Source organism: Verrucomicrobiota bacterium (genome assembly GCA_038744685.1).
Lineage (GTDB): Bacteria > Verrucomicrobiota > Verrucomicrobiia > Opitutales > Puniceicoccaceae > Puniceicoccus.
In genome coordinates this window covers 111,915-227,257 of record JBCDMB010000002.1, presented here as the reverse complement: position 1 = coordinate 227,257, position 115,343 = coordinate 111,915, and the positions used below count along the sequence as shown (strand labels likewise).

Genomic DNA, 115,343 nt, shown 5'->3' with positions numbered 1-115,343 from the left:
GAGCAGGGAATCAAAGCTAAGTTCGGTCCTTGGTTTCAGAGTGTTCACGACAGCGTAATCGTAGTGTCCTCGGACAAGTCGGTCTTCCCTGCAGGCAAAATCATCGATGACTGGGTAGAGTTCGTTGACTTCGCTCCAACCTTTTACGAAGTCGCAGGAATCGATCCAGACGCCCATCCCGGTCTGGATGGGGTGAGCCTTCTGACTACCTTGGAGGAGGGGCCGCAGCGTGATTACGTGATTGGTGAGATGAATCAGGTGCGCGGTGACCGTGCCTACCTTCGCAGCGAAGATTTTGCGTTCGCTATGCTCGTGCGGCCTTTTTGGACAAAGCCGGGGGAGGGGTATGAGCCGGGAGAGCGTATTCGCTGGGGTCTCGATGCGCCTGCCGACAAAGTAGATATGTCCCTCTACGATCTGAGAATTGATCCACTAGAGCGTCGAAATGTTGCTGATGATCCGGCCTATCAGGAACTCGCTACTTGGTTTCGTAATAAACTGGCGAGTATCGTTCTCGGCGATGGTCGACTCGAGGTGGACTGGACCGAGAAGAACGACTACAGCTTCCATGATTTCGCGGCTGGTGCCCACGACCGGAGACTGGATATTCCCGATGGCTTGATTCCAAGCGTTCCCGAATTGGCGAGTGTCCAGCCCTAGGTCTCTATAAAGGGCACTTCGATTAACCTCCTTTGGACGTGACGAGAGCAATTTTGGTTTTGAGCAAGGCGACGGCTTCGCTTGGCGGGCTAGAAGCCCGTCTGCAAAGCCGCAACGCGGCTCAAATCCAAAAGTGTCTCGCCCCGCCTTTCGATAAGACTCAAGGCCCTGATCCTGCCGAAGGGAAGGGGTTGCGGCAGCACCGGTTCCGGGCAGCGTTAGCGGAGAGGTCCGAGGGCCTCTGGCCCGCAAACCTCTCCGCAGCCTCACCCGGATTCCGGCGGTGCCGCAATCACGAGCCAAAGGAGGTTAATCGAAGTGCCCTAAATTGAATGTTTCCATGAAGAATTTTTGTTTCTTGTTTATCAGTGCTGCCGCTATTGCGGTTTGTCCGTTGGCAGTGGCCTCCGAAAAGCCCAACGTTATTCTCATTGTGGCCGACGATATTAGTCCACGTGAGTTTCCATTTTATGAGTCTTCGAAGTGGACAGGAGATCGGCTCGCGAAAACGCCGATGATGGATCGACTTGCCGAAGCGGGCTGTTTCGTCGAGACGATGTGGGCGACCACCATCTGCAAGCCAAGTCGGGTCTCGTTGATGAACGGAACGTATGCGCACCGGAACAAGTATTGGGACAACCGCCACATCGGAACGGACTGTCATAACATCTACACTGCATATGAGAGTGCCCCGATCACTCTTGGCAATATGAGCCGCGATGCCGGCTACGCGAATATCTGGGTATCAAAAACCCACATCTGTGATGGTGGCGACTTGTTGAGTATGGGCTTCAACGAAGGTGTTTTCAATCCGGCAGAGCCTGCGCGTCAAATGGGCTGGAATCCGTTTGGCACTCCGAATAAAAATCCTTACCCGATCTTCCGGACAGCCAATCCAAAGGACTGGGACCATGAGTCATTCTTCTGGTGGCCCGAAATCCAACTGATCAACCACCCGGATTACCCGAACGAACCTTTCAAGTTTGTCCAAACCCAGATCGACGACTATGCGCCGGATCTTGAGATGGAGTACATCTTTGACTTCATCGATCGATCGATTGCTGCCGATGAACCCTTTTTTGTTTTTCATGCGCCACACCTAGGCCATTTGGCGAAAGATCACGCGGTACCCGGCACCCCGACCGTCTGGCCCCGAACGCCCGTGATCGAATGGGATGAGAGTGGTTACGGATATACCAGGAAGGATCCAAAACACATTGAACGACCCGACGGGACCTTCGAGCGGATCAACATGACTCCAGATGGACTGAGCTATCACGTTGAGTATTTGGATTACCAGATGTGGCAATATATCGAAAAGCTTCGGTCAGTCGGAGAGTTTGACAACACAGTGATCCTATTCATGGCGGACAACGCCACTCAGGACAACGCGGGTAACTGGGGGAAGGGCCGGGTCCGAAGTCAGCAGGGCCATCATGTGCCGCTTTTGATCTATGCGCCCGAACACTTGCTCAAGGTGAATGGCCGTCAAAGAATCGTTGCGGACGTCACAGACATTTTGCCGACTCTCGCGGATATCATGGGCTTCGATTTTCCGGAGGGTTACGACAAGCTGGACGGGCAAAGCATGTGGCCCTACCTGACTGGTGAGAAGCGCAATCATCGTGACTGGATCTATTCGATGCGCATCGAGACTCAGATGATTCGCAGCGACAAGGTTATGCGTGACGGCTATGGCAGTTGGTATGACGTGAACAAGCCTGCAAGTGACTACGACACCTTTACAAAACTGGATGAGTTGCCCCACGGAGAATACAAGGACGTCCTGATCGATGAAAAGGAACGTTTGGAGCCTATCTTGGCAAAGTTCGATCTGTACGATGTCGATTCAGAAGCGCCTCCTCCGCCCCTTGATTCAGATGGTGACGGAATCGCCGATAGTTTCGAGGCGAAGTTTGGTACGCTCGAGCCGAATGCCGATCCTGATGAGGATGGCGTTACTAATTTCGATGAGTACATCCACGGTGGCGATCCAATGGACCCAAAAAGTCCGTCCGCGACACAGCTTCCTCACAGGTTTGAAGTATCGGACGCTCAGGGCAGCTACATGGCACTGCAGTTCGATCGATTGGAGGAGTTGGGACCGGACTATTGGTTTGTGATTGAGGGATCGGCTGACGGCGCCGAATGGACAACGGATGGCGTCATGCAGCAGCACACGGTGCGTTCCAATGGGGATGGGACCGAACGGGTGATTGCCCGGGTAGCGGCTGATCAAAGTCGTGCGGAGTTGAAGGAGCTACGCTTGGTCGTCCATAAACCAAAACCGCGTGCACCGCGAAAGTATGAACACCTATTGAAGTGATGGATCAATCAGTTGCGTCGGTGGATTCAGAACACCTCTGTTGATTCTCCCCGTATGACCCAACGCTCCCGTGCCGGCCTGTTCGCGTTTATCGTGACGCTTGGCGGCTTCATTTTTGGTCTCGATGCAGCCGTCATTTCGGGAACCGTTCGATTCATTGCAATCGATTTTGGTCTGAACGATCTGCAGATCGGGACGGTGGTTAGCGCCCCCGGTTTTGGCGTGCTGTTTGCCCTTGTGGTGACAGGTTGGGTATGTGAACGGATTGGTCGGAAGCGGGCACTCATCTTGGTGGCAGTCTTGTATTTGGTTTCTGCGGTTTGCTCGGCTCTTGCTTCGAGCTATTGGGGTCTAGTGGCAGCTCGGTTCGTGGGCGGCTTAGCCTTCTGCTCATTGTCGCTTGCCTCCATGTACATCGGTGAAATTTCTCCACCCAAGCTTCGAGGAAGAATGGTGGCGATCAACCAGATGAACATCGTCTTTGGTCTTTCTGCCGCTTACTTTGTCAATTACGTCATCGTTCAGAGTATCGACTCTCAAGCGGAGTGGATCGTAGGGCTAAACCTCGGCGAACACGCGTGGCGTTACATGCTGGGATCTGAAATTTTTCCGGCATTTCTCTGGTTAGTGCTCTTGTTTTGGATACCGGAGAGCCCTCGTTGGCTGGTTCATCATGGACGAGTGAATGAGGCCAAAGCGACTCTGGCGAAAATTGCAGATCCGGAGGAGGTCGAGACCCAGCTGGAGGCGATTCAGGAATCGTTGGAAAGGGAAGGGAACATTTCGGTTTGGACACAGTTCAAGCGACTCCTTTCACCCGGGATGAGACGTATTCTCTGGGTTGGGTTGTTGATTGCGGTGGTCCAGGGTCTTTCGGGAATCAATGCGATCCTTTTCTATGCGCCCACTATTTTCGAACAGTTGGGGATTGGCACGAACGCGGCCTTCCAGCAGGCGATTTGGATCGGTTTGGTTTCTGTTGTCTTCACCTTTCTTGCGATTCTCCTGGTGGATCGGTTAGGGCGGCGACCGATGGTCATCGGGGGTCTCGTCTGGCTTGCGGCTAGTCTTGGGCTTTGCGCATATGGTTTCAATCAGGCCCAATACGAACTGTCCTTGGATTCGATCGAGACTCTGCCAGAGGCTTTGGATCGGAACGAGCTCAACCTCATCGCCGGGAAGACCTACGATAGCGACATCGGCTTTAAGAAGGCTGTTGTTGAGGTGTTGGGTCCACAACAGGCAAGGGATTTTTCGGGGGCCTTGCTTCAGGCGGCGGCTAGTTTGAATGGATGGCTGATTCTCGGCGGAATCCTGAGTTTTATTGCAGCCTTCCATTTTTCGATCGGACCGATCATGTGGGTATTGTTTTCCGAAATCTTCCCGACAGCCCTTCGAAGCGTGGCGATTCCGTCGTTCGCGTTTGTAGTGAGTCTCTCAAGTTGGTTCATCCAGAAATTTTTCCCTTGGCAACTCGCCAATATGGGGAGCGCCTCGGTTTTTCTTTTTTATGCGGTTGTCGCGGTCTTCGGCTTGATTTGCCTTTGGCGGATATTACCGGAGACGAAAAACCTGAGCCTTGAAGAAATCGAAAAGCGGTTTCGAAGTGCCCTTTAGAAAAACTACTTGATCACAATCGGATCCCGAGCGTCGGCCTTGGCCTTTTGCTCCTCGTATAGCTCCCGATACAGTTGAAGCCGCATTCGCTGATATTCGCCCGCTTGAAGGAAAACATTTGCGGAGTTCCCGGCATTCCAATCGTTCCAGAGCTTTGCGAGTTGCTGCCGCAGTTCCGGGTTTTGATCAATAATGTTGGCCGACTCGTAGGGATCGTTGACCATATCGAAGAGTTCGGGAGGATCGGTTGAGTAACCCTTCTTGAGCATCTTCGCAGTCGGAGTTCGGATTGCCCATCCTGCTCCGTCACGCACGCGCCAATAGATCGCTTCGTGGGGCGGATGGTCCAGGGTGCCGTCGAGGTGTGGGATTAGATTGACTCCGTCGAGAGGGTGACCCGATGTATCGCCTTCTCCGAGTGCAACCGTAGTTGCCGCGATGTCGAGCGAGGATACGGGATAGTCGAAATCCTGTCCTCCGGGAATACCCTTAGGCCAATGCGCGATGAACGGAACCCTGCTGCCGCCTTCATACATGCTTCCCTTGCCCTCCCGCAGGGGACCATTGTCGGCCCAATTTTCGTTCATGTGGTTCACCTTTGGTGCCACACCTCCGTTGTCGGATAGGAAAAAGATCAGGGTGTTTTCAAGCTTTCCTGTTTCTTCGAGAGCATCGACTACCATGCCGATCCCTTGGTCCAGAGAGTCAATCATCGCGAGATAGGTGCGGCGGGTTGCGGGCTCAATGTGACTGTATTTTTCAATCAAGTCTGCGGGAGCCTCGAGAGGGCCGTGCGGTGCGTTGTAGGCAAGGTAGAGAAGAAAAGGAGTGTCGCTTTCTCGGATAAAATCGGCTGCGTCGCGGCTCAGGGCCGTGGTCAGGTATTCGTCAAATTCTCCGATTTGATCGTTTCGACTTAGTGGAAGGAATGACCCTTCATTGAAGCTGTAGTGTGGATTTCCGTTGGGAAGGATGAGGTCTTTGACGTTGGTCACGCTTTCAGGCCAATAGTAGTGCCCTCCGGAAAGAAACCCGTAAAAATGGTCAAAGCCGCGACTGTTCGGGTGAAACGGCTTGGAAGCACCGAGATGCCACTTGCCTATGATTCCAGTGCGATAGCCAGCTGGTTTAAGGCGCTCGGCAAAGGTCTTTTCTTCGAGTGGAAGGCCTTGATGGAGATCGTAAGGGGAGTAAGTGAAATTGGTTTCGACTCCAAATCTCGCCTGATAGCGGCCGGTGATGAGTCCGGCACGCGACGGTCCGCAATAGGGGTGGGTGACGTATCCGCTATGGAAGATGACTCCGTTTGACGCCAGTTGATCGAGAACCGGTGTGGAGACTTCGGTTGACCCCATGAAGCCTACATCGACATAACCGAGATCGTCGACAACGATGACTAGAATGTTGGGTCTTTCATCTGCCGAAAGCTTGAAGACGAAAAAGAAGAGGATGAGAGATTTGAGCAGCGATCTATACATGGTTTTGGCGTGAGAAAATCTTGGTTTTCTTAAAGTCCGTTCCGGTAGTTGGTTTCCGTCCATCGGGAATCGACCGGGATGGTGGACGGTGGCGTATCGATGTCCCCCTTCGCGACTGCGACCATTTCTATGCATTTTGAGCGGAGATGATCGAGGACGTCAGCGTGGGCTGGATCGTTGACCAGATTTATGGATTCGTAAGGGTCACTGGTAATGTGAAAGAGCTCTTCGTAGACGACGGGTTCGCCGAGAATCGTTGAGGTAAGGGAGCTTCGGTAGTCCTCTGCCATGGAAGGGGGAACGGTGTAGAGGTCTTCGGGCTTCGTGTTTAAACGTTTCTCGAGATTGTCGTTCTTGAAGTAGCGGATGTAGCGGTAGTCGTCGTTGCGCACCGTTTCACAGCGAGGGTTGCCGAAAATATTTGACCAGAGGTTTTCCCCGAAGGCCACTTCCCGCCATTCGGGTCGTTCACCCCGGAGAAAGGGTGTCAGGTCTGCACCCTGCATGGTATCGGGGATTCCGATACCGGCGAGGCTCAGGATGGTTGGGGCAATGTCGATGGAGAGGACCAGCTCGTCGACCCGGTTTCCGCTTGGAGTGCGGGGGTCGTAGATCACCAACGGAACTTTAAGGGTCGTCTCGTAGCAGAGGGATTTTCCACCGAGACCGTTCTCTCCGAAAAGAAGGCCGTGGTCGGAGCTGAAGAGAATGACGGTGTTGGTATCCAAACCGGTTTCTTGAAGCGTGTCCCGGATTTGACCGATCATACGGTCGATTCCAGTGATCGTTTGGTAGGTGCGAATGAGTCGCTCGCGAACCGTATCGGGATTGTCGACCCAGGAATAGTTGCTTTGGCGAAGTTGGACGAGAAGGAGATCGGCTGGAAGCTTTGGTTCATCGATATCGCCCTTAGCGATGTAGTTGGGTGTCAGAGGGATCGTCTGCTGAAGATCACGGTAAGCGGACCGATAAAGGGGATCGTCTTGCTCCCGTTTTTCCATGCCGCTTGTGCTGACGCCATGAGGAAGGTTGAGGCAGATTGAAAGGCAGAAGGGTTGACCCTCGGGACGCGTTTGCAGGAACTCAACGGCATTTCGCATCATCGTTTCGTTGGAGTCTGGATCGAGAAAGGCGAGGGCACCTTCTCCGATGATCTCAGTTTGGGTATCGTCGGTGGCTTCGTCGAAGATAGCGTGGCGATCCTTCGGGTAAAAGCCTAGGTGATGGTGCCCGGCATACCAAAAATCAAAACTCCGATCCATGATTCCTGTGAAGTAGCCTTTCCGGCCTATCGGTAGATGGTTCTTGCCGATATACCCGGTGAAATAGCCGTGCTCGCGGAGTATCATCGGGTAGGACTTCGCCCACGCCTCAGGGGACATCGAAGTGCCGGAGTTGAAGTTGATTCCGTGTTTACGTTCGTATTGTCCGAGCAGGTAAGAGGCGCGGCTTGGGGTGCAGATGGAGGAGGTGACAAAGGCATTGTCGAAAACGGTCCCTTCAGCCGCCATGTGGTCCAAGTTTGGCGTCTGAACAATCTCGTTGCCCATGAAGCCGACGTGGTCCGCCCGCTGGTCATCCGTGAGAATGAAAATAATGTTTGGCCGCTCGTCCACAAATGAGGCCCTCGATTCAGTCGCAGGACTTGAGAGGACCGTAAGAAGGAACGAAGTGGCGAGCTCAGGGAATAGGCGCATGGGCTGCGTCAAAGGGGTGAAAACTGACGAAGAAAGGCCTGAGAGTCTTCTACCGCGATTTGAGGTGACAAACTATCTTTTGATAAGACCATGAACGGCCTGTGGGAGAGATCACATGGGTGGATTTTTCGGTTTTTAGTGGTATATTACAATATTACCCTTGCGTTTACACGTGTAATTTTAATCCTATTGACATGCCCTCCCCATACCTACCGGACTCATCGTCCGACAATAAGCGCGGCTTCACCATCATCGAGCTGCTTACCGTTATCGCCATAATCGGAATCTTAGCCGCGATCATCATACCCATAACAGGCGGTATGGTTGAGCGTTCGAATATGGCGAAATCTTCGAGTAATCTCCGTCAAATGCACTCGGGCCTCGAACTCGTAGTTGCTGAAGGAACGGAGTATTTTCCGCCGAGCTCCTACATTCCCTATGGGGGACAGGACACAAAGTATGCGAACTGGTCGTGGCAGGATCTCGTAGGCGAAAAATTAGGCTTCGTTGAACGCGTCGATAGCCCGAACGCGTATGTGTGGAGAATTGATCCAGCAAAGTCTATTTTCCAAAATCCCGGCTACGAGCTCCCTTTTGACCCGGACAATGATATCACAACTAGTTCCTATGGATACAACTACGTAACCTTCGGCCCCGATTGGTGGCACTCAAATCCCGAGAGAAACATAGACAAATCACCTCCAGCTCGGAAGGTGAATTTGAAAGATCTCAGTAGGACCGTTATCATTGCCGAAACGGACGGAAACGGCACTGCAGATCAATTGGTCTGGCCCTACTGGGCAGCCGCTGGGGTGAACGATAAGTACAACGGCGGCGGTCATTACTTGTTCGCTGACGGGCACGTCGAATGGCTAGAGAAGGAGGTCGTCATGGCCGACCTCGACAAGTATTTCCGCAACAATTAGAAGGGAGGATCTTGGTTATTTTGGTGCGGGTCCAGTAGACTCCCGTGCAAGGATCCTCGAAGGGAGCAACGTGCTTTTTGGGTTCAGTTTTCGGTCAGGCCCAGCTCCCACAATTTCGATCAGCATCTTAATCGCGGCCTTGCCAACTTCTTTTTCAGACTGAGCCACCGTAGTCAGTGGTGGATTGGCGAGGAGTCCTAACCGCTCATTTGTGAAGCCGACAACGGACACGTCTTTTGGCACACGCAATCCCTCACGCTGAATCGTTCGTAAGGCTACAGCTGCCATTTCGTCGTTTGCGCAGATGATGGCTGTAGGTCGGGTTTTGGCGGAGAGGAGCCGCTTTACTGCTTTCTCAGTCTCGACGAAATCCCAGTTTCCTCTTTCGAGAAAATTGGGACCAAGGCTGAGGTTGAGCTTCCCGAGTGCTTTGAGAAAGCCCTTCTCTCGCTGGATGCTTGTGTCGCTGGTTTGGTCTCCTCCTACGAAGGCAATTCGATTATGTCCTAGGCTAACGAGATGCTCGACAGCGAGAAGGCTTCCTCGAATGTTGTCTGGAGCCACTTTGTAAGGAGACAGCTCGTCGCGACAGTTGTTACACACGAGGGGGATTTTGTAGCGATCGAGATCGTTCTTGAGACGGGCGGTGTCTTCGAGATTGGGATTAATATTGCAGGCGAGAATTCCCGCGACCCTTGCTCCCAGAAACCGTTGTACCGCAGCCTCGTTTTCTACCGATGAATGGACCGATTCGAGCTTCAGTGAGTAGGCGGTGTTGCGGAGCCCGAGCAGGGCACCTTCAACGATGCGACCGCCCCACTCTAAATCGAGAGCACCCGTCATGCAGCCGAGGAGGAAGCTCTTTCCGGTCTTCATTGAGATGGCCATCTCGTTTCTTTGGTAGCCCATCTCGTCCGCGGCCTTGATGACCCGCTTCGCTGTGGCCTCCGAAATGCCGAGTTTTTTGTATCGATCATTCAACACTGCGGAAACAGTTACCCGTGAAAGGTTTAGTTGCTCCGCAATATCGATTAGCTTGATCATACCCGCATTACTTTACTGTGTAGTAAAGCTGTCAACCGTTTGTTTTGAGGAAATCTTTTCAACCGACTGGGCCTGCTAGCAGATTGGGCAATTTACAATTGAATGAAAACCAAGCTGCTCTCATTGTTTATGTTACACGTGAAAAACTGGTTGGCTCAAAGACCTTTAAGCCATGCTTCTAAAAGGTCCCGCAGCTGCCTCTAGCACCACCCTTTCACAGAATTTATGTCAGTCATTGAATCTAAAATTGAAACCCAGCTCTCCGATTTTGCGAAGCGTCTAGAGGGCGTAGGCAGAATTCTTGAAGATCCGGACAACAACGTTTGGGGCTGCTCACCGATCTATGATAGTGAGGGTAACGTTCATGTGTTCTACTCCCGCTGGAGGAACGAAGCTGCTCATGAAGGTTGGTTGACCTGTAGCGAAATTGCTCATGCCATCGCGCCTCACCCGGAAGGTCCGTATGAGGTTCAAGGAGCCGTCCTGACTGGGCGCGGGGGAGATTATTGGGACAGCATGACCATTCACAATCCGACGGTTCATCGGGTGGGAGAGAAATATTATCTCTTCTACATGGGCAATTCCGACGGAACGGTGGCGACGAAGCGCGTCGGCGTCGCTTTCTCGGATTCTCTGGATGGTCCCTGGCAGCGGTTGGACGAACCTCTTCTTCCTGCTGGATCGGAAGAGCCCGATCAATGGGACAGTCTGGTCACTTCCAATCCGGCATTTGTGATGGCTCCTTCTGGCGAGTGCCGCCTTTACTACAAGGGATGGAGCAAAGCTGACCGGGAACGCGACCTGAAGGACGGGACCTGGTGGCAGGCTAACCGGCAATACGGTCTCGCTGTAGCGGATAATCCACTTGGACCGTATAAGAAATACAAGGGCAACCCGATCGTGAACATGCGTCAGTATGTAGACAAGGCGCAGACCGAAGACGCCTACGTCTGGCACGAGGACGGTGTCTACAAAATGATTCTTCGGGATATGGGCTTCTACAACCATGAGTATGGTCTTTATCTTGAGTCGAGAGATGGACTGGATTGGGATCAGTATCCCAAAATCAGCTATTTGAACTCTCAGGTTTATCTGCCGGAGGCACCCAACGGGCTGGAACGCGAGGGTCGTTTCGAGCGTCCGCAACTTTTGATGCGAGACGGCAAACCAGAATATCTTTTCTGTGCGATCGTTGGAGGGGAGTTCAACACCTCTTCGGCCGTAGTCTTACGACTGAACTAAGCTATCCTTCCTTGCTATTCCGCATCCAATGCAAATTCAGACCATCGCTTCCGAGGTTGAGGAAAACCTTTCGACTTTTGCAAAGCGCCTCACTGGCTTGGGTCGTATACTCGAAGATGAGAAAAACAACGTTTGGGGTTGTTCGCCGATTCTTGATGAAGACGGCAACGTCCATGTATTCTACTCCAAGTGGGCCAACGAGGCTGCGCACAAAGGTTGGCTGGAGTGCAGCCAGATAGGGCACGCGGTGGCCCGATCACCCGAGGGCCCCTATGAAGTGCTGGAAACGGCGTTGATTGGCCGCGGAGGTGATTTTTGGGATTCGATGACGATCCATAACCCGACGATTCACAGAATTGGTGGCACTTATTATCTCTTTTACATGGGAAACTGCGACGGGATGGTGACTTCCAAGCGCGTAGGCGTAGCCGTTTCCACCTCGCTCTATGGTCCTTGGGAACGTTTTGACCGGCCTATTGTCGAGGCGGGGTCCGATCCTCGTGGCGATTGGGATAGCGCGGTTACCTCAAATCCGGCATTTGTTCGCTCGCCGGACGGGGAGTGCCGACTTTATTACAAGGGATGGTGCGTAGAGGATTGGAACAAAGATCTGGCAACTGGGATGCGGCCGGCAACAGAGGACACGGGGATACACACCAATCGGCAGTACGGTTTGGCGACAGCCAGCTCACCGACTGGGCCCTACGAGAAATTTCCCGGCAACCCGATCATTAACATGCGCAAGAGAATCCCAAACGCGCAAACTGAGGATGCTTATGTCTGGCACGAGGACGGTGTTTACAAGATGATCCTTCGAGACATGGGCTTCTTCAATCACGAGTATGGCATCTACCTTGAGTCGCTTGACGGTTTGAATTGGGAGAAAGCGCCCCAGATCGCCTACCTGAATTCTCAACATTACTTACCGGAGGCTCCAAACGGTCTTGAACGTGAAGGGCGGTTCGAACGTCCGCAGATTCTCATGAAGGAGGGGAGACCTGCTTACCTGTTTTGTGCCCTGGTCGGAGGAAAGTACAATACTTCATCTGGTGTTGTTCTTAGAATTGGCGAGAATACCTAGCCAACTATGAGACAGATCTTTTCCATGAACCCTGGGTGGAAATTCCATCTTGGGGACATCGAGCTTCACAATTTCGCTGCGATTCACGAGAGCCGCTTTCGCGCTCCAGAGTGGATGAAAGCGGGCAACCATGGAATCGCAAAGCCAGCGTATCCGGATGATCATTGGAGCGACGTTGACTTGCCTCACGATTTTGTGGTCGAGCAACCATTTAGCCCCGAGGCTAATGAGGTCCATGGTTCCTTGCCGGTGGATGTCGGGTGGTACCGAAAAGTGTTTGAGCTTGAGGCCGAAGATCTCGGCAAGCGGATCACGCTGGAGTTTGATGGTATCTATCGTGATTCGGAGATTTGGTTGAACGGACACCTGGTTGGTCGACATCTCTCGGGCTATACTAGCTTCCAGTATGATGTCACCGAGCTTTGTAACTTCGGTGGTCTGAACGCTCTCGCCATCCGCGTTGACGCCCGGAACTTCGAACTGTGGTCTTACGAGGGTGGGGGTATCTATCGCGACGTTCGTTTGCTGAAACTGGATCCAATTCATGTCGATTATTGTGGGACCTTTGTTCGGGCAACTGTTGAGCGCGTTGAAAACCCCACGGTGTCCACGATTGAGATTGAAACGACAATTTTGAACGAGCTTCGCAGTCCCGCTGAGGTCCAGATCGTTTCTACGATCAAGGACCAAGAAGGGATTGAAAGAGGACAAGCGAAAGACCTCGCAGATGTCGGTTCGTTGAGCAAATTGACTGTCTTTCAGTCGATTGATCTCAAAGCCCCACAGCTCTGGTCGCCTGAAAATCCCTACCTCTACTTGGTAGAGACTTCCGTTTTCTGTGACGGGCTTCTTGTGGACTCTTACGAAACCTCTTTTGGTGTTCGCTCAATACACTTTGATCCTGCTCGCGGGGTATTTCTGAACGGGCGTCCGATAAAGCTGAAAGGGGTGTGTAATCATCAGGATCATGCAGGAGTTGGGATCGCGATACCGGATCGGCTGCAGGCATGGCGGTTGGATCGGATGAAGGAGATGGGATGCAACGCTATGCGCACGGCACACAATCCACCGACCCCGGCCTTACTCGAACTCTGCGACCGAAAGGGGATTCTGGTGATGGATGAAATTCGGATGCCGGGCACTACGCCTGAATTGATGGGTCAGATGGAGTCGCTGATCTACCGGGATAGGAACCATCCCAGCGTGATCCTTTGGTCGCTTGGGAATGAGGAAATGCTTATTCAGGAAACGGCAGTGGGCGCTCGTATTCTTCAGCGCATGCAGGATCGGGCGCACCAACTGGATCCAACGCGTCTCTGCACTTACTCAGCAAATTGCGACTTCAACGAAATAGCGGACAATTTCGAGGCAAATGGTTTCCGTATCGATGTCTTCGGGGCGAATTATACTTCTCGGCGAAATGAGGATGGTAATCTCGATTGTGAGGGTGAACGTTACGACGAGTTTCACGCGAAGTATCCGGATTGGCCACTCATCGGAGGGGAGACTGGTGGGTCTGCATCAACCCGGGGGCTCTACGGGCAGGAATACTATAAAGGCAAACCGCATCGACCGGACACGGCCGATCTGGGGATCGACAACTATGTCGATTTAAATCCGGAGAGGGAAGGGGACGCGACCGCTTTCAGCGAAACGATGACCCCATGGGGGCGGTCGATTGAAGATACCTGGCGTGATTGTGCTGAGCGCGATTTTCTCGGCGGAACGTTCCTCTGGACTGGTTTTGACTATCGTGGCGAGACTTACCCTTTCGGCTGGCCCGCGGTGGTCACGCGCTATGGCTTGATGGACTTGTGCGGTTTTCCCAAGGATGCGTTCTTTTACCATAAAGCGTGGTGGACAGATGAGCCGATGGTCCATCTCTTTCCGCATTGGAATTGGCCTGGCGAAGAGGGAAAAATGAAAGATGTCTGGTGCTACAGTAATTGCCACTCAGTAGAGCTCTGGCTCAACGGTGAAAGCCTCGGCAGAAAAAATATGCCCATAAATGGTAAACTGGTTTGGGACGTGGTCTATGCACGTGGTAAACTGGAGGCTCGCGGATATGATGCCTCAGGGTCGGAAATCCAATCCAAATTGCTTGAAACAACGGGAGATCCTGCGGCGGTTCGGCTCATGCCGGAGTCCGAAAAGATGATCGCTGATGGGCGCGACATGGCGATCATCCGATGCGAAATTGTCGATTCAGAGGGGCGGGTTGTTCCGACTGCGGAAAATGTGGTGAAATTCGAGGTTCCGGAAGGTCTGAAGTTTGCAGGTGTTGGTAATGGGAACCCAATCAGTCACGAGCCGGAAAAGCTGCCTGAGCGGAGGGCCTATTGCGGTCTTTCTCAGCTGTTGATTCAATCAACTTATACTCCCGGCGAGTTCGTGATCTTCGCCGAGTCTAAAGGCCTGGAACCATACAGACTACAGTTGGCTTCAACTGTGCCTGACAACCGCCTTTCCGAGATTGGACAGGTTGTCGAAAGGATATCGGACACCGGAAAGCACGTGAGCTCGATCGACGGGGCCCTCTGAAGACAGGATGAGTCCTTTAAATTTCGGTAAAAACTTGTAAGTTTTGGGATTCTGAGACTTTTACGGTTTGACTTTTATGTCCGCGTAAATACACGTGTATAGAAGAGTCGAACTTCTATCTGCATTATCCTCCTTCCAATTTAGCTCTGCAAAGCCCGTAGAGCCTAACCACAGACCCAACACCCAACCATGTCTAGTCAACTGTCGCCTACCTCTTCTCCTGTCAGTTTTCGAAACCGTAACGACCGGAATGGCGGTTTTGCCCTCATCATCGCGCTCTCGTTGATGGGTTTTATTTTGTTGTTGCTTCTTTCGCTCACCACTTTTGTCCAGATCGAAACCGCCGGGTCAGTTGCAGCCAAGGAGCAGCAGGAACCCCGGCTCAACGCCGAGCTTGGGGCGATGATCGCGGTGGGTGAGCTGCAAAGGTTTGTCGGGCCTGACCAAAGAGTGACGGCTCGCGCAGACGTCGTGATTCCTCCCGACAACTCACCGTTTTCAGGAACTGGTAGATGGACGGGTGTATGGTCCAGCAAGAGCAATACTAACGACCCCGACGACCAGAATGATGGTTTGGATGAGAACAGAGTCTCGTGGCTCGTGAGTGGGGATATCTCGGAATTTACAAGCAGCCAAAACGGAAAGATCACGGGAGGGACTGCAAACGGTGACGATATGATCACGCTTGCAACGCGAGAAATCTCAGTGAGTTCAAATGATGACGAAGTGGTAGTTCCCACCGTCGAGATACCCGCGACGGGTCAAGGAAGTTCGGGTAGATATGGATTTTGGGTGAGTGATGACGGCTTGAAGGCTCGGGTCAATCTAGATCGAATCTCCAATTTTGCCTCTGATTCCGAAGCACCTTTTTATGACATCGCTCTCGCGCAGCAAGCGGATGCTTCGGTGTCTAGAACAAGTTCTGGGAGTCGGCCATTCTCTCCGAATCAGGATATTTCACTTTGGAAAGAGGACGACAGCTTGGTCTCCAAGGTGACGGTTTTCAATAGTTTGCGCTACCTTGATCAAACTAATGCCGGAGCGGGTGTGGAACGTGATTTCTTCCACGATTTTTCAACTTCATCAGCCAGTGTTATGACCAACCTCCGTCAAGGTGGCCTGAAGATGGATTTATCTACAGCCTTACTTGATCCGCAGGCAAACGGTTTGGAAGGCCCGATTTTCGAGCCCGTTGCAGGCGATAGCGGAGAGGGCAATCCTGGCGGTCCTACGTGGCAACAGCTGGCAGACTTTTACCAGCACACAGTCCGCAATAACGACGCAGACGAAATCTTTTTTAAAGCGCCAGCTGACGACGAATTCGGAATCACGCCGGTGCTGACGCGGTTTCAGTTTATTGTTCAAGTCTTTGCCACTCGTTGGAGGACACTTGAGCCCCCTCCTGCTGAACTGGAGGTTCCGAACTGGGCGTTACGCAGCATGGCAGAGGATATGGAATATGTGGTAGGCATTTTCCCGGTTATCACGTTTTGGAATCCTTACGACCGTGACTTGGTCCTGCCAGATCTGGGGATGGAAACAGATATGGCTGGCGTCGAGTTGATTAGAAGCCGTCCTTTGGATGCAAATGGGAATCCCACCGGCCCAGATTATCCGAACCCACCACAGGTGCACACCTCTGATTTTGCGATCAAGACGATTCTTGAAGACGGCGATATTTCCTTGGGGTCGGACCCGACTAGCCGCCGAAAGGTTGGATTTACGATTCAGGGAACCACAATCCCTGCCGGGCAGGCCGTGAATTATTCTCCTCCTCTCAACTCCTACCTTGATTTTTCCGATGGTCGGGATAATTGGCTGGTTCCCGGTGCAGGGGATCGTTACCTCTACGGATTTTTTTCAGCGCCTGTAAGGTTCACTACAGATCCCGGCGAAGGCGATCGTCGTGATTTCAACGAACATAACTCAGAGAATAACTCTCTATTCCCCGGTTATGGCTTCTCAAAATACGAGAATACACTTCTCAGGTTTGCATTTAAACGGCACTTGGCTCGGCATGAGGTGAACTTTTACACAGCACCTTTTGATCGGCAGCCGGATCGCGAAGATCGCTTCCTTTCAATAGCCACAAACGGGTTGTATTCACTCGTTCGGAATCTTCCGAATGATGGCCGTGTCATTCGCATTTGGGATGCCACGCGAACTCCTGCAAGCACAGGCATTGCAAATTTCTCTCAAGTGATCAGCCCGGCCGGTTCGAGTGTTGGCGCGGCGTTCGATGAGAGTTTGTCTCCGATCGAGATTATAAACATCGAGACTAATGCGCAGATAATAAATGGGATTGCGCGCTACATGGCTTTTCCAGACGTTGCTACTGGAAGCGAACAGATCCATTTGCTCAGCCAGTTTAACCCTCGGTCCAGTTTCATATCCGAGCAAATGCACGTTGGGTTACAGGGGGACGACGGCGATGCTGAGTACGTTTACCAGCTTTTAGGAAGAGAGCCATTCTCTTTCTGGAACGCGGGTGGGAACGGTAAACGCCACACCTATTTCATCGGTGGTGTTGACGACTCGATTGGCTACGTAGGTATGGGAAAAGACTTTGCCTCAGGAAATGATCAGATGGTTCTTTTTGAGTCCCCAACCCGCACACCGCTCGGCATAGGGCAATTTATGCACGCGAACCTAATGAACTATGGTAGCATTGGTTGGACCCACCCTGGTGGCGGTTGGGCTGGAAATCTCCAGCAGCCTTACACTACGCCGGCTTATGCGATCGGGAACTCTATGGCGAACGTTCATCTTCCGTTAGACAGAACTAAGGTTCTCGTTGAACCGGGTTCTCCTATGTTCCAGGGGAGCTCTCCTCCGAGCAAATTTCCGTCGGGTAGTTACTCAGGAGCGCATTACGACTACTCCTATGAGTTGAATCAAGCACTATGGGACGACTATTACCTTTCGACTTTGATTCCGGAGGGGAATAGCCCTGCTATTAATTTTCCGCGCGAGGAAGCGCTGCCCAACTCACGTCTAGTTTTGTTCAATTCGAATGCCTCAGACAGCGAACTCACGGACAGTGAAGAGCAGGCGGCAAACGTTCTCTTACGAGGAGGATTTAACGTAAACTCGACCTCTGTAGCTGCTTGGGAGGCTGTTTTGGGCGCACTACGAGACGTGGAAACGCTTGGAGCAGGATCTTCGAGCTCCGATCTTATCCATCCCTACGCAAGGATCGTCGAGCCTCTCCTTGAATCCACAGGGGAGACTCCTACGTACGCAAGTAGAGCCACAAAGGATGCCATTGTAGCTGGATTCAGGAGTTTGACCGACGACCAGATTTCGGATCTAGCAGCGAGTATCGTTCGTGAGATTCGCACTCGAAGTGCAGCAAGAGGCCATCCCTTCCTCACGATGGCGGATTTTGTAAACCGATCGACCGACGCGGCGGACATACAGAACAACAATAGAAAGAGGTTTGCCTACATGGGCCCGCTTCAGTTTGCAATTGACCAGTCCGAAGTGAACGGAGTTCCGGCAGTGGGTGAAAACTGGGAGAACCAAAGAGATAGGTCGACTGGGCTATGGGATAACGAGTATATTACAACGATCGAAAACAAGTTTGGCGCGTTTTTGCCAGAGTCCATGGAAGTGATTAGGAACCGGCCATTTATGGATGGTGCACCTGGGGCACTCACTCAAGCGGATCTGTTAAGTCGGATTGGTCACACTCTGACTGCTCGAAGCGATACTTTCACTGTCCGTTCTTACGGCTCGAGTGTTGATCCTACGACTGGAAACGAAACGAGCGACGCGGTTCTTGAAATGGTCGTTCAGCGCACCCCTCAATACATGAGTGATTCTGACGATGACCCAGATCCCGCTACAGCTTCGCTCAATCGTCAATTCGGTCGAAAGTTTGAGATCGTCTCGACTCGCTGGTTGAGATCGAACGAAATTTGAATCGCTGATGTTTTTTTCTGTGAGCCGTTCGGCATTCGTAGTCTGGCTGATTTTGACATCGGCCTCGTTCGTCGTTGGGCAGGGCTTCAACGGTGAGCCGCCTCCAATGCGGAGTGAGGCGGAAGAGGAAGAGCCGGAGCCGTACCTGATGAATATATTGTACCTCTCCAAAGAGCCAATGTCGAAGACGAACCTCGGCTTCCCGCTACATTTCAGGAATAACGAGAAAGACTTTCGGATAAACACCATACCTGGGTCCCTGACGAGAACGATCCGATATCAAGGCAATCCAAATTTTTTCTTCTTTAAACCCGAGACCTCTGCAGAAGGCGAGATTACACGGATACCGCTAGTGAATATCAATTTGGGTAAACCTGGGAGAAAGATCATCTTTCTAACTCGAGATGAAAAGCAGAGAATATCTGCCCGTGTGATGCACGTAGGAAGAGAAACGCTGCCTGAAAACACCGTCCGCGTGATGAACTTCAGTCAACAGTCAGCGGTGATTCGGGTCGATGAGGAAGATGCTAGACTGAATTCGATGGACGCGGAGGATTTTAGAATTAAGAGCGATAAACCGCGATTCAGAGTCCGTCTTGCGATGGCAGGCCATGACGGCGAATCGACCTATGTTTTTGAGAATAAGAAAATGGCGATGGCTCAAGGTGCACGGGAACTCATTCTTTTGTACCCCAACCCAAGAGAGCCACAGAAACTAACCTATTCACTTTTCCCAATCCGTGATGAACCGTTTCAAAGCAATTACTCGGACGCGGAAATCTCAGATGAAGGATACCGGGATGCTTACGTCCCCTCGCGTTACCGCAACTAGGCGCTTGTTTGGTAGTTAGATAGTGATCTTCAGCGCGTTCGCGTGCGGCGTGGGAGGTTCCACGGGTAGTGACACCTCGAGACCATCTTCAGTATTTTTAAAGTCGATCGGTCCGCGACCCAAGAGTTCGACTTTTTCAGCGGCCTCCCCCGCGAGGGAGCGAATCTTCAGCTGATGGTCTCTGGGCCACTTTAGAATGAACGCGTAGAGCGTGTTGCCATCCTTGGACTGGGTGAAGCGGAATTCACCTTCCTGTGCCTCAATGGGTTGTTCGCTGTGGCATTTGGACTCGTATTCAGTGACGCCACCCTCTCCGAAGGTCCTCCATGGGCGTGTGCGATAAATTGCTTCGCCGTTGACGTCGATAAAGTCTTTGATCTCGGAGAGTATTTGGCGGCACTCGTCGTCAAGGGTTCCCTCTGGACGAATGGGAACACTCAACATCATGTTCCCATTCTTGCTGACCACATCGATTAGAAAGTGGATGACACTTTGCGGGCTTTTGTAAGGGAAGTTGTCCTGATAAAACCAGTTACCGAGGCAGGTATCGATTTGCCAAGGCTCCTCGGTAATCCCCTGGGCAAGTCCGCGCTCAATATCAAAAACACCTGCACCAGGAATAAAGGTACCTAAGCCCGGGTGATTCTTTTGGGTAAAGACCGCCTCGAGCTGGCCATCGTTTTTTCGAATGCTCTCGTTGTAAAGGTAGGAGACGATGCTGTGGCTGTATTCATCGACCGCAAAGGAGCCATCGCTGTAGAAAAGATCCGGTTCGTATTTGTCCAGTAGGTCCTTCATCCGGTAGTACCACTCCTTGGCCCATTCTTTTGGGTAGTCGGGTGGGGTGAGCCAATTGTCGGGCCGATCGGTTGCCAGCCGTGTGTTGTACAGGTCTTCATAGCGTTCATCATTTCCGTCGTAGGGAATACCTGCCTTTGGGCCTGTCTTATCGGAACCCTTACTTGTGCCAAACCAGTGGTAATAGTTTGACGTATGTTCGGAAACGCCGAAATGGAGACCGTGCTTTCGTGCAGCATCTCTCCATAGGCCGACGATGTCCTTCCGTGGCCCGATGTTTACGGAATTCCACCGATGGTATTTCGAATCCCAACAATCAAAATTGTCAGTATGCACCGCCAGCGCCATGAAGTAGCGGGCGCCGACCTCCTTGTACAGCGAGATCAATGCATCGGGGTCGAAGTCCTCAGCCTTCCAATAGGGCAGTGTGTCCTTATAACCGACCTCACTTGGGTGACCAAAATTCTCGCAGTGGTGGTGGTAGACGTTTTGGTGGTAGCCGCCTTCTTCTTCAGCGTAGTCTTGTATGTAGAGGTTGCGTGCATACCAATCGCCTGTCCGGGTCAAGCCTTGTGGCCCCCAGTGAGCCCAGATACCAAACTTAGCGTCTCTAAACCATTCTGGACATTCAAATTGTTTTAGGGAATCAGGTGTCCCTGAAAATGGGCCTTCGCCGGCAGTTATTGACCGCTCCAGCATTTCATCTCGAATCTTTTTATACCTTGGCGCCAAATCGTCCAATTCATGGGTGGTCTCGGTGTTCATTGGTTTATACTGAGATACGAGTTTTGATGAGCAGTAGAGACGACTGTACTCTCAGTCATTTATTCTTGGCAATCGGTTAATTACACGAGAAAAGTATGGTCGCCTTTAAGGAGTTTCGGCACTGTATCCCCCCTGCAATTCTGGTCCCGAAGATCTGATATCTGCAGCTTCATCTTCTCAGTCTTTCAAAACTTAGCCTCTTTACCCTATCGATATGAATTGCTCCCGAATCTTATTCTTGCCCCGTCTTCTAGTGCCTCTGGTTTTTTGTTCCGGTCTGCAGATCGGCTACACTCAGGACCTTGTTGACCAGAGTCAGCCCCCGATTTCAAGTGAACCTCAGGCTGTCGATTCGGTGGCGGTCGATTACAATCTAACGACCCCGTATACAATAACAGCAACTGTGGATTTCCCTGTTACGAACGAAGGAGAGGTTAACTACTACGACGACAAGAGGTATGACGCACTCGGAATTAGACCGAACGCCGTGGGTTTTGATGATACAAAGTTTGCTAGGGCTTCCCATCTCTTTACTGGGCAGTCGGATGAATATCACGTAACAATCACTACCATCACTGAGGAGGATGGTGAATCCACTTACCGGCTGTTGATCAATGATCAAGTCGTTGGTACTTTTCGGAATCCGGGTGCAGGAGAGTCGGGTTATTCGGGGGATCTTAGGCCGCATACCTACACCTGGAGTGAGATTGCGATCAACGAAGGTGACACCGTTTCGGTGGAGTCCAACGCGCACTCCAATGACCTGATCCCCGAGGAGAACGGTGCCAACGGTTTTGCGTGGGCGCGGGGTCGCTGGCGCCAGCTTGAGCTTACTCCATCTCCTGGTCCGCCCACCGAATCGGCTGCACTGAATACGACCTCAGCCGGAATCTATGGCGAGACCGACGAGAGCGGAAGTCACAAAAAATGGCACCGAGTCACGGTTGCTTTTGAAGGGCCCAGCTCCAGTGAGACTGCCACTCCAAACCCGTTTACCGACTACCGGTTGAACGTGACCTTTCAACACCCTGAAAGTGGTAAAACCTACCTTGTTCCCGGATACTATGCGGCGGACGGAAATGCAGGCGAGACCGGATCTACTTCTGGGAACATTTGGCGTGTTCACTTTGCGCCGGATGAGATTGGCACTTGGAACTACTCGGCTTCCTTCCGGAGCGGGACGAATATCGCAATGAACGCCGACGCGGAGGCTGGCTTGGCAGAATCCTTTGATGGTGAAAGCGGATCTTTCGAAGTGGTTGCCTCAGACAAAACGGGTAATGACCATCGGGCACGAGGGCGACTCCAATACGATGGCACCCGCTACTTGAAATTTGCCGACACTGGCGAGGCTTTCATCAAGACCGGAGCTGACGCGCCGGAAAACTTTCTCAACTACACCGGATTTGACAATACTTACAACCACGGCGGACCTGACTACACGAAAAGTTGGTTTCCCCATATTCGCGATTGGAAAATCGGTGATCCAACTTGGAAGAACGGTCAGGGCAAAGGCATTATTGGCGCGATCAACTACCTCGCCTCCGAAGGGCAGAACGTCTTTTCCTTTCTCACCTACAACGCTGGTGGTGATAGCAAGGACGTATGGATGTATGTCGCTCATGACGATCCACTTCGTTTCGATTGTTCCAAGCTCGACCAGTGGGAAGTCGTCTTCTCTCACGGCACTGCGATGGGCATGTATCTCCACTTTAAGACTCAGGAAACGGAGAACGACGATCGCAAAGGCCCTGGAGCGGATTTCGCTCTGGACGGCGGAGATCTTGGGGACGAACGCAAGCTCTACTATCGCGAACTCATCGCAAGATTCGGCCACCACCTCGCATTGAACTGGAATCTTGGCGAAGAGACAACACAGACGACCGAGCAGCAGCAGGACATGGCGCAGTATTTTCGCGATCACGACCCTTACGGTCACAACATTGTTATACACACCTATCCACAACAGCAGGAGCAGCGGTATCGTCCACTTCTTGGCGACAACTCAGAGCTCACGGGTGCTTCGGTCCAGACGAAGTTCTCGAATGTGCACAAGCACACTCTTCAATGGATCAACGAATCTGCCGATGCAGGAAAGCAATGGGTAGTCGCCAACGATGAGCAGGGGTCGGCCTCTCATGCCAATCCACCCGATGACGGCTGGCCCGGTTTTTCGGGAGATAACACCCCGAGTCAGAAACAAATGCGCTGGATGACTGTCTGGGGAAACTTGATGGCAGGTGGCGCAGGTGTAGAACTCTATGCCGGATACGAAAACCCGCAGAGTGATCTTACCTTGGATGACTTCCGTAGCCGCGACCGAATGTGGGATTACTGCCGTCACGCGCTCAACTTCTTCAATGAGTATTTGCCTTTTGACGAAATGGAGAACGCCAACGCACTGGTCGGAAACGCTAATAACTCCAACGACAAATATTGTTTTGCCAAAGTAGGGGAGATTTACGCGATTTATTTGCCAAATGGGGGCAGCACCTCGCTTGATCTCAGTGGTTCCGAGGGGACCTTTGCTGTTCGGTGGTTCAACCCACGTGATGGTGGCCCGCTTCAGATTGGAACGGTTCCCTTAGTTACCGGCGGAGATTCTGTTTCAATTGGAAACCCACCCTCGGAAACAGGTGAAGACTGGGTGGTCCTCGTGCAAAAGAGCGAGGCAGCTTAAAACGTGAGTCTCTCGACTCCGGAAAACGGAATCGGGTTAAGTCTGGGAGAAAGCAAGATTTGGAAAAAGCCGACTTTTTCCGTCACCACATCAGTGAGCTGTTCGTAGATTTGTCATCAGATAGTAAATCGCGCCTCATACAAAGCTTGCTCGCAAAAATCGAAATCGAAATCGGTATCGCTATCGAAAGCGCTCGAGACCCGATTTCGATTCACGAGTATGTTCTATTCTAGCAGCGGAGTAATAATTGATCTGGTTTCGATGGGGGGATGAGATTGCCATCGCGTTGAAGGTTGCGGTTCTTCCTCAAGACTCGCCTTTGGTTTTGGTAGGTTCATAGTTTTCGCCGATGGCAAATCGATGGCTACTCTGGGTGCTGGCGACGCTGATGCTGGGCTTCATCAACCTGGAGTTCTATGCAGTCGGTGCGGTCGCTGCCAAGGTAGATGAGAGCTTCGGTATTGGGCCCTCGCGGACCGGCCTTCTCTTTGGAATCTTTACTCTTTTCTACGGCGCTCTCCAGATTCCCGTAGGCTTGGCTTATGCTCGCTTTAATCCAGTTCGCCTCCTCCTGGTCGCCTGTATCGTTTTTGCCGTCGGGAACCTCCTCTTCGCCTTTTCCCCTGGTTTTGGGCTAGCCATCTTGGGAAGGGTCATCTCCGGAATTGGAGGTTCGTGCTTCTTTCTTGGCTTCGTTGCAATCGCCTCGCGTAACTTTGAACCCCAACTCTATGCACGTTTACTGGGGTTCAATCAGACGTTTAAGTTCTCGGTTTTGCTGGTGGCCTTGGTTCTGATGCCGACCATCTTATTGCATTTCGGTTGGCGCATCTATTTCGCAATGATTAGCGGGGTTTTTCTGTGTCTATCCGTCCCCTTAGCCGTCATTGCGACGCGAAGAGTTGAACGACACGAAACAACCGGAGAATCCGGTGCTTGGCAGGGTCTTTTGGATTTGGTTCGAAATCCTCAAATCATCCGATATCTTGTCATTGGATTGTTTTCGAGCGGAGGGATCATTGCGTTTTCAGGTCTCTGGTATTTACCTTACGCCGAGCGTCTGGGTTATCCTCCCAAAGATGCGGATCTCTTGGTATCCGCAATGATGTTGGCGATGGGGATTGGTATGGCATTATCCGGTTGGATCTCTGACTGGCTCAAGTTGCGAAAACCGATTCTGGTGATTGGACTGGTAGTGACCCTCCTTTCGACAAGTGTCGTTTGTTTCAGCGCAAAGATTCCTCCTTGGCTTGAGATTGGAACGATCTTCATCTGTGCGGGAGCCTCCTCTGCCTTTTACGCAATGGCTTACGTAATGGTGAAGGAGTTGGTTCCGGCGAGGCTCATAACGACAGCAAACGGAATCCTGAATACAGCGATCTTTATGGGCGCGGCTCTCTTGCAATACCTACCCGGTTTGATCCTCCGATTGGAGCACGGGGGAGCCGGCAAAATCGACGACGCAACGGTAACAGGGTTTCAGTTGGCACTTCTCATCTTTCCGGTGGGTTATTTGATTAGCCTGATTGCTTCTCTCGGTTTGAAAGAAACTGGAGGCGCTCAGTGCGAGTGACTTGTGCTTCCTCAACTAAAACGGATTCGAAAATGCAGGTGGATCTGATCGAAGTCTCCCGAAGCAAAGCTTGAATTGATCACCAATGTAAACGGAGCATGGATTTGAGGGGTGGTTGCAGTGGATCAGCGAAGCCGTTTTGCCTTGCCCTGACTATGCTGAGAACAGCACCATCAGCTGGTAGCCTCCCATAAGGGGATGATCCCTAGGATTCTCGATGCCAGTTGAAATAGTAAGTAGAACACCCTTGAGCCGACTTCTTGATGAAGTGGGACCCGTTGACAAGGTGGCCATTGAAGAGCGTGTAGCGAAGTTTGCTTCTCGGAGTATCAAGAGGAAAAGCAAAGTCCAAGGGCTCAAGATGGCCGTTTCAATGGTGGATTTGACGACTTTGGAAGGCAAGGATTCGAGGGGTAAGGTGGAGTCGCTTTGCCGGAAGGCCCAGTCACCCGATCCGGAGATGGATACGCCGCAGGTAGCAGCGGTTTGTGTTTATCCTGCGATGGTGAAACATGCTCGGTCCTTTCTGGGTGAATCACCAATCAAGGTTGCGTCGGTTGCCACCGGATTTCCGTCCGGTCAATATCCACTACGGACCCGATTGGAAGAGGTGAAGCGAGCCGTGCGGGACGGTGCCGATGAGATCGACATGGTGATCCATCGCGGTGCTTTTCTTTCTGGCCAGGTCAAGCTGGTTCAGGATGAGATCGCTTCGGTGGTCGATGCCTGTGGTGATTCAACTTTGAAGGTGATCCTTGAGGTCAGTGAGCTGGAAACTTATGACAATATTCGAGCCGCTTCGTTCCTTGCTATGAGCGTCTTGCGGCCTAATGACTTTATCAAGACCAGCACGGGGAAAACCTCTGTCAATGCAACACTGGCGAACAATCAGGTAATGCTGGAGGCGATTCGAGACTTTTATCTGGAGACTGGAACTCCGATCTCGATGAAGCCTGCGGGTGGGATCAAAACGGCCAAGCAATCTCTTCACTACCTGGTAGCCGTCAAGGAAACCTTGGGAGACGAATGGTTAAACAGCACGCGATACCGCTTCGGTGCCAGTTCTCTGCTGAACGACCTTCTCATGCAGCTCCGCAAACAGGAACAGGGTGTCTACCAAGCGCCTTGGAAATTTAGTGACGCCAGCACTGGCTATTGATCGACTCTTCGAAGACACATGGCGGCTACCCGAAATACCAAAAGCTCTCCTCCTCGAGGAAAAACTCCTGAATTACTCTTCGGGGATCTTTGGGAGTTCGATCCGGCTCCGGAGTCGGCCGATCCGAAGCTGAGGGAAACCTATTCGCTTTTTATCGACGGCAAAGAAGTGGCTCCAAAGAGCCGCAAGTATTTTGAATCGATCAATCCGGGAACGGAAGAATCTCTCGCCCGGATTCCCGCGGCCGGAAAGGCGGACGTTGATGCCGCTTTCGCTGCGGCAGAATCAGGACTGAACCGATACTGGTCCAAACTCTCGGGAAAAGACCGGGGAAAGTATTTGTTCCGTATTGCACGCCTGTTGCAGGACCGCTCCCGTGAGTTTGCCGTGGCAGAAAGCATGGATGGTGGAAAGCCGATCAAGGAATCCCGCGATTTTGACGTCCCGATGGCAGCGGCCCACTTTTTCTACTATGCGGGTTGGGCAGATAAGCTGGAGTATGCTCTACCTGGTGCCTCTCATCAACCCTATGGGGTGGTGGGGCAGATTATCCCATGGAATTTTCCGTTGCTCATGTTGGCATGGAAAATTGCTCCCGCTCTCGCGACTGGAAACTGCGTGGTCATCAAGCCGGCGGAGACAACTTCCGTAACGGCTCTGAAATTCGCCGAGATTCTTCAGGAGGCAGAACTTCCACCTGGCGTTGTGAATATTGTTTCTGGTGCGGGTCCAACAGGTCAGCTGATTGTAAATCATCCGGCAGCTAAGAAGATTGCCTTCACTGGATCCACCGAGGTGGGGAAGGCGATCCTGCGAGCGACAGCAGGCTCCGGAAAGGGCCTGACGATGGAGCTTGGTGGCAAGGCCGCGAATGTTGTCTTCGAAGACGCTCCGATTGATCAGGCAGTGGAAGGTGTGATCAATGGAATCTTCTTCAATCAAGGCCATGTTTGTTGCGCCGGGAGTCGTCTCTTGGTGCAGGAGTCGATCGCGAAGACATTTGTAAAGAAGTTACAGACACGCATTGCTGCGCTTCGGGTTGGCGATCCTCTGGATAAGAACACGGATATTGGTGCAATTAATTCAAAGGAGCAGCTCAGCAAAATTGAGGAGCTAGTCCAGTCCGGAGTGGACGAAGGAGCCACATTGTTCCAAAGCAAGTGTGCGCTGCCGAGCAAGGGGTGGTATTACCGCCCATCCCTACTCGATGGAGTCACGCAAAGTCATCGGGTTGCCCGGGAGGAGATATTCGGACCTGTTCTTAGTATCCTGACTTTCCGCACGGTGAGTGAGGCGGTCGAGAAGGCCAACAATACTGCTTACGGTTTGTCAGCAGGCGTTTGGACAGACAAGGGTTCCAAGATCCTCAAGATGAGCACGGCTCTAAAGGCTGGGGTCGTTTGGGCAAATACCTATAATAAGTTCGATCCAACGTCACCATTCGGAGGATACAAAGAGAGTGGCTTTGGGCGCGAAGGCGGCAAGCAGGGCATCTGTGATTACCTCAAGATCGAATCCTAATCTTTCACCGAGCCATGGCACGAATTCCTATTACCAAGACTCCCAAGGCATACGTCGGCGGTAAGTTTATCCGCTCCGAAAGTGGTCAGGTCTATCCGCTCAAGACGAAGTCGGGCGAGTTTCTTTGCAACATCCCTCAGTGCACGCGAAAAGATACCCGAAACGCGGTAGAGTCTGCGGGCAAGGCTGGTTCCGGCTGGTCCGGGCGAACCGCTTACAACCGTGGGCAGATCCTATACCGTATGGGGGAAATGATGGAAGCGCGCGCGGAGGAGCTCGTGCAGGCGGTGGCAATCAAAGGCGACAATCCTCTTGCCGCTGCCAGAAAAGAGGTAGCTGCCACTATCGACCGTGTGATCTATTATGCAGGATGGACGGATAAGTATGAACAGGTGCTGGGGAATACAAATCCGGTCGCAGGATCTTTCTTCAACTTCTCGGTGACGGAACCGATCGGTGTCGTAGGGGTCTTCGCCCCTGATCAGCCGTGCCTGCTAGGATTGATCTCGCAGGTGCTCCCCATTATTGCCTCCGGCAATTCAATTGTTGCGCTTGCGTCGTCGACGAACCCCTATCCAGCAATTATTTTGGGCGAGATGCTGGCAACTTCCGACCTCCCTGGAGGTGTCATTAACCTGCTGACCGGTTATCGAGACGAGTTGTTGGAGACCTTTGCCAGCCACGAGCAGATTCGCGGTTTGGACCTTGTGTTGGAGACCTCTACCAGACAGAGAGCCGAGGCATTGGCAGCCGAGAGCGTGAAGCGGGTCAAGGTGCGGGACCAGTCTGAATCCCGGAAGTGGTTGAGCGAGGACGCTCAATCCGTTTACGCGATTCGAAGTTTTCTGGAATTCAAAACGACTTGGCACCCGGTTGGGAGCTGATAAAGCAGCCTCGGGATTATTGTTGCGAGATGATCGGAAGTCAGTCGGGGCATCTTACAAACTGAGGCCAGTCCGGAAGATCACTGGTGAAAGCACTCAAGCACTGCCTTTTGTAGCATACGCCGTGAGGCGGATGATCTCAGTCTTTGCATATCCACCGGGCTTTGCTAATCATCGGTCTCACGACCAATGCTACAATGGGTTTCTGAAAAATAGCCTCACCTTCGCCAAATGCAGCTTCGAGGTAGGCGCAACGGCGCACGAGTAGGTTCGCCCTCCTATGTTTCGGAAGAATGTGAATTTCTTTCAATTGCCCTTCGGATGAGTCATTGCGATTATCCGAAGCGTGAAAACGATACTCCCCCTGTTCTTGTTCTCACTACTCACTTCGATTTCGTTGGGCGCAACGAATGACACTGACTCGGAAGCCTCTGCGAAACCGATGTCGGAGGAGGAAATCCGACGCCAACTGGAGAGCATCGTCCTGCCGAGAGTTACGTTTAGGGATACTGCGCTTTCGGACGCTCTCCAGAGTTTGAGTGAGATGGCGAATCAATCTCTGCCGGAGGATCAGAAAATTGTCATTATTGTTTCTCCCGAAAGAGAAGATAGCAGGGTCAACTTTGCCGTGCGAAATTTGAGTTTTATTAGGATTCTAGACATTGCTGCGCAGCAAACTGGGTACGAGTGGAAGATTGTCCAGGGTGCAGTTTTGTTTAGTCCGATTGCCCCTGGGGGTGGGCCTCAGCAACCTGTTGGTCGGTCGCCGTCTGTAGCGGATGATCCATTCGCAGCTCCTGCACAAAGATATGTCTTTCGTTCATCTCCAGCAGATTTGGGTCGTGCCTCCTCGGTTGCCTTTAATGCTCCGCTAGCAGCACTAGGAATGCGGTCGGAGTTTGACGTAGCCATGTTCAACACCGAGAGCTACGAGCTGATTAAGCCAAACACCTTTCGTTCACCCCGGGTGGCACCGCTTTCCACCTTCTCAATCGACGTAGACTCCGCGAGTTATTCCAATCTGCGCCGGATGCTTACACAGGGCAAGAGGCCACCGGCTGATGCAATTCGAATTGAGGAGCTGATTAACTACTTTCCTTACTCCTACCGAGAGCCGGTTGTCACCGGGGAGGTGCCTGAGGAGGTCACCCCTTCAAACCTTCCCGATTTTCTTGAGCATCCCGTTGCAATTTCGGCAGAAGTGGGACCTACCCCTTGGGAGAGTGACACCCGTCTGTTGCGTATCGCACTGAAAGGCTTCGAGGTGGATTGGAAAAAGCGGCCGCCAGCCAACCTGGTCTTTCTTCTCGATGTGTCGGGTTCAATGAGCACTGCCAATAAGCTCCCCTTGGTGAAGGAATCATTAAAACTGCTGGTAGAAAGGCTTAACGGGAACGACAGGGTAGCAATCGTCGTCTACGCTGGTGCAAGTGGACTCGCTCTTCCGTCGACGACTGCCAACAATACAGAGACTATCCTTCATGCGATCAATCAATTGGAGTCCGGCGGATCGACCAATGCTGGAGCGGGAATCCAACTGGCCTATCAAACGGCTTTAGAGCACTTCATTCCCGACGGGATCAATCGGGTCATTCTCTGTACGGATGGCGATTTTAATGTTGGAACGACAGACAAGGGAAGTCTCGTGGAAGCTGCCGAGGGATTCGCTGAAGAAGGTGTCTTTCTGACGATTCTTGGTTTCGGAACCGGGAATTTTAAGGACGATATGCTGGAGGCGTTAACGAATGCTGCAGATGGCAATTATGCCTACGTTGATAGCGAACGGGAGGCACGGCGTATCTTTCTCCAAGCGGCAAGTGGAACGATGATTCCAATTGCGAAAGACGTGAAAATCCAAGTGGAGTTCAATCCAGCGGTGGTTAAGGCTTATCGACTGATTGGCTACGAGAATCGATTACTCCGGCCCGAGGATTTCAACGACGACACGAAAGACGCGGGTGAGCTTGGTGCTGGGCAGACTGTGACCGCTCTTTATGAGATTGCTCTTCCGAATTCGGGGATCGAGGTTTCTGAGGTGGACGATTTGAAGTATCAAGTTCTTCACCCAAAAGCTGAAACCCTTGAAGACAGTAGCTGGGAAGGAGTCGAACTTGCCACGGTAAAGCTTCGCTACAAATGGCCACTTGAGGAAGATAGCCTATCGCTTCAGGTGCCAGTGACGCTCCCAGTGGCAAATGAGTTTGCAGAGATGAATGTGGATTACCAGATGAGTGCGATATTGGCTATTTGGGGAATGCTTCTTCGCGAGTCTGATTTTGTCGGACCGGATGACTGGGGAATCGTAGAAGCGTTTTCGTCGGATCTTCTTCGTGACCCATCGGTGAGCCAGCAGCGAGTTGAGTGGGCAGAATTGGTAGAGAAGAGCAAGGAGGTTTACTCCCAAACGAATTAGGGAAACCCTGACTCCAAATTTTGAATCCATGTTCACGTTTCAGAACTGTTTTAAGTTTAAGTAGTCCGACCAAGTCGGATTGGGGCTTGAGTTCCAAACCGTCGCGGCGGAGAGGTTCTTGAACCCTTAGCTTCCTGAGTTTTCTGAAATCGAATGCCGAGTAGCTACGCTAGAGCCCGCACGGTGATGACAATGGATTTTGATGTCGGAGTGCCGCTTTCCTTCGCTTGTGCCGAGATTGGAACAAGTACGTTCGCTTCCGGGTAGTAGGCGGCGGCGCAGCCCTTAGGTGTATCATAGGGAATCGCAAGAAAGAGTTCTGCGGTTCGGTTCTCTCCGTTAAAATGGCTTGTGATACTCACTGGTTGCTCCGCGACTAGATTTCTCTCCCGCATGTCTTCCGGATTCATGAAGAGGACGCGGCGTTCGCTCCGTATTCCCCTATAACGATCGTTTGTTCCGTAAATCGTAGTGTTGAACTGATCGTGACTGCGGAAGGTTTGCAGAAGGAGCTGATCGGGTTTGATCTGAATCGGGTTGAGGCGATTGATCGTAAACTCTGCGTGGCCGCTGTCGGTCTGAAAAACGCGTTCTTTTACACTGTTAGGGAGATAGAATCCACCGGGCCGACGGGCGCGCTCATTAAAGTTCGTAAACCCAGGGACAACGTTTTCGATCCTCTCGCGGATCAAGTCGTAGCTGTCTTCGAAGTCTTGCCAAGGCACTTGGCTTCTCTCTGCGAGGGTTGCTTTCGCAAGTCGGCAAATGATCGCCGTCTCACTCAAAATACTGGGTGAAATGGGAGTGAGCCGTCCTTCAGAGCTCTGGACCACTCCCATGGAATTCTCAACAGTCACGAATTGGGGGCCGCTTTTCCGCTGATCGATCTCCGTTCGACCCAGACAAGGTAAAATGAGGCCGCGTTTGCCTGTGATAAGATGACTGCGATTCAGTTTTGTTGAAATTTGGACGGTTAAACTGCAACGCCGCATCGCAGCCGCGGTATAATGCGTATCTGGGCATGCAGAGAGAAAGTTTCCGCCGAGCCCGATGAAGACCCTTCCTTTTCCGGCATGCATGGCACGAATGCTCTCTACTGTGTCGAAACCGTGCGCTCTCGGTGACTTAAAATTGAACTCTCGATCGAGTGCTGAGAGGAAAGTCTCCGGCATCTTTTCCCAGATGCCCATCGTTCGATCTCCTTGGACATTGCTGTGTCCTCGAACCGGGCAAAGGCCACTCCGAGGACGGCCGATTTTACCCGTGATCAGGTGGAGGTTAACGACTTCGCGAATCGTTTCGACCGCGTTGTGATGCTGGGTAAGACCCATCGCCCAACAGGTGATTGCTTCCTTTGCATCGATGAAGACTTTCGCAGCAGTTCGGATCTGTTCTTCGCTGAGTCCCGATTGTTTGGTTATCTCCTCCCATGGCGAAGCGTTGATCTCCTCGCAAGTCGCCTCGAACCCGTTCGTGAAAGAATCGATAAACTTTCGATCCACAACAGTTCCTGGTGCGGCAGATTCCGCTTCGAGCACACATTTCAGCATGCCTTTGAGGAAGGGAAGGTCTCCGTTGATGCGAACAGGAAGATGAAGAGAGGCCAACGGTGTCGATTTACCGAGAATACCGGAAACTTTCTGGGGATTCGCAAAGGCCTTTAGTCCGGTCTCCAACAAAGGATTTACGGATACAATCTTTCCTCCATTCTTCACGGTGTGCTCCATGGAGGTGAGCATTCTGGGATGGTTGGTCCCCGGGTTTTGACCGATTACGAGAAGGCAGCTCGTGTTCTCGATATCTTTGAGGGTAACGGTTCCTTTGCCGATCCCGATCGTTTGCTTGAGCGCAGCACCACTGGACTCGTGGCACATGTTCGAACAGTCGGGTAGGTTATTCGTTCCATACTGCCGAACAAAGAGTTGGTAGAGAAAGGCTGCTTCGTTGCTGGCTCGGCCGGAGGTGTAAAAGATGCCTTCATCGGGTGAGTCGGTAGCATTGAGCTCATCGGCAACGATCTGAACGGCTTCGTTCCAACTGATCGGTCGGTAGTGGCTCGCTCCTCGCTCCAGGAGCATAGGCTCGGTCAGACGCCCCGCATCGTTGAGCCAGAAGTCGGACTGCTTCGCTAGCTCTTGGACGGAGTAGTTCGCAAAAAACTCGCGATCAACCCGTTTCTTAGTGGTCTCGGTAGCTACCGCTTTTGCGCCGTTTTCACAGAACTCAAAGCGTGATCGCTCGTCGTCGGGGTCTGGCCATGCACAGCTGGGACAATCGAACCCTCCTTTTTGATTGAGACGGTAAAGTGCTTTCGCGCCTCGGGTTGTGCCGGCTTGTCGGTGGACGTGCTTCAGTGAATTGGTGACTGCTTTTGAACCTACAGCAGTATCCTTCGGTGCACTTCGACGGAGGTTTTCCAGCTCCCTTGGGGGCTCTGGATCAGGCAAAGTGTTTTTGGAGTTCTGGGGCATCTTTACAGAGTTCGGTTCGAAGTTCTGATTCGCTCCGGGTTACTATACACGCTGTAGCAGCCTTCTCGGATAAATCCGATCATGGTCAAGTTGAAGTCATTGGCTAAGGCAACGGCAAGGCTCGACGGGGCACCAACTCCTGCGACAATGGGGATGCGGGCCACCAATGCCTTTTGGATAATTTCGTAGCTCATTCGGCCACTAACGCACACTGCTTGGCCTAATTCTCGAGCACCTCCACTTCGCAACTTGGCACCGATTGCTTTGTCCATGGCATTATGGCGGCCGATATCTTCGCGAGAAACTACGTTTTTGTAATCATCAGAGAAAATCGCAGCAGCGTGAAGTCCTCCTGTCTTATGGAACACTGTCTGCGCCTGATGCATTCTCTTGGGAAGCTGGTGGACCAGCATATAATCAATCTGGCTGAAATTGGTCAGTGCTAACTTCGGGGAGATTCCGAGACGGTTGAGAGAGTTCTTTCCACAGATGCCACAGCTGGAATGAATCGAGAGATTCCGATCAAAGACCTCGTCTGAAACCTGTAGTCCCTCCCGGAGATTTACTATTGCACGAGTGGGTGCCTCGGCATCCGCAGGTTCACTAAACTTGATCGTGTCGATATCATCGGAGGATTGTATGATTCCTTCGCAGAACAGGAACCCAGTGATCATTTCTTCATCGTTGCCGGGAGTTCGCATGGTCAGAGTAAGGACTCTTGATTTCCGATTCAGCTGGCCTGAATTGTAGAAGAGTACGATTTCGATCGGATCCTCTATCGCCAACTCATCTAGCTCCGGCGCCGACATTTCCGTGCCCTGCATACGCTGCTTGATCACCCTAACACTCGTGCGAAGTGGAGTTTCTTTCGTTACTTCAAGAGACATGCAGGTGGTGGCGTATGTAGCGGTTTGAACTGATCCCGATAGGATAGAGTGGGATGGGAAGGATTGGCGACAGAAGAAAAAGAGACAATTTCCGCAAATTGTCTACCATCCTGAGTAGTGTTAACCGGTCGGTCCCTCACTCTCACGTTCTCGAGCACAACAGTTCCACTGTTCTTGCCGTTTTGGAAACGGTAATGATTCGCCTTGGATCGAAAGCCGAAATTTGCCCAGTTGGCCTAGGTTCCACTCTTTAAAGCGACTACGACTGATTGGTAAATACGATCAGTTCGAGCTCTTTGAAGGGCCGGTTTTCTCCGGGAGCATTAGAAACCAGCTCGAGGGTCAAGTCGTGCTCACCTACTTCTAAATCAACCTCGCCGAGCGTCCATTTTCCTCCAATTTGCCGCAAGGGAGATCTGATTTCTGAATCCCCAACCGTCAGTAAAAACTCAGCATTCTCCACAGGTTCCTCGGCCTCAATTGTCACCTTGTATCTCCCCGGAGTTACGACCTCCACGGGAACCGTTTGCGAGTCGCCGGGATTCTTCCAGTTGAGGGAGCCGTGGATGTCTGCCCTCAGCCCCCCAGTCATTCTTACGCCGCCGCCAAAGGGAATTTCCGAGCCACTTAGATTGCGGCCTACTCGTTCGTAACGGTCATATTCCAGATGCCCGATATGGAAGCGCGGATGCTCGAAGCTGGTCGGATAGGCTACGGTTTGTTCGAAGGCGTCCTGAAGTTTCTTCTGCATCGACTTGGCCATTTCCGGGTGCTCCGAAAGTATGTCTTCCCTCTCTCTTGGGTCGTCTTCGAGGTTGTAGAGAAAGAACTCGTTCTTCGCAGTTTTTACGAGTTTGAAGGGACCATTTCGCCAGGCCCCAATCTGGGGCTCGTAAAGAAGGTCGTTTTTATCAACGAGGACGTTGTTTTGCCGCATGTAGCCATTTAGGGAGACTTGCCATCCAGGTCGGTAGAATTCGCGGTTGTCGGGCCAGCGCGTTTGTCGGCCTGCAAGAAAAGGGACTAGGGACCGGCCCGTAACGCCTTCAATTTCTTCCGCTTCCGGGACTCGTGCAATTTGGAGAAGAGTGGGGAAGAGGTCGGTCACGTCAGTGAACGCTTCAATCTGGGAAGGTTGAATCTTCTTGGGCCAACTGATGAAACACGGAACCCGGAGAGCATTCTGCCAAATATGTCCCTTGCTTCCCCTTAAATTTTGTGGGGACCGGAGCTGGATCTCGTCGCGGGACAATTTTCGATTGGTCGCCCGGCTCCGGTGAACCGGACCATTATCACTAATAAACACAACGATCGTATTCTCTCTCAGACCGGAACGGTCCAGATACCCCATGAGTTTACCGATGTTTGCGTCCAAATGCTCGAGCATCGCATTGAGTTCCGCAAAGTATTCGGACTGCCCCCTCGCTTTGTATTTCCGGACCAGCTCCTGTGGCGCTTCGAGTGGAGTGTGGATACTCATGTAACTCAGCATGAGAGAAAACGGTTGGTCCCGGTTTTCCCTCATGAAATCGATTGCTAATTCGGTGAAGGTATCGTCGGCTAACCCGTCCAGTTGCATGGCCTTCCCATTGCGGCTTACAGGCGTGTCCACGTGTTTATAAAGGGATGCCACCCAGGCATCGTCGAAACCACGATTCCATGGCATCCAAGCGGGTGCTCGGCCGGAATGCCATTTGCCGATGAAACCGGTGTGATAACCCGCTGCTTGGAGATAATCAGCGAGCGTGAGCTCATCAAGATGAAGGTAGTCTCGGGAAATATGGACACCCCAAACCCCGACCTGGTAATGGTTTTTACCGGTCAACAGAGAGGCTCGGGTTGTCGCGCAAACAGAGGTGGCGTGAAAGTTATCAAAGCGCATGGACTCACGACCGAGGCGATCGAGATGAGGAGTCTCGACGGCAGTGTTCCCGTGAAGGGAGAGGTCTCCGTAGCCCTGGTCATCGGTAACGATCAACAAGATATTGGGTGGTGGCTGCGCGCTCAGGTCTCCCGCGAGACCGAGGGTTACCAGGCAGACAAGCTGTCTCCACCTCGTCACAGCTCTTTGACCTTGATGTTGCGAAAATGAATAAGTCCCTCGTCGGCTTTGTGCACCTGAAGCGCAAAATATCCTTGAAGGTATTCATCATTCTTAAAATGCGCACAGGGAACGCCATTCACCCAAGTCTTCACCGTATCGCCCTCGGCATGAATCGTAACTCGATTCCAGTCATCGAATTTGACTGCATTTCGGGCCTCTTCGTGAGCCTCAAGCCAGAGGGGGTAGAAAAAACCTCCGATGCCTTGTCCGAAAACACCGCCCGTCCAACCCTTTTTCCGAGCGGCCTCTTCCAATTCAACCTGAGGGCCTTGCACGCCGCCCTTGCCGACTACCCTTGAACGGAATTGGATGCCGGAATTGCCTTGCAGAAGCCACTTAAACTCCACCGTGAATATGAAGTCTCCAAAATCGTCACGGACGGTGCAGAGGTAGGAGTTTCCATTGGGTGGAACATATGTTCCGACGATCACATCCCCCTCGGCTTCATAGATGTTGTCCGCGCCTCGCTGCACCCAGCCGTCAAGGTTCTCGCCGTTGTAGAGGCTAACGAATCCTTCGCTCAGGTCCGGTTCCGGATCGGTGTTGAGCAGCATCTCCGACGGCTCTGGCGTGGCAGGCCGCTCAGAGAGTCTTTCGTAAATTTTCTCAAATTGCGGCGCCAGCTTTGGCGGGGCATCATCAGCGTTGACTACCGACAATGAAGAAAAAACTAACGCGGCAGCGAAGAGGGGGAGGGAATTTTTCATGGTCAACAATTGAAGGAAGTTTAGTTCTTTCTGTATGATTGAATCGAGGCCTCGAACTGGTCTAGCAGCTTCCGGTAGTAGTCCGAGACTTCCGGATACTCTGAGGAGACGTCGTTTGACTCGGAAGGATCTTTCAAGATATCGAAAAGGAGAAACTCGTTCTTACGCAAATGAGCTTTCCACTGCTTGTCGCGAACCGTTGACCACCCCGGCCGGTCGTTCCAAAAATGGGGCTGACCGCGTTCAATTTCCTGACCGGCCCATGAGGGGAGTAGGTTTACTCCATCGATTCCCTCGGGTGCCTCGGTTCGGGCCAAAGCAGCTACGGTTGGGAGAAAATCCACTCCAGTGAACACGGTTTCGCTATTCACTGAACCCGGAGGAATTTTTCCGGGCCATCGCACGAAAAGGGGCGTCCGCACTCCTCCTTCATGAAGGGAAATCTTGCGGTCCCGGTAAGGCCCGGCAGAGCCTACGCAATTGATGAGAGTCGGTCTTTCCTGAATCCGTTCTGCCAGCTGGTCGAGGTTGTCGACGCCTCCGAGTGGCGGTGGTCCGTTATCGCTCGCAAAAATGACGAGGGTGTCCTCATCCAATCCAAGATCGGCGATTGCAGCCATCAGCCGACCGATCTGATTATCGAGCTCGGTGACGTCCGAGCAGTAGGCGCGCATCGCCTCCTGAAGATCTCCTTGTTCCGAGATAAACTCGAGAAACTCCCTCATATAGGGATTCTCAAAATCGTTGATGTCGACCTGCAGGTCTTTGTAGGGCTCGAGCATATCGGGCCGTGGATTGATGTAGGAGTGGGTCGGATAGACCCATAGGTTGATGTAGAAGGGCTGCCCGCTGTCCTTATGCCTTTCCATGTAGTCGATCGTTAGATCCACATAGCGCTGGGTTGTGTTTTCCCGCCAGTGAGGGGCTCTTCGCTCTTCCCGTGTCCATCCTTCCCCGTTGCCGTTGGCGATAAAGTCTTCGTCAACGCCGTACAGATCGGGTGTCGGGTCATCCGCGTTCCTTCCACTCATGTGCCACTTGCCGAAATGCGCAGTCGTGTAGCCTGCTTTTTTGAGAACGCGAAAGAGATTTTCCGCTTCGGTATCCATTTCTTTCGTCTGCTGGAAGTAGCGTGACGGATAGATGCCGCTCATGAGCGAGTAGCGGCTGGGAGCGCACCAGGCCCCGCTCATGTATCCGTGTTCGAAGCGAATACCCTCGTTGGCAAAGCGGTCGAGATTGGGTGACAGAACGTAGGGGTGGCCCGTCACACCAAGATCCCCATAGCCGAGGTCATCGCAGAGAATGAGGATGATGTTCGGGCGCTGTACAGCAAAAGCAAAATGGCCGAGTAGCAGGCTGAAGAGCAGGATGAGGCTTATCTTCATGATTGAGGTCGGGTTTTCTTTGAGGGCTCCGGCATTTCGTCGATTAAACCCCGCATCCGCTCAACAACAGTCGCGTATTCAGGGTTGTAAGCCAGATTGAAGTGTTCACCGGGATCTTGTTCGTGATCGAACAGTGCGTGTCCGCCACCACTCCAGACAATGTAGCGGAATCGCGGGTCACGAACGGAACGATCGGCGTTGCAATACGAGTAGGCAATTTCGTGCCAAGGAGCGTCTGGATTCATGAGTAGAGGGACGAGACTTGTTCCGTCGAGATTCGCCGGTGCCTCCAGGTCGCAAAGCTCAACGAGGGTGGGATAGATGTCGATAAACTCGACGATCCGGTCAGTGCTTCCTCCTTCAAGCGTTTTGCCGGGAGCCGAAATGAGCATGGGTGCGCGACAAGAGCGTTCGAAGAGCAAGGCCTTGTTCCAGTAGTTTTTTTCGCCAACCTGGTATCCGTGATCGCCGATGAAGACGATGACAGTGTTGTCTAACAATCCTTTCTTCTCGAGGTGATCCATGACGAGGCCGAGTTGCTCATCCATGTAGCTGATTCCTGCGTAGAAGGCCCGCATTGCTTCGAGCTTGTCCTGCCGATCCATTTGATCGAAGGCGTCCTTGAAGACGTAGTAGAAAGCATGATCAGGGACCTCACTTGCTCCTTCAGGCGTTTCCGGGAGCTCGAGTGAGTCGAGGGGATACATGTCAAAAAAACGCTGGGGTGCGAAAAAAGGATCGTGCGGCCTCGAGAAACCGATCCCGAGGAAAAAGGGAACTCCATCCTCGGCAATCTCATCGGCTCGGTTGATGGTAGCACGGGCGATTTGCCCGTCTTTGAGGAATTCCTCTCCGTCAACAACCGAGCGCCACTCAAACCATGGAACAGTTTCATCAACAATCAGTCGCCCGGGGCCTTTTGTTCGGCCTTCCTCGCCCTGCTGATAAAAACGCGGTTGGCGGTCCATCGGTAGCAAACCACCGGTGTGCATGTCTGAGATTTGCGTCCACGATTGCGGATCCCGCTGATGAAAAATTTTCCCGGTCGAGACGGTGCGGTAGCCGTTTTCCTTGAAGAGCTGGGGAAGCGTAACGACATCCGGGATTAAATCGCGGATGTGATCGGCATTGTTCAGGTTTCCGCTGGTCCCCGGGTAGAGTCCGGTGAGGAACGAATTTCGACTGGGATTGCAGAGCGGGTATTGCGAATAAGCCCGATTAAACTGCATACTCCGCTCCCTCAGCTGGTCCAAGTTCGGCGTTTTGACGATCGGATGCCCGTAGGACGCGATGTCCACATTCAAGTCATCGACCACGATAAAGAGGACGTTTGGGCGTTCACTGCTATGAGCACTGGTGAGACCAAAAAGCAGTGGGACGAGGCACCAAAGGTTTAGGTTCTTCATGTGTGGAGCCTCCGGAGTTGAATCAGCTCAATTGGTAAATTCGCCAAAGGGACGGTCTTCGAAACGGGCCAGCTCCCGGGAAAGCGCCCGTTTTGCCATCTCCGCAACCTCGGGATTTTGCTGAAAGATGTTATTGGTTTCTTCAGGATCGTCTACGAGGTTGTAGAGCTGGTCGGCATCAAAATAGTTCGGGTTGGCTCTTGAAGCGTGATGCCCCAAATGCCCGTTACGGGTGAGGTAGGGAAGGGGAATAGGCTCGCCATCAAAGCCCTTGAATTCTTCCCCAGAGTCGATCCGCTTTTGCAGCTCCGGCGGGTAGCGAATAGCAATGTATTTCCATTCTTTTGATTTGATCGCCCTTGAATGGCCGAGTTCGCCAAAGAGGACCTGGCGGATCGGTTGCTGGTCTCCAAAAAGAACACTTTTGAAGCTCAGGCCATCGATCTTGTAGTCAGCAGGTTTTTCGATTCCGGCTAGATCCATCAACGTTGGGGCCAAGTCTATGTTGGCCACGATACCATCGTATTCCAGTCCCGGTTCGATGGTGCCTTTCCACAAGAGGAGCATCGGAACTCGCATCCCGTATTCATGCAGCGTCGCTTTTCCGTGACGGTAGGAACCGTGGTCCGGAACAAAAATGATCAGCGTATCCTCGGAGAGACCAAGCTCGTCAATTTTATCAATGATTGCACCGACGCCATCGTCGAGCCAGAGGGCGTAAGCGTCGCGATCCTTGAAGCCAGCCTCGCGATTGCGCCGCAAAACGTCCTCCCTTGGGGGTAAGACATCAAATCCTTCCTCAACGAATCCCTCGCCGGTCATCCGTGGGTCGGCGTTGAGGGAATATTTGTTGTTCCAGGGAAGCGGCCCGTGATGAAGGGTTGTTGAGAAGTAGAGGAAAAAAGGCTCGTCTTTATATTTTTCGAAAAAATCGAAAGCCTTATCAACGGTCCAGTCGAGGTTATGGACGTTCAACTCCTCGTTCCAGAGCTCCCGCAGGTTCGCTCCATAGAATCCGTCCACAAAATCAAATCCGTATTTCTTCATCTCCTCACACCACTTTTCGTGGTTCCGACGCATCCTCGCGTTCACTTCGAGATCGCGAGGATCGGCATCCATACCCGCACGCTCCATCGCCGTTGCACGGGGCCCCATCCAGTCGTGACGAATCAAGTGCGATTTCCCCACGAATCCCGTGACGTAGCCGTTCGCCTGAAGCACTTTCGGAAGATTCCATTGATCCAACTCAAGTTCACCAATGTTCTCGACCTGAGTCTGGTCGCCGTAGGGGTGCTCTTTCATGAAGTGTTCCCCTTCGCAGCGTCCAGCAAAACGACCAGTGAGAAAACTGTAGCGGGAGGGTGAGCAAACCGTCGAAGTGACATTGAAATCACTGAGGAAAAGTCCTTCCGCGGCCATTTGGTCGATCCGGGGAGTGTGCACCTGTCCTCCCATAAAGCCGAGCGAGTCCCAGCTCTGATCATCGGTGATGATGAAGACAATGTTTGGCTTCGACGGTGAGCCTTGGCCGTGCAATCCTTGGAGGCAAACGGAAAGCAGTGCGCAGGTGCAGGCAAAAATCAATGGAAGAGTTGATCGTGATCGGTGCATGTTAAAGGGAGTGTCCTGATAGAGATAAAATTCCTTACTTCTCCTTTTTGACCCAGGTGAAGGTTTCGCCGTTGGTCACCATTCGGTAGTCGTTCAGTTGGTAGGCGGGCGGAGCAAATGTTTGGGGAGCAGAATCCGCCAGTTTGGTCTTTACCTCATCATACTCCGGATTGCCGGCGAGGTTGTTCCACTCGTTCGGATCGTTCTGCAAATCGTAAAGCTCCTCGGTACCGTTGGCGTAGCGGATGTAGCGCCAGTCCTGATTGATGATGGCGTACTCTTCAGGCTCCAAGCCGGGAAGCAGAACATCACGATCCCGGGCAGTGGAAGGATCGGCCAATACTCCGGCGAGAGAGGTTCCGTCCAACTCCGGGTCTACCGGAATTCCGGCAAGATCCATGAGAGTCGGGTAGAGATCAATCAGGCTGACAGTCGTATCAACACTTTGGTTACGGGCAATCCCGGGTCCGGCCCAAAGAAGAGGAACGTTGGATGTGCGTTCCCACAGGTTGTGCTTTCCCCAATCGAACTTCTGTCCGTGATGGTAGCCATGGTCGCTCCAGAGGACCAGGATGGTATCGCCGCGATACGGGCTCTTTGCCAGTGTGTCCAGGACGCGGCCGAGCATCGCATCGGCATAGGAGACGCTGGCGAGATATCCGTGAATCGCATCTTTTACCGCATCAATACTTTCAAGGTGTTTGTGGATTCGACCCCGGGCGGTCTTCGCCTTTCGAACGTGTTCCGGTAAGTCGTCCAGATCTGTTTCCAGGTAGTCCGGGGGCACCAGCGAATCGCGATCATAAAGGTCGAAGTACTTTTGCGGAACGTAGTTTGGGAAGTGCGGCGCGTAGATTCCGACCGCGAGAAAGAAGGGCTCTTGCTGAGGTTCCATGAGCTTCTGGCAGACCCAGTTGATGCGCTTCGTATCGGCCATTTCTTCTTCGTGCTCGTTGAGGACGGGGCCCCATTCAAGAAACCAGGGTGCTTTGGTGGGACGGTCGCTTTGGTTGTATACACTGTTCGGATACGGTTGTGGTAGAAAGGGTGTATCGAGCGACCAGTCTTTGAGGGGCCAGCCCTCCAGCTTGGCCGACTCATCGCGGTGGAAATATTCATCCCACCCACGGAAGTCGATCTGACCGAAGGTGTGGTGAAAGAGTTTTCCGCCACCCATTGTTTTGTAACCTGCCTCCTGTAGGGCGACCTGGAGTGGCTTGATTTCGGGGTCGGCAACGAAGTAGATCTGCCCGCGGTAGCAACCCGTAGTACTCACGTGGCGTCCCGAGAAAATTGCCGTCCGTGAAGGCGCGCAGTAGGTGCCGGCAGTGTGTGCGTTTTGGAATGTAACCCCGGCTCTTGCCAGTCGATCCATATTCGGAGTGATCGCCTGAGAGTAGCCCATCGGCGAGATCCAATCGCTCAGATCGTCCGTCGCAAAGAAAATGATGTTCGGCTGCTCTTTTCCGAGAAGTTGATTCGAAAAAAGGACCGGAAAGAAGCAGACGATCCAGCTGACCCTGATCGGTATTCTCTTCATGGAAGAAACGTTTTTGTGTTGGTTGAAGAATGAGTGGGCCGTAGGCCGGAATATCTTCCCGGATTTTGCCGTGTCAGAGCTTTCCAAGTTTTGATTGCCTGTTGGCAATTCATTGTGACAAAACGTTTCATCATGATTTTTTTAACCAAGGTAGAAAATCGGAAAGGCTATGGAGAGGGCGTTAAGTCTGGAGAGGGGATTATTCAGGAAAGGCTTTATCGAATACGTAAACAACGCATCTATGACCTTTCAAGTGGACCTCATCGAATAACCGAAGGCATTTCCAAGATACAAGTGCAAAACTCCGCCGCTGTTTTTAGAAAAATCATTAACTTTGGGTTTTATTGAAATAAGGTCTGCGTTCACGCATCCAAATAGTTGTAAACAAGTCTGTTTCTCTTCACTCCTACTGACCCCTAAACCTATGTATCGTAATTCGATTCTCTTGTTCGCGTCTGCTTTAGTCCTTTCTGCGGCTTCCCATCTGCAAGCGTCCCGACCAAATATCATCATCTACATGGCGGATGATCTCGGATGGGGCAGCACAGGGCCTTACGGAGCAAATCCGGAGCTGATTGAGACTCCTTTTATCGACGTTTTGGCTGAGAAAGGAGTGACTTTCGACAATGCGTCGACGACAGCATCGGTCTGCTCGCCAACCCGCTATGCGATGCTTACGGGGCAGTATTCGTGGAGAACCCGGCTAAAATCTGGTGTCGTTAATTCGTTTGATCCTTTGCTGATTGATCCGGCAACTCCGACTATCGGAAGCTGGTTGCAGGAACTTGGCTACCAAACCGCTCAAGTGGGCAAATGGCACCTCGGTTACCATGCGGAGCGCTTCAAAAACCTCCTCGGCGAAATTCGGCCTGGGCCGAACGACGTGGGCTTCGATTATCACTTCGGAGTTCCAAACAACATGGACGATTTACACAAAGTCTACATTGAAAACCGGGGTGTTTATGGTCTCCGCTCTGATCGTATCTCACCCTATGGAAAAAGTTTCTACGGGACACAATATTTTGGCTACGACGCTCCCCAACGAGATGAACCAGAAGTCATGGCAGAGACCACCCAGAGGGCGATCGACTGGATCAATCAGGTGGATTTAGACACGCCGTTCTTCCTATATTTCGCAGCGGTAAGTGTGCACCACCCGGTCATGCCTTCCGCAAAAAACTTCGGGGGAAGTGCAGCCGGCACCTACGGTGATTTTATCCACGACATAGATGACTCCGTTGGCGCTTTGATGGCAGCTGTTGAGGCTCGGGGACAACTCGACAACACGGTGTTCATTTTCACCAGCGACAACGGGGGCGATATCCCCGGCGACAAGAATCACAAACGTCCTGAGGTGCAGGCCCTCGAGGCCGGGCTGGATATCAACGGTGATTGGCGGGGCGATAAGCACGTCATCTACGAAGGTGGTCTGCGGGTGCCGATGATTGTGGCCTACCCAAGAGTGGTCGAAGGTGGAGTCCGCAGTGAGGCAAAAGTGAGCACCGCAGATTTATTCGCGACGATTGCAGAGATCAACGGGGTTCGGGATTTACCGCTGGAAACGGCGCCCGATAGTTTTTCGTTCGCCCAGTCACTTCTCCACCCGGAAAAGGCTTCAACGCGTCCGCATCTGGTAATGCGTGATGCGCTCGGGCGCCAAGCGCTAAGGTTTGGTCCATGGAAGCTGATCGATGATCAGGTGCCGGGGAGGGACGCGAAAAGGATTGAGCTCTACAACTTGGAAACCGACCCCGGTGAGAAGGACGATGTAAGTAAGCAATACCCCGAGGTAGTTGCCGAGGGTCAGAAATTGCTACAGGCGATCCGCGACACTCCCGCCAGTCGGTCCATCGGCAAGACGCTTTAGACCCGATTGATCCCTATGGGATTTTCCCTTCTTAAGCCTGTTGCACTGTCACTCTGGCTGGCTTCAGGACTCGGCGCATCTGCCGAACCGCCGAATATCGTTCTGATCATGACGGATGATCAGGGCTGGGGTCAGACGGGATACTATGATCACCCGGTTTTGGAGACACCGAACTTGGATGCGATGGCCGCAAATGGATTACGGTTTGATCGTTTCTATGCAGGTGCACCCGTTTGCTCGCCGACCCGTGCGAGTGTTCTCACCGGACGGCACAGTGATCGCAGTGGCGTTCCCGGCCACGGCCACGCGTTGCGCTTGCAGGAAAAGACTCTTGCAGCGGCGCTTCGCAATGCTGGGTACGCGACCGGCCATTTTGGGAAATGGCATCTCAACGGCCTTCGTGGTCCGGGGGTGCCTCTATTTGCCGATGACAAGCATAGTCCGGGAGTCTTTGGTTTTGAAGAATGGTTGACCGTTAGCAATTATTTTGACGTCGATCCGCTTTTGAGCCGAAACGGAGAGTTTGCCTCCTTCGAAGGAGATAGCTCGGAAGTGATCGTTGACGAGGCTCTGAAGTTTGTTGCTCGCGCGACAGAGGCTGGGAAACCGTTTTTTGCGGTGATTTGGGATGGGTCTCCGCACAGTCCGTTCGTTGCCAGCGAAGAAGATCAGCAGGCGTTCGCCGGGCTCGATCAAAAAAGTCGCGAGCACTACGGTGAGCTGGTTGCTTTTGATCGCAGCGTTGGCGTTTTACGAGCTGGGTTGCGGGAGCTTGGAGTGGCAGACGATACGCTTATCTGGTTTTGCAGTGATAATGGCGGACTGAATGGAATCACGCCCGAAACAACCGGCGGCCTTCGAGGTCACAAAGGCAGCCTCTGGGAGGGTGGTCTACGAGTCCCCTGCATAGTTGAATGGCCAGCGGGGATTCGCCCCCGGATCACCGAATATCCTGCGTCTACGATGGATATTTTTCCGACCATCGCTGAACTATGTGGTCTGCCAGATGAGGTCTTTGTCCAACCGATCGACGGCATCAGTCTTCAGCCTCTTTTTCAGGGTGAAGCGAGGCCGAGGGAGAAACCCATTGCCTTTCGCTTTGGCAGCCAGGCGGCGTTGATTGATAACAACTTTAAACTGATCCGAGCAAAGGACCGGACGAAGGAAGAATCCTCCAAAAATCGCAGAGAGGAATTCCTGCTTTTCGATTTAGCAGATGACTCGTCTGAACAAGCTAATGTGGCGGAGAAGTACCCAGAGCGCTACCAGTCCATGCTGGAGACCTATCGTCAGTGGGAAGCTTCCGTCGAAGAAAGCGTCGCAGGGAGAGACTATCCGGAGGGTATGGTGTTGCCGCTGGATTCCTATGCTGTTCGACATTTCTGGAGCGAGGACGATCGCTACGAGCCTTACTTTGAAGAACTTGAAAAACGCCCCGAATATCGGAACTGGCTCAGGAGAGCCCGGAGAAACTAAGCACTCGGGGTAACCGGGTGCAATTAGAGCCACAGGGTAATGTGGAAATCACACCACTCCAACGGCGCGGACTGAAGTCCGCGCTCCTCAAGACCACAACTATGGAGCGCGGACTTCAGTCCGCATCGGTGCCATTAGCCCGAAACCCCCACTTTTAATCAAGCTCGGTGTAATCAGAACGACCCAGTCTTGATTTTTCCTCGAAGGGGGGCTTCCTAGATTTACGGATGCGCCGCCCTGAATGGTTGAAACCGTTCCCTCCTGAAGAGCACCTCCAAGGAGCGGATCATACCATCTTACAGAGAAATCGCCACTGGTTTCAGATAGGTCCAAATCGGTTGTCCCTCCTCGTTGGAGATAAACCACGTAGGGTCCGCCATCCTGAGAAAGACACCAACTCTCGGGATTCGAACTCAGGTCGGTGTTGCTTAGATCCTGGAAAGGGATCTGATTGTCGTAGAAAAACTCGAGTTGGTAGCGGCAGAAGTCCCAGAAACCGTCGCGGCTCCTGAAGTCCTGGGCCGTCAGGTCGGAGTGCTCAAATCGATAGCCGAAGTAGTATTCGCTACCGGCGCCGCCGGCCATCACGGTTCCCCAAAGAGCAAATTTTCGAGCCATATTCCAGCTGTTGCCCGGATCGCTGGCTGGACGCAGCGCCTCTTTTGCATCGCCGGGTTCGTCTGTTGCCACGACCCACGGTTTTCCAGCGGCTGCCGACCTTTCCACCCATTCTTTCACGTCGGGGAAAATGTCCTTAAAGTGGATTTTGCCACCCTGAAGCGAGGCTCCGGTGAGGGCGGATTGGTCGCCAAGGAGCGACGGATAGACTTTCTCTTTCTGGTTCGGGTAGGTGTGGATTACAATGCTGTGATCGTAGGGGTCCGTATCGGAGATATACTGGGCAAAGGCTCGTTGTTGTTCGACGGAGTTGGTGTTTTCTTCACCGAGATTCCAATTCAGGGCGAGGTGATGAGCATAGCGCGCAATCAACTCCCGGTAGTAAAGCTTCCGGGTTCGCCCGAGTTCGCCGCCGTCCATTCGGTCGTCGTTCTCCGTTTCTTGCGTCTTGAAGTGCAGATACATTCCTTTCTTGTCCGCGTATTCAAAAATGCGCTCCCATTGATCCAGTTTTGAGACATCGAATCGATCATGATAGACGCCCTTTTCGTCATTGGCCCAGCGGGTGTTGTCTTCGAGGCTTTCGTAGTCGGCGACGCTTCCGATCAAACGGTGGGGAAAGACATTGTCGTCATCGCCATCGAGGCTGAAGGTGAGAAACGAGAAGACATTCATTCCGGTGTCGCTGAGATAGCGAATCGCCCCAAGAAGCTCGGTGCCGTTTCCTTTTTTCCAAGTGTAGGCGGCTGCGTCTTCGATATCGAAGTCCGCTGCGTGCGGGCTCCAACTCTTGCGAAGATTGGGGCTACCGTTTGGGTCATTCGGCGTATCGTCGAAGTCGTCGTAGGCAAGGAGGTTTTCGGGAGCATCGGCACCTGCCTTGAGGAAATACTCGCCTGTCTCCGCAAACTGAAGATGGTGTTTTCCGACATATTCCAAGCGGCCTTTGCCACGCAGATCCCGGCCGGTTTTATCGCTCGCATCGACTTCGAATTCCCCACTATCTCCGTCAAAAAAGTTAGCGCTTGACCCGGCTCCTGGATCGTTGGAGAGAGCGACATCCGGACCCTGGCGGAAGGACGCCTCGTACGTCCATTCTCCGATCTCGTCCGGCGCGAAATGGGCCCGCCAGACGTTGCCAGAGTCGGCACTGGTATTGGCCGCATTTCCATCTGCAGCATAGTACCCGGGAACAATGTAGGTCGTTCCGCCGGGGTGAGTGAAGGTTACATCGAGCCGGTAGTCGGCGAGAGGATTCACTTCTGCAATTTCGCTGGTTTCCGGGCCAATCCAATCGAGAGTGATTTTATGCCATTTTTTCAGCTCGCCACTGATCCGGGCTTGGGTGCCAACCGGCGGCTCATACCCGTCCGGATCCGGAAGTAGATCAACGTCAATGGCAGTGCCTCCATTTTGCTTGTTTTTAGAAAGTTCTTGTGTCCGATTTGTGGGGCTTCCGGGTGAGTCTGGTTCCGGAATGACCTGAATCGACAGTTCGACGATCTGATCCGGAGCTACGGTTGAAGCTGTTGCAGCCGGCGAGAGCTCAAGCTTTGTCCAGCGGCCTCTCGCAAAGGCGGTGCCATCACCCTCTGGTATTTTTCCGTTGGTGACTGCATTCGATTCAACCGAAAGGATCGCACCAGTGGGAATCCGGACACTTCGGAACTGATGTTCTTGCGGAGCATAGTCGACGTCAGTCATCGCATTGGTCGCTTCCCCGATCACCTCTCCATTGACGAGGAGGCGGTAGGAGCACTCTCCGTCGAGCTCGCGCAAGGCGGTTAGGGTTAGGTCGTAGGTGCCCGGCGTGCCGTCGAATGGTATTGACGCCCGGGCAAACCGATCCCGGTTTGAGACGACACCTGCATCGATTGCAAAAGCTCTCCGCTTCCTGTCTTTATAGTAGTCGACCTCTCCATCGGATTCCGCCGCGAGGAAGCGGTCGAAATCCCTCATCGCAGAGTAGCTGTGTGAATCAAAAACGAGAAGCTCGGACTCGGGAAGCTGTGGATCATGAGCGACCTCCGGGTCGACGCTTTCATGTCGAAACAAGATCCGATTGATCCTGAATTCCTTGGATCGGCCGTGAATTGTGAGGGTGTAGTCTTCGCCAGCTTTGAAGTCGTAGATCGCGACTCGCTTGTTGCGATGTTTTCCCAAGTCCAAGCGATGGCCCCACGCCCACTCATAGGCATCCGGATCGCCTCCGAAGAACTTGTAGTCGCTCTGTAAATACTTGAGCCTCGCGTCATCCTTGTGTTTGTCGCCGGCATTCGGGCCGGAGTCGTAGTCACCGTCGACCCGGACGTAGCGGTCGTTGGCAACGTCGGTGCGGGTTTCCCCGTCGATGACAAAGGTTTCTTTCGCGCAGTGGAGGACGAGATAGTAGAGCCTCGGCTTGTTGATACGGAACCTGTATTCGAGAGGTGAATTTTTCTCGCCTCCCAATTCACGGTTTCCGGTGAAGCGCAGAAAGCCTTCACCTGTCGTGCCTTCCAGGCCCTCGTTTTCAAGGACCCAGAGGCCGTAATCAGACGGTGTGTTTTCCATCTCGATGACGACAAGGCCGCCCGATTCGTTGTGAATCTGTGTTCCCTCCAAGACGGAGGCGAGGCCGGTTAAAAAAAGCAGCAAAAAGCCGTGGATAAAGAAGCGGGGACGCGTCCCAACGGAGGATTTAGGGAATTTCATAGGGGGTTCTTTCGGGGAGGAGTGAACAGGACAATGATCGGCTAGTTTTGAATCAAGACGGTTGAGGTTTTGGTTTCGAGCTATTCTCCGTCGATAATGCGGAGGACGATTTCCTTGGTTTCTTTAGCGTCATTGGGATCGTAGGCGGTAAGCGACTAGCTTTGAGCGCGCCCAGAGTCATCGTCCGCTTCGAAATCCGCTGCGATGTAAATTCGCTCTCCTCCAAAAAGAGGAGCAAGGCTGGCGATACACAGTGGGACAGGGAAACCCGGGTGGGAAATTAGTGGCTAAGAGTAGGAAAATTATGTGAATCGAAATGACCTTCGGTGGTTGGATTGGTGTGGTGGTTCCGAAAAGATTGCTCAATTGAGTCGAGAATGTGCAGGATGATAAAACGTTTTTGCTATTGCAATCAGTGTTTTCGAGATCTACGGTTTGAGCTAATCACTGAAACCCTGAAATCTGTTAAAGCCATGAATGTATTTTCCCCAGGATTCCTTTCAGTTTTGGTTGGAACGGCGGCGTTTGGGCTCTCGGCCCACTCGCAGTTCACGTTCGACATGACAACTGGAGGCTCAGGTTTGACGGCCAATGCGACGTTCCAGTTCGACGTCGTCGCGGATACGGTTGTTCAGACAGCGATTAACCCAGACGATACGAACAGCCTGTCAATAAGCGGCTCTGGAGGGAGTTTTGGTGCTATCAGCTCTACTGGGACTTTTGAAATGACTATCGTTGGGCTTGGCGACAATGATACTGCGTTTAATCCTGTTGATTGGAGTGGCGGAAGCACTGGAAATTTCATTGAGACAAACAATGCTAACGGCTGGGGTTTGAACGACGGAGGTGGTGGTTTGAGTATTGGGGCCGGAGAGGCAATCATCTTCGAATTTGACACCACGAACTTAAATTTGGTGGACGGAGAATTTCTAGCGATTGTGAACACAAGGGTGAGGGACACCAGTGCCAACCTCAACTTGCAGTATCGTAACGTCGCTGGAACTCCCACGACCCCCATCCAAATAATTGACGGGAGTGAATTCGCGCCGGGAAGCAGCGTTATATGGCCTTTGAACAACAGAGAGGTCCTTGACGGGGACCAATTTGCTTTCTGGGCGGAGGGTTCCGGTACGAAAAGTTTGAAGGATTGGCAGTTCGTCATCGTGCCTGAACCGTCTGCTTACGCGAGTTTGATCGGCTTAGGCGCCTTTACGTTGGTGCTTCTTCGCCGCCGCCGGTAGGGCTCGGTCGGGCACAACGAGTTGGGCCGCGGAGCCCTTTATCGTCACCACCCACAGGATAGAAGGTCCCAACATGAAGCTCAGGGCGGCCCCGGTCTATTGGGTAGGGAGGTTTGCTTAAATCAGAAACCAGAATTTTTTGGCTTTTCGAACTTCCGACAAGTGAGTCGATAGTAGCGCTAAATTTTTGTGGAACCCCCTGAAGACTCTCGTTTTTCCATGGAAGGCAACGGTTTTGGAAAGAGGAAGGACCCAAACCGAAGCAAACGTTAATCCTCTAAGAAATCTCTTTTTCTGAGGTTCGGAAGAATCCGTAGGGCGAAACCTACGATAGATGCTTTCTCCAGTAAGCACCCCGCTTCTGCATATCGTGCCTGAAAGCGGTGCTGTGATCGACTCTGCGGGTTCCCCCTTTTCTCTGCCTGCCGAGAATTCTCCGTCGGGGCTCGATGTGTAAAATATTATTTAGGCCCGCCCGCCGCAAGTCCGGAGGTGATTAGGTTTGTCTCTTGTGGGGAATGATCGTAGCAAAGGAGGGCCTCTTGCAAAAACGACTGTTGCGGACGACCCCCATCGTATGAAGCCCCTCCCAATCCTTTTTTTCTTCATATTTCAGACCGTTTCCCTCAACGCTGAGTCATATTCTTCGTTGGTGTTCCCCGGGGAGGACGGACGATTGGTCTACGCCGGTTATGCAAACGAGGGGCAGACGAGCACCGGCAATCGAATGATTGATTTTTCCCATGCGGGTTACCGAGGGGGCGGGGTGCCGATTCCATGGGTGCCGGTAGCGGTTTCGCTGGATCCGGATTCAAATGGTGGAGACGACTGGGCGCGGATCCAGGACGCAATTGATACAGTTGCGGCCATGCCTCTTTCGGCAGAGGGCTTTCGCGGAGCGGTCCTTCTGCGAGCCGGCAACTACTCTGTCTCAAAGACCCTTCGGATCACCACCGGGGGAATTGTGATCCGGGGTGAGGGGCAGGGGACATCAGGAACCGTCATCGAATTTACCGCTACGGTTCGGGACAACCTTTTCGAGTTCGAGGGATCTGGTGGCTGGAGCAGGATCGGGGGCACCTCGACAGCGATCACTGATGCCCTCGTGCCGAGTGGTGCCCATTCCTTCAATGTGGCTTCGACTTCAGGGCTCTCGGTTGGCGATCGAGTGATGGTTCACCGGACGCCGAATCAGGCTTGGATCGAGTTGCTCGATATGGCCCAGTGGGGCTGGACGGACCGGGCATACCGCGCGACCAGCCCCCGGGTGGTTACGGCAATCGATGGAAATGAAATCACTCTCAATGCTCCGGTAGTGCAGGCGATTGAGTCACAGTATGGAGGCGGCGAGATCTATCGCTACCAGTTCGACGGTGCTTTGCAAAATGTGGGGATCGAACGGGTGCGGTTGGAATCTTCCTTTACAAACGATACGGACGAAAAACACGGTTGGGATGCGATCCGCTTCTCGCGGGTTGAAAATGGCTGGGCGCGGCAGGTTACGGCTCGATATTTTGGACGAAGCTGCGTCGACATCGGCAACCATAGCCTCTATATCACTGTTGAGGATTGTGCGCAGCTTGACCCGAAGTCGATCCTCACCGGTGGTCGACGCTACTCATTCACGATCGACGACTCCTCTTTTATTCTGGTGCATCGCTGCTACACGCGGGGTGGTCGGCACGATTATGTAACCAATTCAAAAACACCGGGTCCGATCGCCTTTGTGGATTGTTTGGCGGAGAACACGTTCTCCGATATTGGACCACACCACCGCTACTCGGAGGGCATCCTTTTTGACAACGTCAAGGGAGAGGAAATCAACGTGCAAAACCGCGGAGGCTCGGGGAGTGGGCATGGTTGGGCCGGTGCGCAAACCGTCTTTTGGAATTGCGTGTCGGACAGCTTTATCTGCGACGCACCGAAAGGAGCCATGAACTTCGCGATCGGATGCGTTGGTTCACGCTCTCAGGGCATCTGGGTCCCCGGAGAGCCGTTTGGTTTCTGGGAGTCGCGCCAGGTTCACGTGACTCCGCGGAGTCTCTATTACAAACAGCTGGAGGATCGTTTGGGTTCGGAAGCAGTCGTGCTGGTGACCACGCCAGCCCAGCGCGAAGGCACAATCTGGGATGCTCTCTCAGACTGGGGTGGAGAAGGCGATCCGCTTTGAGCCCGTAGCGCTGATCGCTTGGCCGCCCTTGACGTCTGGGTTTTTTGCGGAGGCAAGATTACTTCTTGCCGTCAAGCAGTGCCTAAAGAGCTTTCTAGGTAAAGTCTTTTGATTGGGCAAAAGGTCGTGCTTGGGAAATTCCCCGAATCCGCCTAGGATATCCGCTTTTTCCTTCGGGTGAGGACCAGAACTGCGGCTCCTATACCTGCGATCATCCCAAAGCTAGATGGCTCTGGAATGATGTCGAGGGTGTAGCTTCCAATTCGACCCGCTCCACTCGCCACGTAGAGAGCGATCGTATCTCCGTCCTCGATCACAATACTCTGTCCCGCCACAGTGCTGCCGCTTGCAGACGCACTAGAGGCTCCGTCTTCCCAGAGCTGCAGACCATTTATGCCTGACGAATATCCGGTTACAACTACTTGTGCTCCGGCTGTGAGGTCGGTAAAGTTGAAGGTGAGCAGTAAAGCGTCACCTGCTCCTGCATTGTTACCGTTGCTACCTCCCGCAATTCCAAGTCCGCTGCTGTTGGTCCGAAGTGAATTCCCTCCTGAGTCTGTTCCGCTCGCGAAATCATTGGGGTCGAAACTCAAACGCCCATCGTAAACGATTTCGATGAACCCGGTTGAAGGCGTAGAAAAAAGATCGGACGACAAAGCACCCCATGACAAGACCGGGTCGGTCGCTAAAGTGACGCTCCCCGAGAGGTTTGAGAGGGTGTGCGATACCCCCGAGCCAGCGTTATCTTGCGAACCTTGGATCCAACTGATCGTGACTTGAGAGTAGGAGACGGACGCAAGAAAGAGGGGTAAAACTACCTTGAGGAAAATTCTGGAATTTGCCATTACAAGAAGGCTGCAATGAAGAGGTCTGGTCGTCAAGAAAAAACGATTAACCATGGACGTTACAAGTAATTGATATCCGATTATTGGCGAGGCATGCAGTCATTGATAGGATATCACCCGCCAGAGAGTTTTCGGTTTATGAAATCTCTAGAGCGAGCGTTCGATACGGACGAGATCCACCGATGCGGGGTTATCCAGTGGAGTAATCAGCTCGATCTCTAAGGATGCGGGACCCATTTCGAGCTGAACCGGCTCAGAGGACGTTAGATTCTTCGACGGAGTTTCCCCAAAGACAGTCAGTTCGACAGTTTGACCAGAAATTTGGACCTGCATTCGGGTTGGGCTGCTCACCGGCTTGGCAAACTCGACTTCGATTGTGTAGTTTCCGGGAGTCTGTATATCCAAATCAAAAAGGGCTGCGTCTCCCGGATTTCTCCAATTGTTCAGGGTGTGGTTGGCGTTTCTCAGGCCACCTCGCGAACCGGCGAGGCAGTAGGCGGGAATTCTGGAAATTACGTTCCCTTCATGTCCAACGAGCAAAAGAGGCCGGGTGAAGGAACCCGGTTCGGAGATAATTTCGCCAAACCATGCGTCTGCCATGTCTCGCAACGCCTCAGCTGTTTCCGGTTGTTCGGAGGCGAGGTTGTTCTGTTCGCGGATATCGTCCGGAAAGGCGAAAAGCTCGGCACTGTCGCCCTGTTTGAGAAACTTGAAGTCATCTGACATGACGGTCAGCAATTGGAGATCAGCCGGAAGCTCGGACTTCTCCAAGCGCGCCTGCTGTCTGCTCATACCTTTCGGGAGCCGCGGATAACTGGAGGAGAAAAACAGCGTCCGATCAGGCCATTCTGTTTCGGAGTTTTCGAGAAGGCCAGCGAAACTCTGCCCATCAAGGTCATAGGGAATCTCGGCACCAGCCAGTTCCGCAAAGGTCGGCAGAAGATCCTCAACGGAAAGAAGACGGCTGTCCGCAACCGCAGGGAGGCGGTCGCCCCAGCGAATAAAGAGAGGAGAGCGAATACCGTTTTCGTAGGGTGACGACTTGTGTCCCCGAAGTTCGAGCGGGGCAACGCGTTGCTCCCACTCTTCAATTGTGACCGGCTGACCCTTCACGTTCCGGGCGGGTCCGTTGTCACTGATAAAGAGAACAAGAGTGGAGTCTCGAAGACCTGATTGGTCGACTGCCTCGAGAAGCCTTCCGATCTGGAAATCCAGGTGGGTGATCATACCAAACAAAGTGGATGCATGCTCCGAAAAGCCAGCGGAAGTGTAGGGCTCGATGTAGTCCTCGGGAGCCGTCCACGGCCCGTGTGGAGAAAGATACGAAACGTAGGCAAAGAACGGTTTCGGCGAGTCCTTTCGCATGAAGTCGATCGCGAAATCGGTGAGGACTGCCGGTGTCCATCCATCGGTTTGGACTGGCTCGCCATTCAACCGGCCCTCGTTGTCCTGATACTCATAGAGGTCAGCCATAAAGGCCTCTTCGAATCCACGGTCCCAAGGGAAGTAGCCGTCCGTCTTTCCGCTGTGCCATTTGCCCCACATGCCGGTTCGGTAGCCAGCGTCGCGCATGATTTCGGCGACGGTGGTCTCCTCAAGATTCATGAAGTCAGTTCCCGCATGAACACCGTAGACACCAACCCGCCAGAAGTGCTTGCCGGACAGAAGAGAGGCACGCGTCGGTGCACAGAGAGGGTGGACGTAGAAGCGGTCGAAGCGCATCGACTCTTCGCCCAGACGATCGAGGCTTGGTGTTTGAATTACGGTGTTCCCGTGGATGCCGAGGTCACTGTAGCCGAGATCATCCACCTGAATGAGTAGAATGTTGGGGCGCTCTCCCGAAAAAGCGGATGACAAACCCCCAATCAGACCCAGCAAAATTGCGCTGACTTGCCCGACCTTTGTCGTTCGGTTGTTGCTCTTCATAAAACTGGATCTTTCTTCGGCTCGCCGTCCTCTGTATCGAAAACAATCCGCCGATAGTCGTAAAGCGAAGCGATCGGATTGAGGTCGCGCACTTCCAAAATGAGATGAATTTGGGTACCGCCGGCTTCGAGTGGAAGACTTACCGTTGCCACTTGTTCAGAGACGCCTTCAATCGAAATAATTCCGGGGAAGTCTCCCGCCTCCCGGTATTGCCACCAAAGGAATTCGAGATTGTCGACCGCTGGGTGGTCGATGGGCGTTTCAGCTGCCGAGAGAGGGAAAGAAGAGGCGGCGAGCAGAAGAAAAGCCTCTGCAAGACGATGCTTCGGGTGCATGTTCATTTCGAGGTTTCTGTTTGGAGAGCTCAAGCTTGAGCGGAAGTCTTCGGCAACAGCTCACCGTATTGAAAGTGATGTTCTTCCAGCACCGCGCCGGATTGGTCGATCAGGCGGAAAGTGACACCGGGTTCGGCGGTGTCCGTCTCAAAAGTGAACTCTCCGAAAGCAACGAAATCCCTTCCGTCGTAGCCGAAAATCTGCTCGGGGCAGTTTTTGACAATTCCTTTCGGGCCTGGAACACCACCAAGGGTGGCAGGCTCGAATTCAAAAAACTGAAATCCGCTCGGACGAGGAATGCGGAAGGCCCGCGCACCATGTCGATCGCCGCTGACGAGGAGAACGCCGCCAATTCCCTCCTGCTCGATTAGGTTGAAGAGTTCCTCCCGTCCTTCCCGGTCCCAAGTGCCCCAAGAGTCCTTTGCCTGGCTCACGTAGTCGCTCCACATCGTCCCGCTGCTGATGATTTTGAAAGGTGCGGTGGAGTTCTGCAGCGTCGTTTTCAGCCAAGCCATTTGCTCGCTGCCGAGAAAGCAGCCGTATTCGTTTCGGCGGTAGTTCTCGCGGCAAGAACGGGTATCCAGCATAATAATTTCGACCGGGCCGACGCGTTGGTTAAAGTAAATTCCAGCGCGGCTCTCATCCGGTTGAGGATTATTCCAGTTTTCCTTCCAGACCTCGCGCAAGGCCGTCCGGTCGGAGGGACGAAAGCGATTCGGAACGCCACTTAGGTCATTGTTGAAATAGTCGTGATCGTCCCATGAGGCATAGATCGGAACATTTGCAGCCAGCTCGCTCCAAGCGGTCGAGACGTCTCGCAAGAGGTAGTCGGCACGGTGCATGTTTACCTTCTCTTCCCGGTCATCGGCTGCGATATCTCCGAGGAGGAGGAGGGCGGCGGGATCTCGCCTTCGGATGGCGTGCGACAGATACGTATTATGAACGCCGATTTTGTGCATGCAGGAGCCGAAAGCGATGCGGAATGGTCCTCGTTGATCGATCTCAGGCGCTGTTCGAAACGCTCCTTCTGCGAGCGGAGTCGAGTGGTGCGAAATTCGATAGCGGTATTTCGTATCTGCTTTCAACTCTCGTAGTTCGACACGGCGGACTTGTCCCGGAGAGCCTCGTTCAATGGCGAATTGCTGCCGTCGACTGCCCCCGGTTTCCCAAACCTCCAGAGTCATTGCGTCCGGCAGGGAAGGACGGATCCAAATAGTCAGGCCATCAGCCCTCAGACCGCCGAGCAAAGGGCCGCCCATCAGCACACGATCATTGCGAACCGCAGCCTGAAGCAGCGCAGGGTTAGAAAAATCAGCGGATTGGTCCATCGAGAAAATTTCGCGGGCCTCAAGGTAAAATTTCCGGATCGGTTCGAGGGGTTTTCCGTAGCTCTCAAGGAGCATCGAATCGATTTCCGGGGTTCCCCGATGGGCTTCTTTGAGAGAAATACGGATTTTCGGTGAAACCGGTTCACCGAGGGCTCTCAAACCGCCGGCTACCAGTGCTCCAAGGGTTGCAAGAAATCGACGACGGCCCAGAATCGTCGAACGGATCATCATTGAACGTTCAGACGGTAGAAGACTTGTGGTGAGTCATCGATCGGAACGGTGTAGATGCGTTGCAGAATTTCTCCGATTCCATAAACAGAATCAAACGGTCCACTGACCGGTGCCCAACTGTCTGGCAAGAGGGTGGTCGACGACTCCAAAACGTAGGTGATTGCTGAGTCGTCGTTCCGTTCGAAAAAGGAAAAGTTGAGAGCACCGTCGACTGTGGAAAAAACGGGTTGAAGACCGACGTCTCTGATATCCGTTGGATTTCCGGCCATCGTGTACTCCATCCAGTTCGAAGCACCGTCTCCGTCATAGTCATCCTCCTCGGACCCTAGATCCACTCCCCAAGACTCCATCCAATAATTGAAGAACGGAGTGGGTCCAAGTTGATCACCGCTAGTACTTCTAGTTCCGACGAATGGACCTTGTGAAGAACGCCCGCCAAAGGCGTCGTCGCTTTCGTAGACATCCGCATCATAATTCGGATTGGGGACTTCAGGAATCCGCGCTTCGACGGCTACAAGGTAACTCATCAGATCATTGTAGAGAGCGTCTCCCAGATCGGAGTTTTCAGCATAGATGTTGTGATACTCTCCGGCATCGTTGTTCAGGTCGAACAACATGATTGGGTCCCAAGCGGGGAAACGCACCGGAGTTTCATAAAAGTAAATCGCCTTGTGGCCACCTTTCACGATAGCGGAGTGAGGCATGGTGTTGCGGTAGTGAGGATAGTGGAAATACAGCGAACGGTTGATGAACTCCTCGGTTGGAGTTTCCCCGGCAAGAACTCCCGCTAGACTCACGCCGTCGAGGTCGGGAATGAATACCGGGTCGCCGCCCGCCCATTCCACAAAGGTCGGAAGGAAATCGTAGTTGGCGGTGTTTGGCGTAAAAAACGAATTCTTTGGAATGTCGGGACCCTCAATCACTTGGGGAACGCGGATACCCCCTTGCCAAGCCCACCATTTGCGGGAGTGAAGAGGTTGCGGCAGTCCGGTGAGCTCATCGAAGAAACTGTGGCGGTAGCCGTTGTCTCCAGTCACAATGATGTAGGTGTTGTCGGCGATACCGAGCTCATCGACTTTGTCACGGATTTCCCCGATTTTCTGATCCAGCTCGTAGACCATGCCAAGCCAGACTGCTGGATCGTTTTTGCGGTTGATGTTGTCCGGGTTCGTCTTGCCACCATTAAATGCGACGACCTCGGGAATATTCTGGTAGCGGGCTCTGGATTCGGGAGTGCATTCGCTACCGCCATGCACTGCGTAGTGGGATAGTTGAAGATAAAAGGGTTTTTCCGCGTCGACCTGGGCTTCCATGAATGCCTTCCCGGTATCGGTAATGTAGGTCATCAGTTTTGGATCCTCCAGTCCTTCGAGGCCTTCAGAGTTGGTGAAGTTGTTTCCCTCGTCGTTCGTAGTAGGTCCGTCATGTAGGATGTAGCCCTCGTCGCCAGGACTCCCGCGGAGATGCCACTTGCCAATGTGGGCGGATACGTAGCCAAAAGGAGCAAGGGCCTCGGGGATGGTGGTTGCTTCCGGTCGCAGGGTGCTTTCTGCGCCGTTGGCGATGACTGGGAAGTGGTAGTACTGCCGACCCTCAGTAGTGGAGTCTCGATCAAAGTAACCGGAGTTGCCCATGAAAACGGTCATCCCGTTGCGTGCGTTGGACTGCCCGGTCTGAATGGCAGCGCGGGCTGGGGTGCATTGGGGTGAACCGTAAGCATTGCGAAAAACCATACCGTTCGCAGCCATCGCATCGAGGTTAGGCATTTCGATGATGTTGGGGAAATGAGAATTTGCCATTCGTTCATCCATTGCCACCGAGGAGCCGTTCCACGCCCAGTCGTCGATGTAAATCATGACTATGTTGGGCGGTCTCTCGGTGTAAATTCCCCAAGTGAATTCGCTTTCGCTTCCGGTGGTGGATCGATTTGATCGGACAATCTGGGCACTACCGGAGGGGCTAAGGTACCTCGCTGAGTCGTCATCCCCCACACTCGTGATTCGGACCTTACCGCCTGGTACTGTGGTCCAGGAGAAATGGGTAAGCGGATCACTGGGATTTGTGGAATCGGCAATGAGTTTGTCGACGTTGCTCGTGTTGACCCGCACAAATTTCTCGTTTGCAGTCGACCGTAGGCGAAAGTTGCCATCGCCAACATCCTCCACGAGGAATCTCTCCGTCGGACCTACGCGGGCGGTATCTCTTGCTGTAAGTTGATCGGATAAGTCACCGTCTACAGTGACATAAGATCCGTTGTCATCGTGATAGAGCCAGATGATATTTCCAACCGGCGTTTGCGCCTGGGCAAATGCGGTCAAACAAATGAAGAGCAGGCCTGCAAGGGGTAGGCTACAAGGGTGCATTGAATGAAACAGGGTCGTTATGGATCTAAGAAACAGAATTTGGTAAAACGTTCAACCAATATTGAGACGATTGTGGTTCGCTCTATTTCAAAAGTCTTCCCAACCTTCAAACCATCGTGAAAAGAACAGTATGCGCATCAGTCTTCCTGAGCATGGCCCGGTTCATTTTAGCTGGTTTACCGGAAGCAGAAAATCCGTGGTCTGGTTTCGTTTTTGATCCAGAGGAGTGGCGGGTAGATTCGGACGGAGCAATTGCAGCGAGGCCAGGAGGTGGGACGGTTTGGACACTTCGGGAGTTCGACGATTTTGAGTTGGAGTTGGACTTCAAACTTGCGCCCGGAACCAACAGCGGGGTGATGATTCGAGTGGATGATCGAAAGGATTACGTCCAAAGGGGTTTGGAGGTGCAGGTGCTCGACAGTCATGGAACTGAGCCGAAAAACCTGACTCACGTTTGTGGCGCGATCTACGACATGGCGGGTCCGGAATCAACTATGGCTGTCAATCCTGCGGGCGAGTGGAACTCCTACCGAATCGTCTGCGACGGACCGATGGTTCAAATCGTCCTGAATGGCGAAGAGGTTTTGGAGGTGAATCTGGATGAGTGGACCGAAGTTGGGAAAAACCCGGACGGAACGAAGAACAAATTTAAAATCGCCGGAAAGGACAAGCCGCGCTCAGGTTTCATCGGCTTACAGGACCACAATGACCCAGTATGGTTTCGGGACATAAGAATCAAGCCGCTGGGCACGACGTTTCAGGCAGGTGACCTGCCGGAAATCCGCGAGGTCGACGGGTGGCAGGTTCTTTTCGACGGCACCGATACCATCCAGTGGGTGCTCGACGAAAGAGCCTGGATTGTTGAGGAGGATGTGCTCCGCTTCCTTGGCCGTCCGTTTCCCATCGTCTCAAAAAACAGAGTTCAGGACTTTGAGCTGGAATTTGAGTTCTTCGCCTCAGAAGGCGAGGACGGGCACGTTGAGTTCTGGAAACAGGATCCTTCGAAGCGAAAAGCAGATGGTTTTCAGTTTCGCTTTGGCGACTGGGAGCCGAATTCGCACGCGCATCCCAATTCGGTGGGTTCAATCCGCGGATGCGCTACGCCTGCGGAGACTCCGAAAGTTCTTCGCGGCGAATGGAACACGGTTTCTTTGCGGGCCGAGAACGGACGCATTCGCGCATCGATCAACGATCAGGAGCTGATTGTCATGGACTTGGACCAATGGACCATAGCGGGGCGGAACCCGGATGGTAGCCGCAACCGCTTTCGAGTCCCGCTGAACGAGCTGCCGCAAGAAGGTCATTTTGCTTTCTCAGGATACTGCCCGATTCGAAACGTCCGAATAAGGGAGATCCTTGGGGCTCCTGATTTGCTCTCGAGTCTAAGAAACAATTCGGGCACTCTACACTCGCCAGGGGAGTGAAGGGCAGAAGCACGCTGAATCTAGCGATTGACAATCTTCTCATTGTTTCCCACTGTTTTAACTAAACGTTTAACCTCTTTTTGAAACTATGACATTACCCAAAAGAATTCCGGCGTTTATATGCCTCGCTTCATCTTCCTTCTTTGCACATGTTGTTTCAGGTCAGGTAATCGTAAATTTCCAGAGCCAAGACAACTGGAACTCTAGCGTAGAAACTCTCGCCTTCGATGTCGTATCCGATGTTGTGACTTTAGATGGAGCCGAATCGACTGCGGTCGCTATTGTCTCGGGATCATTCAGCGAAAGCCTTACGGACACTTCTTTCTCGATTACTTTTTCTGGATTCGGAGTTACAGATACTACCTCATTTAGCACGGATGACTTCACCGGGACCCCAGCAAACATGGGTTCGAACACTAATGGCCTTGGTGTGTCAGGGGGGATAGCCCTCGGCGACGGCATTGTCTTGACTTTCAACACTGCGGATTTTGAGGCGGCAAACCCGGGCCAAGAGATTTCGTTTTTGGCTGTGGCCCAAGTGCAGACCCGGACCGGGGACGTATGGGAAGAGGGGTCAGTATTGATCGGTTCATTTACTTCCGGTTCTCCGGCTACATTCGATATCCCCGCACCCGACGGAAAAGAGTTTGCGGTTACAAACCCGAGTACGACGAACCAGATCCGCGTCTCTTCAATCACGATTGGAGTCATTCCTGAGCCGTCGGTTGCGGGGATGCTTGTCGGATTTCTGGCTCTCTCCGTCGTTGCCCTTCGTCGCCGTCGCCGATCTGTCTCGTAGGCCGCTCAGTCGAAAGAAGGCGAGTCCTGACTCGGCTACGCGGTGCCTCTTAGTGAGTGTGGATGGTCCGAACTGTTTACTGTGACCGGGCTCATCGGATATATCTCTCGACACCTGAGCGACCGAGCGAGCGGAAAGTTCTCCTCACGAATGCCGTTGGCGACGAAGAAGGAGACAGGAAGCTGCCAGTGCACCAGCAAATAGGCCGAAGCTAGATGGCTCGGGCACCACAACGATTGACAGATCGTCGAAGCTTGCGCTTGCGGAGGGGTTAGAGCGACCTGAAAAAACGATCGAGACGAATGCGTGGTTTTCAGGCAGGACGAAGTTGCTTGTGTATGTCCCTGTGAGTTCACCCGCTACCAATCCACCAGCGGTGACAAAATCACCTTCAGAGACGAGCTGTTGGCTCAGGAGAAGCGAAGCATCGCCAGGATCCTCGAAAAGGCTTGTCCAATCAGTCTGGCTTTTATTTTGGTCGATTCGAGGCGCTGTTTCGCCGATTGCCCAAGAGTAAATTCGAATGCCGATATTCGTGGTTAAATCACCAGTTCCAGTTCTCGCTGCATCTATCGAAAAGGTGAATGGAGAAGCGGTCGTTGAGACGCCAGTCACATTGATCGACTGAACCAGAGAGAACATTCTTGTAGTGTTTTCCAAGGCTGCAGCGTCAGGCGCACCAACCGTTGAAAAAGACCATCCCACACCTAATCGCGTCCCGGTGGTCCAATCGCTGGTAAAAAGCCCAGGTTCACTCAACAACGTGTCACCGGTTCCTCCGTCGGTAACTGTTCCGTCAAAACCCGGATCTCGTACATTGATGATCTGAGCCGCAGCCATCGAAGCAAATAGGAAGGGGGGTATGAGAAGGATTTTATGAAGTGCAGAATTCATTTTGGGTATTGGGGTAAAAACGAGAATAGCTAAACTCCGTTAGATTGCAAGAACCCAGAAAGCCGGCGAGCTTACAGCCCAAAGTTCCGGTTTTCGGCACGGCTGATTTTGCCGCGATTCAAGTCTATTTTTGCGACCAATATTCGGGCGGGGGGTTAAATGGAAGTATCACTCAAGGGAAGGGTTCGTTTCGACCTTTGACGCAGCGGATTCCGAGGCGGCTAATCCGGGGAAGGAAATAACCGTTTTGGTGGTGGTTGAGATATAAAGCTGGATCGGAGGGGATGGTTAGAAAACTCAGTTTTTCTCGGGTCGCTTACTCCCTGTGTTCCGCCTACATTCGAAATCCTTGCAACCGATGGAAAAGAGTTTGCGGTCACAAACCCGAATACGAACAACATCCGCATTTCCGAGATCACGATTGGGGTCATTCCTGAGCCGTCGGTTGCGGGGATGCTTGTCGGATTTCTGGCTCTCTCTGTCGTTGCCCTTCGCCGCCGTCGCCGATCCGCCTCGTAGGCGGCTTAATCCGAAAGAAGGCGAGGCCCGACCCGCCCGCGCGGCAATTCTGAGGGACTGTGGGTGGTCCGAACTGTTCATTGTGACCGGGCCCACCGGATGTCTCTCTCGACATCCTTAACGTAGTTTTTCCAGTGGAAGTCACCGCCGCCAATGTGACCAAGTGAACTGGGTTGGATGGTGGCTTCGGTGATTTCGACCAGTTTGAGCCAGTGGTCCTTCGCGGCTTCCAATTGTTGAACCGCTAGCTCCTTGTTGCCCTGATTGAGGCTTACGGCGGCACGGAGCTTATCGGCAAAATAAAGGCCGAGCTGGCTCCAAGCACGGACGTCTGCAATTTCAAACTGCAGCGAGGGAGGCGGATTTTGGATGGCGTTCACAATCTCGAGCGCTCGCGTGCAATCCTGCTCGAGAAGGTCGGCGAGTTCAGGTGGGGTGATGCGGTCTCCGAAGTCGCGGTTACCTTGTCGATACTCCTTAATCGAGACGAAACGAGGCTCGGTCGTGTCGGTCCGCATCATCTGGCGTAGTGTGAGGAAACCGCGGCGCGAAAGAAAACCCTCGGTGTAGAAGGTATAGTCCCATGTCCAGCTGAAGAATCCGGCGATCCGCTGGGCGGTTTGCGAGGCGAGCCGAAATGCTTCGACCATCTCCTCTCCGTGTCCGCCGGGGAAGCGCTCATCGTAGGCGGCGGCGAAGACTTCGTTACCGAGATCCGGCTTGTAGAGGAGGCGCCCCCAAAGCATATAGAAGAGCCATTGTCGCTCGAAAGCCCATTTCCAATCGACGTGTTCTTGATCGGAGACGGTGAAAATATCAGCAGCCGGAATGTAGCATTCGGAACCGATGAAATAGCCTGCAACGAAATCCTGCCCGTTTAAGCGGATGTGCTCGCGGATGAAGTCCGGTTCGCCCCAACGCAGACGGAAGAAGTCCTCATTGCGCACCATCCACGCCATCTTGTGGTGGCTCGGGGCTGGATTGGTCCAATACTCCTCGCCGGTCCCACCACCATGTGCCTTGATCAGGGTCGGAGTGGAGTGGCCATGCGACCAGTTGAATTTCAGCTCGACGATGATGGGGCTCTCCGGTGTATCGAGCCCGGATCGGTCGATTGCCTGTCGGTTGAGGGTGTGGTCCCCCTTGAGGGCGGCTCGATAGATGAATTTGATCGGGCGATCCGCGGCCCGAATGCCTTCGAAAAAGACGTCCTCAACCCAATCGATTTGAAGTTCGCTGGACCAGCCTTCCATGCCCTCGCCGAGGGTTACGCCAAGGCCGGTGAGATCGGGATACTCGTTGATGACCTGAGTGATCGATTCCCGGTTGTATTGGCGGATGAGGGGACTATCAATCCCCTCGATAAAGTGGTGCCCGGTATCGACGTTTCCATCGCCGTAGTGCTCTTTGAAACCCTCGGAAACAAAGGCATTCCAATTGAGTAGGTAGGTATCGATTCCCCGATTCTTGGCCATCCCAAAGAGTGCATTCCAAAATTTCTTCCACTCCGCCAATTCCTCCTCGGAGTGGGAATTGGCCAGCGGAAACGATTCGCTTCGAACGAGATCCGGCCATGGATGGATGTTCCAGAGAGTGAGGGCGTTGAACCGGTTCTCGACCATCATATCAAGAAAGTCCTCCCACATCTCGAGATCGCGACAGGCTTCCAGATTCGCCTGAAGCGCTGGAAATTGACGATAGGAGGACCAGGGGAGATTGAACTTGATCGCGCGGAACGGGAAACGCGGGTTTTGGGTGACCGGTTCTACGGTATCGAGGCTTCCTCGAAATTCGATTTGTTCTGCGAGTTCCATGAGACCATACAGAATTCCCTTTGGATCGACGGCACTAATAGTCAGGATGTCCTCTTCACGCTGAAGGCGGAAGCCTTCCGGCTGGAGGCCCTCAGAGTTGGATTCGGAGATGATCTTTGTTCGAATATCCGCTCCGTTTTCGAGGTCATCGTTAGCCAGGCGAACCAGCTGTGTGCCCGCTTGCAGTAAAACGGATTCCAACCGATCGGCACCGTATTGCTCGAGTTTAGAGTCCTCGTCGAGGGCGAGGATGATTTCTACCCCAGCCGATACCGGAAGACTGACCAGGCCAGCCAGGGGGAGAAATAGGATACACGGTTTCAGTAAACCTCGGGGAAAGTTATTCATTGAGGATATTACTTCGCTGCTTAAATTGAACATACTCGGGATTCGATATCGGGATCGATATCGGGTCTCGAGTGCTTTCGATAGCGATACCGATTTCGATTTCGATATTTACATTATGCTTTGTATGAGGCGCGGTTTAATAAAGCAAAGAAACCTCTTTAGCACTGACCTGGGCTTCAGGGGGGGGAGCGGAGAACAGATTCATAGCGTGACCATCTTACGGTGCACTGACGAGAAAAATCGTTTTACCGAAATTACCCAGGAGATCCTGATCGATTCCAACTCCTCCATCTTTCGTCTTGAGCTGAAAGTCTGTTCCAACTGCTGGTTCCCGAGTGTCATCAAACTCCTTTCTTGTCTCCCGGTGGTAACGATGGCTGTCTCGATCCCGAACGAGACCTTTGGTAGATCCTTGGGAACAATTTGGATTTTGAGGAAGTGGAATACTTCGGAGTTGCCGAGACCGTTGAATGATCTCATCGATCTGTGAGTGAAGGTTCTCGGGTTTTTGGTTTTTACGATTTTCGGTTCGATTGCGGTTGCAAAGCCGGTTGACGCGGATCGCTACGCTTCCGTCTACCGGCAGTTCATCGATTCTCCTTCGCCGCTTCCCGATGACAGCGTCACGCACTTTGTTTTTCTTCCGCGGAAGGAAATCCGGAACCATGCTTTCCTGAACAATGACCGCGTTGCCGGGGCACAGGTGCTCTACCCTTGGACCCTGCTGGAACCATCCCGTGGGATCTATGACTTCTCCGCAATCCAAGAGGACCTGGATTACTTGGAGAGCAAAGGGAAAAAGCTCTTCATCCAGCTTCAGGATACCAGTTTTGTTCCCGATCGGCACGTGGTTCCACCCTACTTGCGGACTTCGGAATTTGATGTTGGGGAGTTTGCGAAGAGGAATCCGGACGGTCTGCCTTCGGGGTGGATTGCAAAACGCTGGAACGCTAATGTTCGAGAGCGGTTTGGTCAGTTATTGAAGGCGCTCGGAGAGCAATTCGACGGCAAGATCGAAGGGATCAACCTACCGGAAACTGCGGCCGAGGGCTTGAGTGAAGAGACTGATCCATCCTTTACTCCGGAAGCCTATGCCGAAGGGATTCGGGCAAACATGCTCGCTCTCAAGCGGGCATTCCCGAAATCGGTTGCGATCCAGTATGCCAACTTCATGCCCGGCGAGTGGCTGCCTTGGAATGACCGGGGATACCTTCGCTCGGTTTATGAGTATGGCGAAGAGGTTGGAGTCGGTCTCGGAGGTCCGGACTTGATGGTGGGGCGTAGATCGCAGCTGAACCATACGCTGGCTTTGATGCACGAAAATACTTTTTCGGTTCCTCTGGGTATCGCTGTTCAACGCGGGAATTACATCGGGATGACAGGAGCGGACGTCGCCCCGGGTGAGGAAATTCCGATCGGTGAGGCCACGGAATCAACTGGAGTTCCGATGCTTCACGCCTTCGCCAAGGAGTTCCTCGGTGTGCAGTACATCTTCTGGCAAAACGAAGAACCCTATTTTTCGAGGGATGTCCTGACTCACCTGAGGTGAGAATTTAGAAAAGGATCTTTTGACGCTCTTCAAAGCCGAGGTGAGCGATTGTGCGCAAGGAAACAAACCGCTCAGAATTCCCGCAAGAGATCGGTCAGAAACGTGGCATTTTCGCTTTGGACCGACGCTAACTTAAGACTCTGTATCGACAATATCGTAGCATCCGCCGCGCAGGCGGATGACCTTCTTTCAATGAGTGTCCACCGCCTTTCGCGGTTCATCGGTCTTGGCGACCGATGCTACCGAGAGTCATTCAGAAAGTCGCTTAAGTTCGCGCCATTCGGGTCAAACTGATTACTGAAGTTCGACGGTAACGATTTTTCCTTTGGAGAGGGAAAGGTTTATACACCCATTCTCGAATGGGAGTTCCTCACCCCTGACTTCATTGAGATTGTTTAGCCAGGCATGTTCAACAGGGAGATCCGTCCGAATCGTGGTGGTCTGTTCTTTGTCAGTAGGGTTACAAAGACGCAAAATCAGCGCATCACGGTCTTCGGCTTTTTTGAAGGCGGTAATCACAATCGCTTTGTTGTCGATGGAGTAGTGCGATGCGCTGCTTGGGAGATCTCCCCCGCGGTTCATCGAGATCTGCACGGGTACCACCTTGGCGTTCAGTTTATCTGCCTCTGCATAGACCTTTCCTTCGACCCAGTCTCCTTTGTGCGGGTAGATCGCGTATTCGTAGTCGATGGTCTGCAGCATTTGGCTTCCGAGTTTTTCGGGAAACTCGGAGGAAATGCGGGACTCGGTGCAAATACGGTTCCGTGTAGCGCGAAGCAGAGTGATCGCCAGGGTGCGGCGCTCGTCCTCGAGAAGTTGGAACTCGGTCAAGCAGTTGTTGAGAACGGAAAGCCCGCATTTGCCGTCGCTTGCGGAGCAGAACTCGGCCATGGGTCGCAGAGCCATCTCCGGATAATACTCGCCGTTTTCTTCCCTCTCGTGAACGATCTCGCGACGGTCGACGGTAAAGTGCCCGGCTGCATCGGAAAAATCGGTCTGCACGTCGGTTGGAATCAAGACGCGAAGGCGATGGTCTTTCGCCGTATTGTTGATCGAGGTCTTGATTCGGAGGTGCTTCGAACCCTTTGCCAGCGTCAGATGAGAGACGATTTTCAGATCGACGAGTTCTTCGCTCCTTTTCCCATAGCCCTGAATCTTTACGTTCTCGTACTCAGCATTGGCCGGAACTTGCATAACCGTCTCAACGGCGATCGTCGCACTCAGTGATCCGTTGTCCTCCAGCCAGATGCGCGAGTTAAAGCCGCGGCTGCTGATGGCCTGGTTATTGAAAGGGACGTAAAACGCCCAGTAATCGCCCGTGTCCCCTTCGTCTTCGAAGGAGTGCACGTTTTGAATTGTCCGTCCGTTCTGTTTGTCGGTCAGATCGAAGGTTCCGTCGGGGTTCACCGCAACCCTCAGGAATTCGTTCTCGAGGGAGAGGGAGTCCTTGGCGATTGGGTTTTGAACGCTCTTGCGCATGGGTGGCCACCACTCTTCCTCTCGCCAGAACGTCGACTTGTGGGTCACTTTGACAACCTTGTAGCCGCCCGCCGGGATTTCGCCGGTTTCGAGGTAAACAAAGTGGCGGTCTACGTTAAGAGGCCAGGGGCGTGCTTCGATATCGTGGACCGGCTGCTTGTGTTCGTCGCGGGAGATCGGCTGAACAACCAGGGGATTTCCGTTCTCTTCGGCCACACCGATGGCCCAGACATTCTTTTCCTGAGGAGTATCGACGACGATTTTGATGACTTCGTTGACCGGACGCGGTTGCGGATTGTGCAGGAGAAGGAGTTGGTCCTCCTGACCGAACGCGGAGAGATCGAGTCGATTGAGTAAGCCGGCGATACAGTCTTCGTAGATGGACTCGCTGATCTCGATGGCTTGGTTGATCCGGTAGAGGTTGTCTTCCACCGTTTTATCCTGCGTCACGCCGTTGATCGAATCGTGGGGGTGGGATTTGAGAAGGTAATTCCAGCCGCGCTTGAAGAATCCATCGGGATACTGCCAGCCGAGCTTGAAGAGAGAAGCGGCCAGAGGTTCGGTGCGGCGGATCATCGTGTTCTCCGCAGCCTTGTTGAGCTGTTTGATGTGGATTCGTGTCGACAAGGCGTTGGCGGAAGCCCAGCAGGGCTCGCCATCGCGCAGCTCTCCATGGACCACCGGCACCTGGCTCCGGTCGATCCGTTCTTCTAGTCCCGAGAAGTATTCCTCCAGGGAGCCCATCTTGAAGTCGATGTCGGGAATGGCCTCGTTGCAGTCGGCAATCATCCTCGGGAGATACGGGTTGGGAGTCGAGAAATCGCAGCCGCACATGAGTATCCGGTAATCCCCAACCAGAGTCTTCTCCATATTGTCCCAAATGCGCTGGGCTCCATCTTTTACGTTCTCCTTGAAATAACCATCCTCGTGATCGACCCGGAAATAGTCGTTTCGAGCAAGCTCCGCATCGGCACGGTGGTAGGCGACACCGGTTTCACCCCATTTCCACGCGAACTCGTTATCATCGTAAATGTTGTTCAAGCGGACTGGGAAATGGAGATAAAAATAAACGTTTTGTCTGGTAAAGTGTCCAAGTCGCGAAGTGAGGAGCTGAGATCCGTCAGGGGCTGTCCACATGAACTCGCAAAAGGGAGCGCGTTCCTCGGAAACCTTCTTTGCCGCTACGGCATAGTTGATACCAAGGTCTTGATAGATTTGCGGGAACTGCGCCGTCTGCCCCCACCCAAAGGTATGGTAGGCGATTGGGTTGTAGCCGCCAAACTCTTCGGCGAAACGGATCCCCTTGTTCAGATTGCGCACGAGACATTCTCCTGCGATCGGGAAGAGGTCGGGTAGGGTATACCAGGGGCCGATTGCCAGTCGTCCCGCTTTGACCTGAGCGGCAATGCGGTCCCGGTTCTCCGGCTTGATTTCAAGGTAGTCGTCGATACAGACCGTTTGGCCATCGAGAAGGAACCCACTGTAGTCAGGGTCATTCTCCAGAATTTCGAGCAACCAGTCCATAAACTCGATGAGCAGGGAACGGTTTTTCCAAATCGGGTAGCGCCACTCTCTGTCCCAATGAGTGTGAGCAACAACAATAGCAGTTTTCTTTTCAGGAATATTCATCTCTGTGGACTATCTGTAGGAGAGTAGGTGTTTGACAGATGCAACGCGAAAAATTCAAAATAAAAATTTGCTAGGTCAGCAAAGAAAACAAAGCCCCATGAAAATCTCACGACGCAACTACTTGAAGACGACAGCAGTCGCTGCTGCCAGTTTCGCCTTACCCTGTTTCAGCATTGGACAATCAGGGCGCGGTGCAAACAGCAAATTGAACATTGGTCTCGTTGGAGGTGGTGGAATTGCAAAAACAGCATTTGGCGACTGTCGTAGAGAAAACGTTATAGCAATCGCCGATGTCGATCAGGTTGCTGGGTCCATTGGCTTCAATACTTTTCCCGATGCACAGCGCTACGTCGATTTTCGCCGCATGCTGGACGCTCACGGTGACGAGTTGGATTTGGTTATCGTCAGCACTCCGGATCATACCCACTTTGTTGCCACTTATGCCGCAATGGAGCGTGGAATTGCCGTGCACACCCAAAAACCTTTGACCCATAACATTTGGGAGGCACGAACGCTTCAGGCCGCTGCGGACAAGTTTGGAGTTCAAACTGTAATGGGGAATCAGGGTCACAATATGGAAGGGATGCGTTTGATCCGGGAGTGGTATGAGGCGGGCCTTGTCGGTAAGGTCAGGGAAGTCCATGCTTGGACAAACCGAACCTCGGTAAACGTGAAGAACGAGGGCACGACTCCTCCTCCAGAACCGGTTCCGCCGACTTTAGATTGGGAGTTGTGGCAAGGACCGGTGCCCGAGGCTGCCTACAACAAAACTTTCGTTCCAAAGGGCTGGCGTTGGTGGTGGCAGTACGGTCTCGGTGGTTTGGGAGACATTGGCTGTCACACGTTGGAAATTCCCACGTACGCAATGCAATTGGGCTACCCGAACTTGGTCTACATGGCTCCCGAGATGGACTACAGGAACGAGTTTGATGGCAAAAAATCGAAAGCTGCGAGCGCAACCTATGTGTATGAATTTCCTGCGCAGGGTAGCCAGCCGCCGGTTACAATTTATTGGTATGAGGGCGGTCGTTTACCTCGATTCCCAGAGGAGATCGAAAAGTCCAGAGTGCCGTTGGAAGGTGGGTGTCTTATGATCGGTGACAAGAATATCCTCTTCTCACCTGGTATGCGGCCGAGCAGTCCACGGCTGGCGAACGACTGGATGGAGCTTCGACGTCAGCTTCCACCCAAGACCCTCCCGCGGGCTGTTGGAGGTCCGGTCAAAGAGATCATCATGGCAATAAAGGGAGAGATCCCGGGCTGTGGCTCCAACTTTGATTACGCAGCTCCGCTGACCGAGACCGTGATCCTTGGGACCATTGCGGTTAGGTCAGGGAAGAATGTGGAGTATCTCCCGGATCAAATGCGTTTTAAGGATCCATCCCTCGATTTCTATATTCGAGAGCCTGTCCGATCGGGTTGGGAATACGGTGAAGGATTGATCCGTTCCGGTAGCTGATAAAACGTTTACTTCAATTATGGCTATCGTTCTCCGACTGCTTCTTTTGTGCGGCGTTGTGCTTTGCGGGACGTTGGGAACCCGTGCAGAGAAGCCGAACGTGATTGTCATTTTTACCGATGATCAGGGTTATGGCGATCTAGGCGTTTACGGGGCTGAGGGGTTTTCGACTCCGGAGATTGATCGGATGGCAAGTGAGGGCATTCGATTTACAAATTTCCACGTAGTTTTTCCGAGCTGCACCATGTCGCGGATGGGGCTTTTGACCGGGCGCTATCCCTACCGATGGGGAAAAATGGGGGGAGTCTACTTTCCGTGGAGTCGCGACGGACTGCCTCAGAGTGAGGTCACGATCGCGGAAATCCTGAAGGAACAGGGCTACGCAACCTCTATCGTTGGAAAATGGCATTTAGGGCATTTGCCCGAGTTCCTTCCTACAGAGCAGGGGTTTGATTCGTATTTCGGAATTCCCTACAGCAATGACATGGCCCATGACGGTGGCATGCCGCTCGCGCCGAACGCAAAGCTCCTTGGCGGCATGACGCTCGAAGACTATCATGCCTATCTTCCGCAGGAAGTGGGAAAGGACGAAGGCCGTGAGTTGTATAGAAAATACAAAGACAAGGTTCCTCTGATGGAAAATACCGAGGTGATCGAGTGGCCGGTGGACCAGACGCAGATCACGCGGCGGTTCACCGAGCGTGCCATCGACTTTATCGATGAAAATGCAGACCGACCCTTCTTCCTCTATCTCGCCCATTCGATGCCGCACGTCCCGCTTTTCGTGTCTGACACCTTCGAGGAGCGAACGGAGCGAGGTCTCTATGGCGATGTGATTGAAGAAATTGATTGGTCGGTCGGACAAGTGTTGGAGGCACTGAGGGAGCGTGGACTCGATCAAAATACCCTGGTTGTTTTTACTTCGGACAACGGTCCATGGCTGGCTCAAGGGGATACGGGTGGCTCGGCCGGGTCTTTGCGCGACGGCAAGGGCACCACTTACGAAGGTGGGCAGCGTGTCCCCAGCATTTTCTGGTGGCCTGGTCGAATTCCAGCAGGTGTCGTGTCCGATTTCGACGGTAGCACCCTCGATATTTTGCCGACCGTAGCAGCGCTTGCTGGTGCCGAGCTGCCGACGGATCGCGTCATCGATGGTCTTGATATCCGGCCTGTTCTTTTGGGGAATGAATCGGAGGCGCCCTCGCGGGAATTCTTCATTTACGGCGGAGGCCAGGGGATTTCGAAGGACGGTTGGAAATACCGGAAAGGAAGGCTTCATGGAACGTGGATCCGGAAGCAGAAGGGTGCTGAAAACCCTCAAGTGGAGCAGCTTTTCAACTTGGAGGAGGATCTTGGTGAGCAAACGAACGTGATTGAGCAGTATCCGGAGAAAGCGAAAACGTTGAAACAGTTGCTCCAGAGGGAGATGGCTGCGATGAACCCGAACTCGAATTAGTCAACGACGCTGACCTACAGCCGGTTTGATCAGAATGATGCAGTTCCCAAAATTAGGAAATAACGCTGAGTCACTTGGGCTCACATCCATCGAATCGACCAGCGATCACCGCTTCACTGCTGGCCGGGATGGAGTGCAGGCCATAGCGAAAACAGGCGACGGTAAAGTGGAGTTTGTTGGGTTGCCGAACCAGACTCTTGCTTTGGTCAACTCTGCGATGGGCTACCCAGCCTATTATCCGGTTGAAGATCTCGGCGAAGAGCTGCCGATTGAAGCGGTCCTCATGGATTTGGACGGAACAACGGTTCACAGCGAGGAGTTTTGGATCTGGATCATTCAGATGAGCACGGCCAGTTTGCTTGGAGACCGGTATTTTGAGCTTGAAGAAGCGGACCTGCCTTATGTTTCCGGGCATTCCGTCTCGGAGCACCTTCAATATTGTGTGGACAAATATTGTCCGGACAGGTCGGTCGAGGAAGCCCGCAAATTTTATTTCGAGCACACCCATCGCGAGATGAAGTTGATCCTGGATGGAAAGGGAAAGCCAGGAGCCTTTCGCCCTTCACCTGGGATCAAGGACTTTCTACTCGAGCTCAAGGATATGGGTATCAAACTTGGCTTGGTTACCTCCGGTTTGTATGAGAAAGCTTACCCGGAAATTCTGGATGCCTTCAAAACTCTCGATCTTGGCGACCCCACGCATTTCTACGATGCGATCATAACAGCCGGGTTCGCTTTGAGAAAGGGCGAGACAGGAACCTTGGGTGAACTTTCGCCTAAGCCGCATCCGTGGTTGTATGCGGAAACCTTTCGAGTCGGTTTGGGTATGGATTTTTCCCGGCGTGGGTCTGCGATTGGAATCGAAGACAGTGGTGCGGGGATCTGTTCGATTCGACTCGCCGGCCTTCAGGCATGGGGGATTGGTGGCGGCAACATTGAGCAGTCCGGAACGAAAGGTCTGTGCAGCATTTACGAAGAGGACTTCGAATCGTTGCTGGCGAAAATCAAATCTCGGTCGTAAGCGATTGGTTCAATGATACGCGCTTTTGTATTTTGTTTCATCTCCCTTCGACTAGGAATTTCGGCCGTAATTGCGCAGGAAATTGAGTGGAGAATCATCTCCACGGAATACCCGACTGACGATGTGGTTGTGGCGGGGTTGAACGTGATTGATTTTGGTGCTGACCCCAAAGGCGCGCGAGATTCAACCAGGGCTTTCCAACGAGCCTTGGATCGGATGGGAGACGCTGGCGGTGGGACGGTTTTCGCGCCGGAGGGCAGATATCTTTTTGAAGGGAGCCTGGAAATTCCAGTTTCCGTGACGCTTCGGGGGGAGTGGCGTGCGCCGACTGTTGAAGACCCTACAGTTTGGGGAACGATATTGATGCCTACAGGAGGGAAAGGAAACGCCGAAGGAGAACCGTTCATTACCGTCGATGTGTGCGCTGGGGTTAAAGATCTGAACGTATGGTACCCGGAGCAGAATTTAGAAAGGCCGATTCCTTACCCGTATTCGATGATCCAAAAGCGTGGAAACAATGCCACTTTTGAGAATCTGACGCTGGTGAACCCGTATCAGGGAATTAAGATCGGACCGGGTCCAAATGAATTACACTTTGTCAGAAACGTTTATGGAACACCGATCAGGACAGGAGTATGGTATGATTCTACGACGGATATCGGTCGTCTTCAGACCATAGTCTTTACCCCGTCTGTGTGGAGGAATAGCGGCTTGCCGAACGTTCCACAGAACTACTCATGGATTCGGCAAAATGGCACCGCGATATTCATGGGGCGTTCCGACTGGGAGTACGTAGCAAACGTTCATGCGCAGGGTTACCGTCGTGGGTTTCACATCGCAAAGGGCGAGAGAGGTGCAGCGAATGCACAGTTTTACCGACTGATTCTTCGTGATTGCGAGGTAGGGATGGAGGTCGAGGAGACGAACCCTTATGGGATGGTTTTCACGCAGTGTTTCTTTGAGGGCAGCGAGCATGGAGTTTTGGTCGATGAGCCGTTCAAATCGACGATCATGTTCTCGAACTGCATCTTTACCGGCGGTGAGGCGATCCGCTCAAACGGTCGGGGCAAGATCCTAATGGAGCAGTGCCAGGTTGCCAATGGTGATGTCGTAGTAGAGGCGGGGGTCCTTGTTTCTCTAAACCCAACCATGCAGGACCCTCAGGCCCGTTTTGCCCTTTCCGGGAGTGTCGAAGGACTTGCTCTGGCGGGTCAGAGGTCTTGGCAGTCGCTGGTTGAAAGTCAGGGTTCAGGGAGAGTAGTCCAGATTTTTGATCAGGATCTTCCTTTAAATCCGCTTCCTTCCTATCCGAAGGATCCGCAGAGGGCTTTTTACCCCGGGAACCGTGAGGTTCTGGAGGTCGTTGAACCCTCTGGTAAAGACGATACGAACCCGATTCAACGTGCGATGGAAAGTGTCTCACGAAAGGGTGGTGGAATTGTCTTTCTGCCGGCCGGAGATTATCGCCTCGAGGGTCAACTGGTGGTTCCTTCCGGGGTGGAGTTGAGGGGTGTGCATGATGTGCCTCACCATACCATGGGTGGAGGAAGCGTCCTGCATGTTTACGGTGAGGGCGAGGAACCGACTTTGGTGCTTAGCGAGCAAAGTGGTTTGCGCGGGTTGGGCTTCCATTACCCGGATCAGGATGTGGAGGTGATCCGTCCCTATCCCTTTTTGATCCAGGGCCGAGGGAGTGACATCTACGTGATTAACGTTAACGCGGCGAATCCCTACCGCTTCATCGATTTCATGACTTATCGCTGTGATCGACACTACATCGACTATGCATCCGGGGCTCCCTTGTTGATGGGAATCCTCGTTGGTGGAGGCAGCGAAAGTGGCATAGTCATGAACATGCAATTCAACCCTCACTATTGGGGACGTTCACCGAATCGGAACCCACTTTACGCAAACCAACCCAACGGTGGCATCGCCGGAGGCAGTGGAAAAATTCTTTGGGAGTATCAAAAAGAGAATCTAGACGCGTTGGTCGTGGGAAGCACGAAGGGCCAGTTTCTCTTTCAGAATTTCGTCTATGGTTCGCTCTATGGAATTCATTTCACCGAGCAAGAAGGAGAGGGTGCTGTAGATTGTGTGAGTCATGGTCACGGTACTGATGGGTCTAAGATCGGCGTTTTTTTCGAACACGGTCACGGAACCATCACCATGGTCAACAGCGAGTTGGTCGCGATGTCGTCCACCGACAAGACTGCGATCCGAATTGGCGACAACTTTGACTCGGAGGCCACCTTGATCAACACGATGATTTGGGGCCAGCCTGACCGTCTTGCCGAGGTTTTAAATGGCACTCTCACCCTTCAGAATATGCACGCCAACCGTCATGGAGAAGGAGCCGTAATTACCGGAGGACAGCTTCGAGGCTACAATCTTAGTTTTAATAATCTCGGACAGCACCTCTTTGTAGATCGAAACTCGCGGGCTGAATGGATCGGAGTAGTTACCAGGGGGCCTTTCATTCGGACTGGGGAAAATGCTGACTATGAACTAGTTATGGAGCGTGGCCGTCGATAGGGTAGCGACTTGATTGGTGAGGAAATGGGTCCGCGGGATCTGCTCAAAGCTAGGGATGAAGTATTTTTGTAGTTGCAGATAAAGGATCGGGGAATAAACGTTTCCCCAAGCTATCTTATCCTTACCCAAAAGCCCATGAATCGCAGAAAATTCCTCAAAGCTTCGAGTGCCGTTTGTGCCTCGAGTCTCTTCATTCCTAACATCATCCGTGCCGAGAACCTCGGCGGCCAGAAACTCCGCCTCGCAATGATCGGCGTCGGAGGACGTGGTGCGAAGCACGTTGACGGCCTCTCGTCCGAGCAGTTTGTCGCTTTTTGCGATGTGGATGAAGTCCGGGCCGCAAAAGCTTTCAACCAGTATCCAAACGTTCCCCGGTTTTCAGACTTCCGAGTGATGTTTGACAAGATGGGGGATCAGTTCGACGCGGTTTCGATAGCGGTACCCGACCACATGCACTATCCGATTGCTCTTTGGGCGATGGCCAACGGGAAACACGTCCTTTGTGAGAAGCCTCTTGTACGCACGTTTGAAGAAGCTATGCTGTTGAAGGAGGCTGCAAGGCAGTCTGGGGTGATCACTCAAATGGGTAACCAAGGGCATGCCAATAGCGGCCTTCGTGACATTGAAGAGTGGATTGACGCCGGACTGATTGGGGATGTGGAGGAAGTCTACCACTGGACGAACCGACCGATTTGGCCGCAGGGAATGAGTTCCTGGCCACAGGCGCAGCCTTCTCGGAGTTCAATCGACTGGAACCTTTGGTTGGGCGTTGCCCCGGAGCGGTCCTACAGTGAGGAGATTGCTCCCTTCAACTGGCGGGGATTTTGGGATTATGGTAGCGGTGCCATTGGCGACATTGCGTGTCATGCGATGGACGTGTCCTACACACCGCTCAAGTTGGGATTCCCGTCCAGAGTGGTTTCGGATTCCGTCGGAACGACGGAAGTAGCTTTTCCGACTGAGTCTACGATTTACTTCGAGTTTCCGGCGGCCAACGGGCGTGGTCCCGTGCGTATGACCTGGATGGACGGCAGCCGACGGCCTCTCGATGTCCCGTTTGTCCCCAATTCTGCGATCCAGGCAGACCCTGAAAGGAACAAAAGAGGAATGCCAAGCGGCTCTGTCATTGTCGGTTCAAAAGGGTCAATTCTCGCGGACATGTATGCGAAGCGCGGCCGCATTTTTCCCGACGAGTATTTCCGGCAACTCCGCAAGGACAAAGCAATGCCGGCAAAAACACTGGATCGAGTCGACGGCACCCACTTCATGGAATGGGTGGATGGTATCAAGGCAGGAAGGCAGCCAAATGGAAACATCGTTGACTACGCGGCTGATTTCACCGGCACCGCGCTGATCGGAGCGATCTCGTTGGCGGTTCAAGGTCCGCTGGAGTTCGATTCGGAAAGGCTTCAGTTTTCGAACAGCGCTCAGGCGAATTCATTGCTGAAAAGCCAATATGAGTATCGCCCAGAGTTTTTTGCTGGTTGAGGTTGAACCACGGAACCGGCTCTGATCGCCTCTGCTGGGCAGCTGATTTAACTTCGGTTTTCTGAAACCCAATTCCCAAATTATGCATTCTACACTACGTGCCGGCCGATTGCTCTGGCTCCCCTTCACCGCGCTTCTAGTTTTCGGTTTTACAAGGGTTGGGGCAGACGAGATCCATCCTCACTACGAAATTGGTCTGTCGATGTATTCGCTGCGCCAGCTCTTCCAATCCGGTGAGCTTCATGCCTTTGACTACCCTGATTTTGCGAAAGAGAAGTTCGGAATCACAAAAATTGATGTTTGGGATGGCGGGTTTCCCGACGGATGGAAAAACGACCCCAATTTCATTCCGGAATTGAGGAGCAGGGCGGAGGCCGCTGGAAGTGAGATTTTTCTGGTGATGGCAGGAATCGTCAATGCGACTCCTTCGGCCGATAAGGCACTTGAGAGGAATGGTCTCAAATACAAGTCCTATGTCGACATGGCCGAAGCGCTTGGATCGGAGTACGTCAGGGTTTTCGTTAAGGTGGATAACAGCGCTCCGGACGAGGAGTCTATCCGCCGGGCGGCTGTCGCATTGGGTGCCCTCGCAGATTATGCCCTGCCGAAAGGGGTAACAATCGCAATTGAACCCACGCCTCGATCAACGCCCCTGGGCTCCTACCTTGCCACCTTGGTGGAGACGGTCGATCGACCGAACTGCCGACTCATGCCGGATTTTGGGAAAATGAAGGGAACCGATTTTTATCAGGGAACCGAGGACATGATGCCTTACACGGTGGTCGTTTCGGCGAAAGGCCACGATTTCAAGCCGGATGGGACACAGAAAGACTTTGATTATCCCCGATTGATGGAAATTGTCCGCAAAGCCGGATTTACCGGTATCGTTGCCATCGAATACGAAGGGAAGAACCTCGGCCCGGTGGAGGGTGTTCAGGCGATGAAGGCCCTTTTGGAGGCCGGTAATCAGTAGAAAGCCCTACGTCTCGCGTCGAGGAATAGAGCACGCGGTGTTTTGAAAACTTGTTCCATCGGCAAAGGGTCTCCAAAGTGCACGGATCCCAGTGGGAACGAGCGGTAGATTTGGGACTTTGGTGCCTTCCCTGTCTACTAAGCAAGGACGAATCTGGGTATGGCAAGAAGAGGTGCGGTTGGATTTTTTTTCAATAAAATTGAGTAGTGAATGAGATCGTTTTCTGACCTATCAACACCACCTTCATTTTGCTCGATTTTTCCAATGAATCTTCGCTTTGAATCGCCAATCCCTTTCTTGGAAAAGGTGCCTGCCACTACTGCTCAAGAAAAATGGGGTCTTCCTAGGGGATTGATTTTTGAGGTGGCCAGAGGTTTTCCAGTTTTGGCACCGTGTCGCATCAAGAAAAGTTCATTTCAGGCTACAGAAAATTTTGTAAAAGTAGTTAGAAAATTGCGGGAAAGACTGGACGTGAAACCTTGCATACGGAAGAGAAATAGTTAGGTTTTGCCTTGTAAAGTGCATCCCCAATTACTATTGATTAATCGTTTTCTCATAATCCCTTCAGAAACGTACCCGTGTTCTATCATGAAGACCCCAGCCTCACTCTCTCGCTTTCCTCGAAGTAGGAGCGGTTTCGCTCTTATCATTAGCTTAGCCCTTGTGGCGTTTGCTGTTCTGCTCATCGTTAGTCTGAGTGCCTTCGTTCGTGTCGAGGCACAGTCGTCCTTAACGGAAGTCAAAAATCTACAAGCCCGCCAAAACGCGCTCCTGAGCCTGCGAATCGCAATGTCGGAACTGCAGTCAATGATGGGTCCGGACCAGCGGGTGTCCGCAAGGGCTGAGCTGATTAACAACAGCAACAACACCCGTACCAACCGGATCGGTGTTTGGTCGGCTGCTCCCGACGGGCCGATTTACAATCAGGGAGATATCATTGGGTGGCTCGCCTCTGATGCCAGAAACACGGGTGGGTTGATCACCAACTACAATCAAGGCTCTCTCCCCGGCAACGCAGTTTCAGTCGAGCTTCTTGGAGATGGTTCCCTGCCTATGGCTGGCGGGACACTTGTTGATCCAAATGATGCAGTGGTCATTGATATGCAAAATACCACGATTGAACTCGGTGGCGATGAAGTGGGAAGGTATGCGTGGTGGGTCGACGACGAAGGTGTTAAGGCTCGGGTGAATCTAGAAAGAGAAACTCCAACGGAAGACGACGAGGACTACAGAGCGGTTTTGGAGTCGATGGCGTTTAGCGAAGGGAATCCGTCGCAGCTGCCTGCATTCACGAATGAAGCGACGACTCTCGAGGACATCGGTTTCGATGGTTTCAATGACCGGCTAATAGAGTTTACCGATACGAAAACCCAGCTGACAGGCACCCAAGCTGATTCGTTCAACACTTACTTCGGCGATCTAACGACGTGGTCGTCAGGTGTGCAGGCGAACGTGAGAGATGGAGGCCTTAAGCGTGATTTGTCTTTGGCCTTTGAGATGAGCGACATTGACTTTTCTCAGTCCCGTTTCGGACAACAGGGCCGGCATAGTTACGACGTTGACGGTTTTGGCTTCGTCCAACCTGTCTTTGCTCTCACTCAGGCGGGAGACGTGATTGACGGCACTAGCGATTTTGATCCGGGAGTAGGGGTTTTCGCTCATGGACCACTTTGGAGTCTGCTGCGACAATACTACCGAATCTATCGGGAAATTGCTAACCCGCTCACAGATCCTGTTTTTTCGTCGCAGGTGTTTGGTCCAAACGTGAGACACGGTACTTACCCAATAACGACCTCGAACATCAATAGGCAGCCTGCGATGCAGTATTCCGGGGGACAGAGTGACATGAGTGGTAGTTCGAACACTCTGGAACCCGCAGGGGCGCTTGTTCGGATGCGAATTCAAGTCGCGAATTCGACGATTGATGAGGACCAACTAGGGGACCCCTATCGCGCAAACATAGGAAGGGAAAATAACCTTTCACCTATGGCTACCGCAAACTACGTCCCCTACATGATTAGGATGGCCCATGAGTTTGGAGTCACGTTTCTGGAGAATAATGTTGTAAACGGACTCCAGCATTACGAGACGGCAAGCCGCGCAAGGAGCACGTTTGTGATCCACAACCCCTACAACGTAAAGCTTGAACACCCCGAGATGAACATTGACTTCGAGGGACCTCAGTTTTCCGTTTCTGCATACAACACAATTACTGGGGACGTGGTAGAGGCAGTTGATGGAGATGGAGCCCCCCACGAGTTCTACACCGACGATTGGCTGAATATCCCGACGCGACCTCTTCACTCACAGGCGCGGATACGAACAAATACAGGGGATCCGATGGAACCCGGTGAAATAAAGTCTTTTAGAGGCGTTACGGGCGACAGTTCGGCTTTTGCTCAAGAGCTTGCGAACATCACTGACTGGACAGGATTTCAAGTCGATCGGGGGTCCGGCAACGAGACTTTTGGTCCGATGCTTCCTGTGCCTGCAGGCGGTGTGCGAACTTTCGTAGGACGGGTCCAAAACTTCAGAAACGTGAAGACGGTGTTTATCAACAATAACGAGGATGACAATCGTGACCCAAAGACGCGTTATTACTCACAGCTCGAGCTGAATGTGAATACCTTTTTTGATGACGGTAATGTCGGTGGGTACGACACTGAAATGGATACGCAGTGGCCGATGACCCATTCGATGACCACTATGGTCGCGGGGATTAATTCTGGCTACGAGGATGTCCTAAGATTAGGCCAGTTCAACCGTAGCAAACTCGAGTCGGCCTACCCAGATCCAGAGGAAGAAAATGCATTCACACGAGGCCCCAACTACCCAATTACCACCATTCCGTTTTCGTTTGGGCAAAATGCTAGCCCCTCGGCCTTTAACACCTTAAACGGCCCCCTCCCGCTCGTAGCGATCGATTTTCAGCTCAAACCAGTCGAGTTTGACCCATTCTTGGAAGGAAGCGGAGGCAGGAACCCAGTTTACCCAGCTTTCGTCTTAACGAATCCAAACGCTCCGGTTAAGGACAACAAAAACTTGCTACCTGCCGACGATATAAGGGGCGAGGGCATAGGGTTTGGTGCATTCTCGCCTGGGTGGTCGGTTACGCTTGCGCAGGCCCAAGGCACCGGACCCGATTTGCGGTCTTGGGGTCCGACCGACGGAAGTCTGCAGAATGGTAGCAGCTCGTTGACCAACATACAACCAGTCATGCTTGAGCTGCCAACTGCCCCGGTTCTTTCCCTCGGGAAGCTACAGTTTGCTAACGTTACTATCTATGATCACATGCCAGCTCTCGCGATCAGCAATTCGTTTGCCACTCCCTACGTGCCGCTAACAGAGAAATTTGAGATGTATGAGAATCGATACGGGAATGACCGGATCTTTATGGACATGTCGTATCTCATGAATGAAGCCCTTTGGGATGGCTATTTCTTTTCTTCATTATCGCTACCTTACAGACCGGATGAATACTCCGGAGCGGTTCAGGATACATTTGACGCTGCCTTCAATACTTCCGATCCCGAAACATTACCCAATCCGCGAGTTGAGCTTGAACTTGGAGACGGAGAATCAGTCAGCTCGGTCATCACGAAGCTGTTTTCATCCCGGGATCCATCGAGTGAAGGTTATCTTCGCGCTGCGGAAAATCTTATGGTGAGGGGAGCCTTCAATATCAACTCCACATCTGTTGATGCATGGAAAACACTTCTTGCTGGAGCGAGGGATCAAGCGGTTCTTACGTCTGGTGGAGGCCTTGAAACACCTTCATCCAGTGGACAAACACCATTTTCCCGGTTTTCCCAGGCGGTGGCTTCCGAGACCGCGGGCACGGACTTTATCTCCCAGAACGATTGGGGCGGTTTTCGGAGTCTCTCCGACGGTCAGATTGAAGACCTCGCGACTGCTATTGTTGAGCAAATCAGAGAGCGAGTTAACTCAAACGGCCACCCATTCCTTTCGTTGTCCAGCTTTGTGAATCGCAGTTTATCCGACGACGAATTCGGACGTCGCGGTGTCTTACAAGCGGCAATCGATGAGGCGGGTCTAAACTCTAATCTTCACAGTGGTTTGATCGACGTTGATACCGCTGATCTCAACACTGACTTCATCAACTTTGGTTCGAACGCAGATAATCTTTTGCTTCCGGACGACTCCAATCCATCCGCTGCTTCGACTGTCCCCAACTACCTCTTACAAGGCGATATCTTACAGGCAATCGGGTCCTATGTTTCTGCAAGGAGTGATACCTTCCGCATTCGTTCCTATGGGGAAGCGGTGGATCCTGTTTCGGGACAAGTCAGCGGTAAAGCTTGGGTTGAGGCGATTGTCCAGCGTGTTCCCGAGCCCGTCGTGCCAAGGGCAGGCACGAGTGCTTTGGCCGACCACGAGTATTGGTCCGCCCTCGAGGCCAACGGTGACTCTACGCCTTTCGGTCGCAAGTTTTCGATTGTCTCATTTCGTTGGCTTGACGAAGACGACGTTTGACGGTCTGAAGGTCTGAATGTGGAGCGATGCAAACACGTTTGAGTCCCTTTCTGCTTACTCTTTGGCTGGTTCTGTATGCGAAAAGCACTTTTGTCTATGCGCAGACCGATAATTACGTGGATGTCAATGTGTCCGCGATCACTCTAAGCGGCGGGATCAAGGATCTAAAATACGAGTCGAACGGTGCAGTAGAGTCACTCAATGTTTTTAACAGTGTGCGTTCTGAAACATTTCGTTACATAGGTCCTCCCGAACTTACTTTTTTTAGGGAGCTTCCACCTGGAGAGGGCGGGGCTGAGCCAAGGCGAAGGATCGTTGGGAAGATGAGTATCCCAAAGAAAAGCGGGGATTTCCTTGCGGTTTTCATAAAAAGTCCATCCGAAAGGGAACGATATCGGGTCAAGGCAATTCCTGACGACGTGACCACCTTTAAACCAGGGATGTACAGGTTTCTAAACCTTACGCCTTATCAAATTGCGATTCAAATCGGAGAGACAAGAAGCGTTGTGCCGAGAAACGGGTACAAGGACGTAGAGAATCGGGGTGAAGAAGGACAATATCAAAATACTGTCATGGTGAGTCTACCCAAACAAGAAGGCGACGAACAAGTGAGGCCTTACCGTGTTTTCAAGGGCAGTCTTTTTTACTCCTCTAGACTTAGAACTATGTATATTTTCACGCCAATTGAAGGAGGGCGCCCGGGACGAGTACAGTTCTCGGAAATCCGTGAAAGCCTCTAAGGTAGGAAAGTCGGAGACTACGTAAATTAGGTTGGAGGATGTAAGGTCTGAGCGAGAGACGCAATTCTCTACTGACAAGAATCTAACGAACCCGAGAATCACAGAACATGAAGGAATCCCGCCGAGCGTTTCTTAAACGAACTGCTGCTGCATCTACGGGAGCGTTTTTAGGGGCACCTTTGATTGTTCGATCCGATACTCTGGGAAATAGTAAAAAGGACGCGGCGAATTCGCGGATCGGTATTGGGTTTATTGGGACCGGGCTCATCGCTACTGGCAATCACCTTAAGAATTTCGGGTCGAATAAAGCGGTTCAGCCTATCGTGGTCTGTGATGTTAAGCCGGAGCAGCTTCTCCGTGCGCAGGAGGTGTTGCGAAAGAAGAAGCACCCGAATGTTCCCGGGACCGCCGACTATTTTGAAGTGTTGGAAAACCCCGATGTCGATGCTGTGCTCGTGGCTACCCCGGATCATTGGCATGCTGCGATTGCGATCGAGGCCATGAAAAGAGGTAAGGATGTCTACGTTGAAAAACCGATGACCCTCACGATCGAGGAGGGGAAAGCACTGGTTGAGGCACAGGAGAAGACTCAGCGGATTGTCCAGGTCGGATCTCAACAGCGGTCAACGGTGTATTTTCGGATTGCGGCTAACCTCGTGCGAAATGGAGTGATCGGTGAGCTGAAGGAAATTGATTGCCGACTGGGATCGTTTCCTCAACCGCCTGCCCAAGAGGTGACGGGGCCAGTGCCAGACGGATTTGATTATGACCGCTGGCTAGGACCGACTCCTTTTTTCGAGTATTCGGATCATCGGGTTCTAGGGGACTACAGTGGTGGATGGCGTTGTTATTGGGACTACGGAGGTCGAAAAAATGGGGATTGGGGTGCGCACCATTATGACATTGTTCAATGGGCGCTTGGCCGGGATGACACGGGCCCTGTTGAGTTCCTACCCGCGGGTTTTGACGGATCCGATTTTCACCGGTTTCGGTATGCAGACGGGTTGACAGTTTGGCGCGATCGTGAGCCGGACGCTGAACACATGATCCGATTTACTGGCACTGATGGAGAGATTCTCGTGAGCCGTGTTTCGATTCAGACCTCGCCCGCCGAACTCCGGGGATTCCGCCCGGGCCCCAACGACATCACGGTCGAAGAATCAAAAAACCACGTGAGGAATTTTCTGAACTCGGTAAAAAACCGGAAATCTACGATTTGCCCTTCCGCAGTTGGCCACCGCACAGCAACGATCTGTCACCTCGCCTCAATCGCAGAGAGATTGAATCGTCCAGTGGTGTGGGATCCTGTAGCAGAGCAGGTGCTCGGAGATCCTGAGGCGGCATCCATGCAGGATCGACCCCGGAGAGCCGGTTACGAGCTGCCTCAAGTCGGCTAGAGCATAAAGTCGACTCAGTGAAAAGAGTTTCTCCGGCTGGGAAAGCTCTGGTCGAGTAAGTCACTGAGCTTTTTCCGGTAGGAAGAGTATTCGGGGTTTTCGGTCAGGTTAAAATACTCCCCGGTGTCCTTACTGTGATCGTATAGTTCACTACCGAATTCGCCGTTTTTACCCCATTCGATATAGCGCCACCGGTCCGTGCGAACACTGTAGCCCATCCGGTCGCCACGGGTCACTTGGGTGAAAGCTGCGTCCTTGATCGTTGTCTGTGGGTCATCCAAGACCGGGCGAAGGGTTTGTCCCGACAGTTCGTGCGGGGGCTCCAGACCTGCAAAATCCAAAAGGGTTGGGTAGAGATCGATAAACTCCATGATGGATTTGGTTGGCTGCCCCATTCCATCAGCGCCGGGAACCCAAATGATCATTGGAGCGCGAGCCCCCCACTCGTAAAGAGTGACCTTGTTCCACCAATCTTGTTCACCGAGGATTTCCAAGACTATTCGACGACACTGAGGCGATGGAAGCTATCGGGATTGGAGGAGAGGTCGTAAACAATATCGACGTGTCTCAGGTCTCCGTCCTCGGTGATCCATTCCGGCAGCAAAACTTTCTGGTCCCAAGTGACCAGGTCGTTCGAGGTCTCGTAAATCAGGGTGCTTCCCGTCACGGATGCGTCGTAGGTGAAGCGAACGTGAAGTTGGCTGCCATCGGTGAAGACTTCGGGAACGTTGCGGCTTGTAGCGAGGGTCGGATCGGAAATGAGCCACTGCTCGAGAACGCTGACCAGTCGATCTTGGTCGGGATCGGCATTCGGAAGGGCATCATTACCGCTTAGCGACGGGTAACCGCTAATGAAATCCGTGAAGTCGGTGGTGACCCGTTTAAACTCGATCCAGTTCACATTTACCCCGCCGCTTGGGAATTCGAGACGGATCACCTGAATTCCCGACGAGAGAGTGAACTCGGGACTCGTTGCTGTGATGTAGGTCTGCCATCCCCCGGTTGAAGCAATGCTGAGGTTTCCAAAGAGCTCGGTGCCGTCGGACAACAATCTCGCGGAAGCACCTCCGGGATCAGACCCAACTCTTAGATCGAGCGTGTAAGTTCCTGCCTCGGCGACGTCGACGGTGTATTCCATCCAATCTCCGCTGGTAGTCCAACCGACATTAATGGACCCACTATCAGTGCCTCCGCTGTTTTGTAGATCAACGTTCTCACCGCTTCGGTAAGAACTGTCGCCATTGTTGCCGGGATCCGCATCGTTGTAGGCAATCCCCTCTCCGCCGATGTCGAAGTCTTCCGCTTCAATGCGTCCGGGAACCGGCCAAGGATTTCCGTTGTTTCCAAAAGGCTCCTGGGAACTAACCACAATCGAGACGGTGGAGGTGCTCAACGCTGTGGTGTCGTCAATCACAGTCAATTTTGCGGTGAACGTTCCGGCGGTTGTGTACGTATGGGAGACGGTTGCTCCTGTGGCGTCGTTGATTCCATCATTTTCGAAGTCCCAAGAGTAACTCGTAATGGTTGCCCCCGTTGATGCGGCGGAACCTGATCCATCGAATTGAACGAAAAGCGGGGACTCTCCGGTAAGGGGGGTTGCACTGATCAACGCGATCGGACTCTCGCCAGAATCATCCGGGTCCATCAGGAAATTGATGATTCTTCGCAAGAGCTCCTCGTTATCTTCCTCTTCAATGTCGGAACCGGGGCCATTGTTCCAAAGCGGTTGCCGGTCAAAGAGGGCGAGGACGTTTCCAGATCCTACTTCTGCGAGTGCCAGAGCTGCAAAGTCCGGATTGTTGATCGTAAGATTCTGTTGGAAGGGGATCGGTTCATTCTCGTAAGGAATCAGGCGAATAGCGCTGCCATTCGGATCGACCGCCACCGGAGAAACTCCTTCCCCTTCGAGAACGAGTCCAACCGTGCTTGTAGTAATCGGATGGCTTGCAGTGATTCCAGCAGTGGCTTGTTTGACTCCATTTCCCTGATCGACAGTGACCTCCATACCGTACTGGCTGATCAGGTTGTTGACCACACTTTGTCCGACCGGGTTCTGGGCACCGACTACATTGAACCTACCGCCCGAAGCAGAGTCGCTGTAGATCAGCAAGCCTCCACCGGCTCTCAGCCAGGTATCCAAAGCCGATTTCTCCGTGGAGGACCAAAGCTTTTGGTGGAGCCCGAAGATAATGACTTCGAATTGGTCAAGAAAAGCGGCGTCCAGTGTGGTGGTTGCGTCGTAATATTGCTCGATCGTATAGTCTTCGCCCTCGACCATCGTCTTGAATAGTGACAACCCAGTGTTTCCTGAGTCGGTTAAAAGCATTTGATCGTAGGGATCCTCGGCACCGGATGGGACATCGCCTGCTTCAGAAACATCGCCATAGATGTAGGCAACCTTCCGTGCTTTGGTGATGAGAATGACCCAATCCTGATTGGTCGTGTTCGGCGCCTGACCAAGCGAAATGTTTGCCGATCCACCCGTGACGGTGGTGACGTTGCTGGTCTGAAGATCGCCTCCGTTCCGTGGATCATACCACCGCACCGTGAAATCTCCGGATTGGCCGGATAGATCGAGGGTCGCCCCTTGGCCGTTTTCGTCAAAGACAATGTAGGATTCGCCACGTTTGTAGAAGCAGTAGAGCGCATTGTTCTGCAGACTGTTGTCATTGACCATCTCCCAGAACGGAACTTCGGATTTTTCAAAGAACTCCAATGCGTATCGACAGTAGTCCCACCACTCGTCGCGGCTTCTGAAGTCCTGTAAAGTCAGGTCAGAATTGGGAAAGCCGTAGCCGAAATACCATTCATTTCCGTAACCCCCCGCCAGCAGCGTGCCCCAGAGTGCCCTGCGCCTCGCATTCCTATGAGAGTTGCCTGCATTGCTGTCGGGGCGAAGAGCGTTTTCTGCATCGCCGGGCTCATCACAGGCCACGGCCCACGGTTTTCCGGCAGTCGCTGAATCCTCCACCCATTTTTTGATTTCGTTGTGGACGTCCGAAAAGTTCGAGTTGTTTCTTTGGACTGAGGCTCCGGTCAATTCCGATGCAGCTCCGAGGAGAGGTCCGTAAACCTCATCGGTATCGTTCGGATAAGTATGGATGACGATGTGGTGACCGTAGGGGTCGTTGTCGGAAAAGAACTGCGCATAGGATTTCACCCTCGTCTGGGTCGGGTCGTTCAATTCGTCGGCCCGCCACACATCATTTTCCTCGCCCAAATTCCAGTTGAGAGCGAGATGATGGCCAAATCGTGCGATCAACTCACGGTAGTAGAGCTTTCGTTGGTTACCGAGCTCTCCTCCGTCGAGCAGGAGATCGTTTTCGGTCTCCTGAGTCTTAAAGTGAAGAAAAAACCCTTGCTGGGTGCCGTGCTCAAAGAGGATTTCCCACTGGTCCAAGCGGGAGACGTCGAGCCGATCTCTTTCTGTGTAGTCGGCGTAGACGAATACATTCTTATCATCGCCCTCGATATTGAAGGTCAGAAACGAAAAGGAATTCAGACCCTCGGAAGCGAGGTAGTTCACGGCACCAATGATGTTCTTTCCGTAAGTGCCAGCCACTCCGTCCAGTTGGCCCCAAGTTGGATCACCAGTCTCCCAGTCTGCAGCGTGTGGCGACCAGGTCTTGATCGAAGATGCCTCCAAACCGAAGGTCCCCGTGTTGTAGTTGCCATCGGTCTTGAAGGAGCCGTCGAAGTCGGTGTAGGAGAGAAAGTTCTCCGGTGAATCGGGTCCCTGCTTCAAAAAATACTCACCGCCGTCGGCAAACTGAAGGTAATGTCCACCTACATATTCAAGGCGCCCTTTTCCTCGGAGGTCCCGTCCCGTTTTGTCGCTGGCGGTAATGGTGAAGCTACCGGTTGCTCCGTCAAAGCTGACCGGAGTTCCACTGACTAATTCGTCTGTTGCAACGTTTGTCCCAGTAACGAAACTGACGACGTAGGACCACTCACCGACCTTATCAGGGGCAAAGTGAACCCGCCATTTGTCGCCGCTGTTCGCTCCTGTATTTGCAGCGTTACCGTCTGCTGCAAAGTAGCCTGGAACGGTGTAGGTTTGACTGCTTGGACCAGTAAAAACGACATCCATGCGGTAATCGGTAAACGGGTTGGGATCGGCGGTTTCACTGCTGTTGGGACCATTGAAGGTCAGAGTAACTTTGTGCCACTTTTGAAGTTCACCGCTAAGAAGCCCACTGGTTACGGGTGTCCCCACCTCAACTTCCACCGCTTCTGATCGTGTAGTATTCGCGTCATTGTCTGTCGCGACTACTTCGAGGCGGTAGGTGCCTACTGCCAGGTCGCTCAGACTGATTGAATAGGGTGTAGCAGCGTCGATACCGGCTGACTGTCCATCGAGGAAAAACTCAACCTGGCTGATGGTCCCATTCGGATCGCTTGCCTCCGCAGTTACAGTGAAGTCAGCCGGGGCTGTTCCCGTCGTCCCATTGATGGGTGAGGTGATTCTAACTTCTGGAAGCGTGGCGGCTTGCTGGGCAGACAACGACAAGGCATCCAAGGCGGAGTCGTTTGGGTTCTTGCCAGTAGTCTCGTTGGCCAGGTTGTAAAGATCCTGATCCCAAAGGCCGATCCGATCTACCGCGTGATGATTCGAGCGAACGGCAATTTCGAGATAGTAGAGCGTGTTTGCCTGGAGGTCCCAGGAGAGTGAACGAGCGTCATTGTCTTTGTTTGAAGTCTGCCAGCTCCATCCCGTCGTGTTCATGTATACCTTATACCAATCGCCGGTTGGGTCATTGTCATTGCTGGCAGGATCAACGGGTGTGCCGCTCGCATCGGTTAAGCGGGCAAAGGAATCATTATGTTCAGTCGTGTTATCGCCCAACATGATTCGGCTGCGCCACTGAAGCTGATAGCGGCCCGCGTTGGAAATGTAGACGGGATAAGCGATTACGCCCTGTCCCGGATTGTTGAAATGGTCTTCGGTGCCGCGAAAGAAGCTGGTTCCCAGAAACCCGTTTACCGAAGTCTCTTCGGACCAAGGTGCAACGGGATCCATCGCCTCGACGTCGAAGATGACCAGTCCACTGGATTCAAGGAATGCGCCTGCTACCGGATTCGCGCTGGTCGACGGTCCAAAAATAGCAGCGGCTATAGCGGCGGTGGCAAAGAAACGGATTGGAGAAGTCATTTCGATACTTTTACGGGGTTACTTTTTCGCCAGATCGATTCGCTCGAGGAGACGCACGTGTAAATCCGAGCGAATCGGATCAAACTCGGGGTTGGTGGCCAAGTTGTAGCGTTGGTTAGGGTCCTTCTCCATGTCGTAGAGTGTAAAACCCTCTGGGTTTTTACGGACCTTCGGATACCACATGTAAGCCCACTTGCCTTGGCGAAGGCCGTAGCTGGTTGCAGTTTGGGTGAAAGCATCTTTCCGCTCAAGAGTCCCGTCCGTCGGATCGGATAGCAGAGGTTCGAGGTTTAGGCCTTGAACTGCGGATTGCTCTGGCAAGTTAGCAAGTGCGGTCAGTGTGGGGTAGAGATCGACGAGTTCTACGAGGTGATCCGAGTGCTTTCCGGGATTCTCCATTCCCGGCGCAGAGATGATCAGAGGAACACGGGTAGCTTCCTCCCAAAGAAGTTTCTTCTTCCATGAGAGATGTTCTCCGAGGAGATAACCGTGATCAGAAACGAAGACGATGATGGTGTTGTCCCGCAGTCCAAGCTGATCGACGCTCTCCACGAGGCGGCCCACCTGTCGGTCCATGTAGGTGATGCACGCGTAGTAGGCCTGGAGAATCTCCTGCCGCTCTCTCTGACCAATCTTGAGGTCTCGGCTTAACGCCTGTGGCGGGACATTCTCCAGCTGGCCGGGCAAAACTTCCGGTATCTCCATCGCCTCAACTGGATAGTCATCAAAATCTGCTTTCGGTGCCACGAAAGGGAAGTGGGGGCGGACGAGCCCGACGGCGAGGAAGAAAGGCTGCTTGTCTTCGGCGCGTTCTTTGAGAATAGAGATCGCTTTGTCGGTTGCGAGGGAGTCGGCGAGTTCTTCATCTCTTTCCGTGCTTTGGACAATCACCCAACTGTGCTGACCTCTCAGCTGTTTGACTGCTTTTAGATTCAAGGTGTCCTGGTCCCATTGATCGCGTAACTCCGGGTAGAGCTGCACGGTCGGGGGCGCAGTTACATTGGATACGAGACCCGGGTGAAAGGTTTCCAGTGAACGAATATTGTGTTTCTCGTCCCACGAAGGCGCGTGGTCCGCACCATCGGTGCCCATGATCACATCGTGCGGGATGTCCATGTGATAGATCTTCCCTACACGGGCACTCCAGTAGCCATGGTCCGCAAAATGCTGAGGTAGGCTGACAATCTCGTCGGCTAGGCTGACGTTGTTTTTGAGGATGCCGGTTTTTTCCGGATAAAGGCCCGAGAAGAGCGAAGCGCGAGAAGGGCCGCAGAGCGGAAACTGGCAGTAAGCATTCGTGAAGCTCACCCCGGATTCCGCGAGTTTGTCGAGGTTTGGAGTATTGACCTGTGGATGCCCATACCCGCTCAAAGCGGTATTCAGGTCGTCCGAAATAATGAAAAGGACGTTGGGAGGAGCGGACTCTTCGGCAGAGTCAGAAGAGTAGGCGAATCCGCTAAACCCAAAGGTGCTGCAGAAAAAAATTAAGGACTTCGGAAACATGAAACAGGAAAAGGGAGAGCGGCAGGGTCGAAAAAGTGGGGCGGTAGCTTCGTTCAGATCATTGTAACAAAAGCACCAGTTCTAATCGGGGACGTCATATTTTTCTTTGAGAAAATGAAGCTGATCAGTGAGCCGAGAAACTTGAGGAGCGTTCTCGGGATTGCTGTAGACGCTGGTCAGTTCATTGGGATCGTTTACGGTATCGAAAAGCTCCCATTCCTCTCCGTTCGGTACATCAGGACCGTAAAAACGAATGAGTTTCCAGCGACCATCGAACACTCCCTCATGACGGCGAACGTCGTGGATTCCCGGATACTCGTAGTAATGATAGTAGACCGAGTCCCGCCAGTTTTCGGGAGTTTCATTCTTGAACAAGGGGACCAGGCTTTCGCCCTGCATGTCATCGGGGATGGGCGCACCAGCCAAATCCAAAAAGGTTGGAGCAAAATCGATGTTCTGAACCAGATCAGAGTTGACGCTCCCTTGCTGAGTTAAACCCGGCCACTTTACAATCAAGGGGGTCCGAAAGGACTCTTCATACATAAAGCGTTTGTCGAACCAGCCGTGTTCGCCCAGATAAAATCCCTGATCCGAGGAATACAGGACAATCGTGTTCTGATCGAGTCCGGACTCTTTCAAGTATTCGACAATCTCTCCCACGCTTTCATCGATACTCATGCCGGTGCGGAGGTAATCCTTGACGTATCGTTGATAGCGCCAGCGAACCCAATCCTCACTTCCTTCTTCGAGATTTGCGTCGAAAAAAGCTTGGTTCCGCGGGTCGTAGGCTGCATTCCAAATCTCCCGTTGTTTGGGCGTCATCCGGAAATAGGCTCCTTCTTCACCTCCGGGAAGCTTGTTTCTCCCCGAGAACTTTTTATCCCCGGCGGCGATATCAGCAGCTGTCCGGAGTTTCAGATCTGTCTGCGGGCGCATAGTCCGGGCGATGGTCATGTCCTGCCCTGCGGCAGCTACCCCTCGATTGGAGTAGTCATCGAAAAGTGTTTCCGGCTCCGGAAGGGTGATGTCATCAAACAGGCCGACGTGCCGCGGTGCAGGCTTCCAGGTACGGTGAGTGGCCTTGTGATGAACCATCAACATAAACGGTTCATTTGGATCCCGCTTGTTTTCGAGCCAATCGATGGACTTCTCGGTGATAATATCCGCTACATAGCCTTCGTAGGTTTCCCTTCCTTCCTCAGTGATGAATTCGGGTTGGTAGTAAGAACCTTGTCCTGGCAGAACCTCCCAATAGTCGAAACCCTGCATCTTCCCGGCGAGATGGATCTTCCCGATCATTGCCGTTTGATAGCCGTTTTGCTGAAGGATTTTCTGAAACTGCTGCTGGTTGTGGTCGAATCGATTGTGGTTGTCGAACTTCCCGTGGACGTGGCTGAATTTGCCGGTGAGGAGAGTGGCCCGGGCAGGGGCACAGATCGAGTTTTCAACGTAACTCTTGTCGAATCGCATGCCCTCGGCAGCGAGCTGGTCGAGATTCGGAGTGGGATCAACCTCGGCTAAGATACCGCCATAAGCACCAATTGCCTGATACGTGTGATCGTCGGAAAAGATCCAGACGATGTTCGGTCGGGATTCCTCAGAGGCACGCGCAACCAGAGAGACCAACAAGAACGCGGCTGTGCAGCCTTTCAAAACACTTCGAAACCACATCCCGGAATCCGCGTTTTAACTTTGAGGTTTTCGAGTAGCAGAGCCGCCGGCACTGAGGGCATCGTAGATGTCCTCAGCATATTTTCCCTTCGCAAGAGACGACTTTGGCCGATTGACGATGGCACCACCGCCGTCGAGAAGTTTTAAACCATCCAAAGCCCACATCGAGTGGATCGGCCCTTCTGCATTTTCGGCCTCACCGACGAGGAAATCGAGAGCTTGGTCACGCTTTCCAATTTGGCCCAGTGAAACTGCAGCTGTGATCCTTACACTCGGACTCGGATCGTCTAACGCCGCTACGATCTCGCTTTGCGCTGGACGGGCGTCTTCGCCCAAAGCTCGTAGACCGACGGCACCCCAGTAGCGAATGCACTCGTTCTCGTCTTGGAGAGCTTGCGTAAAAGCAGGGAGATTTACCGGATTTTTTTCCGACGCGAGCTTGGCAAGAGCAAGTAATTCCTCAATCGGGTAGTTCTCATCCGATTGACCGAATTCGTAAACCGTTTGTCCCCTTGTCCGGTCAATTTTCTCCATTAGAGGCTCGGGCATGAAACCGAGATCACGAGTTTCGATAATCTGCTTGTCGAGAAGTTCACGCATGAGCTGCAGTTGTTCGGTTTCCGTAGTCGCTAGGTTGTTGATCTCGTGTGGATCAGAGGCGGTGTCGTAGAGTTCCTCTGACGGTTGAGGTTGGTAGTGTGCAGACTGTGCTGGAGTAGTTTTACCGGCGGCGAAGGCTTCGTATTGACTGACTTGGCCCGCATGCCGCAGAGGATATCCGAGCATCTGGAAGCGCACGCGATCCGACTCGAAATTCCGGATGTACTTCCAGCGACCATCGGTAATCGCACGCGATGTGTCCGGTGCTTCGTCAAAACGGGAGGAGAAGAGAAAAACGACTTCCGGAGCCGGTTCGATATCCTCTCCGAGAAAGATGCGCCCGTTCATCTGCGGAGGCGGCGTGCCACCCGTGAGGGAGATCCAGGTCTTGGGCATATCGATAAATTGGACCAGACGGTCTGAAACGGTGCCGGGTGGCTCGGGGGCGAGGTGCTGCCACTTTTCGGGAAAATTGACGATCAGCGGAACGCGGGTTCCGGTGTCGTGGAGGAAGCGCTTGCTCCGAAGAGTCACTCCGCCGTGGTCGGAGCAATAGGCGATGATCGTGTTTTCGCGCTCTCCAGACCTCTCCAGTTCTTCAATAATCTTCCCGACCTCCTTGTCCATCAACTCGAGACGGTCGTAGTAACGCCTCCAGTCCATCACCGTTTCCGGCGTTGGACTTTGATAGGGGGGCACTTCGATATCTTCTGCAGCTAGACGCGGGTTTGTTTGATTGCCGGAAAAAATGCCACTCTCATGGCTCTGTGTGAGGTTGAAGATTGCGAAAAAGGGCACTCCATCCGGCCGATTTTTGTAGTGTGCCTTTTGGCCGCTTACGTCCCAAATCCGATTCTTCTTTATCGACGCCGTGTTGTAGTCGGTCTTGTGCCGATTTGTGGCGTAGTAGCCTTCCTCTCGAATGACTTCCGGATAGGTCGTAAATTCTTTTCTTGGCACCTGGTATTGCGAGCGCATGTGGTGTGTCCCAAGGGTCACCGCAGGAATACCGAAGATCCAGCTGCTGCGGGCGACGGCACACACGGGAGCATTAGCGAAGGAATTGGTGTAAACGATCCCGTCCTCGGCCAGCTTGTCGAGATTCGGCGTCTTGGCATTTTCGTCTCCATAGCAGCCGAGAAACTGGCCATTATCCTCACTTACGATCCAAAGAATGTTTGGACGATCCGCATCGGGTTCGCCTCCGTCGATATTGGCAAGCCCATTTCCGGTCCAGAAAGCGGACAGGAACGCCAGGCAAATGAATGCAGGAATACGTCGCATAAATTAGGGGAATTTAGTTGCAGCAACTAGGGAATAAAAAGACGCTTGAAATCTCTATTTATTCCAGTCTACCTGCAAGATTAATCGTTTAGTCAAAACCCTACGGCAACAGTTCTCATGCATCTTTTGCCGTGAGGTGCATGGCTGCCAGTCAATTGGCGCGATTTTGTTACTCACTCCATGAAAGTCTCTCTCCTTTTTTCGGTCGTATTTTTCTCCCTCGTTACGCTCCTGAAACCCGTTGACGCGCGACCGCCCAACGTAGTCATTTTCCTGTCTGACGATCAGGGCTGGGGCGACCTTTCGATCACCGGGAACACGGACATGGCGACTCCGAATATCGACCGTTTGGCTACGGAAGGCGCTCGGTTCATGAATTTCTACGTAAGTCCCGTATGCTCTCCAACACGGGCTGAGTTTTTAACCGGGCGCTTCCATCCTCGGAGCAATGTCTATTCGACGAGTGAGGGAGGAGAGCGCATGGATGTAGACGAAGTAACGATCGCCGATGTCTTCAAGGAGGCCGGATACGCGACTGCAGCTTTTGGAAAGTGGCACAATGGTATGCAGTATCCTTACCATCCGAATGCTCGGGGATTCGACGAGTTCTACGGTTTTTGTTCCGGCCATTGGGGAAACTATTTTGATCCCATGCTCGAGCACAATGGCAAGGTCGTTCAAGGTGAGGGGTTTTGTGTCGATGATTTTACCAACCGCGCCATGGAGTTCATCCGCGAGCACAGGAACGAACCATTTTTTGTCTATTTGCCTTACAATACCCCGCATTCTCCGATGCAGGTGCCGGATGAATACTGGGACCGGTTCAAAGATAAGGATCTAAAATTGCAAAGACGCCCCGACGACCATACGAGGGCGGCCCTTGCGATGTGCGAGAACATTGATTGGAACGTCGGGCGGGTTCTCGACGAACTTGACGAGTTGGGCCTCGCTGAAGACACGATTGTCATCTACTTCAACGACAATGGACCCAACGGGCCGCGGTGGAATGACGGGCTCAAAGGAAAGAAAGGGGCTGTTGACGAGGGGGGTGTGAAATCCCCTTTGCACGTGCGCTACCCGGCGGCAATCGCGCCCGGAACCGTGGTTCATTCTTTGTCTTCAGCGGTCGATTTGCTCCCCACGCTGACTGAGCTGACCGGCTTGAGTTTTACCAGCGAAAAACCGCTCGATGGCATCTCCAAACTTCCTTGGTTGAAGGACGAGGATACACCCATGACAAACCGCATCGTCGTGAGCCATTGGGGCAAGAGACAGAGCGCCCGCAACCAACGGTTCCGTCTCGACCAGCGGGGTAAGCTCTTTGATATCGAGGCGGATCCGGGGCAGACAAAGGAAGTCACCAATACCTACCCGGAAGTTGCAGAAACACTGGGTAGGGCAATTGAAGACTACCGGAAAAATGTTTTGTCCGAACTCAGCCCACGCAAGGAGGACGACCGTCCTTTCATCGTTGGACACCCTGATGCTCGTTACACCCACCTCCCGGCACGGGATGGAGAAGCCAGTGGTGGAATTGAGCGGAGCAGCAAATGGGCGAATTGCTCCTACTTCACGAATTGGAAGCGGGAAGGTGAGAGCATCTCATGGAAAGCCGAGGTGCCCGAAGATGGCCGGTTCAAAGCCACTCTCTACTACACCTGCTCGGAAGCGGGCGTCGGCTCAGAGGTAACCCTTGAGTCAGCTGGGAACCGACTCGATTTTGTCATCGATGAACCCCATGACCCGCCTTTGCTGGGGGCGGAGGATGATCGCTCTCCTCGAAAAGAATCGTATGTGAAGCGCTTTAAGGAAAAAGAGATTGGAGAGATCGACCTGTCCGCTGGCCCTCAAGTGATGAGGCTCGTTGCCGAGAAGGTTCCGAATGGAGAAGTGATGGATTTCCGCCTTCTCGTCCTGGAGCGTCTTCAGTAAAGCGAACCCTGAGAAAGAAATGAATAAAACAAACCCTTTGCCTTTATCCCGCATTCTCAAGGCGCTTCTTTGTTTCAGTTTTCTGAGTACCTTTTGTTTTGGAGAGAGTAGGCCGAACATCGTTTTCGTCTTAGTGGATGACATGCCGTGGTGGGGCACATCGGTCGCCCAGATGGAGGGAAACCCTCAATCGACCTCTGATTTCCGGGTAACTCCCAACATTGAGCGCATCGCCGAGCGGGGAATGACTTTTTCAAACGCCTATTCAGCAGCCGGCATGTGCGCCCCTTCGCGAACCAGCATCCAAACCGGTCTTTCGCCGGCACGTCACCTTTTCAGCGGAAACAGTAACTTTGGAGATTCCGCTCCCGACGAGGTTTTTTACGAGCTCAAGAGGAGAGACCAGGATGGCTTGCTGATCGAACCCAGTCCGATCGGAACGTTGCAGGATGAGTTTGTGACGATTGGAGAGGCTCTTCAAAAACAGGGCTACGCAACGGCACACGTGGGAAAATGGCACGTCTACGGTGGAGGACCGGAGCGTCATGGCTATGATGTGAGTGATGGGGAAACCTCGAACACCGAAGGGTCACCGAGGAAGAGCGAGATCGACGAAAGCGACCCAAAACGAATCTTCAGTATGACGGATAAAGCGATTGAATTTATCGAGGAGCAGCACCGCGCCGGCAAGCCGTTCTATGTGCAGATTTCTCATTACGCCGAACACAACAGGCAGATGTCGCTGCCCGAAACTCTCGAAGGGATGCTTGCGCTCGATTCGATCGTGGAAATCGAAAGAGATGGAGCTAGAAAGGAAGCCTCGACTCACGGTGCGGCTGTCCGCGACATGGATTCGGCAATCGGCGAGGTTCTGGATCGGCTCGAGGAATTAGGGATTCGAGACAATTCCTATTTCATCGTCACGTCAGACAACGGCAAGGATCTCTACAATGGAGAGGATAGTGTCCTTCGTGGAGACAAGTGGTGGCTTTGGGAAGCTGGGATTCGGGTGCCTTTTATGATCGAGGGACCTGGTATCGCTCCCGGATCAAGGTCGAGCATCAACATCGTCAACTATGACCTACTGCCGACTTTTTACGAGATCGCCGGCGGCGACTCGGTGGCCTTGGAGGATCGCGTTGACGGTCGTAGTCTTCTCCCCGTTTTCAGGGAAGAAGGCGATGAAAGCTTCGTCGACAGATCCCTCTACTTCCATTACCCACATCTCCGGAACTCAACTCCGCATTCAGCCATCATTCGGGGGGATTTCAAGCTCTACACCTTTTATGAAATACCGGATGAACCGCATCTCTACCGGCTTAGTGTAGATTTGGGCGAAACGAAGAATCTGGCTCGCCAGATGCCAGAAACGGCAAGTTCTCTCCTTGACGACCTAAGTGGGTATCTGGAACGGGTTGGTGCCTACCTTCCGAAGCCCAATCCCGATGCGAGCCCGGATGCGGAGCCCTTTGACCCCGAGGTAGAGATGCCGCCGCTCGCCTCGCGTAACTAGTAGGACCAGCAGTCGAGCAGTTTCTGTTTTTTCTCCACAACCGAATCATGACTTCAATGAAGACTTTCCTTCTCCCTTTGCTTCGTTTTTCTGCACTCAGTGGAGCTCTTTCCGGAGTTGCGCCGTTCACCAGCCTCGCGCAGAGCAATGAGCGTCCAAATATCATCTGGGTGTTTTCGGATGATCACGCCTTTCAGACGATTGGTGCTTACGGAGGTCGGATGGCCCATCTAAATCCGTCCCCGAATCTGGATCGTCTGGCATCCGAGGGAATGCGCTTCGATAAATCCTATGTCAGCAACTCCATCTGCGGTCCGGCTCGGGCAACGATTCTGACCGGAAAACACAGCCATGCTAATGGCTTCTACGACAACAAGAGTCGTTTTGATGGATCGCAGCAGACCTTCCCGAAGCTCTTACAGGACGCTGGTTACGAGACGGCAATTATTGGGAAATGGCACCTCACTTCCGACCCGACCGGATTCGACCACTGGGACATCCTTCCGGGACAGGGTCACTACTACAACCCCGACTTTATCAACAGTGACGGAAAATACCGGGAAGAAGGCTATGTTACCGAGATCATAACGGACAAGACTTTGGATTGGCTCGAATCGCAGCGGGATAAAGACAAACCGTTTATGTTGATGATGCAGCACAAGGCACCTCACCGGGAGTGGTCGCCCGCGCCAAAATACCTGACGCTCTACGACGTCGTGGAGATTCCAGAGCCCGACAATTTGTTCGATGACTACGAGACGAGAACGACGGCGGCGCGCGAGCAGGATCTCTCGATCGCGGAAACGATGACCTATGGAATGGACCTAAAAATCCAGGAACGCGACGAGGAAGAAAGGTTGAAAAAACGGGTGATCAGGCGGATGAACGCCGATCAGCGCAAAGCGTGGAACGCAGCCTATCAGCCGAAAAACGAGGCTTTCCTTGCGGCAAATCTGGAGGGAGAAGACTTAATCCGTTGGAAATATCAGCGCTACCTCAAAGATTATTTACGGACGACAAAATCGGTCGACGACTCTATGGGAGCGTTGATGGAATACCTTGAAGAGTCTGGTTTGGCGGACAACACAATCGTCTTTTACAGCAGTGATCAGGGCTTTTATATGGGCGAGCACGGCTGGTTCGACAAGCGATTCATGTATGAAGAATCGTTTCGCACTCCTCTGATAGCCTGGTGGCCCGGAAAGATCGAGCCGGGCTCCGTCAACGAGGATCTCGTCCAGAATATTGACATGGCGGGCACCTTCTTGGAATTGGCTGGAGAGCCGGTTCCGGAAGATCTTCATGGAAGGAGCATCGTTCCGCTTCTTGCAGGAACGAAACCATCTGATTGGCGCGATTCCCTCTACTACCACTATTACGAGTATCCGGGTATCCACAGCGTGCGCCGGCATGAAGGGGTTTTTGGAGGTCGTTACAAATTGATCCGCTTTTACGGTCGGGATGTGCCGGGAGGAGAAGAGTGGGAGCTTTTCGACCTGGAAAAGGACCCTTCTGAAATGAACAATGTTTACAACAACCCGGAATACTCAGGAATTGTCGCCAGCTTAAAAGACGAATTGGAGACTCTTCGGGCTCAATACGGGGCGAACCAAGAGAACACCCAAGGAAACATTCGCAGGAGAAAAAATAGTTCCTAGCTTAGGGTTCTCGGATCTACACCTATTGACTGACGGACCGGAAATTTTGTCAGGCGTATCAGCTGTGGTGCGTTTTCAAAGTCCTGATTCGGGAAGATCAGGATTTTTGGATCAAACCTCAACCGGATTTACTTTTCTTATCGCGTCCTAGCTACTCAAAATAGAATGAACAGCTTGTTGTGCGGTTACTTGGGGTTCAGTGCACAAGGAAACCGGTATCGAGCTTTTCTTGCTTTGGGCTAGCGTTTCTGTAGAGGCGGAATTTTGAAAAATAGTTGACTATTTCGGTGAGAGTTGGACACTTTGCCGCAAGAATGCGAAAACGTTTTCGCTAAAAACCACAGTCTACCCCATACCACCATGAAACCCTCCAGTTGCATCCGCTGTTCTGCCGGCTTCTTAGCCTTGGTATCTCTAACGATAACCGCCCATTCGCAGACGTTTTTTAACGCCGACTTCTCCTACTCGTCGACGCCAGATTTCTCGAGCACCACAGACTTCTCCGACCTGAACGCAGGAATGACTGGTCTAGTGGGAACTTTCTCGGGCGCAACAAACAGCGCCGTTTTGAGTTTTGCTAGTGATGAAACGAATGCCCCACCGCAAGTAATCGATGCGCTAGGTGTGGACGACCAAATTGCAGCTACAGTATTGACAGCAAATCTTACCTCTGCCGCCGCTTTCGGTGGGGGTCTCCAAGCTTCTTTTTTCCTCGCTTCTCGTAGGGGAAATAATAATGCAGGCGACGACTACTCCATCGTTGGCTATGATGCCTTCGACAACGAAGCCTTTCATTTAGCGATTGGCACCGACAAAAACGGTGGAGGTCAGACTGAGCGCATTGGCGTCGTGACAGGCGGTGGAGCAACCACAACTTTCGATCTGACGACAGTATCCGGTGTTGACGCTATTGAAGATCTAGACGCCACAAACAGCGTGTTGGCCGGCGGTTTTATCACCCTCACGTTGAACACTGATGGGTATACGATTGGATTTTCTTCCGTCACTGGAGGACCGGTTGCGGATAGCATTGGGTACCTCACGGATACAATTGCGTACAACGGAGCTGCAACATCACTGTCTAGGATAGAGTTCCAGCTTGCAGGTGCTCCGGGTGGAAACAACGCTAACCGGTCCGGGATTTATTTAGACGATCTAAACGTTTCGATCATTCCTGAACCGTCAGGATTAGCTCTCGTCGGAGGGTTTTTATCATTCGGACTCGTCGCAGTCAGGAGGCGTCGCTGAGTCACTTGAACTCGAGAACTTGAAATCCCGTCTCTGCGAGGTGGCGGGATTTGTGTTTTACCCTTGCACAGATTTGTAATGAAGCCGCCGGTTTTTTCCGCCCTTCTTTCTACGGCTTTGCTCCTGGTGGTCTGCTCGAGGTTACCTGCCGAGACGCTGTTTTATGCAGATTTTGAGTATGCGTCTGGATCCCCGACGGTTGGAACAAACGCTGCAAATATTGGTAATGGTATGTCTGGTTTGGTCGGTAGCTTTTCGGGGAGCTTGCCGACCGCAGCGACCTCGGGAGGGGGTCAGGGGCAATTTCAGCCAGAGTTGATCGGGTTTGTTGAGGGTTCCGGTGATACTTCGCTGTTTCTTGATCGCCCGGACGAAAATCAACCAAACGCAACCGGAAGTTTTAGTGCGAATCTGAGTTCAGTGCGGAATCTTGACGGACTCGTCGTTTCTTTCGATCTGGCCACCCGCCGCGGAACGAATTCAGGTGATGGCTCCTACCGGATTGTTGGCTACGATAGCTCGGGCAACGAGTCTTTTCATCTCTTTGTGAGCGCCGACAAGCTGAACAACCCCGGTAGTCGAAACCGCATGGGTGTTGTCTACGACGGTGGGACTGGACCGGAATACGATCTGGTTACGGAGTTTGGGGGGACCGGTACGCCGTTGGATGACGACCTCTTTCAAACTGCGAATGTTGGAAGCCAAGCGGGAATCCAATTGACGCTTGGTGCCAGTAGTTACGCTTTGGATTTCGACGGTGCGTTTAACAGCAACAACCAGTTTACAGCAAGCTCGATTCCTTACAATGGAACCGCGTCCCAGCTCGCTCGAATCGAGTTTAGCTTTGAGGCCTCGACGGGCTACCAACTCGACAACATTCTAGTGACCAACACCAACCCTGGTCCCTTGCCAACCCCCGACAGCCCGATCAATTTGACGGTTCAGGCTACCGACGGTCAAGTTGTTCTGGACTGGGCTGACGACACTTCCGGGGCTCTTGATTTTTACTCGGTCTATCGGTCGGAGAGTTCTCCGGTCACCACTTTCGCTTCGGTTGTTGGAAGCCCCAGCGACAGCAGCTTCACGGATACGGGCGTGACCAACGGCACGACTTACTACTACGCGGTTCTCGCAACAGCAACGGATGGTAACTCGTCGGTTTTGAGTGAAGAAGTCGCCGCTACCCCCATGATAGCCGCACCGCCTACTTCGGAGCTTTTCCTTTCCGGTTTCAGCATCAACCCGTCGAGCGGTGATGGCGAAGTGACGATCCACGGGTCTGCAAACAAGATATATAAACTGGTAAACTCGGATAATCTGGATTTTGAAAGCCCAGACGAGGATCCGGTTCCATTCACCGGAGCGAGTCGCGGAGTGTTGGGAGAGTATTTGGATAAAATTTCTACAGACGGTCAGGGAGAAGCCACTGTTCAGTTCAATGTAGGTTCCAAAGATGCGACCTTTTTCCGGGCGGAGACTTCCGTGCCCTCGAAGCCAAACATCATTATCTTCTTCTCGGACGATCAGGATAAGGAGCATTTGGGGGCTTATGGCGACCAGAATGCGGACACACCGCACATCGACAGTTTGGCAACGGACGGACTCCTTTTTAACAGTTTTTACGTGGGATCCGCAGTCTGCTCTCCGAGCCGCTATAGTCTGCTTAGCGGTCGTCATGCCTCACGAAGTCTCAAGTATCAAGACGACGTTCCCGCCGGGACGCACAATAACGTGCAGTGGCAGCCAGGGCTCGATGGCGACCCAGTAATGCATTCCCTGCCGGGTGTCCTACAGGCGAATGGATACATGACCGGAATGGTCGGCAAGTGGCACAACACACCCAAGTCAATCCTACCTCATGCGATCGGGAACGGCAGCGATGAGATAGACAATCGCGCTGAACCTACGGACCTTGATTGGTTCACGGATACGGTGCCAAAGTTGGAGGCCAACTACGCTGCCATCGTAAATCGGATCAAGGAACAGGGGTTTGATTTTGCGGATGGGGTTTTCATCAGCAACGTGCTCGGAGATTGGCTTCCGAGGTATTTGGAAGTGCATTGTCAGGAGTTCATCACAAAGGCCGGGCTCGATTTTATCGACCAGAGTGTGGCTGCTGAGAAGCCCTTCTTCCTCTACATGGCGGCAACCGTTCCGCACAGCCCGAATCCGGGTGTGTCTCTTCAAAACGATGACTTTCGAACTCCAATAGGGGTCTTGCCAGAGCTGGAAGGGGTCCAACCTTCTCGCCAGAGTGTCTTGGACCGTGTCTCAAACAGCAGTGACCGCGGGTCTACCTGGTTCGATGACGGAGTGGGAGCTATTCTTGATAAGCTCGATCAGCTGAATATCGCCGAGAACACCTTGATCCTCTACATCAGCGATCATGGGTCGCAGCCAAGCAAAATGACCTCTTATGACGGAGGAGCCCGCGTCCCCGGAATCGCTCGCTGGCCGGCGGTAATCGAACCGGGACGGGTCTCTGACGCGTTGGCGACAAACTATGATGTCCCGGCTTTGGTTTATGATATCCTTGATCTGCAGATTGATCCGGCGGTGACGGTGGATGGGGTGAGCTTCCTCGCTGAGCTGATGGGAGAGGAATACGTGCGGGAGCACATCTTCCTCGAAATTGCGAGCGAGCGAGCGGTCGTTACCGATGACGGTTTCAAGTATATGGCGATTCGCTTCCCGCCCGATATCCAAGCGGATATCGACGCCAACGGAACGCTCTACGGCCACGATGCCACCTTGGTTCCGTTCGACGAGAACCGGGATGTTCGCTACAATGCGAGCAGCAATTACCCGCGCTACTTTGACCAGAATCAGCTCTATGATTTGAACAACGATCCCAGAGAGAGAACGAATCTCTATGACGATCCAGACTACGCCGACAAGCAGGCCGAGTTGCGGGCGATCCTGACTGAATACTGTCAGGGGCTTGAGCACATCTTTGGCGAATTCAAGACGGCCGAGGATTTTCAGCAGTAACAGGGTTTTTTACAAGTTTCCAAGAGCCACTCCCCATGTCCAGTCGATGCAGAAGTTTGAACAAGTGTAGGTTGGTCTCGACCTTCGGCTTACCTGCTTATCTCCCCGCGAAAATCAAGAGTCTTATTTATGGTTTCGCGATCTTGTTCGCTGTGATGCAGCTATCTGGACAGGTCTCTCTGGACTGGACAAATGGACAAGACAGTGACGGTAGCGGACCCTGGGCCATTGAAGTAACTAACAATGCTGGCAGTCCCGCGTATGGGACAGTAGTGGGTGGCGGGCAACCTGCATTGAGCGGAACCTTCACCAACGAAACGTCGGACGCCTTCACGATTACTTTGCAGGGCTTGGATACCAATTTTGACCCACTTGATTTTACGAGCGGCTCGGCAGCGCAGATCAGAGCGAATAGTACAGGTGCCGGCGTAACTACCGGTAATGGAAGCCTTCAGACCAACGAAGGGATTCTGATTACTTTTGACAGTCTTTCCGGTATGAGTGCGGCCAGCTCTTTGGAGCTTTCGGCAGTGGATGCGAATACTGCTTCCGACGTAGATATCTACCTGAACGAAACGCGGGTGAGTAGCACGGATTTGTTTGCGGGGATCACGATCAGTCCGAGTGACCAAATCGCCCTAGTCCATAATCTGACCACAGGTGGTAGCCGGTTGCTTAGCTTGACCTTCGACGTTATTCCTTCGGTAAATGCAAGCCCCCCATCCAATTTGAGAGCAACCGTTGTTGATTGGCAGGTTCAGCTCGACTGGGATGAAAACAATTCGGAGACCTTTGACTTCTTTACGATCTATCGCTCCACCTCCTCTCCGGTAACGACTGACGACGAGGTTCTAGCGGTGAAGTTCAATAGTGGGTATTTTGATGTCACCGCAGACAACAACACGACCTACTATTACGCAGTCACTGCTACAGGATTGAACGGCGTCGAAAGTGCTCTCAGCACTGAAGTTTCGGCCATGTTGGCGGAGCCGGGTCCTATCCAACAGTTGGATGCGAGTCAGGCGGCGAGCGTGGTGGGGTCTCCAGTTGTCCAGTGGACAGACCAATCGGGGAGCGGGAACAACGCTTCGGCGGCCGTAGGTAGCGTCTTTTATACTGGGTCGGGTTTTTTGGAGTCTGGCCTTGCAGGGATTGAGTTTGGCTCAGTCAGCAACAGTCTGGCGCTATTTTCATCGTCAGAATCAGATGCTTGGCTAGACCAATCCGCTAGTGCTGACGGATTTTGCGTTCTGATCGCCTTCAAGTGTAACCAGTTGGTTTCTGGTGGATTCAACGATCTTCTCGGAAACTCCACCAATGGTATTGCGGGGTTACAAATTGGCTACACGTCGAGCGGGCAGATTCAGGCATTCTTAGGAGGTCAGCAAATAGCAAGCACCGGTGATCAAAGAGTTCAGCCCGGTGATACGGTGGTGATCGCGCTCAACTACAATGCTGACACGCAAACCTACGAATTGTGGGAAACGAAGAACTTTGCCTCCGTGACAGGCTCGTTGAGTAGGCAGGATTTTTCGACAGCGAACGCGGTGACCCTTGGAAGCATTGATGTTAGCAGTCAATTTCTCAACGGAATCGTCGGCGAGGTGCGAATCTTTGACACTGCACTCGACGATGGGCTGTTTAGGAAGAATCGTGAGGCACTACTTCACCGGTGGGTCTCTCCGCCAAACATTATCATGATCCTGGGCGATGACATGGCTTGGTATGACACTCCGGTGCTGATGGATGATCGTATGCTGAACTCGGCGCAGTATATTATGCGTCGCCTCGAGGACCCCGAAAACCCCGGACAACTCTATCGTTGGAATATGCAGAGACTGGCGGATGAGGGCATGCTCTTTCGCAACGCCTATTCAGCCGCACCGCAGTGCACGCCGACCCGCGGAAGTTTGCAAACAGGCCAAACCACCGCACGCAATCGAGTCGGTGTCTTTCTCTCTGGAAGTAGCCGCTACTCGGAGTACGATGCGCGCAACTCCTTCAGCAATTACCCGGTAATTCCGAACGGCATCGAATTACCATTCCCGGATACCATGGTGACCATTCCGGAAGCGCTGAGCCCAATGGGGTATTACTGTGCCCACTACGGGAAATGGCATTTGAGTTCGGACCCTGCAGTCGAAGGTTACATCGAATCAGATGGGGATACGAATAATGACGAGGGTAAAACCTACGACTCCAACAACGAGCAAATTCCGGTAGACATCGAAAATCCGAAAGACATTAAAGGCATCACCGACCGGACAATTGAATTTTTGAATAACTACGCTGCAAACGGTAAGCCCGTCTACATCCAGCTTTCTCACTACGCGGTTCATAACCCGTGGGAGTGTTACCCGTCCTCGCGGGCACTTTTTCAGAACGACCCTGATATCCTTGCGAACAACAAGGGCGAAACGGATGTGACTCAGTTGAACCGGAAGCGGGATTACGCGGTCTTCTTTGGGATGCTTTATGATCTGGATCAGAGTATTGGTCGCATTCTGGATGAGATCGAGGCACTCGGCATGCTGAACAACACCTACATTGTTTTTAAATCCGACAATGGATACCGTCGTTTCAACGGCGACGAGGTAGGACAACCACATTACGGGGACAAATGGTTCCTCTGGCAGGGCGGCCTCCGCATCCCGATGTCGATTACCGGGCCGGGAATTCCTGGTGGTCAGATCTCAACCGCCAATGTAGTGACTTATGACCTGCTCCCCACCTTTTATGATTGGGCTGGAGGCGACCCTCAAGATTTGGCGAATATCGATGGGGTAAGTTTGGAAGGCTTGCTGGAGGGTGAGACCCCCTGGGACGCATTTTTGGATCGCTCTCTCTACTTCCATTACCCGCACTACCGGAGTTCGATGCCGATGTCTGCTATCGTGAAGGGCAAGTATAAACTGGCACACAGCTGGGACGGGACGATTCGGACAGACATTTCGATGGAGAACCCGAATATGCTCTTCGATCTTTCCAAGGATCCCGGCGAGTTTAACAACATCAACACGAGTCCAGGTGACAATGAAACGGCAAGTCTCTTGTGGGCAGATCTCGACAGCTATCTGTCCAGCGTGAGTGCGTGGCGTCCGCTGAATAACGAACAGGCATTTCTGGCGGATGGTGGAGCGAGTTTTTCGAGTAACAGTGACAAAGACAAATTTCCACCATTTGAAGGGAGTCGCGGCAGTGGGAGCTCACCCGTGGACGACTGGTTTGAATCTTGGGGGGTAAATCTAGGAGGTGACGAGGAGGACTACGACTTGGATGGAGTGTTCAACCTGCTCGAATACGCACTGGGTCGTAATCCTACCTTCGCAGAATCTCCCGGTGAAGGTGCGCCAATTTTTGAAATCAGGGATGGTGAGTGGCTGTTCAGTTTCGCTCAGCGAGCGCAGGAGGGGGGACTCGACTACACCGTTTGGACGTCCGTTGATTTAACGAATTGGACCCAATTGACTGACGAAAATCTGCAGATTAGTCGTAGCGGTAGTGATTTTGATTGGGTTGAAGCTGTGCTACCAGACCAAAGTAGAGTCTTCGTGCGACTCGAGGTCAGTAGGTAACCTTCGATCAATGATCTGTCGTTCTTCAGCGTTTTTGTAGTCGCTGAAGAACCGAAGAACCAGCGAAAATGAGTCCTTTTGGCGAAGTAATTCAGTGGCAAAATAAGTTGACATCGGATAATGATAAAACGATTCTTCGTGGGTCGGAAATTTGTTAATTTCGAGATAAGCAAGATACCCCTATGTTCAATTCCTCCAAGATCCTCCGTATTGTTTCTGTAATCAGCGCAGTTTTTTCGTTTGGGACCGTTTCTCAGGCACAGGTTGTTGTGGATGCCCAATCGGGTAATAATTCCAACCCTGCATTCACCCTTGGTTTTTCTTCGATCGACGGAGTGACAGTCGCGCAGCGAACCATTTTCGAAGGAGGCAGTTTTACTGCTCCTTCGGACGGTGATTTGATTCAATGGAACATTCTCGCTCAACTTGGATGGGACGATTCCGCGGCCTTGCTCGCGGCTGACCCTAGTGCATACATTTCCGGACTAACCTCCGGCGGAAATGTCCACAATCAGGGCGGGATTGGACTTGGGAATGCAAACGGCAACAATGAAATCGACGGGGCAGACGAAATCCTCTTGTTCACCTTTACAACAGTTTCGCTGGGTGTGGGCGGCGTTTTGGAGTTCTCGGATATGCTGCTTACCGACACTAGTGGTTCAAATAACAACTTCCAGTTTGATATATTCCACTATGATGCCTCAGAAAATTCTCTCGCCCAGACTGTCGTCGGGGGTGCCGGCGCAGGGAGTGGAACGTCCGGGTTTATCGCAAATATTGAAGTAGGCGACCAAGTGATCGTCGGTCCAGGGGACCTTGCAAATAGCGACTTTAGAATAGCGAATTGGTCCTTGGATATCGTTCCGGAGCCATCTTCCTACGGCTTCATAATGAGTGGTCTCGCACTCGCCTTCGTGTTTTTACGCCGCAGACGGTAGCGCAGTCATCCTAGCCTGAACGGTTACGGTTGGAGGCTGTCTTCGAGACGGTTCGGGTTATTCCAAGTGCACCGTCCCTCTACCGTTTTGTCATTTCGGCGTCTTCAATGATTCGTTTCCTGCCAGCACTTTTTCTTTTCTGTGTCGTGGCTACCTTTAAGCCATCGAGTGCTTCCACGGTTCTGAGTGATCCGGATGCCACGCCGGAGACGATTGTGCTTTACGAAAACCTCCGAGAGGCGGCGAAAGACCATCTTCTTTACGGTCAATATCGGGCCTACACGTTCGGAAAGCATACGCAGCCGGAAGAGCATCGTGAGAAAGAGCCAAGGTTTGATCAGACTGACGCCGGCGCTCTCGTTGGCGCGCACCCGGCGGTCGTTGAGTTTGGTCTCCATAAACCCGAATATTACGACTATTGGAAAAAACTGGCGCCCGAACTGCACCGGCGCGGCGTGATCATCAGCCTCAGCTCACACTCACGGAATCCAGACCTCGAGATCCCTTACAACGACTCCCACAAAGACAACCGGGGTGATCCGGTGACCAAGGTCCTCGACCGTAGCAGTGCTGACCACCAGGCCTACATGGAGGTGCTGAGAAGCTATGGTGAATTCATCCGTGATTTGCGTGACGATGAAGGTAAACCCATCCCGGTTCTTTTGCGCCTTTACCACGAACATACGGGTGGCTGGTTCTGGTGGGGGAGTCGAACCTGCACTCCCGAGCAGTTCAATGAGCTTTGGAAGATGACGATTGACTTCTTCCGTGACGAAATGGACCTGCACAACCTGATTCTGGTCATCTCGCCGGACAAACCGTTCACTAAGGAAAAGTATCTTTCACGTCTTCCCGATCTCGAATACGTTGATATCATGGGGATGGATGCCTACATGGGTGATCCTGAACAGTTTTTACTCTGCGCTCGAAACACCGTGGAGTTGGCCCGCGAACACAATAAGATCCCGGCCATCACAGAATTCGGCTTTCGCAGGGGGTTTAGCCAGCAAACGGATCCCCAGTTCTACACAAAGATGTTCTTGGAAAACATTCAGGAGGATCCGGTGGCTAATGAAATGGCTTTCGCGTTGACTTGGTTCGGTCGGAAACCGGAGGGGAGTGAAGAGCCGGTCAATTGGACTGCTTACGATGATGAGCCAACCACGATGCACATTTACCCGGACTTCGTGAAATTTCGAAATGACCCGTGGACGGTTTTCGAAGGCGACTTGCCAAATCTTTACCAGTAGCGAGAGCATCATTGACGGTGGATATTGCCGACTGCCAGTGCCACGGTAGTTCACCTTGAACCCGCCCGTATCCATAGTCTCGATCACTTCCAACAGAAAGTGAACCAAATTGTCTTCGGGCAGCCAGTCCCTCAGAGCCGCCCTTCGACAAGCTTAGGACTGGAGAGGGCAACCGCACTGGCGTATTGCGGCTTGTGCCGCGCCGTAGCAAACGAAAACATCTGTCAAGGCGAAGGCTGGACTTCGCTCACAGACCTTGCTGACATCTGCAAACACTCAACCATCCTCTTGGACTTTGCCACGCCAAAGTCGAATAATAGCAGCCTGTCTCCGGAACTTCTTCGATCTGCCGCAACCCTAAGACGCTATCTTCGTCCGTGAAGATCACGTAGACGCTCAGTCCGACAGGCTGCTAGGGACGCACCCATTGCCGATAGGTTCCCGGTTCGTGCCAACTTCTCCAGTTCTCGGGAGCCGGAACACCATTGACGGGATCCTGCCGGTCTGGAGGAATGCGTGCGATTCCTTCAGCCATTTCGTGCCATTTGGCGACCATTTCTTCAGTCCGCTTGGGATATTCTGCTGCAAGATCGACTTGTTCGGTTCGATCCTCCTCTAGATTATAAAGTTCCCAGTCGTGATGGTAGAGACTCACAATCTTCCAGTCGCCCTGCCTCAGCGCCCGACAATTCGCAAACTCAAAGAAGAGTTGCTCGTGCGGCTCGCGGGTTTTGCCTTCGAAGAAGGGAACAAGCGTTTTGCCCTGAAGCGGCTGAATACCCTCTTCTTCCGGATATTCAGCTCCGGAAACTTCAAGCACAGTGGCCATAACATCGATTAAATGGGATGGTTCAGTTTCGAAGGTCCCCGGTTTCTGAATACCAGTCGGCCAATGAACAATGAAAGGTGTTGAAATTCCACCCTCGTGCTGGGTCTGCTTGTAGTGTTTGAACGGGGTATTACCCACGGTGGCCCAACTACCGCTGTAGCAAAGGTGCGAGCCGCCCTCCCAAGCGGCCTTGTCCATCCTTTTGGTCCGATCAAACGGGCAGGCTCCATTATCGGAAAGCAGCATGATCAGGGTGTCTTCATAAACACCCTTCTGCTTTAGAAAATCAACGAGCCGACCCATGTTTTGATCGAGGCTGTCTACCATGGCCGCATAGACGGCCATCCGGAAGCTTTCGAAGTCCCGTTGTTCGTCCGAGAGACTTTCCCACCGCGGCACGTGGTTTGGAAGCGGCGGCAACCTCATTTCGTCCGGGAACAGGCCGATCGCCTTCTGCTTGGCGAATCGGCTGTTCCGAATGGCTTCCCATCCGGAGTCATAACGCCCCAGATATTTCAGAATGTCTTCCTTTCTTGCCTGTAGCGGATAATGCGGAGCATTGAAGGCGAGGTAGTGGAAAAAGGGTTTCCCCGAATCAATCGATTCCCCGAGAAACTCCAAACTAAAGTCGACCATTGCGTCGGTCGCGTAGAAGTCCTCGTCGAATTCCGTCCATTTCTCACGCCCATGGCGGAAGGTTTCGTTTCCGCGGAAAAAGTCGGTTGCACCGGAAAGATGGCCCCAGTAGCGCTCGAAACCGAAATCCAGCGGATTGCCGTCCAGATGCCACTTTCCGCTCATGCTCGTTGTGTAGCCGGCGCTAGCCGTCACTTCAGCGAGGGTGGTGCCTCGGCTCAGGCTACGGCTGCCCGCTTGCTCACAATACAGTCCGGTTAGAAGACTTACCCGTGATGAATGGCATTTCGATGTGTTGTAGAACTGAGTGAAGCGCAGGCCATTTTCTGCGAGTTTGTCGATATTCGGAGTTTCTATCTCGCTGCCATAGCATCCAAAATCCGCGTAGCCGAGATCATCAACCATGATCACGAGTATGTTCGGGCGCAGTTCTGCGCGTGCATCGATGACGAGGAGTCCGAAAAGGGTGCTTAGAGCAAAGGAGAAGAGTTGCCGGGGTTTCATGGGACGCAGCGATTGGGAAGAGGAAAGGATGCTGGATATCGATAATCCTTCCAACCCAGTTATTCCAGTTTTTCGGGGCAGCAGACAAGTCTGATCGACTCTCTGGGCTGGACTCTCGTGGTTTATTAGACTTAGTTTTCGAGAGTCGAAGGAAGAAAGAAACGTGTAGTCCCCAAGACGCAGCTTGTGCTGCAGAATACTCGAAGAATGCCCCCAAAACTTCAAATCCCGCGAACGTCGGAAATCTTGAATAAAGGTTTATTCATTTGGATTGCATGTGCAGTCATGGTGATTGTTTCGCCTCTTTTGGTTCCTCATCCGATTCAAGCGCAGTCTCAGTCGGAGCCTTCTGCTCCTCCCAATGTGCTTTTCCTTATTGTTGATGATCTGAACACTTGGTTGCTCGAGGACGCAGATCGCTACTCGGGGAGGGTAGTTGCGCCAAATATCAAGGGACTGGCCGAAAGCGGCGTGAATTTCGTTTCAGCGTACACAGCATCGCCGGTTTGCACGCCCTCTCGAACGGCGGTTCTCTCGGGAATCGCACCGTGGCGTTCGGGAATCTACAACAACGGCTATCCAACGGATGCCAGCCTAGTGATTCGTGACTCGATATCGCTCCCAGGATTGTTTCGACAGGCAGGTTACTACACAGCCGGTTCTGGAAAAGTCTCACATGGCTACAAGATTCCCAAGAGTGACTGGGATGACTTTTTCAATCAGTTTAAAGATCCCAAGCCGCCAAACGTGCCATTGAATGGATGGGCGGCCGACAAGACAGGTAGGGTCCTCACTGCGGACTGGGGTCCTTACCACTTGCCCAAGGAGGAGATCAACGACTGGAAATTTGCGGATTTCGCGATCGAGCAACTCCAGAAAGAACATACACAGCCGTTTTTCATCACTTGCGGAATCTTCCGCCCTCATAATCCGTGGTATGTGCCACAGGAATACCTCGACCTCTACCCGCTCGATGAAATCGTGATTCCCGAGATTCTTGAGAGTGATCTCGAAGATGTAGCTCCCAAGGCGCAGAGGCTTGTGCAAAGAATGTCTTTCCTGCCGGAGATTCGTGAGCGCGGTCTTCACAAAGAAGGGATTCAGGCCTACCTGGCGGCCACAACGTTTGCGGATGAGCAAATTGGACGTGTGCTGGACGGACTGGAGGCAAGTCCCTACCGCGACAACACGATTGTCGTCTTGTGGAGTGACCACGGTTGGCATTTGGGAGAAAAGCTCCATTGGAAGAAGGCGACCCTCTGGGAGGAGTCGACCCATTCGTTGCTCATGATCCGGGTGCCAGGCCTGACTTCCGCTGGACAAGTCTCCGAGCAATTCGTGTCTCTTTTGGACATTTACCCGACTCTGACCGAGCTGGCGGGCGTCGAGCCTCCGGAAGGACAACTCGATGGCACCTCGCTCGTCCCCTTGCTTCGAAATCCAGCGGAACCGACTCCATCCCGGGCCATATCCGCCTTCGATTCCGACATCTCGATTCGAACCGAAAGGTATCGATACATTCGGTATTCAACGGGGTTTGAAGAGTTCTACGATTGTGTGAGAGATCCTTACGAGTGGACGAACCAAATCGACAATCCCGAATACAAAGAAGCGATTGAAGAACTGAGGAAGAGGGTGCCGTCCCCAAGTGAAATGGCTCCGGAAGCAGGAAAGA

General features: G+C 52.7%; 67 protein-coding genes (2 of these 67 cut by a window edge). 40 read left to right on the top strand and 27 right to left on the bottom strand.

Features of this window, described 5'->3' with window-relative positions:
• The 3 genes from AAGJ81_02245 to AAGJ81_02235 form a co-directional block, all read left to right on the top strand.
• Positions 1–660, top strand: the end of a protein-coding gene (locus AAGJ81_02245; protein ID MEM0964959.1) for a sulfatase-like hydrolase/transferase. The gene continues 1,215 nt to the left of window position 1, outside the view; only the last 660 of its 1,875 coding nucleotides appear in the window; its start codon lies beyond the left edge, outside the window; the stop codon is at positions 658–660.
• 340 nt (positions 661–1,000) lie between these two features.
• Positions 1,001–2,986, top strand: coding sequence for a sulfatase-like hydrolase/transferase (locus AAGJ81_02240; protein MEM0964958.1), 1,986 nt, complete (start codon positions 1,001–1,003; stop codon positions 2,984–2,986).
• A 54-nt stretch (positions 2,987–3,040) separates the two neighbouring features.
• Positions 3,041–4,603, top strand: a complete 1,563-nt coding sequence (locus AAGJ81_02235) for an MFS transporter (GenBank protein MEM0964957.1) — start codon at positions 3,041–3,043, stop codon at positions 4,601–4,603.
• Between the two features lie 5 nt (positions 4,604–4,608).
• Here AAGJ81_02235 and AAGJ81_02230 read toward each other — a convergent pair whose 3' ends face one another.
• Together AAGJ81_02230 and AAGJ81_02225 are read right to left on the bottom strand one after the other, a co-directional pair.
• On the bottom strand, positions 4,609–6,081 hold the full coding sequence (locus AAGJ81_02230; protein ID MEM0964956.1) for a sulfatase-like hydrolase/transferase: 1,473 nt from the start codon (positions 6,079–6,081) through the stop codon (positions 4,609–4,611).
• Between the two features lie 29 nt (positions 6,082–6,110).
• Positions 6,111–7,778: a sulfatase-like hydrolase/transferase gene (locus tag AAGJ81_02225; GenBank protein ID MEM0964955.1), complete on the bottom strand. Its 1,668-nt coding sequence runs from the start codon at positions 7,776–7,778 to the stop codon at positions 6,111–6,113.
• A gap of 194 nt (positions 7,779–7,972) precedes the next feature.
• Between AAGJ81_02225 and AAGJ81_02220 the strand changes: the two genes are divergently transcribed.
• The gene (locus AAGJ81_02220; GenBank protein ID MEM0964954.1) at positions 7,973–8,704 is read left to right on the top strand and encodes a prepilin-type N-terminal cleavage/methylation domain-containing protein; all 732 of its coding nucleotides are present in this window, start codon (positions 7,973–7,975) and stop codon (positions 8,702–8,704) included.
• Between the two features lie 15 nt (positions 8,705–8,719).
• Here AAGJ81_02220 and AAGJ81_02215 read toward each other — a convergent pair whose 3' ends face one another.
• Positions 8,720–9,748: a LacI family DNA-binding transcriptional regulator gene (locus AAGJ81_02215; GenBank protein MEM0964953.1), complete on the bottom strand. Its 1,029-nt coding sequence runs from the start codon at positions 9,746–9,748 to the stop codon at positions 8,720–8,722.
• A gap of 225 nt (positions 9,749–9,973) precedes the next feature.
• On the opposite strand from AAGJ81_02215, the gene AAGJ81_02210 reads away from it, so the two are divergent.
• From AAGJ81_02210 to AAGJ81_02190, 5 genes are all read left to right on the top strand, one after another.
• Complete coding sequence (locus tag AAGJ81_02210) at positions 9,974–10,990, top strand: glycoside hydrolase family protein (protein MEM0964952.1); 1,017 nt, start codon at positions 9,974–9,976, stop codon at positions 10,988–10,990.
• Between the two features lie 28 nt (positions 10,991–11,018).
• A complete protein-coding gene (locus AAGJ81_02205) occupies positions 11,019–12,071 on the top strand; it encodes a glycoside hydrolase family protein (protein MEM0964951.1) in 1,053 nt (350 codons plus the stop codon).
• Positions 12,072–12,077: 6 nt separating this feature from the next.
• Positions 12,078–14,612 carry a beta-galactosidase GalA gene (gene galA / locus AAGJ81_02200; GenBank protein MEM0964950.1) on the top strand — a complete coding sequence of 845 codons (2,535 nt, stop codon included), beginning with the start codon at positions 12,078–12,080 and terminating at the stop codon, positions 14,610–14,612.
• 189 nt (positions 14,613–14,801) lie between these two features.
• Positions 14,802–18,536: a hypothetical protein gene (locus AAGJ81_02195; protein ID MEM0964949.1), complete on the top strand. Its 3,735-nt coding sequence runs from the start codon at positions 14,802–14,804 to the stop codon at positions 18,534–18,536.
• A 7-nt stretch (positions 18,537–18,543) separates the two neighbouring features.
• A complete protein-coding gene (locus AAGJ81_02190) occupies positions 18,544–19,368 on the top strand; it encodes a hypothetical protein (protein MEM0964948.1) in 825 nt (274 codons plus the stop codon).
• A gap of 15 nt (positions 19,369–19,383) precedes the next feature.
• On the opposite strand, the gene AAGJ81_02185 is transcribed toward AAGJ81_02190, so the two are convergent.
• Positions 19,384–20,931 (bottom strand): alpha-L-fucosidase, encoded by a 1,548-nt coding sequence (locus AAGJ81_02185; protein ID MEM0964947.1) that lies wholly within the window; start codon positions 20,929–20,931, stop codon positions 19,384–19,386.
• Between the two features lie 238 nt (positions 20,932–21,169).
• On the opposite strand from AAGJ81_02185, the gene AAGJ81_02180 reads away from it, so the two are divergent.
• From AAGJ81_02180 to AAGJ81_02155, 6 genes are all read left to right on the top strand, one after another.
• Complete coding sequence (locus AAGJ81_02180) at positions 21,170–23,611, top strand: DUF5060 domain-containing protein (protein MEM0964946.1); 2,442 nt, start codon at positions 21,170–21,172, stop codon at positions 23,609–23,611.
• 349 nt (positions 23,612–23,960) lie between these two features.
• On the top strand, positions 23,961–25,184 hold the full coding sequence (locus AAGJ81_02175) for an MFS transporter (GenBank protein ID MEM0964945.1): 1,224 nt from the start codon (positions 23,961–23,963) through the stop codon (positions 25,182–25,184).
• Positions 25,185–25,431: 247 nt separating this feature from the next.
• Positions 25,432–26,343 carry a deoxyribose-phosphate aldolase gene (deoC, locus tag AAGJ81_02170; protein MEM0964944.1) on the top strand — a complete coding sequence of 304 codons (912 nt, stop codon included), beginning with the start codon at positions 25,432–25,434 and terminating at the stop codon, positions 26,341–26,343.
• An 18-nt stretch (positions 26,344–26,361) separates the two neighbouring features.
• Positions 26,362–27,864, top strand: a complete 1,503-nt coding sequence (locus AAGJ81_02165; protein MEM0964943.1) for an aldehyde dehydrogenase family protein — start codon at positions 26,362–26,364, stop codon at positions 27,862–27,864.
• A gap of 14 nt (positions 27,865–27,878) precedes the next feature.
• Positions 27,879–28,748, top strand: coding sequence for an aldehyde dehydrogenase family protein (locus tag AAGJ81_02160; GenBank protein ID MEM0964942.1), 870 nt, complete (start codon positions 27,879–27,881; stop codon positions 28,746–28,748).
• A gap of 346 nt (positions 28,749–29,094) precedes the next feature.
• A complete protein-coding gene (locus AAGJ81_02155) occupies positions 29,095–31,161 on the top strand; it encodes a VWA domain-containing protein (protein MEM0964941.1) in 2,067 nt (688 codons plus the stop codon).
• 164 nt (positions 31,162–31,325) lie between these two features.
• On the opposite strand, the gene AAGJ81_02150 is transcribed toward AAGJ81_02155, so the two are convergent.
• The 8 genes from AAGJ81_02150 to AAGJ81_02115 form a co-directional block, all read right to left on the bottom strand.
• Positions 31,326–33,632, bottom strand: a complete 2,307-nt coding sequence (locus AAGJ81_02150; protein ID MEM0964940.1) for an FdhF/YdeP family oxidoreductase — start codon at positions 33,630–33,632, stop codon at positions 31,326–31,328.
• A 2-nt stretch (positions 33,633–33,634) separates the two neighbouring features.
• Entirely contained in the window at positions 33,635–34,519 is an 885-nt protein-coding gene (fdhD, locus tag AAGJ81_02145; GenBank protein ID MEM0964939.1) for a formate dehydrogenase accessory sulfurtransferase FdhD, read from the bottom strand.
• Positions 34,520–34,778: 259 nt separating this feature from the next.
• A complete protein-coding gene (locus tag AAGJ81_02140; protein ID MEM0964938.1) occupies positions 34,779–36,581 on the bottom strand; it encodes a sulfatase-like hydrolase/transferase in 1,803 nt (600 codons plus the stop codon).
• Positions 36,578–37,330 carry a DUF1080 domain-containing protein gene (locus AAGJ81_02135; protein MEM0964937.1) on the bottom strand — a complete coding sequence of 251 codons (753 nt, stop codon included), beginning with the start codon at positions 37,328–37,330 and terminating at the stop codon, positions 36,578–36,580. Before AAGJ81_02135 ends, AAGJ81_02140 begins: the two co-directional genes overlap by 4 nt.
• A 20-nt stretch (positions 37,331–37,350) precedes the next feature.
• Positions 37,351–38,718 (bottom strand): sulfatase-like hydrolase/transferase, encoded by a 1,368-nt coding sequence (locus AAGJ81_02130; protein MEM0964936.1) that lies wholly within the window; start codon positions 38,716–38,718, stop codon positions 37,351–37,353.
• A complete protein-coding gene (locus AAGJ81_02125) occupies positions 38,715–40,124 on the bottom strand; it encodes a sulfatase (protein ID MEM0964935.1) in 1,410 nt (469 codons plus the stop codon). Before AAGJ81_02125 ends, AAGJ81_02130 begins: the two co-directional genes overlap by 4 nt.
• 27 nt (positions 40,125–40,151) lie before the next feature.
• Positions 40,152–41,735 carry a sulfatase-like hydrolase/transferase gene (locus tag AAGJ81_02120; protein MEM0964934.1) on the bottom strand — a complete coding sequence of 528 codons (1,584 nt, stop codon included), beginning with the start codon at positions 41,733–41,735 and terminating at the stop codon, positions 40,152–40,154.
• 34 nt (positions 41,736–41,769) lie between these two features.
• A complete protein-coding gene (locus AAGJ81_02115; protein MEM0964933.1) occupies positions 41,770–43,275 on the bottom strand; it encodes a sulfatase in 1,506 nt (501 codons plus the stop codon).
• 424 nt (positions 43,276–43,699) lie between these two features.
• Here AAGJ81_02115 and AAGJ81_02110 point away from each other — a divergent pair, with 424 nt between their 5' ends.
• Both AAGJ81_02110 and AAGJ81_02105 read left to right on the top strand, forming a co-directional pair.
• Positions 43,700–45,142 carry an arylsulfatase gene (locus AAGJ81_02110; GenBank protein ID MEM0964932.1) on the top strand — a complete coding sequence of 481 codons (1,443 nt, stop codon included), beginning with the start codon at positions 43,700–43,702 and terminating at the stop codon, positions 45,140–45,142.
• A 15-nt stretch (positions 45,143–45,157) separates the two neighbouring features.
• Positions 45,158–46,618, top strand: coding sequence for a sulfatase-like hydrolase/transferase (locus AAGJ81_02105; GenBank protein MEM0964931.1), 1,461 nt, complete (start codon positions 45,158–45,160; stop codon positions 46,616–46,618).
• A gap of 99 nt (positions 46,619–46,717) precedes the next feature.
• Here the strand turns inward: AAGJ81_02105 and AAGJ81_02100 are convergent, their stop codons facing one another.
• Positions 46,718–49,930, bottom strand: a complete 3,213-nt coding sequence (locus AAGJ81_02100) for a DUF5060 domain-containing protein (protein ID MEM0964930.1) — start codon at positions 49,928–49,930, stop codon at positions 46,718–46,720.
• Between the two features lie 473 nt (positions 49,931–50,403).
• On the opposite strand from AAGJ81_02100, the gene AAGJ81_02095 reads away from it, so the two are divergent.
• Positions 50,404–51,171, top strand: coding sequence for a PEP-CTERM sorting domain-containing protein (locus tag AAGJ81_02095; protein MEM0964929.1), 768 nt, complete (start codon positions 50,404–50,406; stop codon positions 51,169–51,171).
• A 577-nt stretch (positions 51,172–51,748) separates the two neighbouring features.
• Entirely contained in the window at positions 51,749–53,341 is a 1,593-nt protein-coding gene (locus tag AAGJ81_02090) for a hypothetical protein (protein MEM0964928.1), read from the top strand.
• A 152-nt stretch (positions 53,342–53,493) separates the two neighbouring features.
• Here AAGJ81_02090 and AAGJ81_02085 read toward each other — a convergent pair whose 3' ends face one another.
• The 5 genes from AAGJ81_02085 to AAGJ81_02065 all read right to left on the bottom strand — a co-directional run bounded on the left by AAGJ81_02085 (position 53,494) and on the right by AAGJ81_02065 (position 60,369).
• On the bottom strand, positions 53,494–54,186 hold the full coding sequence (locus AAGJ81_02085; protein MEM0964927.1) for a PEP-CTERM sorting domain-containing protein: 693 nt from the start codon (positions 54,184–54,186) through the stop codon (positions 53,494–53,496).
• 147 nt (positions 54,187–54,333) lie between these two features.
• Positions 54,334–56,112: a sulfatase-like hydrolase/transferase gene (locus AAGJ81_02080; protein ID MEM0964926.1), complete on the bottom strand. Its 1,779-nt coding sequence runs from the start codon at positions 56,110–56,112 to the stop codon at positions 54,334–54,336.
• Positions 56,109–56,447: a hypothetical protein gene (locus AAGJ81_02075; protein MEM0964925.1), complete on the bottom strand. Its 339-nt coding sequence runs from the start codon at positions 56,445–56,447 to the stop codon at positions 56,109–56,111. The genes AAGJ81_02080 and AAGJ81_02075 overlap by 4 nt, the downstream gene beginning before the upstream one ends.
• Positions 56,448–56,476: 29 nt before the next feature.
• The gene (locus tag AAGJ81_02070; protein MEM0964924.1) at positions 56,477–58,006 is read right to left on the bottom strand and encodes an alkaline phosphatase D family protein; all 1,530 of its coding nucleotides are present in this window, start codon (positions 58,004–58,006) and stop codon (positions 56,477–56,479) included.
• Complete coding sequence (locus AAGJ81_02065; GenBank protein ID MEM0964923.1) at positions 58,003–60,369, bottom strand: sulfatase-like hydrolase/transferase; 2,367 nt, start codon at positions 60,367–60,369, stop codon at positions 58,003–58,005. The genes AAGJ81_02070 and AAGJ81_02065 overlap by 4 nt, the downstream gene beginning before the upstream one ends.
• 116 nt (positions 60,370–60,485) lie before the next feature.
• Between AAGJ81_02065 and AAGJ81_02060 the strand changes: the two genes are divergently transcribed.
• Positions 60,486–61,793 (top strand): DUF1080 domain-containing protein, encoded by a 1,308-nt coding sequence (locus AAGJ81_02060; protein MEM0964922.1) that lies wholly within the window; start codon positions 60,486–60,488, stop codon positions 61,791–61,793.
• 88 nt (positions 61,794–61,881) lie between these two features.
• Positions 61,882–62,592 (top strand): hypothetical protein, encoded by a 711-nt coding sequence (locus tag AAGJ81_02055; protein ID MEM0964921.1) that lies wholly within the window; start codon positions 61,882–61,884, stop codon positions 62,590–62,592.
• A gap of 144 nt (positions 62,593–62,736) precedes the next feature.
• Here AAGJ81_02055 and AAGJ81_02050 read toward each other — a convergent pair whose 3' ends face one another.
• Together AAGJ81_02050 and AAGJ81_02045 are read right to left on the bottom strand one after the other, a co-directional pair.
• Positions 62,737–63,486, bottom strand: a complete 750-nt coding sequence (locus tag AAGJ81_02050) for a PEP-CTERM sorting domain-containing protein (protein ID MEM0964920.1) — start codon at positions 63,484–63,486, stop codon at positions 62,737–62,739.
• A gap of 596 nt (positions 63,487–64,082) precedes the next feature.
• Positions 64,083–66,167, bottom strand: coding sequence for a hypothetical protein (locus AAGJ81_02045; protein MEM0964919.1), 2,085 nt, complete (start codon positions 66,165–66,167; stop codon positions 64,083–64,085).
• Between the two features lie 490 nt (positions 66,168–66,657).
• Here AAGJ81_02045 and AAGJ81_02040 point away from each other — a divergent pair, with 490 nt between their 5' ends.
• Positions 66,658–67,716, top strand: a complete 1,059-nt coding sequence (locus AAGJ81_02040) for a hypothetical protein (protein ID MEM0964918.1) — start codon at positions 66,658–66,660, stop codon at positions 67,714–67,716.
• Positions 67,717–68,010: 294 nt separating this feature from the next.
• Here the strand turns inward: AAGJ81_02040 and AAGJ81_02035 are convergent, their stop codons facing one another.
• Complete coding sequence (locus AAGJ81_02035) at positions 68,011–70,824, bottom strand: glycoside hydrolase family 38 C-terminal domain-containing protein (protein MEM0964917.1); 2,814 nt, start codon at positions 70,822–70,824, stop codon at positions 68,011–68,013.
• A gap of 97 nt (positions 70,825–70,921) precedes the next feature.
• Here AAGJ81_02035 and AAGJ81_02030 point away from each other — a divergent pair, with 97 nt between their 5' ends.
• The 9 genes from AAGJ81_02030 to AAGJ81_01990 all read left to right on the top strand — a co-directional run bounded on the left by AAGJ81_02030 (position 70,922) and on the right by AAGJ81_01990 (position 86,384).
• Positions 70,922–72,283 carry a Gfo/Idh/MocA family oxidoreductase gene (locus AAGJ81_02030; protein MEM0964916.1) on the top strand — a complete coding sequence of 454 codons (1,362 nt, stop codon included), beginning with the start codon at positions 70,922–70,924 and terminating at the stop codon, positions 72,281–72,283.
• A gap of 19 nt (positions 72,284–72,302) precedes the next feature.
• Positions 72,303–73,739: a sulfatase gene (locus AAGJ81_02025; protein ID MEM0964915.1), complete on the top strand. Its 1,437-nt coding sequence runs from the start codon at positions 72,303–72,305 to the stop codon at positions 73,737–73,739.
• Between the two features lie 34 nt (positions 73,740–73,773).
• Positions 73,774–74,760, top strand: coding sequence for an HAD family phosphatase (locus AAGJ81_02020; protein MEM0964914.1), 987 nt, complete (start codon positions 73,774–73,776; stop codon positions 74,758–74,760).
• A 12-nt stretch (positions 74,761–74,772) separates the two neighbouring features.
• Entirely contained in the window at positions 74,773–77,292 is a 2,520-nt protein-coding gene (locus AAGJ81_02015; GenBank protein ID MEM0964913.1) for a glycosyl hydrolase family 28-related protein, read from the top strand.
• Between the two features lie 135 nt (positions 77,293–77,427).
• Positions 77,428–78,780 carry a Gfo/Idh/MocA family oxidoreductase gene (locus AAGJ81_02010; protein ID MEM0964912.1) on the top strand — a complete coding sequence of 451 codons (1,353 nt, stop codon included), beginning with the start codon at positions 77,428–77,430 and terminating at the stop codon, positions 78,778–78,780.
• 82 nt (positions 78,781–78,862) lie between these two features.
• On the top strand, positions 78,863–79,753 hold the full coding sequence (locus AAGJ81_02005) for a sugar phosphate isomerase/epimerase family protein (protein MEM0964911.1): 891 nt from the start codon (positions 78,863–78,865) through the stop codon (positions 79,751–79,753).
• 588 nt (positions 79,754–80,341) lie between these two features.
• Positions 80,342–84,247: a hypothetical protein gene (locus tag AAGJ81_02000; GenBank protein MEM0964910.1), complete on the top strand. Its 3,906-nt coding sequence runs from the start codon at positions 80,342–80,344 to the stop codon at positions 84,245–84,247.
• Positions 84,248–84,273: 26 nt separating this feature from the next.
• Positions 84,274–84,987, top strand: a complete 714-nt coding sequence (locus AAGJ81_01995) for a hypothetical protein (protein ID MEM0964909.1) — start codon at positions 84,274–84,276, stop codon at positions 84,985–84,987.
• A 107-nt stretch (positions 84,988–85,094) separates the two neighbouring features.
• Entirely contained in the window at positions 85,095–86,384 is a 1,290-nt protein-coding gene (locus tag AAGJ81_01990) for a Gfo/Idh/MocA family oxidoreductase (protein MEM0964908.1), read from the top strand.
• Between the two features lie 14 nt (positions 86,385–86,398).
• On the opposite strand, the gene AAGJ81_01985 is transcribed toward AAGJ81_01990, so the two are convergent.
• The 5 genes from AAGJ81_01985 to AAGJ81_01965 form a co-directional block, all read right to left on the bottom strand.
• Positions 86,399–86,878 carry a sulfatase/phosphatase domain-containing protein gene (locus AAGJ81_01985; GenBank protein MEM0964907.1) on the bottom strand — a complete coding sequence of 160 codons (480 nt, stop codon included), beginning with the start codon at positions 86,876–86,878 and terminating at the stop codon, positions 86,399–86,401.
• A gap of 2 nt (positions 86,879–86,880) precedes the next feature.
• On the bottom strand, positions 86,881–91,536 hold the full coding sequence (locus AAGJ81_01980; protein ID MEM0964906.1) for a DUF5060 domain-containing protein: 4,656 nt from the start codon (positions 91,534–91,536) through the stop codon (positions 86,881–86,883).
• Positions 91,537–91,554: 18 nt separating this feature from the next.
• Positions 91,555–93,039, bottom strand: a complete 1,485-nt coding sequence (locus AAGJ81_01975; protein ID MEM0964905.1) for a sulfatase — start codon at positions 93,037–93,039, stop codon at positions 91,555–91,557.
• Positions 93,040–93,120: 81 nt separating this feature from the next.
• Positions 93,121–94,710 (bottom strand): sulfatase, encoded by a 1,590-nt coding sequence (locus AAGJ81_01970; protein MEM0964904.1) that lies wholly within the window; start codon positions 94,708–94,710, stop codon positions 93,121–93,123.
• Positions 94,711–94,725: 15 nt separating this feature from the next.
• A complete protein-coding gene (locus AAGJ81_01965; GenBank protein ID MEM0964903.1) occupies positions 94,726–96,594 on the bottom strand; it encodes a sulfatase-like hydrolase/transferase in 1,869 nt (622 codons plus the stop codon).
• Between the two features lie 180 nt (positions 96,595–96,774).
• Here AAGJ81_01965 and AAGJ81_01960 point away from each other — a divergent pair, with 180 nt between their 5' ends.
• The 8 genes from AAGJ81_01960 to AAGJ81_01925 all read left to right on the top strand — a co-directional run bounded on the left by AAGJ81_01960 (position 96,775) and on the right by AAGJ81_01925 (position 111,699).
• Positions 96,775–98,526, top strand: coding sequence for an arylsulfatase (locus AAGJ81_01960; protein MEM0964902.1), 1,752 nt, complete (start codon positions 96,775–96,777; stop codon positions 98,524–98,526).
• Between the two features lie 19 nt (positions 98,527–98,545).
• Positions 98,546–100,039, top strand: a complete 1,494-nt coding sequence (locus AAGJ81_01955) for a sulfatase (GenBank protein ID MEM0964901.1) — start codon at positions 98,546–98,548, stop codon at positions 100,037–100,039.
• Positions 100,040–100,095: 56 nt separating this feature from the next.
• Positions 100,096–101,697 carry a sulfatase gene (locus tag AAGJ81_01950; protein MEM0964900.1) on the top strand — a complete coding sequence of 534 codons (1,602 nt, stop codon included), beginning with the start codon at positions 100,096–100,098 and terminating at the stop codon, positions 101,695–101,697.
• Between the two features lie 360 nt (positions 101,698–102,057).
• On the top strand, positions 102,058–102,945 hold the full coding sequence (locus AAGJ81_01945; GenBank protein ID MEM0964899.1) for a hypothetical protein: 888 nt from the start codon (positions 102,058–102,060) through the stop codon (positions 102,943–102,945).
• Positions 102,946–103,023: 78 nt separating this feature from the next.
• The gene (locus AAGJ81_01940) at positions 103,024–105,936 is read left to right on the top strand and encodes a sulfatase-like hydrolase/transferase (protein ID MEM0964898.1); all 2,913 of its coding nucleotides are present in this window, start codon (positions 103,024–103,026) and stop codon (positions 105,934–105,936) included.
• 155 nt (positions 105,937–106,091) lie between these two features.
• A complete protein-coding gene (locus tag AAGJ81_01935; protein ID MEM0964897.1) occupies positions 106,092–109,511 on the top strand; it encodes a sulfatase-like hydrolase/transferase in 3,420 nt (1,139 codons plus the stop codon).
• Between the two features lie 182 nt (positions 109,512–109,693).
• Positions 109,694–110,449 carry a PEP-CTERM sorting domain-containing protein gene (locus tag AAGJ81_01930; protein MEM0964896.1) on the top strand — a complete coding sequence of 252 codons (756 nt, stop codon included), beginning with the start codon at positions 109,694–109,696 and terminating at the stop codon, positions 110,447–110,449.
• Positions 110,450–110,556: 107 nt separating this feature from the next.
• Positions 110,557–111,699 carry a glycosyl hydrolase gene (locus AAGJ81_01925; protein MEM0964895.1) on the top strand — a complete coding sequence of 381 codons (1,143 nt, stop codon included), beginning with the start codon at positions 110,557–110,559 and terminating at the stop codon, positions 111,697–111,699.
• A gap of 412 nt (positions 111,700–112,111) precedes the next feature.
• Here AAGJ81_01925 and AAGJ81_01920 read toward each other — a convergent pair whose 3' ends face one another.
• Positions 112,112–113,668, bottom strand: a complete 1,557-nt coding sequence (locus AAGJ81_01920) for an arylsulfatase (protein MEM0964894.1) — start codon at positions 113,666–113,668, stop codon at positions 112,112–112,114.
• Between the two features lie 207 nt (positions 113,669–113,875).
• On the opposite strand from AAGJ81_01920, the gene AAGJ81_01915 reads away from it, so the two are divergent.
• Positions 113,876–115,343 carry the 5' portion of a sulfatase gene (locus AAGJ81_01915; protein ID MEM0964893.1) on the top strand. 23 nt of this gene lie beyond the right edge of the window, so the window shows 1,468 of its 1,491 coding nt (coding positions 1–1,468); it begins with the start codon at positions 113,876–113,878; the stop codon falls past the right edge of the window.

Bases quoted from the DNA above. Each gene is read 5' to 3' on its own strand.
- AAGJ81_01920 (MEM0964894.1), bottom strand. From the start codon at position 113,668: ATGAAACCCCGGCAACTCTTCTCCTTTGCTCTAAGCACCCTTTTCGGA.
- AAGJ81_01955 (MEM0964901.1), top strand. From the start codon at position 98,546: ATGAATAAAACAAACCCTTTGCCTTTATCCCGCATTCTCAAGGCGCTT.
- AAGJ81_02020 (MEM0964914.1), top strand. From the start codon at position 73,774: ATGATGCAGTTCCCAAAATTAGGAAATAACGCTGAGTCACTTGGGCTC.
- AAGJ81_01990 (MEM0964908.1), top strand. From the start codon at position 85,095: ATGAAGGAATCCCGCCGAGCGTTTCTTAAACGAACTGCTGCTGCATCT.
- AAGJ81_02050 (MEM0964920.1), bottom strand. From the start codon at position 63,486: ATGAATTCTGCACTTCATAAAATCCTTCTCATACCCCCCTTCCTATTT.
- AAGJ81_01995 (MEM0964909.1), top strand. From the start codon at position 84,274: ATGCAAACACGTTTGAGTCCCTTTCTGCTTACTCTTTGGCTGGTTCTG.
- AAGJ81_01945 (MEM0964899.1), top strand. From the start codon at position 102,058: ATGAAACCCTCCAGTTGCATCCGCTGTTCTGCCGGCTTCTTAGCCTTG.
- AAGJ81_02025 (MEM0964915.1), top strand. From the start codon at position 72,303: ATGGCTATCGTTCTCCGACTGCTTCTTTTGTGCGGCGTTGTGCTTTGC.
- fdhD (MEM0964939.1), bottom strand. From the start codon at position 34,519: ATGTCTCTTGAAGTAACGAAAGAAACTCCACTTCGCACGAGTGTTAGG.
- AAGJ81_02120 (MEM0964934.1), bottom strand. From the start codon at position 41,735: ATGCACCGATCACGATCAACTCTTCCATTGATTTTTGCCTGCACCTGC.
- AAGJ81_01950 (MEM0964900.1), top strand. From the start codon at position 100,096: ATGAAGACTTTCCTTCTCCCTTTGCTTCGTTTTTCTGCACTCAGTGGA.
- AAGJ81_02220 (MEM0964954.1), top strand. From the start codon at position 7,973: ATGCCCTCCCCATACCTACCGGACTCATCGTCCGACAATAAGCGCGGC.
- AAGJ81_02135 (MEM0964937.1), bottom strand. From the start codon at position 37,330: ATGAAAAATTCCCTCCCCCTCTTCGCTGCCGCGTTAGTTTTTTCTTCA.
- AAGJ81_02080 (MEM0964926.1), bottom strand. From the start codon at position 56,112: ATGAAGAGCAACAACCGAACGACAAAGGTCGGGCAAGTCAGCGCAATT.
- AAGJ81_02085 (MEM0964927.1), bottom strand. From the start codon at position 54,186: ATGGCAAATTCCAGAATTTTCCTCAAGGTAGTTTTACCCCTCTTTCTT.
- AAGJ81_02175 (MEM0964945.1), top strand. From the start codon at position 23,961: ATGGCAAATCGATGGCTACTCTGGGTGCTGGCGACGCTGATGCTGGGC.
- AAGJ81_02225 (MEM0964955.1), bottom strand. From the start codon at position 7,778: ATGCGCCTATTCCCTGAGCTCGCCACTTCGTTCCTTCTTACGGTCCTC.
- AAGJ81_02110 (MEM0964932.1), top strand. From the start codon at position 43,700: ATGTATCGTAATTCGATTCTCTTGTTCGCGTCTGCTTTAGTCCTTTCT.
- AAGJ81_01930 (MEM0964896.1), top strand. From the start codon at position 109,694: ATGTTCAATTCCTCCAAGATCCTCCGTATTGTTTCTGTAATCAGCGCA.
- AAGJ81_02160 (MEM0964942.1), top strand. From the start codon at position 27,879: ATGGCACGAATTCCTATTACCAAGACTCCCAAGGCATACGTCGGCGGT.
- AAGJ81_01925 (MEM0964895.1), top strand. From the start codon at position 110,557: ATGATTCGTTTCCTGCCAGCACTTTTTCTTTTCTGTGTCGTGGCTACC.
- AAGJ81_02125 (MEM0964935.1), bottom strand. From the start codon at position 40,124: ATGAAGAACCTAAACCTTTGGTGCCTCGTCCCACTGCTTTTTGGTCTC.
- AAGJ81_02030 (MEM0964916.1), top strand. From the start codon at position 70,922: ATGAAAATCTCACGACGCAACTACTTGAAGACGACAGCAGTCGCTGCT.
- AAGJ81_02185 (MEM0964947.1), bottom strand. From the start codon at position 20,931: ATGAACACCGAGACCACCCATGAATTGGACGATTTGGCGCCAAGGTAT.
- AAGJ81_02095 (MEM0964929.1), top strand. From the start codon at position 50,404: ATGAATGTATTTTCCCCAGGATTCCTTTCAGTTTTGGTTGGAACGGCG.
- AAGJ81_02010 (MEM0964912.1), top strand. From the start codon at position 77,428: ATGAATCGCAGAAAATTCCTCAAAGCTTCGAGTGCCGTTTGTGCCTCG.
- AAGJ81_02230 (MEM0964956.1), bottom strand. From the start codon at position 6,081: ATGTATAGATCGCTGCTCAAATCTCTCATCCTCTTCTTTTTCGTCTTC.
- AAGJ81_02045 (MEM0964919.1), bottom strand. From the start codon at position 66,167: ATGAATAACTTTCCCCGAGGTTTACTGAAACCGTGTATCCTATTTCTC.
- AAGJ81_01935 (MEM0964897.1), top strand. From the start codon at position 106,092: ATGCAGCTATCTGGACAGGTCTCTCTGGACTGGACAAATGGACAAGAC.
- AAGJ81_02015 (MEM0964913.1), top strand. From the start codon at position 74,773: ATGATACGCGCTTTTGTATTTTGTTTCATCTCCCTTCGACTAGGAATT.
- AAGJ81_02065 (MEM0964923.1), bottom strand. From the start codon at position 60,369: ATGCACCCTTGTAGCCTACCCCTTGCAGGCCTGCTCTTCATTTGTTTG.
- AAGJ81_02130 (MEM0964936.1), bottom strand. From the start codon at position 38,718: ATGAAGATAAGCCTCATCCTGCTCTTCAGCCTGCTACTCGGCCATTTT.
- AAGJ81_02100 (MEM0964930.1), bottom strand. From the start codon at position 49,930: ATGAAATTCCCTAAATCCTCCGTTGGGACGCGTCCCCGCTTCTTTATC.
- AAGJ81_02035 (MEM0964917.1), bottom strand. From the start codon at position 70,824: ATGAATATTCCTGAAAAGAAAACTGCTATTGTTGTTGCTCACACTCAT.
- AAGJ81_01970 (MEM0964904.1), bottom strand. From the start codon at position 94,710: ATGTGGTTTCGAAGTGTTTTGAAAGGCTGCACAGCCGCGTTCTTGTTG.
- AAGJ81_02195 (MEM0964949.1), top strand. From the start codon at position 14,802: ATGTCTAGTCAACTGTCGCCTACCTCTTCTCCTGTCAGTTTTCGAAAC.
- AAGJ81_01980 (MEM0964906.1), bottom strand. From the start codon at position 91,536: ATGACTTCTCCAATCCGTTTCTTTGCCACCGCCGCTATAGCCGCTGCT.
- AAGJ81_02075 (MEM0964925.1), bottom strand. From the start codon at position 56,447: ATGCACCCGAAGCATCGTCTTGCAGAGGCTTTTCTTCTGCTCGCCGCC.
- AAGJ81_02190 (MEM0964948.1), top strand. From the start codon at position 18,544: ATGTTTTTTTCTGTGAGCCGTTCGGCATTCGTAGTCTGGCTGATTTTG.
- AAGJ81_02215 (MEM0964953.1), bottom strand. From the start codon at position 9,748: ATGATCAAGCTAATCGATATTGCGGAGCAACTAAACCTTTCACGGGTA.
- AAGJ81_02235 (MEM0964957.1), top strand. From the start codon at position 3,041: ATGACCCAACGCTCCCGTGCCGGCCTGTTCGCGTTTATCGTGACGCTT.
- AAGJ81_02205 (MEM0964951.1), top strand. From the start codon at position 11,019: ATGCAAATTCAGACCATCGCTTCCGAGGTTGAGGAAAACCTTTCGACT.
- AAGJ81_02005 (MEM0964911.1), top strand. From the start codon at position 78,863: ATGCATTCTACACTACGTGCCGGCCGATTGCTCTGGCTCCCCTTCACC.
- AAGJ81_02055 (MEM0964921.1), top strand. From the start codon at position 61,882: ATGACATTACCCAAAAGAATTCCGGCGTTTATATGCCTCGCTTCATCT.
- AAGJ81_01975 (MEM0964905.1), bottom strand. From the start codon at position 93,039: ATGTTTCCGAAGTCCTTAATTTTTTTCTGCAGCACCTTTGGGTTTAGC.
- AAGJ81_02090 (MEM0964928.1), top strand. From the start codon at position 51,749: ATGAAGCCCCTCCCAATCCTTTTTTTCTTCATATTTCAGACCGTTTCC.
- AAGJ81_02165 (MEM0964943.1), top strand. From the start codon at position 26,362: ATGGCGGCTACCCGAAATACCAAAAGCTCTCCTCCTCGAGGAAAAACT.
- AAGJ81_01965 (MEM0964903.1), bottom strand. From the start codon at position 96,594: ATGCGACGTATTCCTGCATTCATTTGCCTGGCGTTCCTGTCCGCTTTC.
- AAGJ81_02150 (MEM0964940.1), bottom strand. From the start codon at position 33,632: ATGCCCCAGAACTCCAAAAACACTTTGCCTGATCCAGAGCCCCCAAGG.
- AAGJ81_01960 (MEM0964902.1), top strand. From the start codon at position 96,775: ATGAAAGTCTCTCTCCTTTTTTCGGTCGTATTTTTCTCCCTCGTTACG.
- AAGJ81_02210 (MEM0964952.1), top strand. From the start codon at position 9,974: ATGTCAGTCATTGAATCTAAAATTGAAACCCAGCTCTCCGATTTTGCG.
- AAGJ81_01940 (MEM0964898.1), top strand. From the start codon at position 103,024: ATGAAGCCGCCGGTTTTTTCCGCCCTTCTTTCTACGGCTTTGCTCCTG.
- AAGJ81_02240 (MEM0964958.1), top strand. From the start codon at position 1,001: ATGAAGAATTTTTGTTTCTTGTTTATCAGTGCTGCCGCTATTGCGGTT.
- AAGJ81_02000 (MEM0964910.1), top strand. From the start codon at position 80,342: ATGAAGACCCCAGCCTCACTCTCTCGCTTTCCTCGAAGTAGGAGCGGT.
- AAGJ81_02115 (MEM0964933.1), bottom strand. From the start codon at position 43,275: ATGAAGAGAATACCGATCAGGGTCAGCTGGATCGTCTGCTTCTTTCCG.
- AAGJ81_02070 (MEM0964924.1), bottom strand. From the start codon at position 58,006: ATGATGATCCGTTCGACGATTCTGGGCCGTCGTCGATTTCTTGCAACC.
- galA (MEM0964950.1), top strand. From the start codon at position 12,078: ATGAGACAGATCTTTTCCATGAACCCTGGGTGGAAATTCCATCTTGGG.
- AAGJ81_02105 (MEM0964931.1), top strand. From the start codon at position 45,158: ATGGGATTTTCCCTTCTTAAGCCTGTTGCACTGTCACTCTGGCTGGCT.